Below are 115,343 nucleotides of genomic sequence, written 5' to 3'. Positions count from 1 at the left end.
AGTCCCACAGGTAGATTGCGAATCCCGGGTCTCCGGTCCAAAGCGAATAGCGCAATTGTCCGTAAGCCGCTTCATCAGCCTCAGTCTGCGCAATGCCATGCATCGCAAATGCCCTCGCGCGCTGGAGCCATTTGATATCGCCGGTACGCTGGTAGAGCACCAGAAACGCATAACCATTGCCGCCCGTCCCGTGACACAGGTTGGAGCCCTTCGCTAGCGGTCCCGCAGCCCATGTCGCCTCACCACCCGCAAGCAGCAGCGAATCCAGTTCACGGCTCGGCAACTGCGCGAGGCAGACAATGAAACCAGGTGCGCCATGGCACAACTGCATGAGCCAGCGCGGCGTGCGGCCTTCCGGTAGCGTGAGAAACGCGCGCCAGCTTGCGTGGTTGTCCTCGAGCGTCGCGGTGCGTTGCACGGTATTGACGATGCGTTGTTCCCATTCGCTCCAGCTGGCGGCGTCGAGCAGATGGCGACCGCGAATCAGCGGCAACGCAGTTCCCACGAAACCATGCACGCCGTCGAGATAAGTCGTCCGCGAGCCATACATGTCCTGCGTCCAGTAGTGGCAGCCATGTTCCTCCGACCACTTCAGTTCGCTCGCCAGTTGCGCAGCGGTCTTTCGAAACAGCTCGGCCCAGCGTTCGTCCCGAGTGTGCTCATGAAGGAACGAAGCGGCGAGCAGCGTGCCCGGCGAACCCCACATGAGCTCGCGGGTGGGATTGTCGAGATTGCCATTGATCTGATCGGCAAGCTGCCCAGCCAACGCTTCGCTCGGCGTGCGTCCGTATTCGAGCATCAGCCACGGCGTTTCGCCCATCATCCACGAAGCGAAGAATGTGCACGCTTCCTTTTCGAGCCACCGCCGATTCAACGTGCGCAGCGTTGCCGCATGCGCCAACGGATCGCGCTGAAGCTTGACCGCGCCAACCGCTTCAAGATAGCCAAGTGCCCAAACGACTCCACACGCGCCGTGATAAAGCGGCGTTAGCGGCGCGCGTGGATTATCTTCATCGCTGCCGTCGCGAGGGTGGGCCGGCCACAGTCCGTCCTCGTTCATCTGAGTTTCCGTTTGGCTGACGATCCGGGCGATGCAATCTCTCACCCGTGTTTCATCCCATTCGATTGCTTGCAGAGGCTCGTGACGGCTCGGATCGAAAAGCATGCATACCTCGCTAGAAATAGAAAAGAGGGTGGCGTCGCGCGGGCATCAGCGGATGTCATGCGCGGCGAATCGATGGGCGCGTCGAACGTGTGTTGAACGTCGAATCCGCTTGCGCAACGACTGACGCTGTCCGATCATTTAGCCCTCGCCGCCCTGACCGATGCCGATGATGCCTCAGGACGCGCACGTTGTCGAAAGGCGCCAGATTCCGCATCATTTGTGCGGTTTGCATTGATGCGTTCAACATGAATTAACTCGGAGGAGGGAAGGCATGACCTACGCGCTTTATTATTCGCCCGGCGCGGCGAGCATGGCGGTTCACTGGATGCTGCTCGAGGCGGGCATTCCCTTCGAGGCCCGGCTGATCAATATCGACGAGGGCGCGCAACACGACCCCGAGTATCGGCGTCTCAATCCAGCAGGCCGCGTGCCGACGCTCATCGTCGACGGTGTGCCGCGCCACGAATCCGCCGCCTTGCTGATGTTGCTCGCCGAGCGTCATCCGGATGCCGGTCTTGCGCCGGCGCCCGGCTCACCTGATCGCGCCGAGTGGTTCGAGCTGATGGTATTCATGGCCAATACCGTGCTCCCGGCAATGCGTGACTGGTTTTACGCCGACGAGGACGGCGACCCCGCTGGTGCCGAAGCAGTGCAGGCGCTCGCGCAGCGCCGTATTGAGCAGTCTTGGGAGCGGCTCGACGCGCTGGTCGCCGACGGCCGCAACTGGCTGGTGGGTGGAAAGCTCAGTACAGCAGATTTTCTTGCGGTGATGCTGATGCGCTGGTCGCGCAACCTGCCGTGCAAGGCTACGAACTGGCCGCACCTGGTGCCCTATATCCAGCGCTTGCGCGCGGTGCCGTCGTTTATCGAGCTGAACACGAGAGAGGGCTTGAGCAACTGGAGCAATCCGGCGAGCTAGCGCGAACCAGGGACGCGTCTATCAGTCGACGCGGATTCCAGAACCACGAGAGACTGCAGCAGCGCCGAGGTTAGAACCCCGCTTTTATGATTCCACTAGTCGAAGGGTTACGAGTCGCGGTAATCTTGCCGCGCCTCGTTCCTTTGGAAGCGTAAATGACAGCAACGAAGAGTTTGACACTGACAAAGAATTTGATACCAACAAAATCTGTTCTTGCCTTAACGCTCGCAGTCGCGTTTGTCTCCTCCGCCGCCTGTTCGCCTGCATGGGCGGCCGACGGCCCGCCCGTCGCCCCGGTACGTCCCGTCACCGATACCTACTTCGGCACACCAGTAGTGGACAACTACCGCTACATGGAAAACCTGAAAGACCCGCAGGTCCAGCACTGGATGAAAGCGCAGGCGACCTACACGCGCAAGGTGCTCGATGCGATTCCAGGCCGTGCCGCGCTGGCGAAGCGCATCCTTGCACTCGGCGGAAAGGATCTGCGCCGCGATGCATTTACACGCCGCGGCGAGCGGCTCTTTTACGAAGTGATGGACCCAGGCGCCAACCTGCCCAAGCTCGCGTATCGCGATGGCATCAACGGCGAGGAACACGTTCTGGTCGACCCGGCGAAGCTCGCGAAAGATCGCGCGCATCACTTCGCGCTCGACTGGTTCTCGCCGTCGTGGGATGGTCGTTACGTGGCTTATGGCGTTTCCGAAGGCGGCTCGGAAGAGAGCGTGCTGCACATCGTCGATCTGAGCACCGGGACGCAGCTTGCCGAGAGCATCGACCGTACTTCCGATTGCGTGGTCTCCTGGCGCGACGACAACCGCTCGTTCTTCTATCTGCGCTATCCGAAGATCGGCCCCGACACGCCGCCATCGCAATCCGAATATAACGCGGTGACGCGCCTTCACGTACTTGGCCAGAATACCGATGGCGAGGGCGACGTGGCGGTGTTCGGCAAGGGCGTATCCGCGAGTCTCGATGTGCCGGAAGGCCAGGCGACTTACGTGTTGCTGACGCCGGATTCGCCGTACGCGGTGGCGGTTGCCAATCACAACATGGACGACGCGCCGAACTCGTTTTACGTCGCACCGCTCGCGCAGATCGATGGTGCGCAGACCCCGTGGCAACAGATCGCCGCGCCCAGGGATGGCGTGACCGCTGTGCGGCTGCACGGCGACAAACTCTACTTCCTGTCGAACAAGGGTGCTTCCCGCTATCAGATCCTGTCGACGCCGCTTGCGCATCCGGACATCGCGCACGCCGACGTGGTGGTGCCCGAAGGCCCGAACGTGATCGACTCGTTCTATCTCGCCAGCGACGCGATGTATATCAGCGAACGTGCGGGCCCGAGCTTTCAGCTCAAGCGCGTATCGTTCGACGGCAAGGACACGCAGACGATCGGCTTACCGTTCGAGGGCAGCATCTCGAGCCTGACCACCGATCCGCGTCAGCCGGGCGTCCTGTTCGACCTGCAGGGCTGGGTCAAGGCACCGCGCGAACTGGCCTACGATCCAGCTACCCACGCGGCTACCGACACTGGTCTGATTCCGCCAGCGAAGACCGAGTCGGACGACATCGAGGCACACGACGAGTTCGCTACCAGTTACGACGGCACGCGCATTCCGGTATCGATCATCGCCAGGAAGGGCACGGTGCGGGACGGCTCGCATCCAACCATCGTGACGGGCTACGCCAGCTATGGCACTTCGTCGGATCCGTACTATGACCCAACCTTGCAGGCGTGGATCGAGCGCGGCGGCATCGTCGCGGTCTCGCATATGCGCGGCGGCGGCGAGTACGGCGATGCGTGGCATCGTGCCGGACAGAAGCTCACGAAGATCAACACGCTGCTCGATTTCGTCGCCTCGGCGCAATACATGGCCGACCAGCACTACACGCAACCGAAGTTGCTCGCAGCGAACAGCGCGAGCGCAGGTGGCATCGTGATGGGCGGTGCGCTCGAGATCGACCCGGGCCTGTTCCGCGTGATTCTCGATGACGTCGGCGACTCCGACACGCTGCGCTCCGAAACCGAGCCCAACGGACCGCCGAACGTGCCAGAGTTCGGATCGACCTCGACGGAAAGCGGTTTTCACGGCCTCTATTCGATGAGTTCCTATGCTCACGTGCATGACGGCACACCCTATCCGGCGGTGTTGTTCACCACTGGCGCCAACGATCCGCGGGTGGCGTCCTGGCACATGCTGAAGATGACGGCGCGCGTGCAGGCAGCGACCAGCAGCGGGCGCCCGGTGCTGTTGCGAGTCGACTATGACGCGGGCCATGGCATCGGCTCCAGCCTGTCGCAAGAGGCCGATCAGCTCGCCGACGAGTGGTCGTTCGCACTCTGGCAGATGGGCGAGCCTGGCTTTCAGCCGAAGCGTTAGCACGGTGATGGCGCTTTATTGACCCTCTAGTCGTCCAGCCGCAAGTCGCGGTAATCTTGCGGCGCCTCATTCTTTTGGAAGCTCGAATGAAACAGAACAAGTCTTTTCTGGCTGTAACGCTTGCTGCTACCCTGCTCGCCGCCAACGGTGCGGCGCAGGCTGCCGATGGCCCGCCGGTGGCGCCCGTGCGCCCGGTCACCGATACCTACTTCGGTACGCCGGTGGTGGACAATTACCGCTACATGGAAAACCTGAAGGACCCGGAAGTCCAAAGCTGGATGAAAGGGCAGGCAGCTTACACCCGTAAGGTGCTGGACGCGATCCCCGGTCGCGCATCGCTTGCACATAGCATCGAATCGCTGATGGGCAACGATCTGCATCGCGGCGAATTCATGCGTCGCGGTGACCGGATCTTTTATGAGGTGCTGGAGCCGGGCGCCAATCTGCCCAAGCTCGCGTATCGCGACGGCGTGAACGGCGAGGAACACGTCCTCGTCGATCCGGCGAAGCTCGCCACGGACAGCGCGCATCACTTCGCGCTCGACTGGTATTCGCCGTCGTGGGACGGTCGCTATGTCGCTTACGGCATCTCCGCCGGTGGCTCGGAAAAGAGCGTACTGCACGTGATCGATCTGCAGACCGGCAACGATCTTGCCGAAGTGATCGACCGCACGAGCGATTGCGTCGTCTCCTGGCGCAAGGACAACCAGTCGTTCTTCTATCTGCGCTATCCGAAACCCGGCCCGGACACGCCGCTCTCGAAGACCGAGTACAACGCGGTGACGTACATCCACGTGCTCGGCCAGAACACCAACGGCGATGGCGACGAGGCCGTGTTCGGCCGCGGCGTCTCGCCGAAGCTCGATGTTGCCGAAGGCCAGGGGACCTATGTGTTGCTGGCGCCGGATTCGCCGTACGCGGTCGCGGTGGTGAATCACAACATGGACAACAACCCGAACATCTTCTACGTTGCGCGGCTCGATCAGATCCATGGCGCGGATACGCCCTGGAAAAAGATTGCGGACACGGATGACGGCGTAACGGATGTGCAGCTGCGCGGCGATCGCCTGTATCTGCTGAGCGAGAAGGGTGCTTCGCGCTTCCAGATTCTGTCGCTGCCGGCGGCGCATCCGGATCTCGCAACGGCCGATGTAGTCGTGCCGCAAGGCACGAACGTGATCGACGCGTTCACGCTGGGTAGCGACGCGATGTATATCGGCGAGCGGGCGGGCGGCAGCTTCGAGTTGAAGCGCGTGTCGTTCGACGGCAAGGACACGCAGTCGATCGATCTGCCTTTCGCGGGCAGGGTAGCGGGCCTGACGGCCGATCCACGTCAGCCGGGTGCGCTGTTCAACCTGCAGGGCTGGGTCAAGGCGCCGCGTGAGTACGCCTACGATCCGAAGACCAATGCTGCCACTGACACCGGCCTGATTCCGCCTTCGAAGACGGAATCGGACGATATCGAGGCTCACGATGAATTCGCCACTAGCTACGACGGTACGCGCATTCCGGTGTCGATCATCGCTCAGAAAGGTGTGAAGCGCGACGGCTCGCATCCGACCATCGTGTTCGGCTACGGCAGCTATGGGTTGTCGATGGATCCGGTGTACCGTCCGCAATGGAAGGCGTGGGTCGACCACGGCGGCATCGTCGCGGTGTCGCATATGCGCGGCGGTGGCGAGTACGGCGACACGTGGCACCGTGCGGGTCAGAAGCTCTGGAAGATCAACACCATGCTCGATTTCAACGCGAGCGCGCAATACATGATCGACCAGCATTACACGCAGTCGAAATACCTGGGCGCGAACAGTGCCAGCGCCGGCGGTATCGTGATGGGCGGCGCGATGGAGATCAACCCGGCGCTGTTCCGCGTGGTGATGGACGACGTGGGGCTGTCCGACGCGCTGCGCTTCGAAACCGAGCCCAATGGGCCGCCGAACGTGCCTGAAATGGGTTCGTCGTCGGATGAAGCGGGCTTCCATGGTCTCTATGCGATGAGTGCTTATGCGCATATCCATGACGGCACGCCGTACCCCGCTGTCATCTTCACGACGGGCGCCAACGATCCGCGTGTGTCCTCATGGCACATGCTGAAGATGGCGGCGCGCATGCAGGCAGCGACGAGCAGTGGCCGGCCGGTGTTGTTGCGCATAGACTTCGACGCGGGCCACGGAATGGGCTCGAGCATGTCGCAGCGTGCCAACCTGCTGGCCGATGAGTGGGCGTTTGCGCTGTGGCAGATGGGTGAGCCGGGCTTCCAGCCGAAGCACTAAGCCGGTGGGGGACTGGGCGTCGGCGGTTCGGCGTCTGGTCCCCGTGTGCGTTGTTGCGACTCGCGTGTCGTTGAGGAATCGATCTTGAGACTAGCCAGGCGTTTTGCGCTCGCTGTACTCGGCATCGTCTGTGCGGGCGTGCTTGCGCTTCTCTTCCTGCACCACGACGGCTCGATAGAGACGGACATCTCGATCGACGGTCCGCCGCAGACGGTCTGGAAGGTACTTACCGCGACGGCCGATTATCCGCGCTGGAATCCGGAGATCTCGCGGCTCGATGGTGAGCTGGTTGAAGGCAAGGTGATCGAGTTTGCCGAAGGATCGGGTCAGGATGCGATGGTGTTCCGCCCGACCGTGCTGACGGTTCGTCCCGGGCACGAATTGCGCTGGAAAGGAGCGCTGTGGGTTCCGGGTCTCTTCGATGGCGAGCACCGGTTTCAACTCGAAGCGTCGGGCAACCGTACGCACTTTATTCAGAGCGAACAGTTCACGGGGATTCTCGTAGGAAAGCTGAGTGACGATGCCTTGAAGGATACGGCTGAGAGTATGAAGGCGATGAATGCCGCCTTGAAAACGCGTGTGGAAGCGTTGAATGCGAAGTAGGCCACGCGAAAGTGGCCCGCCCAAAAAAGTCGGCAACTCGAAGAAGTCGACCGCTCGAAAACCGGACCAGCCTCGAACATCCGGGCTGATCCAGTCAAACAAGGTCGTTAAGCGCTGACGCTCGCCCGCTTGGGCGTCACCAACGACACCACAAACGTCACGACGATATTCGCTGCCAGCGCGATCAGGCCGATATACAGCGGATAGGTTGCATCACCGAGATGCAGCGCAAACACCGGCTTCAGGCCCTGCGAAATTGCCATCCCGCTACCCAGCACGATTCCCACCAGCCAGCCGAGGAACAGACCCGGCGTATTCAGGCGGCGCGTGTACAGCGAAAACACGATGGCCGGGAAAATCTGCAGGATCCATACGCCGCCGAGCAGCTGCAGATCGATCGCGTACTGGGTGGGCAGGAACACGATAAACAGCAGCGCACCGAACTTCACCGCTAACGAGACGATCTTCGCAGTTGAGGCTTCCGCGCTGGACGACATGTCCGGCGACACGATCGGACGCCACAGGTTGCGCGTGAACAGGTTCGCCGCACCAATCGACATGATCGCCGCCGGCACCAGCGCGCTGATCGCAATCGCCGCGGCCGCAAAGCCGACGAACCATGACGGGAACAGCGTGCCGAACAATGTCGGCACAACGTCTGAAGCCGACTTCACATGCACGCCGGCCGCGATCGCCATATAGCCGAGCAGCGCGATCAGACCAAGCAGCAGCGTATAGGCGGGCAGGAAAATCGCATTCTTGCGCACCGTCGCGGCGGAAGACGACGACAACACCGCCGTCATCGTATGCGGATACATGAACGCCGCCAGTGCCGAGCCCAGCGCGAGCGAGGCATACGCGGTGAACTGCGTCGGCTTGAGGATGATGCCGGTCGCACCGCCCTTGGCCTTGAAATACGTATCCGCCGCATCGAACACGTGCGCGTAGCCGCCGAGTTTCGCCGGAATCAGCCACACGGCCGCGATCACGACGATATAGATCATGATGTCCTTGACGAACGCGATCATCGCCGGCGCCCTCAGGCCGCTGGTGTAGGTGTAGAGCGCAAGGATCACGAAGGCGACGATCAGCGGCATTTCGCCGGTGACGCCCAGACCCTTGATCACCACCTGCATGCCCACCAGCTGCAGTGCGATATACGGCATGGTCGCAACAATGCCCGTCAGCGCCACCGCACCCGGGAACCACTTGCCACCGTACTCGCCCTGCACGTAATCGGCTGCGGTGATGTGATTCTTCGCATGGGCGATCTGCCAGAGCTTCGGCATCACGGCAAACACGAACGGATAGACGATGATGGTGTAGGGCAATGCAAAGAAGCCATACGCACCCACCGAATACACGAGTGCCGGCACGGCGATCACCGTGTAGGCGGTGTAGAAATCGCCACCCACCAGGAACCACGAAATGATCACGCCGAACTGCCGTCCTCCAAGCCCCCACTCATGCAACTGCGTGAGGTCGCCGCGCTTCCAGCGCGCCGCGAAAAAGCCCACGACGGTGACCAGCAGGAAGAAGAAAATGAAAACGGCCATGGCGACCGGATTGACTGGAATCGCATCGCTCATTTGAGCCCCCTGTAGACAACGTAGATCAGCAGGGAGGTGAGCGGCACCCACAGGAACTGATACCAGTAGAAGAACGGGAAGCCGGCGAACGACGGATGCGTGTCGTTATAGAACGGCAGCCAGAGCAGCGCGATATACGGTATCAGCAGGATGAGCCATAGCCAGGAGCGGCCGGCCGGAGCAGTAGTTTTCAAGAGATCCCCAAGATTGTATGTAGTGGAAACGGGTATCGGTGGTTTCGCGTCAGCGCAGGACTTGTACGGCATCCGTGTCGGTGACGGTAGCGCGCATTATCTTAGAAAATGTGGCGGGATGCTCTGGGCAGGACCGCCACGCCGTGCCTAAGGGTGCCGGAGTGTATCGGCGCCGCGCCTCTACAGGCAAAATAGCCGGCGATGCGACCCGCATCGAAAGCGTTGCAGGCCGGCACGTAAAAGGACACCCGACACCGGGCAATCCGGCGCCGAACCGGTCCAGGCGAACATGAAGCGCCTATGACAAAACGACACAAATATAGACGAACGATCCACAGATCGCGCGGGCCATTCCGTTTACGATCCGTGCTTACCGGCCCTGCATATCGCGCTGTCGCGCAATCCTGTTAGCAATGCGTAGGGTGCTGCGCCAAACAGTCCTCGTACTGCGGCCTGGATCGACGGCGCATGTAATTAGGCATACATATAAAGCGAATTCGACGTGCTTGAAATCATTCAAGGATTGGATGTGAGTTTGAACCTGTCGTCCAACGGCCCGGCGTTCACCGCTTGCGAAACCCGGCAAGGCGTGCCGCTTGGGTACGTCAGCGAAAAGCTGGCGCACGCGATCATCGATACGCATGCGGCCGGCGTGGCGCATCCTGAGGCCCGCAAGCGTCTGGCCCACGTCATGTATTCGCAAACAAAGGCGTTTCTTGCGCTGCACAACGTGCTGGCCGTCGCCGATGCCCCCGGCTTGCCCGAACAACTCCTCGGGATGGAACGGCACGAACTGCACAGCTGGATCGCCACAGTCGTGACCCATGGTGATCTGCTCGGAGCCGGTGAGGTCTGACTACCGGTACAAGTGACTCGCCGCCGGCGTAGGCTTCCGTCAAGCTTTCCGTAAACGTCCGTAATGAAACCTGTAACGCGAATAATATGCTCCGGTTCTAGACTCCTGCTGGTTCGGAAAGCGGAAATTACTGCTGTTCTGGACTGGCAAGCGTTCTCCCCATCAGTGGGCGCGTCATCCGGATTGAGCTATGTGGCCTACCGTTCAGCCAATCTCTCGCGTAGCGTTGGTTCTTTCGCCAGCAATCGGCGACTCCTTGCTGATGATGACGATCGCGCGAAATCTTCAGCAAAACGGCATTGCCGTGACCATTTTCGGCCGGCAGATCCAGTCGCTGGGCGCGTGGTTTCCCGAAGTCGAAACTCTCGATGACCTCTCGGTCGCGGACCTGACAGCAAAGCTTTCCGGGTTCGACCGGGTGATCCAGATGCACCGGAACAAGCCGTTCGTGGGCCTCGAGCAGTATCACCCGCGGGTTAGTTTCCTCGATCACATCTGCCGGGTGCGGTCCTCCGAATCCATGGCCGACCGGCTGGCGAAGTTTTGCGTCGACGAGTTTGGTCTCGCGGGCGCCGACAAGAGCAACGGCATGACGCCGCCGCCGGGACTGCAACACCGGAAATACCCGCTGCGCGTGGCGATTCACCCCACCGCCAGCACCGCCGACAAATGCTGGCTACCGTCGCGCTTCATCAGACTCGCGATCCGGCTGCGCGAACTGGGCTTCAGCCCTGAATTCGTCGTAGCGCCCCAGGAGCGCGCGGACTGGCTCCATATCGAACGCCTCGGCCTCAAACTGCCCGATCTGGGTTCGCTCGATAACGTCGCCACCTGGGTCTACGAGTCCGGCTGGTTCATCGGCAACGACTCGGGCATCGGCCATCTGGCCTCCAGCCTGCACATTCCTACCTTGTCGCTGTTCATGCGCCGCGGCATTGCGCGGACCTGGCGGCCGGACTGGGGGACAGGGCAGGTACTGATAGGCAGCACCTACCTGCCAACCGGATTCCTGAAAGAGCGGTACTGGAAATACATGTTGTCGGTCAGGCAGGTCTCTCGCGCATTCGAGCAACTGCGCGCCAGCTTAAGCTTCGCATGAATCCCCCCACGTTTTTCAATTTGCCAGGGACCGCGTCTGGATGCGCCCCATTGGCGGCGCTCGACGTGCCGCGCGGCATACCTCTCCCGATCTGCATCTCTCCGATTTGATGACTTCAAAATGCCAGGCTGTTTTTCTCCACACCGGTTACCGAACGGCCGGAACGTGGCTGTGGTCGTGTTTTCGTAAGCTCGACAACGTCACGGCCTACTACGAACCGCTGCACGAGATGCTGGCGACCATCGATCAGGAGAAGCTGGCGACCAGTACCGCCGATAGCTGGCGTTCCGGACACCCCGCACTTGAAGCCCCTTATTTCGCGGAGTATGCGCACCTGTTGGAACCGGGCGTGAAAGGTATCCCCGGTTACGAGGCGGCTTTTTCGGTCGATCGCTTCGACCGCCAGGTCCCGGAGCGCGCCGGGCGCATCGAAGCATACGTGCGCGGATTGATGCTCGCAGCGCACGAGCAGGGCCGCGTGCCGGTGCTGAAGTTTTGCCGCTCGCTCGGCCGGCTGGAATGGTTCCGCACCACGTTTCCGGACGCCGTGCACATCGTGGTCGAGAAGAATCCGATTTCGCAATGGCAGTCATGCTGGCACCTGTTTGCCGCGTACCGCAATCCGCACTTTGTGGCCGTGCCGTTTGCCGTGCTGGCGTTGAACCGGGATGTGCCGGTCGTACAGCAGACCATGAGCGCGCTGGGTGTCGAGTTGCCTCCGCAGCCAGACGGTGCGGTTGCGCAGACGATGGAGTCGTACCTCACGCTATTTAAGGACCATGTGGCGGCGATTACGCCGCTGCAGGCTTACCGCGCCTTTCTCGCGCACTGGCTGTTGACGCTAAGAGACACGGCGAAGTACGCCAATGCGATTTTCGATTGCGATCTGGCGGCACATTCCCCCGCGTATCTGGAGGGAGCGGAACGTTGGATCGGCGAGCTCACGGGCATTCATCCATCGCTGCGAAGCGCGCGCAGGGAGGAGGCGAGCGAACGCGGCAACGGCTTCGATGCGGTCGAAGGTTTGCAGGTTCACCTCGAAGCGCTACAGGTCGCGAGAGCGCTCGCCGCCAGCGGCGGCGCCGAGGCAGATACGCTGACGTTCTGGACCAGCAAGCTGGCGCAGGCCACCCAGACGATGGCATTCGGTGCGGCCGCGAACTGGCCGCAGCCGCAGGTGGGGGCAGGTCACGCAACCCGCGTGGTGGATGTGGCGCTGATCGACGGCGCTGGCATCGACGACGTGCTGCTGGGCGAATTGGCCTCGACCCGGGCCGCGTTGGCGGAAGTTAAAAGCGAGCTCACGCGCGTGCAGAATGCCCCGTTGTGGCGGCTGATAAGATATGTGCGAAAGCTGCGGGCGCCGAAAATGTTTCGCCGCGCTCGCCGTGGTGCGAGGCGTCATGTGGGCGCCTCGCCGCCCACATCCGCCCGTCACTCGTCAAAAAGAGCGCAATGATAGAACGTCACATGGTGTCGACCGCATTTGAGATTCCCGGTTACCGGGTTGAACAGTCACTGGGTATCGCGCGCGGCATCATTGTCCGTTCGCGTTCCGTGGTGGGTTCGATCGGCGCCTCGCTGCAGACAATCTTCGGCGGCAATATCTCGCTCTATACCGCCCTGTGCGAACGCGCGCGGCAGGACGCCTATGAGCGGATGGTCGCGGAGGCCGCGCAATTCGGCGGCAACGGCATCGTCGGGATGCGCTACGACGCGACCGAGATCGCCTCCGGCGTGACGGAAGTTCTCTGCTACGGAACCGCCGTGTACGCAAGGCCGGCCGGCTAATCAGGCGCAGCGGGCCTTGCCTGCGGTTGTACGGCTTTCACCTATTTCGCAATCCGTAGTATCTCCGAAGCGAGCTTGGAGAAGCATGGCGTCATATCCGACGGCGTCAGCGCGCTGCAGTACACGCCTACCGGCTGCTTCGGGTTGTAACAACGCGACAGAGAGTCGGTCGTGTTGGCCATGCACTTCAACACATTCTGGCCGATTTCGTTATTCGCACCTTCGGGTTGCAGAAGCTCCGAGCCGCGGCCAATCGCGTAGACGTAGGTACCTTCGTTGCGGGCGACATTGGCCATTCCTTCGGCAATATTGCGTGCTGCATTGTTCACGTTCGTGTAGTTCACCGTACTGGTCACGACGCGCGGCGTATTGGTGATTACTGGAATGGTCTGGTTGTCGAGCCAGGGCGTGTTATGCGCGTTGAACCATGTGGGCATCTGCGTGATGACCTTCGACGCGTTGTTGTTGTAGCAGGGCGAGGAGAGTTGCTGGCTCTGTACGTTGTCAGCGTAAAGCGCGGCCGGCGTGCTCGGCGTATCGCCGCTGATCACGGTCCCCGCAATCGAGTTGCAGGCCTTGTTGCTGGTCGGAAAGATCGACGCGAAGCTGTTGGGTGCGCCGTCCGAGAAGAACACGATGACCCGCAGGCTCGACGGCTGGGTGATCACGGTGTTCAACTGGTTGAGCGCGTTCCAGTAGGCCTCTTCCGAATTGGTGCTGCCTGCGAAATTGAACGCGTTGATGCTCTTGGTCATCGCCGCCATGTCGAAGCCGCGCGCGTTACCGTTAAATGGCTGGTCGACCACCGTGCCGTAGGCAAAGTGAATCAGCGAAACGCGGTCGGTAAGCGGGTCGAATTGCTGCAGGAAGGTGATCGCCGCGGAACGGACTGCGGGCGGCACGGCCGAGTCGGTCGCCATCGAGCCCGTGGTGTCGATGATCAGCACGAGGTCCAGATCCTTTCTCACGGTCTGGGATGAGCTTGCAACATTCAGCAGATTGAAGCCGAACAGGTGCATGAAGCTGACGGGGTAGCTCGCCTGCGCTGATGTGTCGATCGTAATCGTGCCCTGGTTGAAGACCACCGACGGCGAATTCATCGACGCCGTTGTGCCGAGGTAGCCCGCCGGGTAGTTGGCCGCAAAGAACGTGTTGGCGGCTGCGATCGCATTGGCCGCTTGCGTGGCCTGATTGCTGCCGGTCGTGACAGCTTCGCCCGCGGCGATGGCCGCAGCATCGGTCGCGGCGTCGAGCTTGGCCTTGACCATGTAGCCCATGCCGGCATCGACGGCGAGGCCCAGGATACCAATCAGCAGTACGATGGAAGCGGCGACGATGATACTTACCGCGCCGCGCTGTTTATATTTGCTGTTACGACTGCTGGATCTGCGTCCAGAGTAGCCGGTTGTTTTCATCATGCCCCCGCAGGCCGGTCAAAACACATTCATCGAGTACAGATTGGGATTGAGTACCGAGGTCGACACCCCGAAGCCAAAGTTGGCCGAGCCGAACACGTATTGCATCTGGTAAAAACTCTCCACCACATAGACGATCTGGCCGGCCATCAACTGGCCCGTCAGCGCGTTCGCAGTGGGCGCGGCGAGCCCCGTGCCGATCCCGCTGCAACTGCCGTCGCTGCCCCAGTTACCCGAACTGCAGTTCCACACGGCGCTGGTCGGCGCGTAGGTGCTCTGCTGGCCATTGGGTTGCCATTCGTACTGCGCCAGCACGATCTTGCGGACCGTGCAGTTGGTGCCCTGCGCGTTGCAGTTCTCGTTGTCGCCCATCACCTCGGTAATGTAGATCATGCCATGATCGACCATGTCCAGCGGCGGCGTGGTGGCAGCCAGATCGTTCATGATGGTTTCCATCGGAAACGTCAGCGAGGCCCGCAAGGCCAGGTTGGCGCCTTCGCGGCTGAGATTCACGAGGATCATGTTTGCCTGAATGTTGCGCGCCAGATCGTACGTAGGCACCGCCAGCAGCAGAAGCATCGGCAACAGGACGGCAAATTCGACGGACGCAATGCCGGACATCGCGCGCCGGCTGGTCAGGCGTTTGAAGCGACGGATTGGGCGGCTCGGTTTCATCAGAACCCCTCGTTGCGCATGGTGGCCGCGACGCTGAACGAGTACACGCCCTTGCTGAAAAACGGCGCAATCAGCGGCGTCAGCAGCGACCAGTTGCAGTTCAGTTGCAGCACGACGAGATCGCCCGGACCACCGAACATGTTCGCGCCGTAGGTGGCAGGCGTGCCGTTGACGGTGACCGAGATGGTCGGATTGACCAGCGAGTACAGCCCCATCGACGAACTTTCGATGTCCTGAATCACAGCCAGATAGCGTTGCTGGTTGGCGGTGTTGGGATCGAGATTGTCCTGACCAGTGACGGCATAGCGCGCGCCTTCGTGCACGGCGTATTGCATGGTCAGGTTGACCCAGAACATCAGACCTAGGTCGATGATCATGCAGATCACGAACAGTAGTAAAGGCGCGATGATTGCGAATTCCACCACGGTCGAGCCGGCCTGTCCCTTGCGGGAGCGTCGGGTCATTCGTCTTCTTGTCGGTCCCATCTTGTATTCCCCCGCTGCAACATCCAGTTTTGGTCCGGCTTTTTTATGGTGCTGATTTTCTTGGCGCTGACTGCGTTCCGGCTTTATGTCATCCGCCGATTCCGCTTACAGTCGGCAACATCACGCGGTAGATCTGGATCACGGCCGGTCCGAGCAGCACGATCAGGAGCGCCGGGAAGATGAAGAACATCAGCGGAAACAGCAGCTTTAGCGCGACTTTCGCGGCGCGCTCTTCAGCAAGGTGGCGGCGCTTGGTGCGCAGCATGTCGGTGTGCACGCGCAGCGCAGCGCCGACGCTGGTGCCGAATCGCTCGGCCTGCACCAGCATTCCCACCAGTGTTTCCACATCGGCTACGCCGGTGCGCATGGCGAGATTGCGCAGCGCCTTCTCGCGGCTCGAACCGGCGCGCAGTTCCAGCAGCACGAGCGAGAATTCGTCACTCATCACCTGGCTCTTGACGTGGATCTCATCGGCAACGCGCAGCATGGCCGCATCGACGCCAAGACCAGCTTCGACGCAGACCGTCATCAGGTCGAGCGCATCGGGCAGGTTCTCGAAGATGTCCTGCTGACGCCGGTCGATCTGCCGGCTCAGCACGACGTTTGGCAGGTAGTAGCCGAGTGTCGCCAGCAGCATCAGCAGGGCGGCGACCATGAGCAGGCTGTTCGAGATGCCGCCGGGCAGGCTGCTCAGCATCAGCAGGGCGATTAGCGGCAGGCTGAGCGCCAGAACCGTCTTGGCGGCGAAATAGACAGCCGGCGCCGAGGCGCTGCGCCAGCCGGCGTTCATGAAGCGCGTGCGCAGCACCGACTTGTCCCAGCCTTCGGTCGGCAGAGAGAGCTTCGCCACGTGCGCCGAGGCCTTGGCAATCGTCTCCTTCCATTGCGGGCGCTCATCGCCTGACGCGCCGGCAGCGACTGTGGACCGTTCGCCGAGTCCGGCGGCCCCGGCGCCGATCGCGTCCAGACGCCGCTGCAGGACATTGGGACGCGTGATAATCATCGCGCCCAGCGCTGCGCCGAAGACGATGACGAAGGTCGCGCCCAACAACATGAGCTGCATTGTGTTCATGATTTCCTCGCAAACGTGCGGTTCATTGCCGCGTGGCTAGACGTGAATCCGGACGATCTTGCGCATCCAGACAATGCCCAGCAGCATGCTGACGAGCGACGTACAGATCATCTTCACGCCGATCGAATCCTGGATCAGTCCCATGAAAAACTCCGGGTTGATCAGCATGATCACGCCGGCGAGCGCAAACGGCAGCACACCGAGAATCCATGCCGACAGGCGCCCTTCGGCCGACAGCACCTTCACCTTGCTGAGCAGCTTCATGCGCTCGCGGATGATCTGGCTGATGTTGTCGAGAATCTCCGAGAGATTGCCGCCTGCCTCGCGCTGGATCAGCACCGCGATCACGAAGTAGCGCAGGTCCATCACCGGCACGCGCGTCACCATGTTCTTCAGGGCATCGTTCATGGCGACCCCGTAGCTGATTTCGTCGAAGGTGATGCGAAATTCGCCGCCGAGCGGATTGGGCAACTCCTCGGCCACCATGCCGAGCGAACTCGGAAACGAGTGACCGGCGCGCAGCGAGCGGCTGATCAGATCCGCTGCTTCGGGCAGTTGCGTTTCGAGCTGGGCGATGCGCTTGCTGCGGCTGCGGGAAACAAGGCCGAGCGGCAGCAGCGCGAACACGGCCACCAGCGGCAACGTGATCATGGCTGGCAGGCCGAAGAGGGCCGCAGCGAGCAGCGCCACCACCGGCAGCGCGAGGGTGTAGGCGAGAAACCGTGCCACCGACCAGTCGCGGCCCGACTGCATCAGCAGACGGTCGATCGAATGGACGCGCGGAAGTTTCAGGAGCAGTTGCGTCAAGGCTGGCGAATCGCTCAGCATGCGCGCCTTCAGGATCGACATCGAACCTGAACTGATCTGGCCGCCTGCCGACATCGCGCGAATGCGCTGGTCCAGCCGCTTGACGACCGGGCCGTGGTTGCTGTTCCACCAGAGATAGCCCGCTTCGATCAGCAGCACTACGGCGATAAACAGCAACACTGCAAAGCCCAGAAATAACCTGTTCATGATGCGCTCCCGGATGTCCTGATATGCGGCTCAGACTTCATAGCGCTTTTGCGGATCGTAGATATGGTCGGGCACGTTCACGCCGAACGCCTGCAGGCGCTCGCTGAACTGTGGTCGTACACCGGTCGCGCAAAAGTAGCCCTTGATGCGGCCTTCGCTGTCGAGTCCGGTGCGCTTGAAGGTGAAGATCTCCTGCATGTTGATCGTGTCGCCTTCCATGCCGGTGATCTCCTGAATGCTCATCAGCTTGCGGCGGCCGTCGGTCAGGCGCGAAGCCTGCACGATCACCGTGATCGCCGAAGCGATCTGCTGACGCATGGCCTTCGGCGGCAGCGCGAGGCCCGCCATGCTGACCATGTTTTCGAGGCGGGTGACAGCGTCGCGCGGTGTGTTGGCGTGGATGGTCGCCATCGAGCCTTCGTGGCCGGTGTTCATAGCATGCAGCATGTCGAGCGCTTCGGCGCCGCGCACTTCGCCGAGGATAATGCGGTCCGGGCGCATCCGCAGGGCGTTCTTCACCAGCGAGCGCTGGCTGATTTCACCCTTGCCTTCGATGTTCGGCGGGCGCGTTTCGAGGCGCAGCACGTGATCCTGGCGCAACTGCAATTCGGCGGCGTCTTCGATGGTGACGATCCGCTCGTCGGTCGGAATGAAACCTGACAGCAGGTTCAGCATCGTCGTCTTGCCGCTGCCGGTGCCGCCCGAAATCAGTACGTTGATCTTCGCCTTGATGAGCGCTTCGAGCAGCTGCACCATCGGCGTGGTGAAGCTCTGATAATTGATCAGGTCCTGCACCTTCAGCGGATTGGCCGCGAAACGGCGGATGGAGAGCAGCGGCCCGTCGATCGCCGAAGGCGGGATGATGGCGTTGATGCGCGAGCCGTCGGCGAGACGGGCATCGACCATCGGCGTCGATTCGTCGATACGCCGGCCCACCCGCGAGACGATCTTTTCGATCACTTTCATCAGGTGCGCGTTGTCGTAGAACTGGACGTCGGTGACCTCGAGCTTGCCGCGCCGTTCCACGTACACGTGATGTGCAGTGTTGACGAGAATGTCCGAGATGGTGGGGTCTTTCAGCAACGGTTCGAGCGGCCCGAGTCCGAGCATCTCGTCCTTCACGTCCTGCACGAGCGCACGCCGTTCGACGTCGTTCATCAGGATGTTGCCTTCTTCGATCAGCTTGCCCACCAGTTGCGCCAGCTCGCGTCCTACCTGTTCCGGCGAAAGATGCTGCAGCTTCTCGAGTTCCACGCGCTCAATGATCGCCTCGTGGATCTCCATCTTGAGCTGCTGATACGCACGGCGTGCCATGCCGCCGGTCGGAGCCGTTTCAGCGGCGGACGGTGCGCTGCGCACCACAGGCGGCTCCGCGAGCGCGTTCACGTCCACGAGAGCCAACGTCGGCTCGATCTGCGCTTCGGCAGCTTGTCTGAAGAGGTGTTCGCGTAATGACATGGCGATGCTCCGGTTCTTGTCTCTGGATAGTCCCGGCGTCAGGCCGGGCTGTGCTGGATGCGCGCCTTCGAGCGGAACAGCCGCGTCAGCACGGCACCGCTCGCTGCCTTGGGTGCCGGTGCGAGGCTGTCGGCCAGTTCGGCAAGGCTTTTCGAGATCGCGCTGTTCTTGTGCTGCTTGAGCACCGGCATGCCCTGATTGACGGAATCGATCACCGCGCTCGAATCGTTCGGCAGCAGCTTCGACGCCTTCACGCCCAGTACGTCTTCGACGGCTTTGAGGGCGATATGGCCGCGCTTGTCGTGCCGGTTGATGAGCACGCGTACGCGATCGGCCGGATAACCTAGCGACTGGAACAGATGCAGGAGGCGTTGTCCGGCGCGCAGATGCGGCACGCTCGACTGCACCACTGGAAAAATCAGGTCGCTGTGATCGAGTGCGAAGATCGAGACCGGGTTGACGCTCTGACCCACGTCGAAGATCACGAAGTCGTACTGATGGCGAATCAGCGCGACGATCCGTTCGAGGTGCGGGAGCTTGACGTCGCCAGCCTTGACGGGATCGCCCGCGCCGGCCAGCACATCGAAGTTCGGATACGCATGCGTCAGGCAGGCATCGAAGAACGAGGCATCCAGACGATCGATCTGCGCGCAGACATCGGCGATGGTGGCGGGCGGATTCTTGTCGCAGACCAGATGCGCGGCATCGGCGAACTGCTGGTTCAGATCCAGGAACAGCACACGCTTGTCGCGCAGCGTCGCGAGGGCATAGCCGAGGTTGACGGCGAGAAACGTGGTGCCGCTGCCACCCTTGCATGACACGAACGAAAGCACCTGACCCTGGCGATGATCGGTCTCCGCGCGGCGTGCCGCCACGCGCTGGAGGTCGGCCACGAAGCTGTCCTGATCGATCGGCCACGGCGCAACGTTACGCACGCCGGCGCGCATCGCCTGGATCAGCACATCGTGCGAAGGCGACGGCGTGACCAGCGTGCAGGCCAGTTCGCGATGACGGCTCGAAAGCTTTTCGAACGCGGACAGATCGTCCTGCGTGAGGTGATAGCCGTCGAAGATCAACAGACCGGTGGCGTGCAGGGTGTCCTTGTCGGCGCAGATCTGCTGCAGGCCGGTCGCCAGCGTCTTGAGCTGATGTCCGATACCGCTCGCGGCGATCACTGCGGCGATCTGCTGGGTACGCCCAGGGTCCGATGAAACTAACAGGATGTTGATCATTTCTTTGCTCCACTTCACGGGGTTCGCGGCCCGAGGTGCTGCTCCCGCGGGGGTGATTACGGCTGGCTGGGGGTAAGGCTGGTCGAGCCGAGTCCGACGCCATAAGGCGAGGTGATACCTAACGGCTGCGTGAACGACTTGTCGTAGCGGAACATGTTCAACGTGGCCGCGTTGCCGTCGATGCCGCTGACCGGATCGGTGTTGTTGGCGGCGTTCGGGTTGAGCACTTGCGCGGTCGTAATCTGCTGGACGGTCTCACCGAAGTGCGCGTCCCACTGCGGCGTCGACGTCAGGCAGCCGGCCAGAGTCAGGGTGATACCTGCACAGAACGCGGTGCGGATCAATTCTTTGAGCTTGTTCATGTTGGGCCCCAGTTCAAGGTGAAGTTCGTGAGCGCTGTTGGAAGACTCAGGGCGCTTTCGCGCTGGCGACCGGCATCATCACGCCGTGATCGGGTACGGGTTCGGGCAGTGCCGAGGCGACGGGAGCCGTGACCGCAATCGGGGTCGTGACCGCCGGCGCAGCGGGGGTGGCCGGAGCGCCGGAGGGTGCCGGAGCGATTGCCGTTGCGTTCGAGCCCGCTGCCGTGCCTGTGCCCGTTCCTGCCGCCGGCAGCGCGGCTTGCGGTGCGCCCGCAGCCGGTGCCGCTGCGTGCACCTTGCCTTCCATGTTGCCGGTCAGGATCACACCAGCTTCGCTGACGTCGCCGAAGCGGTCGGTAGGCAGTGTGTAGTTGGCCGGCAGCGGCTTGACAAGGTGTGGCGTCACGACGAACACCAGCTCCGTGCGGTCCTGCTGGAAGTTCGTGCTACGGAACAGTGCACCCAGCACTGGGACTTCACCGGCGCCCGGCAGTGCGTTGATGGTGCCCGTGACGTTGTTCTTGATCAGCCCGCCAATCGCGAAGCTCTGGCCGTCCATCACCTGCAGGGTAGTGGAGGCGCGGCGCGTCGTGATGAGGGGCAGCACGGAGGTCGTGTTGCCGCTCGACGAGGTAACCGTGGCACCGGTCGGCGACAGTTCGGACACTTCAGGCGCCACCATCAGGTTGATGCGGCCGCCATCGAGTACGGTGGGCATGAAGGTCAGGCCCACGCCGTAGTCTTCTTCCTGGAGCGTGATCGTCGTCGTACCGTTGGCGGTCTGGGCGACGGGGATGAAGATCTTGCCGCCGGCGAGGAAGCTGGCCTGCTGACCGCTGATCGCCATCAGGTTCGGTTCGGCGAGGATCTTGACGAGCTGGTCGCTCTTTTGTGCGTCGAGCGCGAGGCCGAATGGCAGCTTGTTGGACTTGATCGCTGCAGCCTGGCCCGCGCCGCCGCTCAGGAAGTTGGCAAGGAGACCGAACGACCAGCTGCCGATGCTGCCGTTGAGGTTGGCTTGCGCACCGAATTCATCTATCAGCGTCTTCGACACTTCCGCGACCTTCACCTCCAGCATCACCTGCTGCGGTGCAGCCACCGACAACATATTGATGATGCGCAGGTTCTTGTATGCCAGATCGCGCTGACCGCCCGCGCTCGAGCCACTGCCGGCCGGAGCGGCGGCACCGGATGCGCCGTTCGCCGGCGCGGCCTGCACGACCGCCTGGGTCTCGCGCTGCAGGAAGGCGTTAGCAATTTCGACGACGCGCTGCGCCTTCATGCCGTCGGATACGGTGCCGCTCAGTACGAGGCTGTCGGCCGCGGCGCTGACGCGCACGTCGTGCTCTTCCGGCATCAGGGAGGCGAGGGTGGCTTGCAAACCACTCGGGTCGACGCCGACCACCACGTCGATCACGCTGCAGGAGCCGCTGCGGCCCTGCACGATCATGTTGGTCGCACCGATGTCCGTGCCGAGCACGTACAGCGTCTGCGGCGAGACCAGCATGGCCTGGACGATGTTCGGATTGCCGACGGTACGGGTACGGACGGATTCGGGCAGGTTGACCATCGTCGACTTGCCGACGGGCACGTTGACGGTGCTGTGGTCGCGCACTTCGCCCGTGCAGTTCAGGCCTTTGGGTTGACCGGCTTCTGCGGCTGGGGCGGGGTGGCTCACGCCGATCGTCACGTTGACGCCGTTCGCGGCGAGCGTGAGCGGCCTGGCGGTATCCGAGCCTGCCGATTGCGCCTCGACCTGCGCGCTGCACAGGGTCAGGCAGGCCAGTGCGACCAGCGTGATCCGTCCAAGGTGGCGCGTGGTCGCGCGGTGCCGCTGGTTCTGCTTGCTGCAGCGCTTTGCGCCATCGTTGTGGTGGTTCATTTGCATTCCCCCGAATGAAGCCGTGAGCGCCCATCAGCCAGTCTTTAGCTTGATTGGTCAGCCCGATTGGTCACCTATGCTGATTTCTTTTTTGTACTGCGTTTAGTGCGTTCTGCTCGCGCTGCCCGGTCCGGCTGCGCGGTTCAATCAAAAGCATTCCTGGCCGTTCTGCGTGCCCGTGATCACCCGGATACAGTTGCCGGACACATGCGCTGCCACTCGCTGGACGATGCGCACGGTCTTCACTTCGGGCTTCGGTGCAGCCACCGCGATGGGTTCCTTCAGCAGCGAAACCTTGGTGGCTCCACCGGTCGTGTCGTCAGCGGTGTCTACCTGATTGCGCAGCACCAGCGAAAGGGTGCCGACGCTGCGTGCCAGGTCGATCTTCTCCGCCTGGTCCGGTGAGACTTCGAGCGTCACGGCGTTGACGACGCGCGGCTTGGTGTCGTCGCGTCCGACTTCCTGCGCGACGGCCAGCACGAGAATCTTTTCCAGAACGATCTTCGAGATGTTGCGGTCCTGCGTATCGTTCGCTGCGGCCGTGCTGTCCTTCTGCGTATTGACGATGATGTCCACGTAGTTGCCAGGCAGCGCGAAACCGGCCACGCCGATCACGTCGTTCACGCGAACGGTAATTGCCCGTTTGCCTTCGCCGATCACCGCCGAGAGTCCGCCCAGCGTGCCGACCGGCGCGAGCTTGGAATCGAGCAGCGGTTCGCCGCGTTGCGCGCTGGCTTTCAGTACGCGGCCATCGAGCTTCTGCGGGTCGGTGAAGGCGCCTGCCGGAATGCTGTCGGCGGGCCAGTCGACCAGTTTGAGATATTCGGGCGTCAGACGTTGTCCGAGGCTGATGTCGTTGAGGGCGACGACCACCTTGGTCGACGGGGCCGTCTGGGTTTGCATCCAGCGCGACGCGAACAGCACGGCCGCCAGTGCGGCGACGGTCGCGACGGTCAGCATCGCCAGTGCTCTCATATTTTTCATGTCGTACTCCTTTGCGGATTGACTCGACAGGCTCGCGCCTGCTCCCCCGAAATCCGGTGAGTTAGTGCAGCAGTAACATTGTTGCCGTCGTGCCCAGCGCAATGGCGACGCCGTAGGGCAGTCGTCCGAGCGAGGTTTCCTGCGCGGCTTGTGTCTTATGGTGCGCGAAATTGGTACACATCAGGAACAGGCTGTTGCCCGCCTGGCTCAACTGTCGCCGTTGCACGACCAGGAGGAGTGCCCAGACGCCACCCACCAGGAAGGTTGCCAGCGCAACCAGCAACACGTTCGAAGGTCCGACGAAGGCGCCGATTGCGCCCATCAGCTTCGCGTCGCCCGCGCCAAAGGCGCGCAGCATGTAGAACGGCAGCATTACCGCGATACCAGCGGCGAGTCCTTGCAGCCCAAGCCAGAGTCCCGCTGTCCCGCCATGTGCGATCCACTGCACCGGCACCGCCACGATCAACCCGAGCAGGACCAGCTTGTTGGGGATGCGCCGCGAATGCAGGTCGAAACCGGCGGCTGCGATCACCAGAGCGAAGACACACAGCCCGGTTGGAAACGCGAAAGTGTCCATGACGAAACCTGTTTTATTTATATTTCAGATTCTTGCGGTCCGCGTGGCCAGCGCCCGGTTGGGCGGCTGGCTACGCCACATGCGATGCTCCGGGTGGGTGGTCGTCGACGCCGGCAACGCGTGCCGTTGCGTCGACTGGACCGCCCGGAGAATCTACGCGCTCAGCCGTTCACGTTCTTCGCGGCGGTCGTCAGCTGCGCGCCGATGTTGGTGAACAGCGTGTTGAGCTGTTTACCAGCGGTCGTTGCGCCAGCGATGATCATCACTGCGATCAGGCCAGCCAGCAGGCCGTATTCGATTGCAGCAACACCTTCTTCTTCACGGACAAAGTTCTTCACTGCGTTGATGATCGTGTTCATGGTCAGTCCTCGTTGTGTTTAAAAAATTTCTAAGAGAAGAAAGCACCCGCTGCGGGCCGGGCACACAAACATTTGCCGCTTACGCGGCGCGGGCAAAGTGCGGATGAGGCTGGTATCTGCTGGTAGCGCCTGCGAAGCATTATTGAGGAGTGCTTCGCAGATACCGCCGGCTGAACCATCCAGACCGTCCCTGCCTCGTTCCAGGTGCTGGTGGGCCCATGAACTGGTCCCCAGCGTGGACTCCAGGTTTCGCCTCGCCATCTATCGGCATACCGCGTCCTGAAGTCCGTTGTTGCCGCTTGACTGTTTCCCCCGACAGCAGTCAAGCGACACCTGAATCTACTGCGTTGCTGCATTGCTGCTTGGTGCAGGACATATAGCGACGATCGTGCCAGGGAGTGCCAAAGCCTTGTCGCTATTGGGCCAGGCGCCGGTTAGCCAAAAACGGCCAGAATGTTTAAAACGACGTTAGTAAAAGTTGTTTCAGAATGTTTCTGCGATCAAAACGCGAAGTTCGCGGGATGCGGTCAGTTCTGTGCGCATGCGCACATAGGGTTTCGAGCAGGGTGCGAGCCGTGCAAAATGGCTAAGAACGGCATGCCGACTGGCTCTGCGGCCAGTTCGCAAGACGTGGTACAGGCCGCCGTTCCGGGAAAAGGTGCGCTAGCCCACAGAGACGGAAATGTCTCAATCGCGAGACGGGCAACGGGTTGTGTAACAGACCGGTGGCGGAAATCGCCGGTCGCGCAAAGGTTTGCCTTGGGTAGGCAAGACAATTAATTTCCAGGGGAATCGGTCAGAAGTGCCCGTGGATATTGGGTCGAGGTCAAAATTGCTGTATCTGACGCAAAGTGAAAAGCGTCGATCGTCTGGCTTCTCAAAGTTGCAACGAAGCGAGGTTTGAGTGTCTCAAGAATCGACGTTTGATTCATCGCGCAGTACCTACTGTTGCGGCCGCAACCAGGCCATCAAGGGGTGATTTGAAGCCTCCTTCGAGGCGCATTGCGAATGTCGTCGCAGCTGGCAATTATCCCGTCATCCCCAACGCTATAAACTCGCCTACATAACGACGCAAAAAAATCGTTTTGCACTCCACTCCGCCGCGACGAGGTTAACGCTCGCACGCGGCGAAACTTCTCGCTACACTCGTTCTCTGACCTTATACAAAGCAACGCGTGTTCATATCGCTGCACGAACACGCAACATCAGGAGATCGACAATGCGAACCAGTGCCCGGAATCAGTTTGAAGGCGAGGTGGTGGAGCTCAAGCACGGCGCCGTGAACGATGAGGTCACGCTGCGCACGAAGGACGGCCTCGAAATCGTCGCGGTCATCACGCGTGGCAGTGCGACATCGCTCGGCCTTGCCGAAGGCAAACCGGCGTTCGCGCTAGTGAAGGCTTCGTCGATCATCGTAATGGTGGACGTGAAGAGTAGCCAGGTGTCGGCGCGCAATTGCATCTCGGGGACGGTGTCCACCGTGACCAAGGGCGCGGTCAATGCCGAAATCGAAATTGCGGCGCCCAATGGCGCGCAGATCGCGGCCATCATCACCAATGAAAGCGTCGACCGCCTGGGTCTCGCAACCGGCAAATCCGCGACCGCCATTTTCAAGGCGTCGAGTGTGATCGTGGGTGTCGATCAATAACGAGGTGTTGCGTGAGGCGAGGGTTTGCCCGCAGTCGCATACCCTTCGCCCGCTTGCTTCATCCCATCGTCGTCACTTGATAGGAAAGCTGCGCACATAACTGGTCCCGCCGGACGAAGGTCCGCGATCGACCGCATACAGGACATGATGCGCGGCATCGATCGCGACGCCTCGGGCATCCTGGAAGTCGTTGGCGATCACGCTGACCGTGCCGTCCGGGGCGATCGCGCAGAGGCTGTTCTTGTTGCATTTCGTATAGAGCTGACCCTCGCTATCCACGGTCATCAGATCGGGGCTATCTACGCGTGCAAACACGGTAGGCGCCACCGGCGCCGGAGAGCTCAGAAGCGCACCCAGATTCGCCTTCACGATATTGCCGTTGGCCTGATCGGAGACAAACACGTTCCCCCCTGATACGGCAATCCCAACCGGTTTGCCGAGCCTTGTGAGTAGATCGCGTTCGGTTGCGGCGTGGGTCGCCTCGTCATAGGTCACCAGACTCAGGGCACCTTGCGGCGGGTTGCTGCCGGTCTTGATGAACCAGGTAGACAGGAGCTGGCCAGGCGCAAGCTCAACCAGTCCCAACCTGCGCCGGGCCGGGTTGGGTCCGCTTAGCGCCACGGTTGTGCCATTGCCGCTGACTTCGAATATCGCGCTCGCGGTACCAAACCCGAACCGTTCGGCGAGCAGGGCGCCCGACTGCGCGAAGGTGATCTGGCTGAGGCTTTTACCCTGGGCCACTCCAACCGGAATCTCTGCATATGGCGTGAATGCCCCTCCGTGCGAGGACAACACGCTGCTGGTGCGATCATCGGTGATAAAGAGCGCGCCATCGGCTGGCCGCACGGCAATCCCGTTTGGCAACGCATCGACGGCGGTTTTCTGCGCCTGGACAACGGTTCGAGGGGTACTGCAACCGGCCAGCGCTGCGACAAAGCTAAACGTTGCGATGACCGCTGCGGCTTTGCGCAGCCTGACAGGCGATGCAAGCATGTTTTCTCCAGAGGGCTTCAGCCTGATTAGACGGGAGACGCACAACTCGCGTTACACAAGGGCGCCGGGTTCAAGCTAAGGTACCAGCGACCGCCGACTGGTGCACGATCACTCGACACTCGTCAGCAGTTCGATACTGTCGAGCTGTGCCGCGCAGGTGTCGCGCACTATCGACACGAAATCTTCGAAGTAAGGACGGCCCGCTGTCCCTTTCGGCGCGATGGCGTAAAGCTCGCTCCATAGCCCGCTCGTGCCGACGCGTTTCGCCAGCACATAGTCGTGGTCGACGTAATTCTTCAAGCCCCAGTTCGGCAGCGCTGCGATACCCCGGCGGCTCGCCACCAGTTGCATGATCGCGATGGTCAACTCGGCGGTGCGGCGCTCGAGCCGGATGCCGGCCGGCTCCAGCACCTCGCGGATCAGGTCGATGCGCGCTTCGGGAACCGGGTAAGTGATGAGGGTTTCGCCACGTAAATCTTCGGCGGTCAGACGCCGCTTGCTGCGCAGACGGTGTTCATTGGCAAGCACTACCTGGATTTCAAACCTGAACAGCGGTGCGATGTCCAGATTGCGCCGGGTGGCCGGTTTTGATCCGATCACCACATCGGCTTTGCCCTCGCTCAGGAGCCGCATCGGATCTGCGTGAAATCCCGCCACAAGGTCAACCTCGACCTCCGGCCAGCGGCGCCGGAACTCATCCATCACCGGCATCAGCCAGTCGAAGCACGTGTGGCACTCCAGCACGATGCGAAGCTCGCCGCGCACTTCTTCCTTCAGGCGAACCAGATCCCGTTCAGCGGCCGCTACTCCCGCCACCGTTTCGCGGGCGAGAGCCAGCAGCCGTTCGCCTGCCACCGTAAAGCGTAGACCTTGCCGGGTCCGCTCGAATAGCGATACCTCGTAGTGGGCTTCCATGTCGCGGATCTGGTGGGATAGCGCGGACTGACTGAGATTGACGCGCTCGGCGGCGGTGACGAGCTTGCCCGAATCGGCAATCGCGATCAGGGAGCGAAGATGGCGCAGTTCAAGCATGCTGCCGCCCGCGGTGGCCGTAAGCCGAGGTGTCTTTGATATGAATGTGGCTCATACGATAATGAAAAGATGTCGCTTGATGAATCATAGCGTGCCTCTCAAACTGTGCGCCATTCAGTCAAGGATCGGCAATGGCTCGCACCCACATACATGGTTTTCCGCGCATCGGCGCGCATCGCGAACTCAAGTTCGCCCAGGAGTCGTTCTGGCGCGGGGAGTCTGACGACGCGTACCTGCGCGGCGTCGCGCGGGAATTACGCGCGCGTCACTGGGAGCAGCAACGCGCGGCAAAGCTGGACTTCGTGACGGTCGGCGATTTCGCGTACTACGACCCCATGCTGAATCTGACCGCACTGTTGGGCGCGCTGCCCGAGCGCTTCGAATTCGAGCCGGCGGCGTTGTCGTTGGCTCAGTACTACGAACTGGCGCGCGGTAACAAGGCGCAGCCGGCCATGGAAATGACCAAGTGGTTCGACACCAACTACCACTACCTCGTGCCAGAACTGGGACCACAGACGACCTTTAACGGTGGCGTGAACTGGTTCTTCGAAGAGATCGATGAAGCGCTTGCGCTCGATCTGCCGGTCAAACCGGTGTTGATTGGGCCGATCACGTATCTGTGGCTGTCCAAGAGCCAGACGCCGGGATTCGACCGCTTGTCGCTGCTGCCGAAGCTCGTGATCCGCTACTCACGCATTCTTGATGAGTTGAAGCGGCGTGGTGTCGAGTGGGTACAGATCGACGAACCCGCGCTGTGTCTCGACCTCGACGCCGAGTGGCTCGAAGCGTTTTCAGCCGTGTATGACGTGCTGGGCGCCGCAGGCGTGAAGGTATTGCTGGCCACCTATTTCGACACCGCCGCGGATCACGCCGCGCTCGTCGCGAAGCTGCCGGTCCACGGCGTGCATATCGATCTGGTCAGGGCTCCGCAGCAACTCGACACGTGGCGCACGGTGCTGCCGAAGGACAAGGTGCTGTCGGTCGGTGTGATCGACGGACGCAATGTCTGGCGCGCTGCTTTGCGCGAAATCGTCGGATCGTTGCAGCAGTTGCATGACGAACGCGGCGACACGCTCTGGATTGCGCCGTCGTGTTCGCTGCAGCACGTCCCCGTTTCGCTCGCAGTGGAGAAGCGGCTCGATCCCGAGGTGAAGACATGGTTAGCCTTTGCGACGGAAAAGCTCGCGGAAATCGGCACGCTTGCGCTGGCGTTACGTGATGAGGCCGCGGCCGAGCCTTCGCTTGCCGCCGCGGACAAGGCTCTCGCTGCGTGGCGCGCGTCGAAGGCGGTCACGAACGTGCTGGTGCAAAGAAAGATCGCGGCCGTGACAGAGGCGATGGCGAGCCGCAAGAGCCCGTTCGAAGCCCGCAGCCGCGTGCAGCGGCACGCCCTGAAGCTGCCGCTCCTGCCCACCACAACGATTGGTTCGTTTCCGCAGACGCCCGCGATCCGCCAGGCCCGCGCGGCTTATAAGCGCGGCGAATTGCGCGCGCTCGACTACCTCGAACGCATGCGCGCCGAAACGGCCACGGTGATGCGCAAGCAGGAGGAGCTCGGACTCGATGTGCTGGTGCACGGTGAGGTAGAACGTAACGACCTGGTCGAGTTCTTCGCTGAGAAACTGTGGGGCTATGCGATCACCGAAAACGGCTGGGTGCAGAACTATGGTTCGCAGTGCGTGAAGCCGCCCATCATCTTTGGCGACGTATTTCGCCCCGAACCGATGATGGTGGATACCGCCTGCCACGCACAGTCCCTGACGGACCGTCTGGTGAAGGGCGTGCTCACAGGACCGGTGACGATGCTCGAATGGTCTTTCGTGCGCGACGACCAGCCGCGCTCGACAACTGCCTTGCAACTGGCATTGGTGATTCGCGACGAAGTGAACGACCTGGAACAGGCTGGCATTCGCATCATTCAGATCGACGAACCGGCGTTCCGCGAAGGCCTGCCGCTACGCAAGGCGGATTGGACCGCCTATCTGGAATGGGCGACGCAGGCGTTCAGGATCGCCTCGAGCGGGGTCTCGGATGCCACGCAGATTCACACGCATATGTGCTATTCGGAGTTCAACGACATCCTGCCGTCGATTGCGGCGCTGGACGCGGACGTCATCACCATTGAAACCTCGCGTTCGTCGATGGAACTGCTCGACGGCTTCGGCGAATTTGCCTATCCGAATGGAATTGGGCCAGGAGTCTATGACACGCATTCGCCGCGTGTGCCGAACGTGGACACGATGGAGCGCTTGCTCGAGCGCGCCTGCGAGGTGATTCCTGCCGGGCGTTTGTGGGTGAATCCGGACTGCGGTCTGAAGACGCGTGGCTGGCCGGAAACGGAGGCGGCCCTTAGAAACATGATCGCGGCCGCGCGATCCATGCGGAAGAAGCTCGAAGAAACGGCGAAGGGGGAGAAGCGGGAAAGCGCCAGCGAAGCAGCAGCCTGACGGCGCCCACTGCAGGCTTGCAGCACGCGTGATGGCGTTTCGGCCATCACGCGATACTCACGTCAAACTCACATCACCCAGCTCAGGCCTCAGCAACGCGGCGACGGCGCAGGAAGTCGGAGATCGAGCTGACCACGTCCGGCTTACCCTTGTTACCGTCGATATACGGGCTCCACGGCTGCGCGCGCACAGTCGTCTTGGTGCGCCAGACTACGTTGAACTGACCATCGGCGCGCACTTCGCCGATCATCACCGGCTTGTGCAGGTGGTGGTTGCCGTCCATCTCAAGCGTGAAGCCCGACGGCGCCGCAAACTTCTGGCCGATCATCGCCACGCGCACCTTGTCGACATCGGTGCTCTTGGCCTTTTCGGCCGCCTGCTTCCACATATGGATACCAACGAAGGTCGCTTCCATCGGGTCGTTCGTGACGCGCTTGTCGCCGCCCGGCAGGTTGTTGTCCTTGACCCATTTGGCGAACATCGCCTTGAACTTGGTGTTCTCCGGATTACGCAGCGACATGAAGTAGTTCCATGCAGCGAGGTTGCCCACCAGCGGCTTCGTATCGATACCGCGCAGTTCTTCTTCGCCCACCGAAAACGCAACTACGGGCACGTCCGTCGCTTTCAGGCCCTGGTTGCCCAGTTCTTTATAGAACGGCACATTCGAGTCACCGTTGACGGTTGAGATCACCGCGGTCTTGCCGCCCTGCGAGAAAGTCTTGATGTTGGCGACGATGGTCTGATAGTCGCTATGACCGAACGGCGTGTAGACCTCCTGAATATCCGCTTCCTGAACGCCCTTCGATTTCAGGAACGCGCGCAGAATCTTGTTGGTCGTACGCGGGTACACATAGTCCGTGCCGAGCAGGAAGAAGCGCTTGGCGCCGCCGCCTTCTGCACTCATCAGATATTCGGTAGCAGGAATTGCCTGCTGGTTCGGCGCGGCGCCCGTGTAGAACACGTTGCGCGACATTTCTTCGCCTTCATACTGCACGGGGTAGAACAGCAGGCCGTTGAGTTCCTCGAACACCGGCAGCACCGACTTGCGCGACACCGAAGTCCAGCAGCCGAACACCACCGCGCACTTGTCCTGCGTGATCAGCTGGCGTGCCTTCTCGGCGAACAGCGGCCAGTTCGAAGCCGGGTCCACGACTACCGGCTCGAGCTGGCGGCCATTGACACCACCGCTTGCGTTGATCTGTGCGATCGTCATCAACGCGGTATCTTTCAGCGACGTTTCGGAGATCGCCATCGTGCCCGACAGTGAATGCAGAATGCCAACCTTGATCGGACCGGTGTCGCCTTGTGCGAACGCGGAAGGAATCCCGCCTGCGACCCCCGTCACACCCGCAACCCCTGCTGCCGATGCGACCTTCAGAAACTCACGCTTGTTCATTGATCGTCCTCTGCCATTTTGAAAGTTGGATATCGCCTTGAATACAAGGCGCAGTGCTTGAGCAACTTCCAAGCCAGGCGGGGGATGAGGAACGGGAGGCTTTGCCACGCTTGCGAGGTCGAGAGACGCTGTGTGACAGCGGTGCGCACGACGCGCCACGCTGGTGCGTCGTGCACGTATCCAGGGATGGCGAAGGCGCTAGATCGCTTCGCGCGCACCGTAACGTTCGCGCGCGGTCTGCATCATATAGAGCGTGATGCGTTTGACCTCGGCCTGACTCTCCGCGATATGAGCACGGATCATCTGCTGGGCGTCCGACGCTTCGCCCGCAAAGATCGCCTTGAGAATCGCCGCGTGTTCCTTATAGGTTGCCGCCACGCGCGGTTTCTTGGTGAAGTCCAGCCGGCGGATGATGCGGATGCGTTCGGTGATGTCCCCATGCATCCGAGCCATTTCGTTGTTGCCCACGGCGGCGACGAGACGTCCATGGAAGGCTTCGTCCAGCGCGGCGACGGTGGCGGGATCGTCAAGCTGCTTCTTCACGGGCACGCACCAGATCTCGCGCAGGGCGTCGAGCCGTGAGGTGGCGTCCAGCTCCACGAGCTTCGCGATTGCGGAAGTTTCCATCATGACGCGCACTTCGTAGAGGTCTTCGAAATACTTGAAGTCGAACGCGCGGACCTGCCAGCCGCTCTTGAAGTTGACATCCACGTAGCCTTCGCGCTGCAGCCAGAACAGCGCCTGCCGGACCGGTGTGCGGCTGACCTGCATACGTGTTGCGATATCGCCTTCGCTGAACTTGTCGCCCGGCAGCAGGCGGAAGTCGAAGATATCGGCCTTCAGTTGCGTATAGATTTGCGCAGCAAGATTGCTGGCGCTTTTCGCCGGCGCAGTCGGCGCGCTGTTGTCCACCATCAGTATTTCCAGGTGCGTGAGGGGGATGCGGCTAGCTTGTTCCAACGGCAGCGGAAGATCGCGAGCTTGGATCATGATACGCGGCTTGCGATGGAATGTTTGGACGATTCCGGCGCGCAATGAGAGAAGCTAACGCGCGAGCCAGGCAGCCCAGCCGCCGAATGCCGTGATGTCCTGCGCATCCTGCAGGGCGTAAGGCTCGCAGATGAAACCCTTCACCTGTCTGCCGTCCGCGAGCGTTACAGTGCCGATGCCAAGTGGTGCAGGGACGCCAGCGACGAAAGAACCAAATGCAGTCGCCGGCACGTCCCAGAGTTCCAGCTGAATCGGTGCGCCGCTTTCGGAACGCAGCAGCCCTGGTTTCGGCGGAGTCGTGTTTGCGAGCGAGAAGAGACGATAGTTGCTCGCGGTCGTCGTGCTCTCCACGAAGCTTGCACCGCGACTCGTCAGTTCATGGTTGAGCGGCATGCCGCGCAAATGGGCACCGACGACGGCGACGCGAATGGTGTCGCTCGCCGCGCTGCGTTTTGCCTCAGGCGCTGGTTGCGCGGCACCGGACTGCGCGGCACCCGACTGCGCAGCCAGCGGCATCCCAGTCGCTCCACGCGGCAGCCCGGTGGCCCGATGCCATTGCGCCGCGAAGTCAGCCAGCGCCCGTTCCCGCCACGCATCGCCAATGAAGGTAATCCCAAACGGCAGTCCGTCTTCGCGGAAGTTTGCCGGCGCGGCCACTGCGCTCCAGTCGAGCAGATTGACAAAGTTGGTGTACTTGCCGAGATTGCTGTTCAGACGCACCGGATCCGCCAGCAGTTCGGCGATCCTGTAGTGGGCCGGGGCAGTCGGCACGACGAGGGCGTCGAATTGCGCCAGCATCGAATCGGCGCGGCGTTTGAGATCGGCGAGACGGTAGATCGATTCGAAGGTGTCGGTGGCGGAGAATTCCTTGGCCTTGAAGATGATGTCGCGCACAACCGGGTGAATGTCGGCTTCGTTCGAGCCAGCAAAGTCACGAATCGCCGCATAGCGTTCCGCTACCCATGCGCCGTCATACAGCAGCGCAGTGACGTCGTCGAAGAGCGAAAAATCGAGCGGCACGCAGATCGCGCCGCGCGCTTCAAGGTGCGCCACGGCAGCTTTGAAGGCTTGCGCGGACAGTTCATCGCCGAAGAATTCCGGCTGTGACGGGACCGCAAAACGCGGCGCGGCGGGAACGCGCCACTGAAGCGCGGAAGCGGGCGCTTCGCGGGACAGACCGTCGGCCAGATCGAGCGAGGCGGCCAGGTCGTACACGAGCGCGGCGTCGTCGAAAGTGGTTGCGAAGACCGACACGCAGTCGAGCGTGCGGCATGCCGGCACCACGCCTGTATTGCTGAACGCGCCACGAGTAGGTTTGATTCCGACGATATTGTTGAGGCCCGCAGGGACGCGTCCCGAGCCGGCCGTATCCGTGCCCAGCGAGAAAGGGACGATGCCGCGCGCAACTACCGAGGCTGACCCCGAACTCGAGCCACCCGAGATGTACTCGGCGTCGAAGCTGTTGGCCGGGATGCCGTAAGGGGAGCGCACGCCCACGAGGCCGGTCGCGAACTGATCGAGATTGGTTTTACCAATGACGATTGCGCCGGCATCGGTCAGCCGCTGCACGACCGTCGCGCTGCGCTCTGGCGTATAGGCGAAGGCGGGACAGGCGGCTGTGGTCTCGAAGCCGGCGGCGTCGATATTGTCTTTCGCGGCGAATGGCACGCCATAGAGCGGCAGCTTCGTCAGATCGCCACCCACCGCGGTTAGCCTCGCGTCGAGGCCCGCGAGCTGCGCGTCGAGCACTGCTTGCGTCACGGTCGATATCCATGCGGGGTCATCTTCGGGCGTCAGTCCGCGGACCAGTTCGCCAAGCAACTGGGCGGGCGTCGCGCCGTCCCGATACGCTTCCTGCCAATCCGAAATTGTCCATCCGCGCATCTCGTATTCCCTCTTGTGTACAAGTTCAGGGGAATTGTACTCAAGACTCATGCCAACCGCGCGGGGAGGCTGTCACGCCTTTTCAGGGCGGGGCGATACAAGCATGGACGCCATGCCCGAGCCGTTCTCCGATGCACCCGTCTGGCGCGAAACGCCCGATCGTTGGGCGTCAGAACCGCGCTGGTGCGATGTTGCAATGACGCGTCGATTGGCGGGAATTATTCCGGTCCGCGTTAGATTCGCAAGTAGAATGCGCGCAAACGACTCGTGGAAGCTGGTGCAAATCCAGCGCGGTCGCGCCACTGTGACCGGTTTCAGTTCGAACCGGAAGTCAGACCTCGGCGTCGTTGTCTACTATTCAACTGTGGGGCGCGCTATCCCCAGGATTCCAATAATGAAGCTTCGTCATCTCATCATCAGCTCCGCGCTGACGGTTACCGCTTGCCAGGTCGCCCACGCCGACGACTCGTCGTCGACCCAGGATCAGGCCGTCGCGCAAACCACGCTACCGAATATCCTCGTCACCGGCGACACGCAGCATCTGCCGCAATCGTTCGATCAGCGATACGCCACGACCCAGGTTCTGACTCGCGCAGATCTCGACCGTCTTTCGCCCATTGACCCAAGCATCACGCAGGCGCTCGCTACACTGCCCGGTGTGACCATTGCGCAGAACGGCGGCCCAGGTTCGCTTGCGTCCGTCAGCATCCGTGGCTCGGCGGGAAATCAGGTGGCCGTGTTTATCGACGGCATCCGGGTCGGTTCCGCGACCAGCGGTCAGGCCGAGTGGGCTGATCTGCCGACCTCCGCATTCGACCGCGTCGAGGTGATCTCCGGTCCGGCAGCCGCTTCGTTCGGCGCCGATGCGATGGGTGGCGTGATCCAGCTCTTCACGAACCACGCTTCCAATCAGCCCAATCAGACCACGGTGTCGGTGGGCGGCGGGTCGAACAAGACCTTCGATACGCAGGTCCGCACATCGGGCTCGGTCCCGTCCACCGGCGCGCTCTCGGCGTTGAGCGGGCTGACCTACTCGCTCGGCTTGCATGACTACAACACGGCGGGGATCGATGCGACGCAGCCGGTTGTCTTCGGTCACGAAGATGGCCGTAACCCGTACCATGCACAGGACGTGGATGGACGCCTGGGTTACGCGCACAACAACTGGTCGCTCTCCACGTTCTTCCTGTATCACCGCTCGGATCTCTCCTACGATGACGCGGGCGGCGACGACCGCCAGGCCGATTATCAGCTGACGACAGGCGCTGCGTTCCATCTGGATGTCACGCCGTTCACGCAGCTCGATCAGTCGGTCGGCTACGCCACGGACCGCGAGTTCCTGTATACGAATACGCCGGGCATCCCATCCGATGAGATCGACTCGACGCGCCTGAGCACGTCGACCTCGCTGACGCATCAGGAGCGTGGGCCCGCGCTGTTCAACCTGCCGCTGTCCGGCGAGACCAAGCTTGCCTACGACTTCTCGCGCGAGCAGGCCTTCCTGCCATACGACATTCCGTCGGGTGTGCCGACGCGCGACGATTCAGCGGTTTCGCTGCATCAGTCGGCGACGCTCGGCCCGTTGACCGTGTTCCTGGCAGGCCGTCACGAGATCATCGAGGGGCAGTCGGTCAATACCGGCAACGTTGCCTTGTCTTATGCGATCACGCCGGTTTATACGGCGCGCGTTTCGTATGGCAATGCGTTCCGTCTGCCGACCTTCGACGACCTGTACTATCCGGGCTACGGGAACCCAAACCTTCTGCCGGAGCGCAGCGATACGGTTGAGGCGGCGCTGGATGCCACCACGTCGTTCGGGACCTTCACGGCGGCGGTGTACGACACGCGCGTTCACAACCTGATCGAATACGACTCGTTGACCTTCCTGCCGGTGAACGTCGGACGCGCGCATATTCAGGGCATCGACCTGTCGTACAAGGGCACCATCGGCAAATCGACGCCGGTGAGCCTCTCTGTCGGTTTCCTGAATCCGCAGGACGTCACGGATCAGACCTGGCTTAACCGCCGCCCGCGTCAGACGTTCAGCCTGAACATCGATCACATGTGGGACGAGTTCCGCCTGCACGCACTGAGCACGGGCATCTCCGTGCTGTACGGTGGATCGACCTTCGACGATCAGGCCAACTCGATCTATCTGCCATCCTATACAACGGTGGGCCTGCGCGCTGCGTACAAGATCAACTCGCATCTCACCGTGTCCGCCAATCTGTCGAATCTGTTCAACCGGCAGTACGTAACCGCGTACGGCTACAACACGTTGGGCCGGACGGCGTTCGGCAAGCTGGCTTACACGTTCTAAGGCGGTGTTTTATGCGGTGTTTTAGGCGGCGGCGCCGCGCTTCGGCCGGCGGACGGCTCGCAGCTTGCCGCTGCGTCCGCCGCCGCAGAAGAACTGCTCGGCTCCGTCGGACTCCAGCCCGGACACGTGGGTGCCGGGCGGCATTTCGAGACTCTCCACGACTTCGCCGCTGCGTGGATCGACGTGTCGTAGCTCGCTTTCGTTATCGTCCCATGTGGCGTGCCAGAGCTCTCCGTCAACCCACGTCACACCGGTGACGAAGCGGTTCGATTCGATGCTGCGAAGAACCTTCCCGGTTTCGGGGTCGATCTGAAGAATCTTCCGATCCCGATACTGCCCCACCCACAGCGACCCTTCGGCCCACGTGAGTCCTGCGGCATCGTCGCCGCCAGGAGCCGGGATCGAGGCGAGCACGCGGCCGGTTTGCGGATCGATCTTCTGGATGTGATGATCGGCGATCTGGTACAGGTGCTGGCCGTCGAAGGCCGTGCCTGCGTGTGCGGCGACATCGAGCGAGCGCAGCGTCTTGCCGCTCTGCGGATCGAGCACGTTCAGCCTGTCTCCGCTGGCAAACCAGACGTGCTCACCATCATAGGTGACGCCATGCACGCCATCGATACCCGGAAATGGGCCGTATTCATTGACGATTTCTGCTGTTGCACGCTTCATGGCGTCTCCCTGGCTGGTCACCTGTCGATTCCATCATAATCAACCGGTAGCGGCGCGGGGAGTAACAATGTCGTCGTGAATCCCGGCAGGGCCGGGGTCATCCAGCGACGCGCCCGTCCACGTCCAAACGACTGCACCTTGCCGGCGGCCGCCAGCGAGTCGAGCGTCCGCTGTACGGTGCGCTGGCTGGCGCCAAGCACAAGCGCGAGCGCCGAGCTCGACCACGACTCACCGTCGGCGAGCAAGGCGAGTACCACCGCATGTCCTTCTTCGACGGGTCGCGCCAGCACCACGATTTCTCGCGCCCGCTGCGGCGCCAGTGCAAAACCGGCTCTCGTTGCATTCACGCTCGCCAGCGTCCCGAGCAATGTGCGAAGCCGTCCGATTTCGACGCGCAGGCGTACGCGATGCGATTCGTCGGGATGCCGGGTGCGGAATGCCTGCGAGATCAGCGTGTCCCGTGGCACGTCGGACGGCCACGCTTCGGCGAGCGCGCGTGCAAGCGCGAACAACACAGGACGTCTTGCGAGCGAAACGACGGTGTCCGCTTCGCGCACGGCATAGTGACATGCATCGACGATGAGCGTGTCGGATGCCAGCAAGGCTTCGACTTCGGCAAGCAGAAGAGGACGTTCCTCGCCACATGCAATTAACCTTGCGGCCGGCGCGTTCAATACGAAGAATGCGTTTTCGACCTCGGCCTTCAACGCAGGGATGCCCGCGCGGTGCGCGGCGTATTCGGCCTGTTTGAGCGCGGCAAGGGCCGTTCGCGTGTGCAGGCGGCGCATTGCTATACCTGCGACGACCAGTTCGTGAGCGGCTCTGAGTCCGGGCGGAAAGGGCGTGGGGTCAAGTTCGGTGAGTGCGCGCTCAGCCTCGTCAAGGCGCCCAATCAGTAGCAGACGCCGCATCTCGAGATACCGCGCATACGCAGCATTAGCCCGGTCGCCGCTCGCTTCGAGCGTCGCCCGCGCGGTGTCGAGCGCCTTGGTGGGCCACGCGAGGTCGCGCGAGGCGAGCGCAATCTCGGCTTCGGCGACCACACATCGAGCCCGGGATACGGCCTCTCCTGGACCGAAGGCGCGTGCTGCACTGCGCACCAGCGCCCTGGCTCGCACGAAATCGCCGAGTTGCGCCATCGCGATGCCGCGTAGCGCAAGTGCGGGCGCGTCGTCGCGCAATGCGATCCGCTTCAGCGCGCCGAGCGGGTCGCCGGCGGCGAGCGCATGCGCCGCTGCTGAGACTGGCGAGTCCTTCGGCTGCTCTAATCGCGTCACACTTGTCACTCCCCCTCCTGCGGTGCCCGGGACTAATCTAGCACGACACCCAAGCCTCTCAGCGGATTTGGGAACGGAACAAACGACACAGGACACCTAAGGAGCGAATCATGACGACGACACATGCAACCGGGACACGCGAAGAATGGCTGGCGGCGCGGCTCAAATTGCTCGCGGCGGAGAAGGAGTTCACGCGCCGCGGCGACGAGCTGGTGCAGCAACGCCAGGCCCTGCCGTGGGTGCGGATCGACAAGGCGTACCGGTTCGAGACCGAGCAAGGCAGCGTATCGCTGGCGGAGCTTTTCAGTGGACGCTCGCAGCTTCTCGTTTATCACTTCATGTTCGGGCCGGACTATAAGGCCGGGTGCCCGTCGTGTTCATCGATTGCGGATGGGTTCGACGGCATCGCCGTTCATCTCGCGAACCATGACGTTACGCTCACCGCTGTGTCGCGGGCGCCGCTGGAGAAGCTGCTGGCCTACCGGCGGCGCATGGGATGGACGTTTCCGTGGGCGTCCTCGGCCGGGAGCGATTTCAACTTCGACTTCAATATTTCGTTCACCGAGGCGCAACAGCGTGATGGCGAAGTCGAATACAACTACCTGCGTGGCCGGCATGCGATGGATGCGACACCGGCACCCGAGCCCGTTGTCCAGTTTGCAGCTAACTGCGGAACCGACGCGCAAACGTACGCGCGCGACCGGCCTGGAATGAGCGCTTTCATACTCGAGGATGGCGCCGTGTATCACACGTACTCCACCTATGCGCGCGGCGTGGACGGCATCTGGGGCATGTACCAGTGGCTCGACCGTGCGCCGAAGGGGCGCAACGAGACGGGCGTCTGGTGGAAGCGCCATGATGAGTACGCCAGGGGTTGAGCCCGGTCATGAGTGACGTTCGCGCAACCGGTCAGCGTACACCGCGTGGGGCGTTCTTGCGCCACGCGGTTTTCCAACGCACCTGCTTCACTTTTTACGGCATCTGCGCGCTGCTGTTTGCCGCAAGCGCGACGGCGACGCTCATGTGGTGCTCGTCGATGTCGGCGATGGGCGGGATGCCGATGCCAGGCGGCTGGACGATGTCGATGGCGTGGCTGCCGATGTGCGGACAGACGTGGTCCGGTGTCGCGGCATCGTTCCTCGGCATGTGGCTCGTGATGATGGTCGCGATGATGCTGCCATCGCTCGCGCCCGCGTTGTGGCGCTATCGTGAGGCGTTGGCCGGGGCAGGTCAGATGCAGCCTGACCGGCTCACCCTACTGGCGGGTGCGGGGTATTTCTTTGTCTGGGCCTTGTTGGGGCTGGCTGCTTTTGCGGTGGGCGCCGCGCTGTCGGCGCTGGAGATGCGGCTATCGGTGTTGGCGCGCGCCATTCCGGTCGTGGCCGGTATGGTCGTGCTCGGAGCGGGGGCGCTCCAGTTCACTAGCTGGAAGGTCCGTCACCTTGGCTGCTGCCGGGAAGCTCCGGGGTACGGTGACTGCGAACTGCCAACGGATGCCGGCGCAGCGTGGCGATACGGCCTGCGCCTTGGGCTTCATTGCAGTTACTGCTGTGCTGGCCTGACGTCGATCCTGCTCGTTGCCGGGGTCATGAATGTTTGGGTGATGGCTGGAGTAACAGCGGCTATCACCATAGAGCGTCTCGCGCCATTCAGCGAAGATGTCGCGCGCGGGATCGGCGTTGTGATTGTCAGCGTGGGCCTGGCTCTGGTCGGACGAGCCGTAGGGTTGGGATGATCGGACCGGCCGTCCGTTTCTGCTGATGGCAAATCGGACAGACCGGGGCTTGAACCGGCTCGTCACTTGATATCGCCGCGCACACGGCCACGATTGCCCGCGGCCGTGTGCGCGGCGATATCAAGTCGCCGATGCGCTCAGCGTCGTGTTGTACGTGGTGCCCGTGATCACCACATTATTCAGCGTAATACCGCTGACATTGCTCACGAAGATCGGACCCGGCGCCGCCGACGCAGACGTCGAAGGCGTCGTCGGGGCCGCGCCGGTGCACACCGGCGAGCCGAGATTGCAGTTCGAGATCGTGACGCCGCTGATCGGACTTACGGTCGGCACCGGCAGCGGACCGTTGTAATCGACCGCCTCGGGGCCCTGCATGACGATCGCCTGGAAGCACGAGTTCGACCCGGCGACGAAGCCCGAAGGCATTGAGTACGATACCGCCCCCGACACATCGCTCGCGTTCACGTTCGAGATGTTGATGTTGCTGATCACCGACGGAGTCCAGCGTACCGCATCGCCGGACGGGCTGTAATCGCAGTCGAACGTAATCAGGCCGCCTTGACCCGTGGACGGATTCGTCGCGAGACCGGTCGTTCCGGTACCGGTGATTTTGCTGATGGCGGCGCCGAGCGCGCCGCCGCCATATTTGCCGGCCAGGTTCACACCGTTGGGCAGCGTCACACCGTTGATCCAGACGTTTTTGATGTACCCGCCGCGGTTCATGTTGGTCTTGAACCGCAGTGCGATGTTCAGCGGATTGCTCGCCCAGTTCTCGTTCTGCATCGTCAGATTGCGCGCGTAGACGTTCTGCACGCCCGCGCTCAATTCGCTGCCGATCGTCAGGCCGCCGTGGCCACTCTGCATCGTGCAGTTCTGCACGACGATGTTCTGCATCGGACCATACTCGGTGTCGAGGTACTTGCCGGACTTCATTGCAATGCAGTCGTCGCCGGTGTTGAACTGAACGTTCTGTACGAGCACGTAGTTGCACGCGTCCGGATCGAAGCCGTCGTTGTTCGGGCCGACGCTGTCGGCAAACACGCCGTCGATCACGACGTTCATGCAATCGGTCGGGTGGTGCTGCCAGAACGGCGTGTTCTGCGTGTGGTAATTCTGCAGGAGCACGTTCGTGCACCCAATGAACTCGATCATGCATGGACGCAGAAAGTGTCCGTTGCCGAAGATGCGGTCCTCGAACGGCACGCGCAGCTCGGACAGCGCGGGCAGATAGTTCTGGTCCTGGTTCCAGCCCGTGCCTGTGAGCAGGTCCATCAGCGAACCCGTCACACCGTACTGATTCGTAAAGGAGACATTTGCCTGCGGGTTCTTGATCTGGGAAGCGGGGAGGCTCGTCAGTGGGACGTTGTTCGGATTCGCATAAGCCTGCGATGGCGTCGACGAACCCGCACAGCCATACGTGTTGCTGCTGCCCTTGTAGGTCCACCAGCACGAGGTCGGCGGCTGATTGCTGAGTTGTATCGGCGTCATCGCCTGACCGTTCAGCACGCAGGTGTTGTCGTCGGCGGTCAGTGCAATGTTGGTCTGGCGGAACGCATAGATCGGCGAGCCGAAATTCAGACAGTCGTTCGCCTGCCAGCGCGTGTGGTACAGATTGCCGTTCGCCGTCCTGTACGGACCGCTCTTCGCGTAATCCGCCGGGTTCGGGCTGAAATAGATCGTGCAGCCCGACTCCAGATGGAAGTGCACGTGGCTCAGGAGCACGATCGGTCCGCCGCAATACCAGTTGCCGGCCGGCACCACCACGCGGCCGCCGCCGGCACGATTCGCGTCCATGATCGCGGCATTGAACGCGGCACACGAGTCGTGCTGCGTGCCCGTGTAGTCGCACGGCACCATCACGTCCGAGCCGGGGCTTTGCAGGTCGCTGGTCGGATGCGCCGTCTGCTCCGTGCCGCCGGTCACCCAGGGAATCTTGCCGCCCGGCCACGCGGTCGACGAAATCAGCGCGGAGGCGGGCAGCGTGCGCGCGCCGTAGCTCATCACGTGAAAGTCTGCGCGGGAGAACATCTCGGGCCTGATGTAGGCGAGCCTCCTGATGACGGCCGTGGCCTCGCCGGCTGGGCCCCAGATTGGGTCGGACGCGAACGGGTGGCCGGGTTGTGGCGGAGGCTGGTCTCCGGGACCTGAAGGAAACGGAAACATGGAGTCTGCCGCTACCGCTGCGCGGCCGGTCGCGAGAAGGGTTGCACCTGCGGATACTCCGGCAAAGGCCATAAACGCGCGCCGGCCAGGCGAGGCGGGCGCGTTGTTGTGGGGTGCGGGGAGCGGAGTATCGTCTTTGTCATGCGCTGCCATTTGATTCATCTCCTTTTGTCTTACCGATAAGTGGTCATCCATTCGTCTTCCAGGGAGCGACGTGGCGACGCTCGTGCGCGGCGGAATGCATAGACGCAGTGACGAGATCGGGCAGGACCTTCTGATGGGATCCTTACTGCTATTGTTGTAAGACGATGTGAGAATTGTCAATCAAATGTGACCTGGTAGTGGTACTGATAGCGCAAGTTGGCGGGCATGCCAGAAAGATGCCTTACAACGCGGCGAGGGACGCACCGTGGCGGCAAGCCTCAACCGCGGAGCGCCACAGTAACCACCACGAGAGCCGAGAAGACCAGCGCCGGGGCGAGATGCCCGAACGACTCGCGGTTTCGCACCAACGTGAAGAGCACGGCGATCAAAATCGCACCGGCCAGCATCAGGCCCAGAACTCTGGTTTGTTGTCCAAAAAGAAGTGCCGCGCACAACAGCTCAAGTGCGCCACAGAGCAAATGAAACCATGCCGGGTAACCCCAGCGCGCGAAGTCGCGCTTCACCGCGCCGCGTCCCGCGAGATTGACCACCCCGGCAACCGCGAACAGAACCGCTACGATCATCGCGAGAATCGACTCGAAAGATGCACTGTTCCACGCCATGGTCATGCTCCGTTGACTTGCTGGAAGTGCTTTTGCGCAGAGAGATCCGCAATCAGGCCGGGGCCGCGGGGCGTCCACGCAAGAACTCGCCGGGCATGCTGGCCGCTTACTGTCTGATCGAGTGCCAGTGCGTCAGCGAACGGTCCCAGCGATTGGCGAGCATCGTCGAGCGGCCAGGGTTCGACGCGATCGGCGCCGACCGAGGCCCGAATCGCTTCACCTATTTCGGCAAGGGCAACGGCCTCTTCCGAGACCACGTTGAAGATCTGTCCCGTGACTTGTGCGTCCCCGCGTGCCGCCCGCTCCATCGCGCTCAGATAGGCCGTGGCGAGATCATCGACGTTAACGGCAGGCCAGTGGTTGCGACCATCGCCTACGATCCTCACACTGCCAGTTTGACGGGCCATGCCGGCAAGCATGCCAAACACGCCGCCACCGTAGCCATGCACCATCGCCGGCCTGACGATCACTGCAGCAATCGAGCGGCTTGCTGCTAGCGCCTGCACCTGTTGCTCCACTGCGGGCCGCCAGGCGATGAGTGGCGTCGGATTCAGCGCCGATGCTTCAGTCGCGGGTTCCCCCTCCGTATTGCCGTAGACCCAGGTGCCCGACGTATAAACAAACGCCGCGCCCGGATGCAGATGCGAAAGCATCGCGACAGCCGCGGCCTCATCAGCAGCGCCGGCGGAAGCATCGTTGGTCGACGCGGTGTGCACCACGCCATCAGCGGCACCGGCAATCGCGGCGAAAGACTGTGGCTCGCGCAGGTCGCCGGAATGCAGTGTCACACCGAGGCGTGCCAGTGCGCTGGCGGCCGCCGAACTGTCCTTGCGAACCAACGCCGTCACCTGATGGCCGAGGTTGATAGCCTTGCGCGCGACCGCTTGCCCGATAAAGCCAGTACCACCTGTGATGAACAGTTTCAAAGCGTTCTCCAATGTTTGGCTGCGAGTTGAATAGTCGTACAAACGAGACTAATCAGTCTCGTTTCCGCAAATCTAAACGAGACTGACCAGTCTTGTCAACTACTCAATGATCTGCTATTTATCTCGCATGGACACTTCTTCTCTCCCCGACCTGAGCCCGCTGCAACGCCGTAAGCGGTTCGCCATCCTCGACGGTGCAAAAACCGTTTTTTTAAGCCAAGGTTTCGGCCTGGCAACGATGGACGATGTCGCCTCGGCCGCCGGCGTCGGCAAACAGACGGTCTACCGGCACTTCAAGTCGAAGGAGGCGCTCTTCGTTGGTCTGGTCGGCGAGATGTGCGCTCAGGTGGGCGCGCTGCTTGCCAGCGCTCAGGGCGAGCAAACCGACGGCGCACCCGAAGTCGAGTTGCGCGAGTTGGGATGGTTGCTGGCACGAGGTCTTATTACGCCGGATAATTTGCGGCTTTACCGGGCCATCGTTGCTGAGGCCGAGCGTCTTCCGGAACTTGGCCAAGTGTTTTACGAAAATGGTGCAAAGGTCGTGCGTGCCTTCGCCGCAAAGATTCTGCGCAAGCGATTTGACGAGTCGACTGCTGCCTTGCGGTCAGCGACATTCGTTCAGTTGGTGCTTGGCGACGCATATCTGGAACTGTCAATTGGCTACACGGTGCCCGATGTTGAAGCACGCTTTGCGCTGCAGATCGACGAGGCGGTAGCGGCTGCACTTCGCTAGGGAGCACCGCATAAGATGTCGGGTCGCTGCATGCGGAACGCAACAGCGTGTAGCGCGGGAAGCAGGACGGTGCCTGTTGATTTACTGAATCAATTCATCACGCCACTGGCGTGGCACTCTATCCTGCGATCGCTGTGCTTACTTCGTCACCGCGCCTGCGTTGCGCGCGGTCCGGCTCCCCGAGACTGTCTACCGTCCACGTTTCCGGCAGCCAGGCGACCGTCTGGAAGCTGCGGAAGTCGGCGCCCTGACGGTCATCGGTGAAGCGCAGCTCAATGCGGCCATGCTCACGGCGGATGAAATCGCGCACCGCATCCATGCCGACGCCGCGTCCCGACACTTCGCTCACCGTCTGCGCGGTGGAGAAGCCCGGACGGAAGATGAAGGCGGCGATGGTCTCGTCGCTCGCCGCCTCGTCAATGCTGAGCCATCCGCGTTCGATTGCCGCGCGCCGGATCTTCGCCAGCGCGAGGCCGCGTCCGTCGTCGCTGACCGTGATCTGCAGCGCGTGGTCGTCGACGCCCATCTCCAGCGCGATCGTGCCCGGCGCCGGTTTGCCCGCGGCGATGCGCTCGTCCGCCGGCTCAATGCCGTGGTCGACGCAGTTGCGCAGCAAATGCGTGAAGACATCGCACAGCACACCGCACGCCTGGCTGCGGACCCGGTAGCCGTTGTCGTCGATCCGCACGTGCGGCACTTCCTTGCCGAGCTCCTTCGCGAGCGACGGCAGCGAGCCGAGTACGCCGCCGAGCGCTTCGCCGAGCGTCTCAGTACCGAGCAGCCGAAGCGTGCGGTGCATCGACTCACGCATCTCCAGCAGCGCCTGCGGATCCGATGCATCCGCCCCCTCGAGCATTTCGAGGTGTTGCTGGATCAGCGCGATGTCGACCATCAGGTAGCGCTCGGCGCTGCTCGCGGCCTTGCCGCCCTTGCGGCCGAGGCTCACTTCGTTGATCGTCGCGTACGCTTCGAGCGCGGCCTTCACGCGCCCGAGGTCGGCGATCAGCGCCTGCTGGTCCCAAATGTGATCGCCTTGCGCCGTGCGCAGCGCGTCATAGCGCTGCTCGGCGTCGTGCACGATGCTCGTGAGGTGCTGGAAGCTGTAGGTGCGTGCATTGCCCTTCACCGTATGCATGTTGCGGAACAGCTTCGCGACCGCGTCCAGATCGGGCCTGTCATGCTCGCGGATGATGCGTTCGTTTTCGTGGATAAAGCCGATCGAGCTTTCCACGAACTGGTGGAACTTCTCTTCGCTCACCGCAAGGATCTCGCCGATCATTTCGAGGCGGCGGCGCTGCTCGCCCGCTTCGGCGGCAAGCGCACGCAGCTCGGTTACGTCGCGCACGCACAGCATCAGGCGCACGACGATGTCGTTTTCGCCGATGATCGCCGACCAGCTCAGGTCGAGAATTTTCACGCGGCCATCGGCCATCGTCTTCGAGATTTCGTTGACAAGCAGATGCTCGTTGAACGCGAAGTTCATGCTGTCTTCGCCGAGGCACGCGTCGAGCGCAGCCTCGATCTGCGCACGCGCATCGCTGCCCACGTCGGTGTTGTCGAACACGAGATCGAGCAGCGGCTGCCCCGCAATGTCGGTCGTCTCGAGGATCGCTTCGAGGTACGCCGAGTATTCCGGATGCACGATGCCGACGTCGACGACGGTCAAAATGCCTTGTTGCATGTTCTGCAGCATCGCCTGGATGTCGGCGGTTTTCTGTTTCAGCTGGAGCGAGCTCTGCTGGATCTCCTCGACCATGGCGGCCAGGCGCTCACGCATGAACTCAAGCCCGACCATCAGGCTCGTGCCATCGCCAGGGCGCGTGCGGATGGCCGTCGAGAGGTCACCAGCGGCAATGCGGGCAGTGAGGGCAGCGGCAACCCGCGGCTCTCCGCCGAGCTGGCGCAGGATGCCTCTGGCGATCACGAGCGAGACGATGAGCGCGATGAGCGACGCGAACAGGATGAAACCCGCTACCGTGAGGATCGTGTGGTGATACGCGGCCTGCGCGGCGGCGCCCTCCCTTGCGGCCGCGGCATCGTTGCCCGCCACAATGGCCTCCAGTTCGCGATCAAGCGCGGCGCGGGTTTGTGCTGCCGCCCCCATGATCTGCTGCGAGGCATCCGCCTGATTGCCGTCGGCCAGCGCGGCACGGATCTTCGCGTCGATAGCAATGTAGTGTTCGAAGAAATCAGCCACGCGTCGGACGCGCGCCACGTCATCGCCCGAAGCGAGCGCGCGATAGCCGGCGAGCGCGTTACGGAACATGCCGATGCCGGCGTCGGTCATGTCTGTGCCGTGCTTTATGTCTAGCGGCGTATTCGCCCCGACGGCGAGAAATTCGCCCAGCGCGATCTCGCGCGTGCTCGCGGCCATTTGCAGGCTGCTGCGCACCGCGGGTAGCTGGATTCCCTGCAGCGCTGATACCCGGCTGTTACCTGCGTGCATCTCGATAATGGCCACCACGCCCAGCAAGACGATCAGCACGACCATGGCCGCTGATCCCGCGAGCAGTTGCGTCAATACATCCAGCCGGTTGAATTCGCGCCTCATGATCATTACCAGTCCTTACCGATGACCTGTAGTAACGGCGCGTCCACCTGCTTCCACAGGCGGGAAAACCCCTGGGTACGCTCAAACGACGATGGATCAATCCCGCGTGTGGCGCGAATATGGACTCCAAATTGAAAACCCGTCCGACCGTTGTGAGTCCATCCGGACCTGGCTAACGAAAACCGTAGACCAGGACTTTTTTCCCCTCAAAACGTTCCTGCACACCTTGCTGGCAATATGACGGACACGTTACTACGCCGTCCGCGCTCGCACCTGAGACAGTGATCGCCCTGTAGACAACCGATTCGATGAGCGTGCCGTCAGAAGCCACGACGATGTTCAGATCAGTCTCGACGCCGGCCGGAACGCCTCCGCCAGGGGTATAGACGATTTTCATGGTGCCGGTGCAATCGGAGTTCACCGTGTAGGTGCCGGTCTGGTTCGGATTGAATGTGGTCTCACCCCCTTTCGGCAGCCCGCCAATAACCCCGAAGTCGGTGCGCGAAAAATTGCCCGCGCCGTCGAACGTCACCAGTGCGACGTCATCAAGGATCGATGGGGCAGCGTAAGGGTGCACCGTACCATCGGCGCCTATCAGTCCAAGAATCTCTCCGTGACCGATAAACCCGAACGCTCCCTTTAGCGTTGCGTTCGAGCAAACGCCGCCGGGGCCGCCGGCCTGCGCGGCGCCGCTGAGCGAGAGAAGTGCAACGGCGGCTGCCGACAAAATGCTTAAATGCTTGATCTTCATGGCCATCTCCTTGTCGCCAAATCGGGCGCGTAACATCGCGGCGGGCAGGAGCCTGTTTGCCGGCCGGATGCGGCGTCCAATTCAAACCAATGAAATTAAAGATTGCTGGAGTAATACCTGGCTGCCGCCGTTTGCGGAAACGCGCGATAAGACAACGAGGGGCTGTCGATGCGGTCGGCTGTTCCCGCTGGGGATGCGAGAAAGCCGCGGCGTTGGTCTAAGTAATTAAATGGCGAAATGCCCCACCAGGCGGTCGTTTTTCGCTCGGTGTTGGCAGGCACGTGCAGAAGGGGTGCACGAAAGTCCGCGCAATTGTGACTTCGTGAGTCAGCTACGTTTTAAAGTCGCATAGCAAAAAGTAGCGTAATCCACAATATTCACAGATGCCAGATGAACATCGGACAAAAGGCAGACATATTCAGAATCGCACGGCGCGAATAACGCGCTATCGCTGGGAGCAAATGACTGCGAAGGCCTCGTAGGTCGGCCAGCAAGTAGAGCCGCCGATACTGTGTCGCAGCGTCACTGGCGTACTAAGCTTAAGACGGGATCGAACGCACAAACAAAGCTCGATAACGCCGTCGGCTTTTCCAGTCGTACATAACGGATGCCACGGCAACGGCGCCGACTCAACGGCATCAATCGTCGAAGGCATCCGGAGCGCCACCTGATGGAGGGAAACGTGAAAGATTCGCCATACTGGCCCGAGGGCCTCGCGCATCACCTGTCATCGCCGCAGCCTTCGCTGTACGGAAACCTCGAAACCTCTGCCAGCCGATATCCCGGGAAGACGGCGCTTCACTACTACGGCGGGACGTTGAGTTATGCGCAATTGCGGCAAGAAGTAGAGGCGCTGGCCGGCTTTCTGCAGTGTCAGTGCGCCGTCGCGCGTGGCGATCGCGTCGCACTGTATATGCAGAACAGCCCGCAATACGTGATCGGCTACTATGCAATCTTGCGAGCCAATGCAGTGGTTGTGCCGGTGAATCCGATGAACACGACCGCCGAACTTCGGCAGATTATTGAGGACTGCGGAGCCAAGGTCGTTCTGCTCGGTGAAGAACTCTACGAGAATGCCCAGCCTCTTCTTGGCGGCGCGATCAGCCACGCGATTGTGGCGCGCTATTCCGACTATCTTGCTGACAACACCGACCTGCCGCTGCCAGTCGTGCTGACTGAGACCGTCCCCGAACTCGATATCTACTCCGAGCACTCTGTAACTATTGCGCCGAACGTGGTGCGCTGGCGTGCCGCGCTTGCGGCCGCTCAGCAGCCGTCGCCGTACGTGGCATCGCCCGAGGACCTTGCGGTGATCCCCTACACGTCGGGCACCACGGGCGCGCCGAAAGGATGCATGCACACCAATCGTAGCGCAACGCATGTCGTCGCGGCCTCTGCGCAATGGTGTCATGTGTCGCCTGACTCGGCGATCTTGTGCGCGATGCCGATGTTTCATGTTACCGGCATGCAGCAATGCATGAACGTGGCGATCTCTCTCGGTTCGACCATGGTTGTGATGACCCGATGGGACAGTCGATGTGCCGCTCTCCTGATTGAGCGCTATCGCGTAGGGTTCTGGATTGCGATATCGACGATGATGGTTGACTTTATGAGCCTGCCCGATCTTGAGCGTTTCGACTTGAGTTCCATCGAGCGTCTGGCAGGCGGTGGCGCCGCCATGCCGAACGCACTGGCACAGCGCATCGAAGCTCGCTTAGGCGTCCCCTACATGGAGGGCTACGGATTGTCCGAGACCATCTCAGCGACTCACATCAATCCACCGCAGCGATGCAAGCTGCAGTGTCTGGGCATACCGATACAGGATACCGAATCAATTGTGGTTGATACCATCACGCTCGAAGTGCTCGGTCCGCGGGAAACGGGCGAGATTCTGATCAGCGGTCCGCAGGTGTTCACCGGTTACTGGGGACGCCCCGACGCCACGCGCGACGCCTTCGTCGAGGTTTCAGGCGTACGTTATCTGCGCACTGGCGACCTCGGCTATATCGACGAGGACGGATATTTCTTCTTCGTCGACCGGTTGAAGCGAATGATAAATGTGTCTGGCTATAAGGTATGGCCCGCGGAAGTCGAGACCTTGTTGTTTGCGCACCCTGCGGTTCAGGAAGCATGTGTCGTAGCAACAACAGACGCCCGCAAGGGTGAGGCGGTAAAGGCATTCGTGGTCGTGCGGGCCGGCGCTGATGTATCAGCAAAGCAGATCACTGAATGGGCACGTGAGCATATGGCTGCGTATAAGGTACCCCAGATCGTCGAATTCGTCGCTGGACTACCCCGAACGGGCAGCGGAAAGGTTCAGTGGCGACTGCTGCAGGAGCGGGAAAATGCGTCCGCCTTGGTCGCCAGCCAAGGTGACTGACGAGCAATGTCGTCTGCTTCGAGGGACCGAAGGGCGCAGACTTAACTTGCCGCTCCAACGTTGCCTCATAACGGAGTCACCATGAATACAAAGAGTTCGTCTACCGATTCCCGCTCACGCAGAACTGATCCGAGTGGATCGTCCTCATCGACCCTTACTTATCACCGGGCAGAAGTGAAAGGTGTTGGCGTTTTCTATCGAGAGGCGGGGCCGAAAGACGCGCCAACCATCGTGCTTCTTCACGGGTTTCCGTCGTCGTCGCGGATGTTTGATAGTCTCATTCCGCTGCTCGCGACACGCTACCACCTAATTGCACCGGACTATCCTGGCTTCGGCCACAGCGACACACCGCCGCCTTCGCAGTTCGCCTACACGTTCGATCATCTCGCCGAGACGATCGATGGCCTACTCGAACAGCTTCGCATCGACCGTTACAGCTTTTATCTGCAGGACTACGGTGGTCCAATCGGATTTCGAATCATGCTGGCACATCCCGAGCGTCTGGAAGCGCTAGTCATCCAGAACGCCAATAGCCACGAGGAAAGTCTCGGGCAAAAGTGGACGGCCATCAGGGAATACTGGGCGGATCCTGCCGCATGTCCCGAAGTGTTCACCGCGTTCACATCGTTCGAAAGTACAAAATATCGTCACGACGGTGAGAGCCCGAACCCCGAACGCTACAGCCCGGACACCTGGACGGACGAGTACACGTTTCTTAATCGTCCGGGTCAGTCTGAAATCCAGGCCGCGCTGCTTTATGACTACCGTACGAACGTGGCGGCCTATGGAGCCTGGCAAGAATGGATGAGAACGCAGCAGCCTCCCGCGCTCATCCTGTGGGGACGCTACGACAGGTCCTTCATTGCGGCCGCCGCAGCTGCCTACCAGCGTGATTTGCCAAATGCGCAAGTCCATCTGCTCGACGCAGGCCACTTTGCACTTGATGAAAAAGTGGATGACATAGCGGCACTGATGAATGAGTTTCTCGATGCGTTCTATCTGCGACAAGCGGATGAATGACCATCGACTGCGGGCATTCCGCTGCTCGCGCGGGAAATCGCGATTCCAATCGTTGCGAGAGTAGCTATCGTGCAATTGCCGGTATGGTCGCGCGGATCGCTGAACGGCCGATGAGCGGCTCCGAACGGCCATTCGCTTGCGCGCGCGACGCAACATCGGACCCGTCGACAGGGGCGACCGGAATCTTGCCGATCATCAAAACGAGACCGGTTTGCGCGAGCATTCGATGCGCCTCGCGATAACGTGCACAGCCAGGGTAATCAAGAGACCGATTGCACTGCCGGCCGCTACGTTGATCAGACGCTCGCTAGCGAAAGTCCACGACTGCCCGGCAACCACGAATGCCATCGCGGCGCAGGCGCAACGCGTGCCGAATGCCATAACGTAGGGCCGAATGCAGACGAGTGTCAGCAACGCAGCGAGGATAACCAGGTCTCGCACGAAATAGTCGTGGGGGACCAACAACCCGACGAAGATACCGGCCGGCACGCCTACGATGGCCCCCGCGATTCGATTCCGGAACTTGACTCGGGCGCTCGCCGCACTGCCCGTCACCACGCTCGCCGCAGACCAGATCATCCACTGTCCGCGCTCGATATGCCTCCACTCCACGAGCGCTGCTGCGAGGCCTACGGCGAGTGCTATTGCGATCATCGCTTCGACGTACGGAACACGATCGCCACGCTCAGAACGCTTCGACCATTTCGCATAGTGCGCTAGATATGAAACCTCCGGACGGCGTTCGCGGTAATGATTGATCGAGGAAATCAGCAGAACCGGCAAGAAAGCAGCCAATACGAAGGGAAGAAGTTCGAACCCGCGATGAATGAGTGAGGATTGCCTCACTCCCTCGGCGCTCTCGCAGGCGAGGTAAAGTACCGGAATGAACGTATAGCTACCGAGTGAGCGCAATTCGCTTCCCCGTGCGGTCACCAAAATCGACCCCATTGCCATTAGGGCAGTCGCCACGACAAACAGTGGTGGATACGCAAGCGAGGCCATCAATACCAGGAAGCCCGCTCCGATGGTTATCCCGTGGGAAATAACCCCGAGCGGAGCGAGATGCGAGCGATCCACTGCGATAGCGGTCGACACCGTCACCAGCGAAACGAGCAACCACTTTGTCTGACCGGAAACCAGCGCGAGGACGATTAATGGGAAAAGGGCCGTCAACGTGCGAACAAGCGCCTTGCTATCGATAGCAGCCCCGATGCGCGACACGGCCGACCCGACAGCCTCGTAACGACTTTTTTGCGTCGGCGAAGCGTCGGTTATACGGTCAATTGATTGTTCGTCGGACCTTGATTTGGACATCCCGGAACTCCTGCACTGAATCTTCGTGCTCTGCTGCTGCCCTCTCGCGTGTGCGGACAGGTCGATGTACAAATCCGCGAGTTGACCCGATCGGTCGTTCCAGGTGAAGGCGTACCGACCGACGCACTTTCCGACCTGTCAGCGGCTGCGCATTCGGGCCCTCATGCCCCTTCGTGGACCAGTGTCAGTCCGCGAGTGCCTGGATCACGTCCTCGGACTGACGCACCAGGCCGAGTCTCGGAAAAATGTAATTAACCGACGCGTGATGATGCTCAGCCGTGGCGCAACTCATCGCATCCTCGGCGAGCACGAGTGTGTAACCGAGTTCATAGGCAGCTCGTGCCGTCGATTCCACACCGATATTCGTCGAAATTCCGCCGAGCACAATGGTCTTGATGCCACGGCGGCGCAATTGCAGGTCGAGTTCCGTGCCGTGAAATGCGTTCCACTGCCGCTTCGTGATCTTGAGATCGTGCTCGGCGGCTTCGAGCGCTTCGGGGAAGTCCCACCACGTCGACGGAAGTCCGCCGGCAGGAAGCGCCGCGGGCTGGTCGACGGGTTGCTTCAGCGCGTCGCCGAAATCGTCGCTCCAGCCTACGCGGACCAGCACGACCGGCGCGCTGAGTTCCCGAAAGCGCTTCGCGAGCTTCGCTGAGGCCGTCAGCACGGATTCGGCGCTGCGAGGGGCCTTTCCAAAACCAAGGATGCCCTGTTGGAGGTCGATCAGAACGAGCGCCGTAGTTTTGGAGTCAAGTTTCTGCAACATCTTTTGCCTTCCGTTGAAGTTAGTGAGCCAAAGGTGTATTGTGAGGCTCGTCTCACATATCTATTTTATGAGCATGCCCTCACAAAAGTCAACCGCAACATTGCGTGCCGAAAGCGGGCAAGCGAAAGCCCCACAGCGTGCACGCGGTCACGCACGGGTCGCAGCGCTGCTGGAGGCAGCGGGTACCGAATTCGCAGACAAGGGATACGAAGCAGCAACCATGACGGCGATTGCCTCCCGCGCGGGCGCATCAATTGGCTCGCTGTATCAATTTTTTCCCACCAAGGACCGGATCGCGGGTGCGTTGCTCGAAAGCTATCTGGACATACTGGCAGAGACGTTCCACAAGCTGCGCGAGGCTGCGCCGTCTCTGGACGTATCGCTGCTTGCGAGCCGGTTGACGAGAACGTTCGTGAAGTTCCGCGCGACCCATCCGGCATTTGCGGTCCTGGTCGAGACCTACAGTTACGCTCTGCCGGGCACCATGAGCATCCGCGAAAGTCTGCGTAGACAGATCGAATCCGTGCTGGCTGAAGTGGCGCCGCATCTGGCACCGGCAGAGATCGCCGTCCGTGCCGCCGTGATCCAGCAGATCATGAAGGCGGCCGTCGCGGTTAATGGCGATACCTCCATAGCCAGTCGTAAAGCTGTGATGGACGAACTGGAGGGCCTTATGCGTCATTACCTGCAGGACGCGATCCAACGTGCGAACCTGGATACCCTCACGTCTTCATAGGTCTCCACAGCGTGGTACGTCCAATCCGAGGCGCACGGTTTGCCCTTGTGCCATGTAGTCAATTTTCGGGCTCCCCACCATGAGCCATACCATGGATGTTTTTCGCGGACCAGAGCGCCGCTCTGGCATTAGCCGGTTGGCAATACCAGGCTCCAACGGCAGATCTGCCCCTCACATCCTGACGTTCGTGAACGCAGTTCGAAGGGATTTTTATGGCAGGGAGCAGCAGCCCAATTCCCGACGTAAGCGGGAGACGTTAGCGATCTAACGGCCACTCGCGCGGCGCCCGGCAAGTTGCGTCGCCAGGTCTGCGGCGCGCGTCGAGTTGCAAAAAAAATGCGGCCGCGCTCGCATAGAGAACGACCGTTGTCTATTGCGCGATCAGCACTACATGCCCATGCTCGTCCCAACGCCCGCGTTTGTGCCCGTGCCCGAACCCGTGCTCGCGCCTGAACTCGACGTGGTATTCAGATCGATTCTTCCATAGACGCCATCGGCTTCGTCATTCGGCCCCGCGGCGAAGAACAGCGTGTTGGACGGCTGATTGCTGAGATCGTTTCCGAACGCAATGCCCCACATGCCGTGCTCAGCGACCGGACCGCTGTTCGGTCCATTGAGCGGCCCCATCGACTGGCCGCTTGATGCATTGAACGCGTTGATCGTGCCGTCGCCGAAATTGCCGATCAGTATCGCACCGCTCATCGAGCCGAAGTTGCCGGGTGCTTGCGCAATGCCCCAGGGCGCGTTTAACGAGCCGCCCGTGGCGAAGCGCTGCTTCAGGTTGCCCGCCGTGTCGTACACATCGATCATGCCGAGACCCGCGCCCGCGACATCGTCGTGCTTGGCCGCATCCTGCATCGCATAGGTGACGAACAGATTCGAGCCTATCGCCTGAATGCCGAACGGCGCGAAGCCGACCGGGATCGCTGGGTCCGTGAAGTTGCCTGGCATCGCGACCTTGGTGAAGCTGGTATTGAAGACGTCGATCTTGTTGTTATGGAAGTCCGTCGCGTAAAGAAAGTTGTTTCCGTTCATTGTCGCGAGCGCGAGACCCTTGTACACGGCGCCGCCCGTGCCGTCGTCGTACATCACGAACGCGTTGGTCGGCCCGACGGAGGGCGCCCAGGCGGTGATGGTTCCGCCTTCCCCAGCGAAGATGAATGCAGCGGCGCCCGACTTGCCGTTTTCCAGGACGGTGAAGCTTTGTGTGCCGTTGAAGACGATGCCCGTGGGCGATGCTGGACCATTCTTGCCGTCGGGTATCGTGACGACCAGCGATTGCGGCACGCCGTTGCCGTCATAGAGCGTCGCGACATTGGTACCGTTGTCCGCGACCCAAACGAAGCCTTTCGGATTGAAGGCGACGCCCCATGGGTTTTTCAGATTCGCGTCCGTGTGCGTAGCGGGCACCGCGCCATCCGACACGAGGGCCGTCACACTGAACGACGACTGGATGGGTGGGTTTGAATTATTCGAACCGGAGCTGCCCCCGCATGACACGAGAGTCGCGATAGCCGCGCCGCATGCTACGACGCCGAACATATCGAGTAGAGATTTCATGATCGCACCCCCTGTTCGTCCAAAAGCCGTGACAGTCATTGAACGAAGTAGACACGGGGTTTATTCCCGCGACAGGGCTTATTTCGTGTGCGATTTCGTGTGACTACAATGGTTGAACTGGCTAGATAAAAGCAGATGCTGTGCAACGAATAACACGCGTGACTATTCCATCCGTCCAGCCAAAAAGTTGTGAACGCGCGTGACGTGCTTCGGGCCATCAGCGAATAGCCGCAAGGACCTTGCATGGATCGCCTTGCCGAGGGGACCCGCAGTACCGCCCGCGATGCATGCGGACGGAAAAGTCTCTGCATGACAGAGGAGAACTATCGATCGTCGGGGGCATTGTTGATGTCGCGATGGTGTTCAACAACCTCACTAGCGGAAGCGCCTGAAAAAACTCCGAATGTCGGCCGCAAGAAGTTCAGGTTCTTCCATGGCCGCGAAATGACCGCCACGCGGCATGTCGGTCCATTGCGCGACATTGAGCACTCGCTCGAGCCATCCGCGTGGCGGGTGGTTAATCTCTTTCGGAAAGTGTGCAAAGCTCACCGGCGGCAATACCCGTTGTCCGGCGGTGAAACGCATGGGTTGCAGCCGGTTTTCCCAGTACATCTGAATGGCGGTACCAATGCTCTGGGTGAACCAGTAGAGCGACAGGTTGGTAAGCAGTTCATCTTTCGAAAATCGCCGCTCGATAACCCCGTCGCAATCGCTCCACGCGCGAAACTTCTCGCCGATCCACGCGGCCAGTCCGGCCGGCGAGTCGTTAAGCGATGCGGCCAATGTTTGCGGCCTCGTGCCGTGCATATGCGCATAACCACCCTCGAGCGCAGCCCACTCAGCTTTCTCCCGAAGATAGTTTTGCTCTGCGGTGGTAAGCGGCGAATCAGTGGCGTCAATTGCCGGTTCGTACGAGCTCGGCAGAAAGTTTAGATGAATTCCATCGACTACCTGGGCGTGCCGCAAGGCAAGCGCGATCGACACCCCCGCGCCCAGGTCGCCACCCTGAGCACCAAAACGCTGGTACCCAAGACCTCGCATCAGCGAAGCCCACAGGTCGGCCACCTGAAACGCCGAAGTACCCGCGGCGGCAGGCGCCGTCGAAAACGTAAAGCCCGGCAGTGAAGGAATAACGATGTCGAAGGCATCGTTCGGGTCCGCGCCGAATGCAGCCGGGTCGCGCAAACGCTCCGCCAGCTCATGAAATTCGAAGAACGATCCGGGCCACCCGTGTGTGATAACCAGCGGATAAGGCCGGGGTCCAACACCACGCTGATGAACGAAGTGCACACGCTGACCGTTCACGTCGGCCATGAATTGAGGCTGCTGGTTCAGACCGCGTTCCGCAGCCCTCCAATCAAAACTGTCGGCCCAGTACTTCACCAGTTCGCGCAGCCATGTGGCGTCTGCGCCTTGTTGCCATGGCTCGGACGGTGTCGCGGGCGCCCACCGGCTGTCGCGCAAACGCCGGCGCAAGTCGTCGATCTCAACATCGGACACGCAAATTTGAAATGGCTCGATATGCATGACACGTCCTCGGGAAGGGGGCAGTCGATTGGCAACCACTGATTGCCAGGAATACGCAGTCTAACGAAATTCTGTTTTACCTCAGATGAGCGAGCAGCCCGAGGGCACCAGGCAAGATATCTATCTTGTGGTCCGACCACAAACCCGTTAGATTGACCCTTCGTGTTAGAGAAACTCTCGTGAATGAAACGGGTATTGCCTCCACTTAACGCACTGCGTGCCTTCGAGGCTGCTGGCCGGCTCGGCAGCTTCAAGGATGCCGCCACCGAATTGCACGTGACTCACGGTGCGGTGAGCCAGCACGTGCGTCTGCTCGAGGATTGGCTTGGTGCGCCGTTGTTCGAACGGCACAACCGGCGCGTGGCGCTCACTCCGGCGGCAAAGGCCTATCTGGAGGAAGTCGGCCCGCTCTTCGAGCAGCTCTCGCAGGCAACCGCCAGATATGGTGTCTCCGGAACGGCTTCGCGCACCCTGGCCGTGAACGCTCCCGCGACCTTCACCTTGCGCTGGCTGGTGCCGAGGCTGGCAAAATTCCGCGCTGAGCATGTCGACGTGGATGTGACAGTGGAGACGTCGAACGAGCCGGTGGAGAGTCTGAAGGAGCCTTACGACATCATCATCCGGGGCGGTCCGGATACGTTCTATGGCTACGCGATGCGGCCTTTTCTCGCCGAGGAGCGGCTCCCGGTCTGTAGCCCGGCACTCCTTCAGCGACTGCCGCTGCGGATGCCTGACGACCTGCGGCAGCATACGTTGCTGCATACGTCGAGTTTGCCGCGGCTCTGGCCGGACTGGCTGGCAAGGGCAGAGATTCCCTCGCTGCGGCCGGCTGCCACGCTGACGTTCGACCACTTCTACCTGACCTTGCAGGCCGCCATTGACGGAATCGGCATCGCGATGGGCCCGACTGCGCTGGTCTCCGACGATCTCGCCGCTGGCCGGCTGGTCGCGCCGTTTGCTGGTCCGCGCCTGCCGTCCCGAAGCTATTGCACGTATGTTCCGGATGGGAAATGCGACAACGACCTGGTCGCGCTGTTCCGCGCGTGGCTCGAACGCGAAGGCGCGGATTTGCCGCGTTCCTCGCCTTCTCCGCGTACACGGCGCTCCCGGCGCCCGTCGTGATCGCAATAGAGCAGGCACAAGGAGGTGCAAGCAGGCACAAGCAGACGTTAAGCCGACACAATCAGGCGCAGCCGGAATTTGCTCAGACATTAGGGAATGCCTACGCTTGAGCGGCTGCCACCCAGCATCGTAAAATCGTCTTACATCTGATTGGGGGTCCAGCAATGTGTCTGGCTTCTCGTTGCGAATTTGACCGCGATATCCGGCGCCACATGGCGTCTGCGGTGCCTGTTCGATCCGCTTCTTCCGGGAAGGCCAGCGGCAGCCGTGGCATTCTCACGGTGTCTGCCTCATGACCCCGCTCATTTCCGTCAAAAAGCTTAGCAAGAGTTTTCCCGGCGTGCGAGCGCTTCACGACATCCAGTTCGATCTCGTGGCGGGCGAAGTCCACACGCTGATGGGCGAGAACGGTGCAGGCAAATCGACGCTGATGAAAATCCTCGCGGGCGTGTATACCCGCGATTCCGGCGAGATTGTCTACGACGGCCAGCCCGTGGACTTCCAGAGCCCGCGCGAGGCGCAGGCTCTGGGCGTATGCATCATCCATCAGGAACTGCAGTTGATGAATCATCTGAGCGTCGCCCAGAACATGTTCATCGGCCGCGAGCCGCGTGGACGGCTCGGCGTGTTCCTCGATGAAGACAAGCTCAATAAGCGGGCGAGTGAGATCCTTGCGCGAATGCATATGAAGCTCGATCCGCGCGCCATTGTCAGCACGCTGACGGTCGCGAAGCAGCAGATGGTCGAGATCGCCAAGGCCTTGTCCTTCGATTCGCGCGTGCTGATCATGGATGAACCGACCTCGGCACTCAACGACGCCGAGATCGCTGAGCTATTCCGCATCATTCGGGAACTGAAGAGCGGGGGCGTGGGAATCATCTATATCTCCCACAAGATGGATGAGCTCAAGCAGATTTCCGACCGCGTCACCGTGCTGCGCGACGGGGAATATGTGGCAACGGTCAATGCGCAAGATACCGGCGTCGAAACGATCATCGGCATGATGGTGGGCCGAACCTTGACCGACGCCGAGCCTTCCCAGCGCGGAACAGACAAAGGCGAGGTCGCGCTCGAAGTCAATCATCTGAACGCTGGGCCACTCGTGCGAGACGTGAGTTTTGCGTTGCACAAAGGTGAGATCCTGGGCTTTGCCGGCCTGATGGGCGCCGGCCGCACCGAAGTTGCGCGCGCCGTGTTCGGCGCCGATCCGGTTGAATCCGGCGAAATCATCGTCAACGGTGTGAAGGCGACGATCAGGACGCCGAGCGACGCGGTAAAACGCGGTATCGGCTATCTCTCGGAGGACCGCAAGCGCTTCGGTCTTGCAACCGGCATGGATGTCGAATCGAACATCGTCATGTCCAACCTGCGCAAATTCCTGTCGTTCAATTTTTTCCTGCGCCGCAATCAGATGCGCAAGACCGCTTCGCATTTCATCAAGCTGCTCGGCATCCGCACGCCCTCGGCGACGCAAACGGTGCGGCTTCTGTCGGGCGGCAACCAGCAGAAAATCGTGATTGCGAAATGGCTTGAGCGCGACTGCGACGTGCTGTTCTTCGACGAGCCGACGCGTGGCATCGATGTGGGCGCGAAGAGCGAAATCTACAAGCTGCTGCGCGAGCTGGCCGGGCAGGGCAAGGCGATTGTGATGATCTCGTCCGAGCTGCCGGAAGTCCTGCGCATGAGCGATCGCATCGTCGTGATGTGCGAAGGCCGCATTACTGGCGAACTTTCAGCCGCGGAGGCGACGCAGGAGCGCATCATGCAACTGGCGACGCGGCGCGAAACCTTAAAAGCAGCGTGAATCTCAAGAGGTCCAATTTATGACACAGCCATCGGATAGTTCGGCGCTGGGTAGCCAGGGACGATCGTCCGGCCTGAGAGCCCGCTTCTTCTCGCCGACCGCCCTGCAAAAACTGCTGGCCTTCGGCAGCCTGATCCTGCTGCTGGTCTTCTTCAGCTTCGCGTCGCCCTCGTTCATGCAGATGGACAACATGCTCGGGATTCTGCAGGCGACGGCGGTCAACGGTGTGCTGGCAATTGCCTGTACGTTCGTCATCATCACCGGGGGCATCGACCTGTCTGTCGGCACCTTGATGACGTTTACGGCCGTGATTTGCGGTGTGTTTCTCACCAACTGGCACTTTCCGATGTGGATCGGCGTGCTGGCCGCGATCGGCACCGGCGCGTTGTGCGGAAGCATTTCAGGCACCCTCACGGCGAAAATGAAAATACCGCCGTTCATCGCCACGCTGGGCATGATGATGTTGCTGAAGGGACTGTCGCTGGTCGTCTCCGCGGATAAGCCGATCTACTTCACCGACACCGACAACTTCTACATGATCTCGCAGGATTCGCTGATCGCTTATTTTTTGCCGAGCGTGCCAATTCCAAACGCCGTGCTGATTCTGTTTTTCCTTGCTGTCGCGAGTTCGATCACGCTCAATCGCACGGCACTCGGCCGCTACACCTTTGCGCTTGGCAGCAACGAGGAAGCGGTGCGTCTTTCAGGCGTGAATGTCGACCGCTGGAAGATCGCTATTTACAGCCTGGGCGGGGCCATTTGCGGCATCGCCGGACTGCTGATTGCCTCGCGCCTGAATTCGGCCCAGCCGGCGCTAGGCCAGGGTTATGAGCTCGAAGCGATCGCTGCGGTGGTGATTGGCGGGACTTCGCTGAGCGGCGGTTCGGGCACGATTCTGGGCACCATCATCGGCGCGTTCATCATGAGCGTGCTGACCAACGGCCTGCGCATCATGTCGGTGGCTCAGGAGTGGCAGATCGTCGTGACCGGCCTCATCATCATTCTCGCGGTCTATGCCGATATTTTGCGGCGCAGGAAAGGCTGAGGTGGCGCGGCAAAGGTGACAGGCAGGAGCAGAAGCAAACATCAAGAAACGGGAGTGCGGTTGGCTCCCCCAATGGCTGAAGATAGATGGCCCACACATCAGGAGGAGATACCTTATGTTGAAAAGAAAACTTATCAGCGTCGCAATCGGCGTCGGCACACTCGTTGGCGGCACGAGCATCGCGCTCGCGGATCAGCCGTACATCCCGCTCATCTCGAAGGGCTTCCAGCACCAGTTCTGGCAGGCCGTTAAAGCCGGTGCGGAGCAGTCCGCGAAGGAGCAGAACGTCAGGATCTCGTTTGAAGGTCCGGAAACCGAGGCAATGGTCGACAAGCAGATCGACATGCTCTCGGCGGCGCTCGCCAAGAAGCCGCAGGCACTCGGTATCGCCGCGCTCGACAGCAAGGCAGCCATTCCGCTGCTGAAGCGCGCGCAGAACCAGAAAATCCCGATCATCGCCTTCGACTCGGGCGTCGACAGCACCATTCCGTTGACGACGTGCGCGACCGATAACATCGCCGCGGCCGCGCTCGCAGCCGACAAGATGGCCGAAGCGATTGGCGGTTCGGGTGAAGTCGGCCTGATCGTGCACGACCAGACGAGCCGCACCGGCGTGGATCGCCGCGACGGCTTCCTGAACGAGATCAAGGCGAAGTACCCGAACATCAAGATCGTCTCGGTGCAGTACGGTGGCGGTGACCATCTGAAATCGGCGGAAATTGCCAAGACCATGATCCAGGCCAATCCGAACCTCAAGGGCATTTTCGGCTCGAATGAAGGCTCGGCCGAAGGTGCTGCAATCGGCGTCAAGGAATCGGGCAAGAAGCTGATTCTGATTGGCTACGATTCGGGCAAGGAGCAAAAGGACGACATCACGTCTGGCCTGATGTACGGCGCCATCACGCAGAACCCGATTGGTATCGGCAAGTGCGTGGTCGACTCCGCAGTGAAGGCGCTGAAGGGTGAAACGCTGCCCAAGAAGGTCGACACGGGCTTCTACTGGTACGACAAGAGCAATATCACCGATCCGAAGATCGCCGCCGTGCTGTATGACTGAGCGTCGCCAGACGTTGCTGTAGCGCGCGACAAAAGAGAAGAGGGGCGGCGGCGTTGCATGACGCCACGCCCCTCTTTGTTCATGGATGCATGCTGAAAGCTCTCGCAGAGGAAGGTGCTTTAGATGACTACGATCACCAGGCTAACTGTCCGGGACATCCGGTTTCCGACGTCGCGCTCGCTCGACGGCTCCGACGCGATGAACGCCGCACCGGATTACTCCGCCACCTATGTGACGCTCGAAACCGACTCGCCACATGGGCTGACGGGACATGGCCTTACGTTCACCATCGGGCGTGGCAACGAGATCTGCGTGAGCGCGGCGCAGGCGCTGGCGCCGCTCGTCGTCGGCAAGACACTTGAGGATATCGCCGCCAACATGGGCGCATTCTGGCGCGCGTTGACCTCGGACAGCCAGTTGCGCTGGATCGGTCCCGACAAGGGCGCGATTCATCTGGCGACCGCGGCGGTCGTGAATGCGGCCTGGGATCTGTGGGCGAAGGCGGAAGGCAAGCCGGTGTGGAAGCTGCTCGTCGACATGAGCCCCGAGGAACTCGTGCGTTGCCTCGACTTCCGCTACGTGACCGATGCGATCACGCCCAATGAAGCGATCGCCATGCTGCACCGTCATGCAAGAACGAAAGGCGAGCGCGAAAAGGAAATGCTGGCGCACGGTTATCCGGCCTACACGACCTCGGCCGGCTGGCTCGGCTACGACGACGAGAAGATTCGCCGCCTCGCCCGCGAAGGCGTGGCGCAGGGCTGGACGCACTTCAAGCAGAAGGTGGGTGGCAACCTCGAGGAAGACATGCGCCGGGCCCGCATCCTGCGCGAAGAAATCGGCCAGGACCGCAAGCTGATGATGGATGCGAACCAGGTATGGGATGTCGATGAGGCCGTTGCGAACATGCGGCGTCTCGCGCAATTCGATCCGTGGTGGATCGAGGAGCCCACGAGTCCCGACGACGTTCTCGGTCATGCGACCATCCGCGAGCGACTGCGGCCCATTGGCGTCGCGACCGGCGAGCATTGCCATAACCGCGTGATGTTCAAGCAGTTGCTGCAGGCGCAGGCCATCGATTTCTGTCAGGTCGATAGCTGCCGTCTGGGCGGCCTGAACGAGGTGATCGTCGTGTTGCTGATGGCGGCGAAATTCGGCGTGCCCGTGTGCCCGCATGCGGGCGGCGTCGGCTTGTGCGAATACGTGCAGCACATTTCGCTGTTCGACTATATCTGCGTGTCGGGGTCGCTAGAGAACCGCGTGCTCGAATACGTGGATCATCTGCATGAGCACTTCGTCGATCCGGTGGTGATCCGCCAGGGCCGTTACATGCCACCGCAACGCCCCGGCTACAGCATCGAGATGCATGGGGCGTCGCTCGATCAGCATGACTTTCCGGCGGGGCCGGTGTGGCAGACGTGACCTATGTTACGTTAGGAGCGCTACGCTTATGACGCGGCGCTGAAGCAGACGCCGCTCAGGAGAAGTCCACCGCCCTGACCGAAACGGGCACGCGCACCTTGATGAGGGTGCCGTTGCCCGGCGAACTGACCACATCGAGCGCACCACCGAGCATCAGCACACGCTCCTTCATTCCCGCGAGGCCAAAGGATTTATTGCGGATTGCTACGGGATCGAATCCGCAGCCATCGTCGCGCACTTCCAGCAGGCAGTCGTTGCCCTTCTGTTCGAGCGTGATGAACACTTCTTTCGCGTTGGCATGCCGCGTGACATTGGTGAGCGCCTCCTGCACGATCCGGAACAGCGCAATGGCCCGATCCTCGGCAAGCTCCGGACTTTCTTCCGGCACGCGCAGGCGGCAGGCCGTCTCACCATTCTGCGAATATTCGTCGGCGAGCCATTCGAGCGCTGCTGCGATACCCGCGTCGAGCACCGCAGGGCGCAACGAGGCAACCACGTCGCGCACCACCTGGATCGTCTTGTCCGCCAGCAGCAATATCTTCTGAACGTGCTCGCCGAGAGCCGGGTTGTCGTGGCCGAAGCGCAGACGCAACGTCGAGGCACCCATGCGCAGTGCGGTCAGGTGCTGGCCGAGTTCGTCGTGCATCTCGCGGGCGATACGTTTGCGCTCTTCCTCACGTGCTGTTTCGCGACGTGAGGTGAGTTCGCGCAGCAAGTCGTAAGACTCGTACAGGCGTTGTTCGGCTTCCTTGCGTTCGGAGATATCGCGCCAGATAGTCAATACACTCTGCACGACCCCATCCGCGTTGTACTCGGGCACCGCATGCACGTACCAGCACTGCGATTTTCCGTGTTTGGTCCAGGCCAGCTCGAATTTGGCCGCCACGCCACTTTCCATGATCTCCTTCAGTTTCGCGCGGGTGCGCCGCGCGACTTCGGCCGTCGCAGCCGGTACCTGACCGGCCTGCTTGCGAAGCAGCTTCGGCGCCCCGACACCGCTGATGCGTTCGAACTCCGGGTTCACATACGTGCGCAGGCAGTCACGGTCGTAGCGAATGATGGGATCCGGCGCGTTTTCCGCCAGCGTGCGAAAGGCCCGTTCGCTATCGCGCAATGCCAGTTCAATGTCTCTCAGACGCGTAACGTCGTGCGCAATACCCAGCACGCTGACGACGCGGCCTTCGTCGTCCTTCTCCGGAACGTGCCGCACCTCGAAGATACGGGGGCCATTGGCAGTTAGCCAACGCGCTTCATGCGTGTTCGGTTGCCCCTCCACGAACGCACGCCGGACGGCCTCCTCGAGGCGTAGGTTCTGTTCTGCGTCGGAGGTCGGCGCCAACTCCCGGGGCGTCTTGCCGATAAAGGCTTCCTGCGGCGCGCCGAAGGCTCGGGCGATGGCCGGATTGGCGTACAGATGACGGCTCTCGCAGTCGAAGCGGGCAATGAAGTCCGGGAAATTCTCGGTGAGCGTACGAAAGAGCTGCTCGCTACGCTTCAGTTCGTCGATGTCGCGGCTGATGGCGAGCACGCTGGCCACCGTACCGTCGGGTGCAAACTCGGGAACGATACGCATATGCCCCCAGCGGATCCGGCCTCCGGCATCCCGCAGCGCTAACTCTTCGGTCACTTCCATGCCTGTTTCGACCACGTGTTGCAACTGCTGCATGTAGCGGGCGGCATCGACGAACGACCCCCGCTCGGCCGGCGTCGTGCCGAGCACGTCGCTGGCAGGCAGACGCATCAGCTTGAGAAGCGCCGGATTGGCGTAGATGCGGCGGTAGCTCAGATCGTAGCGGGCGATGTAATCGGGCGAATGTTCGACAACGGCGCGGAAGGCCTGTTCGCTCGCATAGAGGCGCAACTCGGCCTCCTTGCGCGCGGTAATGTCGAGCCCAAGAGCAAGCGCGCCCACAATCTCGTCCTGCAGGCCGCGCTCGGGGAGGAGGCGAACATGATGATGGCGCGTGCCATTGCCGCTATCCTGTATCACGACTTCAATCTGGTGCTCGGTGCCGGTTTCGATGACGTCCGCGAGCAGCGCCTGGTACTGCGCGTAGCGGCCATCGGGCTCGTGTTCGGTCGGAGTCCTACCCAGCATCTCCCGCAAGGGCTTGCGCAATGTCGTGGAAAGCCCTGAATTTGCGTAGACCAGACGGCATTGGCGGTCATAACGGCAGATCACGTCGAGCGTGCTTTCTGCCAGCCTGCGAAACTGCGCTTCGAGTTCCAGCTGGGTGGTCAGCAGCGATTCCGTCCGGTGATGAGCCGTCATGTCGCGCGCGATACCAACAAGCCTGTGCACCCGTCCTGACTCGTCGTGCACGGGGATCAGGGTGGAGTGGTAGTGGTGCGGCCCGGTCGGTAGCTGGAGCGTCCTTTGATCGTCGAACGCCTCGCCGGACTGGGCGCATCGCCTGAATTTTTCGATCAGGACGCTGGATACTTCGTTGGGCACCACATCGTCGAAGAGCTTGCCGATCAACTCCGCCCTTGGAATGCCGAGCGACTGCACGCCGCTCGGGTTCATTTCGAGTATGCGAAAGCGTCCTTCCGGCGTGACCTCGAGCAGATAAAGCACGTCCGAGACATTGTCGAAGACTTGCCGGTAACGCTGTTCGCTTTCCCGCAGTGCGTGCTTTGCGTGCTCGCGCTCCGTGACATCGCGTGCGAGCGCCAGGTTGTATTCTTTCCCGCCGTATTCGAAGTGGTTGGCGTTGACCTGGACCGGAAACGAGCTGCCGTCCCTGCGGCGGTGGGTGGTCTCGATGATGCGTGAGCCTCGCTCGCGCAGCACCGACCATTCCTGTTTCCACAGGGGGATGGTCCATTCCGGATCGATGTCTGCCACGCTCATCTGCAACAATTCGGCATTGCTGTACCCGAGCGTGCGGCAGGCCTCTTCGTTGACGTAGACGAGCCGGCCGGCTTCGTCGAGCAGATAGGCGGCCTCGTGCACCCTGTTGAGCACGAAGCTGGTCAGATGCAGCAGTTCGTTGTGTTCGGTCACGAGGCGTTGCAGGTTTTCGCGCTCCTCGCGAAGCTCCGCATTTTCCCGTTTAAGTTTCGCGAGAAGCGCATCGGTCTCAGCGTCGCGTGCGGATTCGTTCATACAGTGCCCACAAATATTGCTACATGGCGCGAGAGCACGCCTTGACCCGGAATTTATAATGCGAGCGCGTCGAGACCGCCGGTTCGCGGATGTCGCGGACAGATAGTCGGAGCGGCGGAGTTTCTAAAACGATTCAGAGGGCAGATGGGTCTTTCCCGGCGAATCCGAGTGCTTCCGGGCGTCGCGGCACCGTGCTCTGCCTTGGTGCGACCGGCCCGGACGCCCACGCCCATTGTTGTACTGTTCAGGTCACCTGTCCAGATCGGGTTACGCCGGACAGTCATACGATAACCATGTAAGCGATGACCTATACATCAGATGATCGGAAGGGGTGGGAGCTTGTCTGCCAGTCTGCGGAAGTCGCGCAGGAATCCGCGTTGGGCCGCGTCGTGCAGGCGAGGCGGCTCGTGGTCTGGCGCGATGCGGAGGGGAACGTGCATGTGTGGCGTGACCATTGTCCGCATCGGGGGGCGGAGTTGTCGCAGGGACGGGTGAGCGGGGGATTGATCGCGTGCCCCGAGCATGGATGGCGGTTCGACGTGAACGGACAGGTGATCCGGCGCTTGACGACGTCTAATGTGTGCATTGAGGGCGCTCGTGCGATGACGTATGACGCCAAGGAGATTGATGGGGGTGTGTGGGCTTGTCTGGATGGGGGGGATTAGGCTGCCTTATTGGTGCGGGCTTGGTTCTTCAATCGATCCGTTGCGGCTCATGATTTTGAGCAAGCTTTATGGCGTCCGTCAGGCCAGGAATGAGGTATTCCACGCCAGCGTCACTCAGATGATCGGTGTCGCTGAACAAAGCCGCATCGTTTTTGACGGTGAAACATACTTTCGGTGTGCAAAGAGACTTGAACGGGTCGACAACTATCACGTTTCCAGCCAGGCTGGCGATCGCCGCTATCTGTTGGCCCCGCTCGTACACGTGTGTCCGCGAGTCTCGTGATACGGTCATTTCGCTGATGGCGTGTCCCGCCTGAAGATACGAAAGTCAACTCGCGAGAAAGGCTCTACAACCGGGGTCAACCGCTTGTCCACCCATTCCTGACGTATGCGTAAAGATTGGTAATTAAGCTGGAACCCAAGTAACGGAGCGGAATATTAGAGTTTTGCCTGCTCAGGGAATGATGCTGAGGGTACCGCTTTACCCCGCCCGCGGCTGCAGCACCATCAGCGCCTGCTTCGGGCGGCAATCCACCTCGTGATCGGCGGCGCTTTCTGCCGACTGGATGGGCCAGGAAGCGGCATTCGAAATACCTGTTGCCGGTCAAAAAGATGTTGGAGGTATATGACCGGCTACGCGCACTCACCGCCGAAGCATGAATATCCCCACTTTACCTGTTCCCCGTGCCCCAGTAGGGACGGTGGCGTTTGTTGCGTCCAACGCGATAGGCGACACGCTGATATCGATGGTGATCGTCAGGAATCTGATCGACCATGGCTTCGATGTCACTGTCTACGGCACGTCGGCGTACGCGTTTCGCGAGTGGTTTCCGCACATTACGATTCTGCCGTTGCCCCAGGAAAACATCGCCGCTACGTTCGCCACGTACGACACGGTTTTCCAGATGCAATGGAACCAGCCACTGCACGATCTTATCGACGTGCATCCGAACGTCTCGACTCTCCACGACGTCGAGTTCGGCAAAAGAACCGGCTGCATGGCGCAGCGTTTCACCGACTTCTGCAGAGACGATCTGGCACTGAGCGCGCCGGTGATGGACAACGGCATCACGGCGCCAGCCAACCTCGTGCATCGGCGACACGCGAAGCGCGTCATGATTCATCCCGAGGCAAGCACCGAAGACAAGCGCTGGTTCTCGCATCGGTTCGTCACGATCGCTCAGCGCCTGCGCAAACAAGGTTACGACGTGCAGTTCGTCATTGCACCGCATGAGCGTGAACGCTGGCGAAATCTGGGGGAGTTCGATATCCCCGCTCCCCATTTTTCGAGTCTGCACGAGCTTGCGTCATACCTCTACGAATCGGGATGGTTCATCGCCAACGACTCGGGCGTAGGGCACCTCGCATCGAATCTCGGCATTCCCGGTATCAGCTTGTTTCGTCGCCGGCGGATGGCCGAGCGTTGGCGGCCGGCATGGGGCATGGTCGGTGTCGTATTGCCGTGGCAGTGGATTCCCACTTCATATCTGAAGGAGAGGCTGTGGCGGCAAACACTCACATGCAACCGCGTACTGACTGCATTCACGCGGCTGACCCGGCGGGCAGCCCGCACGTACGGTAGCGAGGCCTAGAAGACGCCCACCGATAGCGATGGTCCTGACCTCGCCAGACCACAGCAGCGCATGCCACTGCTTGCCTGGAGTTTATTTATGCACGAAACGATGCCGGCGAATTCCCCTGTATTCATGCACTCGCTGTTTCGGTCCGGGAGTACCTATCTCTTCGATAAATTTCGGCGTACAGAACAATTCTACTGTTACCAGGAGCCTTGCAACGAGGCGCTTATCAATCTGGACAGGAGCCCGGACGAATTTCTGAAGCGTCCGGAAAACGACAATCGCCTGTTGCGGCATCCGACACTTACCGCGCCATATTTTTTTGAGTTTCATGGTGTGCGGGATCAGCTTGCCGGGTTGTTTAAAAAGTCATTCAGCTTTGACGACTATTTCGCAGGGCCGCAACTGTCTCAGGAGCAAAGGAAATATTTCGGCACCCTGATCGATGCGGCACCACGACGACCGTTGTTGCAGTTTTGCCGCAGCGCCGGGAGGGTCGAGGCGCTCAAGCATGAGTTTGGAGGCATTCACATCCATCTATGGAGAGAGCCTCGGGGGCAATGGTGGTCATATAAAATATCGACCTATTTTGATGCGACCACGCACGGGATCTATAACGCGATCCAATTACCTGTAGTACTGAACAAGATCCGGACGCTCGTAGATGTTCCTCGTTTTCGAGGACGCTCCGTCAACCGGGAGATCTACTTCCATCGCCATCATCCATTGGCTGCCCGGGAAAGCTATCTCGCGTTCTTTGGCGTGTGGCTTTATTCGTTTATCGAGGCCGAGCGATATGCTTCGGAAACAATTTGCATCAACAGGCTTAACGACGATCGCTATCGCACGGGCGTGACGCAGGCGTTGGCGTCCGCTGGCGTTGGCGATCTGGAGTTCGGCGATGCGAGGCTGACGAACTCGTCGTTTTCGGAGGCCGAGGCGTCGTTTTACGAAGGCATTGAAGACGAAGTTGCGCAACTGTTCTGCGAGAGTGGTTACGCGCAATCGGAAGTCGACGCGGCCCTTGCGGCTGCGAGAGCGACCATGCCACCGCCTCCTGGCTTAGTCGTTGATGCCCTGCAAGACGAGATTCGGCAGCTTCGAATGGTTGCGTTTACGCATTGGGACTGGCAAAAAAGTCATCCGGAGAAACGCCGGATGTGGCGAATGCCGCGCTTTTTTAGGCGCTGTGCCTAGGAGAGCGGAGGCGGCGGCGTTTCCTGCAAATCGGGCGCGGGTTTACCCTTTAATGCCCCACCCGCAAAAAATTCCCACCTCCATCCTTCTTGAATTTGTCACCACCCGTCCATATAATTAGCACTCGCTGCACGAGAGTGCTAACAACATCGCCGGCTGGCCCAGCCAGCTGGGTTTTCTCAGCGTTCTTCAGTCTCAATCAAGAGAGGAGTATGTATGAACCTTCGTCCTTTGCATGATCGCGTGATCGTCAAACGTCTGGATCAAGAAACCAAGACCGCGTCGGGCATCGTGATCCCCGAAGCCGCAGCAGAAAAGCCGGATCAAGGCGAAATTCTGGCAGTCGGCCCGGGCAAGCGTGACGACAAGGGCGCACAAATCGCGCTCGACGTGAAGGTTGGTGACCGCGTCCTGTTCGGCAAGTACGCAGGCCAGACCGTTAAGGTCGACGGCAGCGAACTGCTCGTGATGCGCGAAGAAGACATCATGGCCGTGGTGCAGAAGTAAGCGCAAAGCGCTACTTACCCGGTTATATCCCAAGAATTCAAGGAGTTAGAAGATGGCAGCTAAAGACGTCGTATTCGGTGATTCCGCCCGTGCCAAGATGGTTGAAGGCGTGAACATCCTCGCGAACGCTGTGAAGGTCACGCTGGGTCCGAAGGGCCGCAACGTTGTCCTGGAGCGCAGCTTCGGCGGCCCGACGGTCACCAAGGACGGTGTGTCGGTCGCGAAAGAGATCGAACTGAAAGACAAGCTCCAGAACATGGGCGCGCAAATGGTCAAGGAAGTGGCTTCCAAGACCAGCGACAACGCAGGTGACGGCACCACGACCGCAACGGTCCTGGCCCAGTCCATCGTTCGCGAAGGCATGAAGTACGTCGCATCGGGCATGAACCCGATGGACCTGAAGCGCGGTATCGACAAGGCTGTGACTGCAGCTATCGAAGAACTGCGCAAGATCAGCAAGCCGTGCACGACCAACAAGGAAATCGCTCAGGTTGGCGCGATTTCGGCAAACAGCGACTCGTCGATCGGCGATCGTATCGCTGAAGCAATGGACAAGGTCGGCAAGGAAGGCGTCATCACGGTTGAAGACGGCAAGTCGCTGCAAGACGAACTGGACGTGGTTGAAGGCATGCAGTTCGACCGCGGCTACCTGTCGCCGTACTTCATCAACAATCCGGACAAGCAAGTTGCTGTGCTCGACAACCCGTTCGTGCTGCTGCACGACAAGAAGGTGTCGAACATTCGTGACCTCCTCCCGGTTCTGGAGCAAGTTGCCAAGGCTGGCCGTCCGCTGCTGATCATCGCAGAAGACGTCGAAGGCGAAGCACTGGCAACGCTGGTTGTGAACAACATCCGCGGCATCCTGAAGACTGTGGCTGTCAAGGCTCCGGGCTTCGGCGATCGTCGTAAGGCCATGCTGGAAGACATCGCGATCCTGACCGGTGGTCAAGTTATCGCTGAAGAAACCGGCCTGACGCTCGAAAAGGCAACGCTGGCTGAACTGGGTCAAGCGAAGCGTATCGAAGTGGGCAAGGAAAACACCACGATCATCGACGGCGCTGGCGAAGGTGCCAACATCGAAGCGCGCGTGAAGCAAGTTCGCACGCAAATCGAAGAAGCAACGTCGGACTACGACCGTGAAAAGCTGCAAGAGCGCGTGGCCAAGCTGGCCGGCGGTGTTGCAGTGATCAAGGTCGGCGCTGCGACCGAAGTCGAAATGAAGGAAAAGAAGGCACGTGTCGAAGACGCACTGCACGCAACGCGCGCAGCTGTGGAAGAAGGCATCGTGGCCGGCGGCGGTGTTGCACTGATCCGCGCTCGTACGGCAATCGCCGGTCTGAAGGGCGCTAACGCCGATCAAGACGCAGGTATCAAGATCGTTCTGCGCGCAATGGAAGAACCGCTGCGCCAGATCGTCACGAACGGCGGCGAAGAAGCCAGCGTCGTGGTGGCAGCAGTTGCAGCAGGCACGGGCAACTACGGCTACAACGCAGCAACCGGCGAGTACGTCGACCTGGTCGACGCTGGTGTTGTGGACCCGACGAAGGTCACGCGCACGGCACTGCAAAACGCAGCATCGGTGGCAGGTCTCCTGCTGACGACCGACGCAGCTGTTTGCGAACTGCCGAAGGAAGATGCTCCGATGGGCGGCGGCGGAATGCCGGGCGGCATGGGCGGCATGGGCATGGACATGTAATTTCGGATGGGGCTCCTCCGGGAGCCTCGTATCGAAACACATGAGGGAGGTGCGCTGCAAGGCGTGCTCCCCAAAAGAGAAAACCCGCAGCGATGCGGGTTTTTTCGTTTCCGAAGCCAGATGGATCTTTTATTTAGGGCTTCAGGAGATACGTCTCGTGCAGATAGTCGAAGATCCCCGCCACGCTCGCGTCTTTGCTCTGCGTCGCGGTATCCACGCGTAGCTCCGGGTTGGCCGGAGCCTCGTAGGGCGCGGACACACCGGTAAACGCCGTGATCGCGCCAGCCCGGGCTTTGGCATACAGACCCTTGGGATCGCGCCGCGCGCAGTCATCCACGGAAGCGGAGAGGTAGGTCTCGACAAACCGGTCAGACCCAATGATCTCGCGCGCCATGGCTCGATCTTCGCCCATCGGCGAAATCAACGCGGTAATCACAATCAGACCGGCATCGTTCATCAACTGGGCAACATGCGCCACGCGGCGGATATTCTCGCGCCGGTCTTCTTTGCTGAAACCGAGATCGCTGGCCAGGCCGTGCCGGACGTTGTCGCCGTCTAGCACATAGCACGGGTGACCCAAGGCGATGAGCTGTCGTTCCAGTTCATACGCAATCGTGGATTTTCCGGCCCCGGACAAGCCGGTGAGCCAGACCGTGACGGCCTTCTGCTGGAACATCCGCGCGCGGTCCTGGACATCTACCGCACCGCTGACGCGTTGCAGGAACGCTTGTGCAGGCTTGGCGGACGCCACGGATTTGCTTGCTTCGGGGGTGGTTCGAGCGCCATGTCCGGTGTCCGGGAGGTCGGGGCTGGCGTCAGAAGGGGAGCGGACGTAGGCGTGTGAATTGTCCACTTTAAAGATTCCCGCTGGGGTCAATGCCGGTCAACTGACCGGGGTGCCTAATCGAATGTTCGTTGCGGCAGGAACCGATCGCGCACGCGTGATCGCGCTGAGGCGAGTGAAAAGACGGGGTCCGAGGTGGCATAAGGGGCGCCGGCGACATTACAGTTCGTAAATTCTACTGGCTGATAAGCAATCCAGTTGTAACGTTTGATTACGTTTGTAATTAGAGCGTGCGAATTTTCTGCTTGAACACCGCGTGCCAACGTGGGTACGTGATGATTCGTAACACGATTGGCTGGGTGTGGTGGGAGCGGGGGCGGTGCCAAAGGAGGCTAGCCTGGTGAGGGCTTGAAACAGCTGAGTTTGAGGATGTCCGTCAGGGGAGAATGCATTGGGCCAATGCTGTCGGCGGCGCTGTCTTGAGCGGTGCGCAGAAACCCATGAAAAGCCGGAGTCGGTGCTGCGTAAGCTTGAGAGGTAAGCGCAGGAAATAATCCAGGGCGTACCGGCCGCCCGCGACCGGCCCCGCCCCGCATCGCTTAGTGCCGCGCTTCTCCCGGCGGCGCATCCTTTGCGCTACCCAGCGGCGTTTCTTCATCGCTACTGCGGGCCCAAAAAAACCGGTCCGGCAGATAGGCCCCCATCCCGGGACGAAACGCGTTGCGCATGGCCTGATACAGATACTCCTGAGCTTCGCGCACAGCTTCGGCCGGGTCCTGACCGTTGGCCAGCAACGCTGCAATAGCAGCGCCCAGCGTGTCGGTCAAACCCATGATGCGGTGCGGGCCGCGGTCCCACATATCCTGGCGTAACTGGCCGTCGTCGCTGAAAAGCGTATTGACGAGCCGGTGAGTGCCGGTTTCCGTGGACAGGATGTATTCGCAGCCTTGCGACAGCAGGTGCGAGATTGCCGCGTCGAGACTCGGCGCCTCGGCGTCGCCGTCCGGCTGCGCGAGCGCGAGCAGGGTGGCGTGATCGGCCACAAGCAACGTGGTTTGCGGTGCGAGCAGGTCGGCAATCGCTTCGCGCAGTTCGTCGGCGGCGAGCACGTGCTCGTCGTCCAGCGTGAAATCGGGAGCGAGGATCAGCGGAATGTCGTCGTAGTCGGCCACGACTTCGGCGATTGCGCTTACCACTTCCGCTCGCGTGGCGGCTCCCACCTTGAAGGCGGCGATGGGCATGTCTTCGAGCAGCATGCGCGCCTGGGTTGCAACGACTTCCGGATCCAGCCCGGTGACTTCGTCGCAGTTTGCCGAGTCGCGCACGGTGAAACCCGTCAGCACGCTGACGCCGTGGCAGCCCATGCTGGCTAGCGTCATCAGGTCGGCTTGCAGGCCGGAGGCACCCGTCGGATCGGAGAGGCCGAAGGTGAGAACGATCGGAGGCGTGTCGCTGGGCATGAAAATGGTTGGCAGGAAGTGGGCGTATGTAAGCGCGCAGCGTGGGCGCAGTCGCCTCAATTATGCGGCCTAAAGCGCTAACGGGGCGTTTTTTCGCATCCGCAGAGGACTTTGCGCACTGAATCGGGGCATCGTGCCGCGCCTTGTCCAGCTTCGTCTGCCGCGCGCCTGCGGCACGTCAACGTGACGACTTTCGATTGCTAGGCATTGGGGCGGCAACACGGTACCATCATGGCTCTCGTTTCAACGCTCTTTTTGACGCGACACAAGAATGGAATATAGAAGCTGGATGTGCCTGATCTGCGGCTGGATCTACGACGAAGAAGCCGGATTGCCAGATGAAGGAATCGCGCCGGGCACGCGTTGGGAAGATGTTCCCATTAACTGGACCTGCCCCGAATGCGGAGCCCGCAAGGAAGACTTCGAGATGGTCCAGATCTGACCGTCGCAAGCGTCGCGCGTCCCGACGGGCGGCGTGATCGCGTTCGTCGGCTTGTCCGTGTTCATGTCGCCTGCCCATGATCCCTCGATCCGCATCACCTGCCTCTTTCGACGCACTGCCCAACCCGCGTGGCGGGTCGGTCCGTTCCGCGGAACTCGCGCTCGCTGAGGCGCAGCTTGCGCTCGAGCAGCGCGGCGACACGGCGGCTGAGCTGTTGCGCGCGGCGCAGGCTTTCCGCGAGGCGGGCTGGCTGGGGGCGCAGAAGCTGGCAGATGCCCTGGTGCTGGTCTCGCCATTAACGGCTGCGGAACTACCCGAAGAACCTGACGCGCGTCAGGTGTTCACTGAGGCCTTGCACGATTTCCGTGCAGCGACCACGCGGCACAACTTGCGCGAACTGTCCTGCTCGCCGATTCTGTACGGCCACTATCAGGCGCTCAGCGCACTGATTTCGCAGCGCACACCGGGCTTCACGGTCACCTACGAAGATTTTGCGCTGGCCGTGCGGCCGTTGCCGCCCGTGTCCTTCAGCGCGCAGCCGGCGGAGCGTCTCGCTCACTTGCGGGCTCGCTACGAGCGGGCCCTGTTGCCGGTGTTGCGGGCGCATTCGAGTGACGGAGCGGCCAGCGCTGCCGTAGCCGCGCTGACGCGCGCCGCGCTCGATGAACTCGACGCGTGCCTCGCCGAACTCGCGGGCCCCGATCCCTACGACTTCTGGCGTCTCGCTTCGGCATGTGCCCGCTCGCTGCGCGTGAGCGGTCACTTAGTCGGGGACGCAGACGCGCGGCGCTTCCACGCACGTTGCAATCTCGCGCTGGCGGATCATGCCCGCGGCTCGACGCTCGCTTCGCGCTTGCTGGTACGTGCGACGCTGGCGCTGCTCTGGCGCGATTACGCGCTCTTCGGTGCTGCAGCGGAGGATGCCGAACACGTCGAACTGCTGCACGATTACGGCTTGACCGTGGACTGGCACGTGGCCGCCACCCAGGAGTCGGAGGCGTTGTGGGAAGCGGGCGCGACGGAGGCGCAAGAGCTTGGCGCGGGTGGTCTGGGCGTGACGCGTACCCGCGAGTTGGGCGTGCTGACCGTCAATGCCCACGCATATGAAGATTTCCTGCAGACGGCTGACGCGGCCATTGCCGCGCTCGCTGAACATGCACGGGGCGCCGGTCAACTGGAAAAAGCCGATCCGAGCGAAGCACTGCAGGCCGGCGACGCCGCGTATCGCCTCGGCGCCGCTGCGTGCGCGCTCGGCCTGGGCCACGTCGCGCTGCTCGCAGACGCACTCGGCCTCGCGTGGCGCCGCCGCGCGCATGCCGGTGTCTCGACACCTGCGGTGCGTGCGCACGTGATCGTGAGTGCGCCCGATGCGCAGGCGCTCGAACAAGGTGCCGAAGCGTTGCGCGCCATGCTGCACAAGATTGCAGCGGGCGTTGCTCCACCCGCCGCCGGTCCTGCGTTGGCCGCGCTGACGAGGGCTATCGAGCAAGGCTGACGCCCTTGAGCCGCCTTGCAGATTGCATGCGCGGACGCACGAACCGGCACCCCTCGGATGCGCACCCGAATACGCACCGTTGGCGAGGTGTAAGCGCGTGATAGAGTGGCAACATGATCCGCAGTTCATGGATCGCGGCAGCTGATCTGCCCTACGCTCAAAGCCCGCCATTCCGCATCGTCTTTGCTAAAATCCGAACTATGTCCAAGAGTACCGATCGCATCAATCTGACTAACCAGTTCCTGATCGCCATGCCGAGCATGGCGGATCCTACGTTTTCAGGAACGGTGGTCTACCTTTGCGATCACAGCGAGCGCGGTGCGCTCGGCCTGGTGATCAACCGGCCGACCGATATCGATCTGGAAGCGCTGTTCAGTCGCATCGATCTGAAGCTCGAGATCGAGCCCCTGCTGCATGTCCCGGTTTACTTCGGCGGCCCTGTGCAAACCGAGCGCGGCTTCGTGCTGCATTATCCGAAAGACGGCAGCCCTTATACGTCGTCGATGTCGGTGCCCGGCGGTCTGGAAATGACCACCTCCAAAGACGTGCTCGAAGCGGTGGCGAGCGGCACGGGTCCGGAACGTTTTCTGCTCACGCTCGGCCATGCAGGTTGGGCCGCAGGCCAGCTCGAGGAAGAGATCTCGAAGAACGGCTGGCTCACCGTCGAATCCGATCCGAAAATCGTGTTCGACGTGCCGGCCGAAGAACGCCTCGAAGCCGCGCTCGCGCTGCTCGGTATTTCCCTCTCGATGCTCTCGGGCGAAGCAGGTCACGCATGAGCAGTCCAGCCGGACGTGCGGCAACGCTGCTGGCGTTCGACTATGGTGAAAAACGCATTGGCGTGGCGGTCGGCAACTCGCTGACCCGAAGCGCACGGCCGCTGGTAGTGGTGCAAAACCGTAACCGCGAGTATCGCTTCGAGGAACTCGGCAAGCTGATCGCCGAGTGGAAGCCGGATGCGCTGGTGGTCGGGTTGCCCATGCATCCCGACGGCGCACCGCATGAAATGACCCAACTCGCGAAACGCTTCGGCAACCAGCTCAACGGCCGCTTCAACCTGCCGGTCACATGGATCGACGAACGCTACTCGTCGGTCGAGGCGAAGGCCGGGATTCGAGCCGGCAATGGCCGCGCGGACATGCTCGACGCCGAAGCAGCCTGCATCATCCTCCAGCAATATCTAGACGGACTTTCTGACGATCATGAGTTCCATTGACGCCGAGGCGCTGTATCGCGCTTTGCTCGAACAGATACGTGCCGCTTATGGTGAACAACTCGGTGACCGCAGCGGCGCCAGCGGCGTCGTGCTCGCCGGCATCTACAGCGGCGGCGCCTGGCTCGTGGAACGTCTCGCGCGAGATCTGAACGTCGGCAGTTTCGGCGTCGTCAATGTCGCTTTGCATCGCGACGACTACGCGAAGAAAGGGCTGCACGCGCAGGCAAGTCCGACCTCGCTGCCGTTCGAAGTGGACAATCGCCGCATCGTGCTGGTAGACGACGTGCTGTACACCGGCCGGACGGTGCGCGCGGCGCTAAACGAGCTGTACGACTATGGGCGCCCGGCTTCGGTCGAACTCGCCGTGCTCGCCGATCGGGGCGGACGCGAGTTGCCGGTGGCGGCGCGTTTTGTCGGCGGGGTGGTAGACGTGCCGGCCGAGGCGACCCTCGTGCTCGCGCGCGACGACACCGCGGATCAGCGTTTCACGTTTCACACCGAAGCACGCGTCGATTGAGCGTGAGGTGCGTGCCGTGCCCGCCGCGGCGCACGCACTCAAAACAACTCAGGTACCCCATGAATACCGCTACTCAGGTTCCCAAGGATCCTCAGGACACCACCGGCGCTACGCCGTCGCCGGATCGCTTTCGCTACGGCTTCCTGAAGGGCAACCCGCAGCTCACCAAAAACGGTGAGCTCAAGCATCTGCTGACCATCGAGGGTCTGCCGCGCAAGATCGTCACGCACATTCTCGACACCGCCGAGCAGTTCGTCAGCGTGACGGACCGCGAGGTCAAGAAGGTGCCGCTGTTACGCGGCAAATCGGTGTTCAATCTGTTCTTCGAGAACTCGACACGCACCCGTACCACCTTCGAGATTGCCGCGAAACGCTTGTCGGCTGATGTGATCAACCTGAACATCAACGCGTCGTCGACGAGCAAGGGCGAGTCGCTGCTGGACACCATCAACAACCTGTCGGCGATGCATGCGGACATGTTCGTGGTGCGCCATGCTTCGAGCGGCGCGCCGTACCTGATCGCCGAGCACTGCGCGCCGCACGTGCACGTGATCAACGCCGGCGATGGCCGTCATGCACACCCGACTCAGGGTCTGCTCGACATGTACACGATTCGCCACTACAAGAAGGATTTCACGAATCTGCGGGTGGCGATTGTTGGCGACATCCTGCATTCGCGGGTGGCGCGCTCGGACATCCATGCGTTGACCACGCTCGGCGTGCCGGAGGTGCGTGCGATCGGTCCGCGCACGTTGCTGCCGGGCGGTCTGGAACAGATGGGCGTGCGGGTGTTCCACAACCTTGACGAAGGCCTGAAGGACGTTGACGTCATCATCATGCTGCGTCTGCAGAACGAGCGGATGAGCGGTGCGCTGCTGCCGTCTGCGCAAGAATACTTCAAGAGCTGGGGACTGACGCCCGAGCGTCTCGCGCTGGCGAAACCCGACGCGATTGTCATGCATCCGGGTCCGATGAACCGCGGTGTGGAGATCGATTCGCAGGTGGCGGACGGTCCGCAATCGGTGATCCTGAATCAGGTGACGTTCGGCATCGCGGTGCGCATGGCCGTGATGGGCATCGTGGCTGGCAACAACGACTGAGCAAAACAAAGGCAGCGATGAAGATTCATATTCAAGGCGGCACGCTGATCGACCCGGCGGTCGGCACTGAACAGCAGCAGGACATTTTTATTGCGGCAGGCAAGATCGTCGCACTCGGCGCAGCACCCGCGGATTTCCACGCGGCGAAGACGATCGACGCCAAGGGCCTGTCAATCGCGCCGGGACTCGTCGATCTCGCCGCGCGTCTGCGCGAACCGGGCTACGAACATAAGGCCACGCTCGAATCGGAAATGGCCGCGGCACTCGCGGGCGGCGTGACGAGCCTCGTCTGTCTGCCCGACACCGATCCGGTGCTAGACGAACCGGGCCTTGTTGAAATGCTCAAGTTTCGCGCTCGTAATCTGAACCAGGCGCACGTGTATCCGCTTGGTGCGCTGACGGTGGGCCTCAAAGGCCAGGTGATCACCGAGATGGTCGAGTTGACCGAAGCGGGCTGCATCGGTTTCTCGCAAGCGGACGTGCCCGTGGTGGACACGCAGGTGCTGCTGCGCGCGCTGCAGTACGCGAACACCTACGGCTACACGGTGTGGCTGCGTCCCGTGGATGCATATCTGGGCAAAGGCGGCGTCGCAGCGAGCGGGGCGCTGGCGTCGCGGCTGGGGCTGTCGGGCGTGCCGGTGTCGGCCGAGACCATCGCGCTCCATACGATCTTCGAACTGGTTCGCGTGACCGGTGCACGCGTGCACCTCTCGCACCTGTCCTCGGCGGCCGGCATCGAACTGATGCGCGCGGCCAAGGCCGAAGGCCTGCCGGTGACGTGCGATGTGACGGTGAACCATATCCACCTGATCGACCTCGATATCGGCTACTTCGACGCGCAGTTCCGCCTCGATCCGCCGCTGCGCTCGCAGCGCGATCGCGAAGCGATTCGCGCGGGCCTGGCTGACGGTACGATCGATGCAATCTGCTCCGATCACACCCCCGTCGACGACGATGAAAAGCTGTTGCCCTTCGCCGAAGCGACGCCGGGCGCGACGGGTCTGGAGCTGTTCCTCTCGCTGACAGTGAAGTGGGCGGACGAGGCCGGCGTACCGTTGGCTAAAGCGCTCAACCGTATCACCGCAGCTCCGGCTGCCGTGCTGAAGCTGGAAGCCGGCCGTATTGCAGTGGGCGCCTGCGCCGATCTGTGCATCTTCGATCGCAACGCGCATTGGCGAGTCGAACCGCGCGTACTGAAAAGCCAGGGGCACAACACGCCGTTCCTCGGCTACGAACTGCCGGCACGCGTACGAACGACGATCGTCTCCGGACACGTTGCATTCGAACAGCGCTAACTTAGGACTGCATCCATGCTCGCATTTCGCAAGGCCCGGCTGATCGCACATCTGCTGCACGGCATGTTCACGGTAGCAACGCGGTTTCCGCGCGCAAGCGCTGCCGAGCGGGAAGCGCTCAACCGAGCGTGGTCGCTGAAGATGCTGCGGCTGTGCGGCATGCGTCTCGTCGTCCATAACGACAGCGCGCGGCTCGACGCCGGCGCGCTAGTGGTGGCCAATCACATCTCGTGGATCGATATCTACGTGATCAACGCATGGCGGCCGACGCCGTTCGTCTCGAAGGCCGAGATCCGTCAATGGCCGGTGGTGGGCTGGCTCGCGCAGCAACTGGGGACCGTGTTCATCCAGCGCGAAAAGCGCAGCGACGCCAAGCGGATCATGCACGAACTGTCCGACCGTTTGAGCGCAGGCGAACTGATGTGCGTTTTCCCGGAAGGCACCACCTCCGATGGCCTCGCGCTGCTGCCGTTCCATGCCAATATGTTTCAGGCGGCAGTGTCTGCGGCGAGCCCGGTGCAGCCGGTCTGTCTGATGTACGAAGATGCGCAGGGCCGGCAATCGACCGCGCCGGCGTATATCGGCGACATGTCGCTTGGCCAGTCGCTCGACGCGCTGCTGCGCGGGGGTCCGCTGACGGCGCATGTCTATGTGGGTGAGGCGTTAGTGCCGGGCGCGGACCGGCGCACGCTGGCAGCGCAGGCGGAACAGACGGTAGGAGCGGCGCTACGCAGCTTGCAAGGAGCGGGCGCGCCTGCTCGTGCCGCGGCCGTTCTGGAAAGCGAAGCATCGGCCATTCCGAACGCCACCGGTGCAGTCGCGTCGCCCGAAGGGACGCTGATCGACAACGTCGATCAGCACGGGCGTTCGGCTTAGTTGGCTCAGTTGGCTCAGTTGGCTGGCCTAATTGCCCGAGTTGGCTGAGGACCGGCAGTCCGTGCACTCGACCTGGGTCAGCGTGCGTTCGGCCGGATTTGCCGCGAGTCGCACCGCGGACAATTCCTCGCCCCACACGCAACCCGAATCGAGCCCGATCAGGTTGTCGCGCATCACCAGACCCAGCGCGGCCCAGTGACCGAACACCACGGTGATGTCGGATGTTTTGCGTGAAGGTACGTCAAACCACGGCATAAAGCCCGGCGGCGCGGAATTGAGACCGCCGCTCGTACTGAAGTCCATCTCGCCATCCAGATTGCAAAAGCGCAGGCGCGTGAGGGCGGTGCAGGTCAAACGCAGACGGTCGATGCCCTTCAGGCCCGGCTTCCAGCGGTTCGGCTCGTTGCCGTATAGACCCGCCAGCGTCTCCTTCCAGTTCGGCGCGCGCAGCGCCCGCTGCAGCTCATCGGCGAGTTCGAGCGTGAGCGTCACATCCCATTGCGGCAACACGCCTGCGTGAACCAGCAGCATGTTGTTCTCGAAGTGCGCTACCGGCAGATGGCGGACCCAGTGCAGCAGATCTTCGGCATCGGGCGCGGCGAGAATGTCGTCGATCGTGTCGCCCTTTTTCGATTTGCGAATGCCGGCCGAAACCGACAGCAGATGCAGGTCATGATTGCCCAGCACCGGCTTGGCACGTTCGCCAAGTGCGATGATGTCATGCAGCGTGGCGAGCGACTCGCTGCCGCGATTGATCAGGTCGCCGGCGAACCACAGCGGCGTGTCGGGCGACGGCGCAACCTTCGCAAGCAGTTGCTGGAACGGGGTGCGGCAACCCTGCAGGTCACCGAAGGCAAGAGGTACGGAATGCGGAAGGCTGGGAACGGTCATCTGGGGACGGAATCAGGTACACACTGACGGTGGATGCATCATGGTAGCCTGACATAATAGCCCGTTTGATGCGACGGTATTGCGACGCTTTAAGGACCAGGAGAAAGAGGGTGAACGGAGAAACGACGAAACCAGCGACGCACGCTGAACGCCTGACACGGACACTCGTTACGGGCGCGAACGGCTTCACGGGCAACTGGCTGACCGGCAATCTGCTGGCGAGCGGCCATGCCGTGACTGAGACAGTGGCGGGGCAGGGCACGCCGGAAACGCCGTCGCGGCGGTGGCTCGATATCACTTCGCCGGAGGAGTGCCGCCGGGTGATCGACGAGGTGCGGCCCGATTACATCGTGCATCTCGCGGCCATCAGTTTTGTCGCCCATAACGATCCGCTCGATTTTTATCGCGTCAACGTGCTGGGCACATTGAACCTGCTGCAGGCATGCGCGGATGTCGGTCATACGCCGCGCAAGGTGCTGGTGGCAAGCAGTGCGAACGTCTATGGCAACGTGACCAGCGAGGCGATCGACGAGGGCTTTCCGGTTGCGCCCGTCAATCACTATGCGGCCAGCAAGGCGTCAATGGAGTCGCTCGTGCGCACGTGGTTCGACCGGCTGCCGCTGCTGATTGTCCGGCCGTTCAATTACACAGGACGCGGGCAGACCACAAATTTCCTGGTGCCCAAGATCGTGGAACATTTTGCCCGCCGCGAGCCTGAAATCTCGCTGGGGAATATCGACGTGGCGCGTGATTTTTCGGATGTCCGCTACGTGGTACGGGCATACGAGGCGCTGCTGGACTCCGGTGCCGTGGGTGAGACGGTGAATGTGTGTACCGGACAGCCCTATACCCTCCGGGAGATTCTGGCGATGGCCAGTGAGATCACAGGCCATGAACTGGAGATCCGGGTCAATCCGGCGTTTGTGCGCCAGACCGATGTGAAGATGCTGGCTGGATCGCCGGCCAAGCTACGCAAGCTGGTGCCGGAGGTCGAGGCGATTGGATTCCGGGACACGCTGCAATGGATGTTGGCGGCCTGAAAGCAGCCGGAAATGGTGCAGCAGCTATTGATTCGATGACGGCGCCTTACACGGCGCCATTTTGTATGTCCATTTGCAACGCGGGCTTTTCCCAGAGCATTCAGATCGCAATCGATTCCCGGGAATTGTAAGTAACTTCGGGTAAATTCCCCTTATTCCATCATATCTGCAGACGGTCGTTGCCAAGCTGTTTCAAGTTGTTAGGGCTCTAGTTTTTAGCTGCTGCCGCTTTATAATCGGGGCATCATAAAATTTGGGCATTCTGGCGCCTGTTTTTTGCATGGGACGCAGCCGTAAGGCAATCACAAGGCGTCGCACACCAACCATACGGGTGACCGGATCGACGCGTCGGGTCGCATCGACTACGAACATCTAGCAAGGAATTCTATGATCCTGGTAACGGGCGGTGCCGGTTTTATCGGCGCTAACTTCGTGCTTGACTGGCTGAACGCCTCGGACGAACCGGTCCTCAATCTCGACAAGCTGACCTACGCAGGCAATCTGCGTACGCTCAAGTCGCAGCAGGACAATCCGAAGCATGTGTTCGTGCGTGCCGACATCTGCGATCGGGCAGCGCTGGACGCGCTGTTCGCCGAGCACAAGCCGCGTGCGGTGCTGCACTTCGCGGCCGAGAGCCACGTCGACCGTTCGATCCACGGTCCTGCTGATTTCGTTCAGACCAACGTGGTGGGCACATTCACGCTGCTGGAAGCGACCCGCTCGTACTGGAGCACATTGAGCGACGCAGACAAGGCCGCTTTCCGTTTCCTGCACGTTTCGACTGACGAGGTGTTCGGCTCGCTGTCGGCTACGGATCCGCAATTCTCGGAAACCACGCCTTACGCGCCGAACAGCCCTTACTCGGCCACCAAGGCCGGCTCCGACCATCTGGTTCGCGCCTACCACCATACGTACGGCCTGCCCGTGCTGACGACGAACTGCTCGAACAATTACGGCCCGTATCAGTTTCCCGAGAAGCTGATCCCGCTGATGATCGCCAACGCGCTGGCTGGCAAGCCGCTGCCGGTGTACGGCGACGGCCAGAACGTGCGTGACTGGCTGTACGTGGGCGACCACTGCAGCGCAATCCGGGAAGTGCTTGAGCGTGGCGTGCCGGGCGAGACGTATAACGTCGGCGGCTGGAACGAGAAGAAGAACCTTGACGTCGTGCATACGCTGTGCGACCTGCTCGACGAGCAGCGTCCGAAGGCGGCCGGCTCGTACCGCGATCAGATCACGTATGTGACGGACCGCCCCGGCCACGACCGCCGCTATGCGATCGACGCGCGTAAGCTCGAGCGCGAGCTGGGCTGGAAGCCGGCCGAGACTTTCGAGACGGGTTTGGCAAAGACGGTGCGGTGGTATCTCGACAACCAGGAATGGGTCGACGAAGTCGCTTCGGGCGAATACCGCAAGTGGGTTGAAACCAACTACGCGCAGCGCGCGTAAAGGCAACGTCATGGCGCGCAAAGGCATTATTCTCGCGGGCGGATCGGGTACGCGCCTGTATCCGATCACCCACGTCGTTTCGAAGCAACTGCTTCCGGTGTACGACAAGCCGATGATTTACTACCCGCTGTCGACGCTGATGGTGGCAGGCATCCGCGACGTGCTGATCATCTCCACGCCGCAGGACACGCCGCGCTTCGAAGCCATGCTGGGCGACGGCAGCCAGTGGGGCATGAATATTCAGTATGCGGTTCAGCCGACGCCGGACGGTCTGGCTCAGGCGTTCATCATTGGCCGGGATTTCGTGGGCAATGATCCTTCGGCGCTGATCCTTGGCGACAACATTTTCTACGGCCACGATCTCGCCAAGCAACTCGAGCGCGCCGACGCGCAGGAGCAAGGTGCGACTGTGTTCGCGTATCACGTGCACGACCCCGAGCGCTATGGCGTGGTGGAATTCGACAAGCAGTTTCGCGCGCTGTCGATCGAGGAGAAGCCGGCCAAGCCGCGCTCCAACTACGCAGTGACGGGGCTGTACTTCTACGACAGGCAGGTGTGCGATATCGCGGCCGATATCAAGCCTTCGCCGCGTGGCGAGCTTGAAATTACGGATGTCAATTCGCGCTATCTGTCGAAGGGCGAACTCAACGTCGAGATCATGGGACGTGGTTTTGCGTGGCTCGACACCGGCACGCATGATTCGCTGATCGAAGCTGCGACGTTTATTGCCACGTTGCAAAAGCGCCAGGGCCTGGTCGTGGCGTGCCCGGAAGAGATTGCTTACCGGCAGCAGTGGATTGATGGGGAGCAGTTGTCAGCGCTTGCCAAACCGCTCGCGAAGAACGCCTACGGAAAGTATCTGCAAACCATTCTTACGGACCAAGTCGCATGGCCATCCAAGTAACTGCTACAGCGCTGCCGGAAGTCAAGATTGTCGAGCCGAAGGTGTTCGGCGATGCGCGTGGCTTCTTCTACGAGAGCTTCAACGGTCGGGAGTTCTCCGAGCACGTTGCGCCGGGTGTCGAGTTCGTTCAGGACAATCATTCGCGTTCCGCGAAAGGTGTGCTGCGCGGCTTGCATTATCAGATCGTGCATGCGCAGGGCAAGTTGGTGCGCGTCGTGGAAGGCGAGGTGTTCGATGTTGCGGTGGACATCCGCAAGAGCTCGCCGAACTTCGGCAAGTGGGTGGGCGTGACGCTGTCGGAGGAGAATCACCGGCAACTGTGGGTTCCGCCGGGTTTTGCTCATGGTTTCGTTGTGCTCTCTGAATCCGCGCAGTTCTTGTATAAGACGACGGATTACTGGTACCCCGAACACGAGCGCAGCATCGTCTGGAACGATCCGGAGATTGGCATTGAATGGCCGATCGACAGCGAACCGTTGCTGGCTGCGAAGGACGCGGCGGGCACACGGTTGGCGGAAGCCGAGCATTTCGCGTGAGGTCTGTGGTGACAAAGCGTGAAGAGCAAACCATCCTGCTTACCGGCGTGAATGGGCAAGTCGGCTTCGAACTGGCGCGCAGCCTGCAAGGTCTGGGTAAAGTCGTCGCGCTGGATCGCAGGGAGCTGGACCTTGGCGATCTGGATCAGGTGCGGCGCGTTGTGCGCGAAGTGAAGCCTGGTCTGATCGTGAATCCTGCTGCGCATACGGCAGTCGATAAAGCGGAAACCGATGTCGAAGCTGCGATGCGTCTGAACGCCGAAGCGCCTGGCGTGCTGGCTGAAGAGGCAAAGCGGCTTGGCGTGGCGCTCGTTCACTACTCCACGGACTATGTGTTCGATGGCACCAAGAACGGCGCATACGTCGAGAGCGACGCGGTCAATCCCCAGAACGTTTATGGCAAAAGCAAGCTGGTCGGTGAGCAGGCGATTGCGGCGTCGGGGTGCGCGCATCTGATATTCCGCACGAGCTGGGTGTACGGCACGCGCGGCAAGAATTTTCTGCTGACGATGCTGCGCCTCGGCGCGGAGCGCGAAGAACTAAGTGTGGTGGCCGACCAGATCGGCGCGCCTACCTGGTCGAATACGATTGCCGCGGTGAGCGCGAATGTGCTGGCGCAGGCCGCGGCGGTAGGTGAGGGCGACTGGTGGCAGGAACACTCCGGCATCTATCACCTCACGGCTTCGGGCGCGACTTCGTGGCATGGTTTTGCCGAGGCGATTTTTGAATTTTCGGATCTACCGAAAAAGCCCATCGTGAAGCCGATTCCGGCTGCTTCGTATCCGACGCCGGCAACGCGACCCGCTAACTCCCGCATTTCGAACGACAAGCTCGCCAACGCGTTCGGCGTACGTGCCCCAGACTGGCGCGAAGCGTTGCGTCTATGCATGGCGGCGCGTTGAGCGGCGATCTTTACACGTTACGCACTGGCGCGGTTGTGGTTTTCTACAACCCGGATTCCGCGTGCATCGCGCGGGCCAACCGGCTCGCCGAGGTGATGCATTGCGTGGTTGTCGACAACAGTCCTTCAGTGCGGACGGCGAGCGAGGTGGGCCTATCTGCTGCCGTCAGTTATTTGCCTAACGGCGCAAATCTTGGCATTGCTACGGCCATCAATCAGGGCGTGGCATCGCTGATTGATGCTGGCTTCGATGCCGCGATTCTTTTTGATCAGGACAGTGAGCCGTCAAGGCAGTTGCTTGACGGATTGCCGCGCCTGCTTGAAGAGGCGTTGCGTCGCCACGAGCGTGTGGCGTTGATTGGCCCGGCGTACGAGGACCTGCGTCTTGGCGACGTGGCGCCGTTCGTACGCTTTGGGTATCTGAAGCTGCGCCGGATACCACCGGTTGGTGTCACGCCTATCGATGTTGATTTTTTGATCAGCTCGGGGTCGTGCATCAATCTGGCTGCATGGCAGGAAGTTGGCCCCATGGACGACGCGTTGTTCATCGATTTCGTCGATCTGGAGTGGTGCATCAGGGCGCGCGCGAAGGGTTTCGCAGTGCTCGGCGCACCCGAGTTGCGGCTCGCTCACGAACTGGGTGGTGAGCCGGTGCGTGTTCTCGGACGGCTGTATCCGAGCCATAGTCCGCTGCGTCATTATTATCTGTTTCGGAACGCGGTTGCGTTGATCAAGCGCAGCTATGTTCCGTGCACGTGGAAGTCCACGGAGCTCATCAAGTTTCCGTTTCGCCTCGCGATATATGGGTTATTCCTGCAGCCGCGTCTTGGCCATCTGCGGATGGCTCTGACTGGTATCTGGCATGGATTGATCGGTCGCATGGGTGCTCTGGAGCAACATTGAAATCAACGAGCGTCGCGTGATATGGCGCTGTACCCCTTAATCGAAAATACTTAAAAGTCCACAATGTTTAGTCTCGGATTTATTGATCTCAAAGAGAGCATCGCGTCGTGGCGGCTATGGACGCTGCTGGGTTGGTTAGAAGTGCGGCAGCGTTATGCGCGCTCGCGGGTTGGGCCGTTCTGGTTGACTATCAGCACGGGTGTGCTGATCGGTTCAATCGGTGTGGTCTACGGTACGTTGTTCGGCCAGAAGATGAGCGAGTATCTTCCGTATCTTGCTATCAGTCTTGTGATGTGGAGTACTTTCTCGCAAACGATCATCGAAGGTAGCACGGCGTATATCAACAGTACCGCCTACATCCGGCAAGCGGCGACGCCGAAACTGATCTTTATGTTGCAGGTGGTCTGGCGCAATCTCGTGATTCTTGCGCACAATTTCCTGATCGTCCTGCTGCTGTTGTGCATTTTCGGCGTGAAGAGTTGGGAGACGTTGCCTGTCTTCATTCCAGCGTTGATTCTCTACATGATCAATGCGCTCTGGATCGCGATGGTAGCGGGTTTGCTGTCCGCGCGTTTCCGCGATTTGCCGCAAATCATCGCGGCGATCATGCAGATTGCGTTTTACGTCACGCCGATCATCTTTCGTCCGGTTGCGTTGACTCGCTTTTCCCTCATCGTCAGGCTGAATCCACTTGCGCATCTGATCGAGCTGGTGCGTGCACCGCTGATCGGCGAATGGCCCACTACCATAACGTGGGAAGTAGCGATTGGTATGGCCATCTTTGGCTGGATCTTTGCGCTCGCATTGACTGGCCGCTACTTGAAGCGCATTCCGTACTGGGTCTAAAAAGGCAAATCATGGCATATATCGAACTTAAGGGCGCGACGCTCGACTTGCCCATTTACGACGTCCAAGGCCGTTCACTGAAGAAGACAGTGCTGCGCATGGGCCGCCGGAACACCATCGCAGAAGGCACTGATGGTGTGGTTGTTGTTCGCGCAGTCAACAACGTCGATCTTCGTCTCGAGAAGGGTGACCGGATCGGCTTGATCGGCCGTAACGGTGCCGGCAAGTCGACATTACTTCGCATGATGGCGGGTATCTATTCTCCGACGCACGGGTCAGTCGTCAGCTCAGGCAAGGTTGTGCCGTTGCTCGACATCAGTCTCGGGATGGACGAGAACTCTACCGGAATGCAAAACATCCGGTTGCGCGGCCTGCTTCTCGGGATGTCCGATGCGGAGATCCGCGCAAAGCAACAGTCGATCGCGGAGTTCTCCGATCTCGGTGACTATCTCGATCTGCCGCTGCGTACCTATTCAAGCGGTATGCGCGTGCGACTCGCTTTTGCGGTATCGACCGCAGTCGATGCGGAGATTCTTCTGCTTGACGAAGTGATGGGAGTAGGTGACGCGTCGTTCATGCACAAGGCACAAGACCGACTCGCGGACCTGCATAGCCGCGCTGAAATTGTCGTGCTGGCGATGCACGCGAATAAGGAAATCCGCAAAGTGTGCAACAAGGCTTTGTGGATGGAGCGCGGCCACGTGCGGGCATTCGGACCGGTGGAAGAAGTTGTGTCCCAGTACGAAGCACAGGACTGAGTGAGCAAGCGACGTTATCTGCGGGCTCTCCCACGATGAAAACATTAGAACAGCTATATCTGCAGCACCGTGGAAAGGTGTCGGAAACAGGGTCGCTTGACCTTGATCGAATTCTTGCTCCGTATCGCGACCGGCCAATCAATCTCCTTGTGGTCGGCATGCGGAACAGTGGGTCGCTTGAGATATGGTCGGAATTCTTTAGAAATGCGAACAAGCTAGTCGGCGATGAGAAGCTGGAAGCCGAGCAGGACGTTGCAAACCACGGGGAGCGTTTCGATATTGTCATTGATGACCGCTCGCGTACTTCGCGCGATATCGTCAAATCGTTCCTGAGTTACTTCCCGAAACTCGAAGATGGGGGAATCTTTATTGTCGAAGATCTCCAGCGTAGCGGCGATCCAGATGATGTCGGCGATCGGTACCACACCGATTCGTCGATCGCGTTTTTCAAATTGCTGGCATCGATTCATTCGGTCGAGTTCGTCAACTCGATGTGCGTCGTGCGTAAGTTACCCGCCGCTCAAAACAGCAGCTTAGGAGGAGGCTCTATTGCGGGGCAAGACATCCGCCGGACTGAGGATGTTAGCCTCGAAGAGGGGATTGCCGGGAAGGCGCGTCAGATTTCTGACTTGCAGCAAAACGTCAAGGAGCTTGAGCGGCAGATCCTCTTCTTGCAGGATGACGTGGCCCGACGCGATGGGAGCGTCGCCGAGCTGCAGCGAAACATGGATGCTGTGCTTCATTCCGTCAGCTGGCGTTTAACTGCACCGTTGCGTTGGCCTGGAGCCAGCCTGTTGCGGATGCGGCATCTGGTGGGAATGGTGGGGCGCGCTGTGCGTGCAAGCGGCGGGGTCAAGCCCATGATTCGCAAAGTGCTCAGCCTATATCGTAGGGAGGGCATTGCTGGTTTGCGGAACGGATTTCGCCAGCGTAGAGACTTATCGCATGAGAGCGCCAGGCGAAATGACTACGATGAGTGGATTCAGCGCTACGACCGCATAGACGACGAGCAGCGCGCAGCGATTCGACGGCGGATCGCGATAATGCCAGACAAGTCGCTTATCTCGGTAGTGATGCCGACGTACAACCCGAAACCGGAATGGTTGAAAGAGGCGATTGAATCGGTACGCAACCAGTTGTATCCGAACTGGGAGCTCTGCATCGCCGACGATCTATCCACCGATCCAGCGATTCGTCCTCTATTGGAGCAGATGTCTCGGGAAGATCCACGGATCAAGGTGATATTTCGCGAGCAGAACGGGCATATTTCCGCGGCGTCGAATAGCGCATTGCAGCTTGCTACTGGAGAGTGGGTCGCTCTCCTGGATCACGACGACTTGTTGCCGGAGCACGCGTTGTATTGCGTGGCCAATGCGATTGTTGCGAATCCCTCGGCTCGGCTGATTTATTCAGACGAAGACAAGATGGATGCTTCAGGTCGTCGTCACGACCCGTATTTCAAGTGCGATTGGAACCGGGACCTGTTTTACTCGCAAAATTTCTTCAGTCATCTTGGCGTCTACCATAAGCCCCTGTTGGATACCGTCGAAGGCTTTCGCATTGGCATTGAGGGTTCGCAGGATTACGACCTGGTATTGCGGTGCATCGAGCACGTAGACGACGATGCGATCCATCACATTCCGCGCGTGCTATACCACTGGCGCGTTCATGCAGAAAGCACGGCGGGTGGGGCTGATGCGAAGCCATATGCGGCATTGGCTGGCGAACGCGCGCTCAACGAACACTTCGCAAGGCGAGGCGTGGCGGCCAGCGTTGAGTGGGTCACGCGTGGCTATCACACGCGCTACTCATTACCGGCAACGCTGCCGCTGGTTAGTCTTATCATCCCCACGCGGAACGGACTGAATCTGATGCGGCAGTGCATTGATAGCATTGTCGGCAAGACCACTTACTTGAACTACGAAATCATCGTTGTCGACAACGGTTCGGACGATCCAGAAGCGCTGCGCTACTTTGATTCACTGAGTCAGGATGCCCGTATCCACGTGCTGCGCGATGACCGCCCTTTCAACTATTCAGCGTTGAATAATTCGGCTGTCGCGCAGGCGAGAGGGGAGTTTGTCGCTCTGATCAACAACGATATCGAAGTGATCTCACCAGCTTGGCTTTCCGAAATGGTGGGCCTCGCGATGCAACCGGGAGTAGGGGCCGTCGGGGCCAAACTGTATTACCCGGACGATACGTTGCAACATGGCGGTGTTGTGCTCGGCATTGCAGGTGTGGCTGGGCATGCAAACAAACATGCCAAAAGGCCGGCTTATGGTTACTTCGGGAGAACCTGTCTGATCGGTTCATATTCCGCAGTAACGGCTGCGTGCCTCGTCATACGCAAATCGATCTATCAGGACGTGGGCGGGTTAAACGAAAAAGACCTGACGATCGCGTTCAACGATATCGACTTTTGCTTGCGCGTCCGGGAAGCCGGCTATCGCAACGTCTGGACACCCTACGCTGAGCTTTATCACTATGAGTCGGCAACGCGGGGCGACGAAGTCGACCCTCAAAGACGGGTTCAGTTTTTGCGGGAAATTGCCTACATGCAGCAGCGTTGGGGTGACGTGGTGTCGAGGGATCCTTCTTATAGTCCCAACCTGACGTTGGATTTTGAAGACTTTAGTCTTGCGTGGCCGCCTCGGGTTGAGGCGTTGGGGTGAGAGGCCAGAGTGTGCGAGAGCAGACCCTAGTGCCGTTCTCCGGCCGGCATTTTGCAGCAGCGCGGAAAATGACATAATGCGGGGCAACTATTTAGCGGTTTTTCTGGAGTAGAAAATGATCGTTCTTATCGCCGGGATGCAGAGAAGCGGATCGACTTTCTCATTTAATATAGTGCGAGAAGTGCTTCTTGCTCGGGGAGCGGTTCATCAGGAAGCGACCAATCAGGTCGTCGAACAACTTACCGCCGATTGCGATCATCTTTTGATAAAGTCGCATGAGCCCGATGACCTTGCGCTTCGGCTCGTCGCTCATGGAGCCGTTCGAGTGGTTTGCACAATGCGCCGCCCGGAAGATGCCGCGGCTTCGTGGATAACGACTTTCGGTTTCCCGGAAGATCAGGCAATCGCTACCATTAAAGCGTGGTTGCGGACATACGAAAAAATCAAGCCCTTCGCATTGACCGTACCATATGATTTGCTCGAAAAGCACCCGGTAGTCGCCGCACACCGGATTGGCCGATATATCTCGCCTGATGTCGGTTGGCGCGAGGCGTACCGTATAGCACGGCGTTATTCCAAAGAAAATATCAAGAAACGAACGGACGCGCTTGATCGAGCGTCTTCGGATGTCGTTGATGTCAATTTTAGTTGGTATGATCGTGAGACTTTTTTTCATCGACGTCATGTCTCGTCGTTAGACTCTCAGCCAGCGGAGTCCCGGCTTCCTCTTGATCAGCTTCAAAGAATTCGTGCCGCGTTCAATTCTTGATGAATACGCAGATGGCCAATTGGCGCATCTGCGCTCGGCGAAGGATGCACCCACGAACGTCATCGCGTTTAGCTACCCACACGTGGATCGGCGCGTCAGAGTTGCCGCTTCCCTGTGTCAGAAGAGGCAGCTTGAGCCACCTCCATTCCGTCCAATTCATACGTTCCGCGATCAGATGACGTCAATCCAACCAGCTGCTTTTCTAAGAGGCTGCTGGATTGGTCATGATCCCCTGGAGCAGATCAAAAAAAGCGTGCGTCACCCCTGGATCGCTACAATTTACAACACTGACGGGGATCGGATCGCATCGCATCAACCTGCAACGCTCGATTGCCGCTCTATATCGATCGGCTATTGCGGCCGATGCGCAGAGAACGCCATCTGCTAGGCGCAGAATATCGCTTTCGATTTCGTCGGGCGTATCATCCGGCATTAGGATTAATCGTACACCTCGTCGGCGCAGGCGGCGCAACTCCTGAATGGTCTCACCGGAGAGGCAGTCTGCGGTATCAGACAAGACCAAAATGTCCTTGGCCGAGCCAAGAACCGGCGTATCCCGCAGACCATAATCGTCGAGCCCTAAAAGGGTGGCCGCGCCGCTGCGGCTGCAACGTAAACCTTCGTCGTCGAACCTAACAGTCTCCACAATCCATCCCTCGTGGGATGTTTTGAGAAGATCCCTGACCCACTCAGAACTTATATGTGTTGGCACAGACTTCAGGGGTCCGGTGGCAATTCCAAGCATCAGTCGCTGTGGTGCTTGTACTGTGAAGGTCTCCGCCAGAGCCCGTACGACGGTTTCATCATTTCCCTCGGGCATGTCTGGCAGCACCGCTTGCAACCGCGTCATCTCGCCTTGAGAGTAGGCCTGCTCGATCGCAGATCGGTAGCCACTTGCGACGATTGCGGGAGAAAGCTCCACACGTGCGTAGCGAGATGCAGCATGAGCCAAAGCCGCAAGCCGTTCTGTATCGGCTAAGATTTCTCTAAGAGAAGCGACGATCTCCCCTTGCGAAGCGTCATCCTTCACGGTGAGGATGGTGGCCGCCGGAAACTGGCCGAGTTCCGCAAGCTGCTTCGGGATCATGACCGGCAGCCCCGCGGCCATCGCGTCAACAATTGCGTCGGTTGCATCGGCGACGGACGCTTGGTCTAGTTGAAGTGCTATGTCTGCAGCTGCAAGCCACAAACCATAACGATCGAACTCCAGACGGCCTGTTATTATAAATTGTTCGACAAAGCCGCCCTGCGTAGCGCTCTCTCGTAAAGCAGATTCTAGTTCGCTTGGGACAGATCCGACGAAAACGAACCGCGCATCCCGCCGCGTGACGATGATCTCCTTCCAGATCGATAAAAGATCCATGGCGTGTTGACCATAACGCCCAGCAACAATGCTACAGACCACGAGCGCGTCCGAAGGTAATTGTAATTGCTCGCGGGCCCGAGCCTTTGTTATCGGCGGTGCCGTCCAACGGCAGTGTGGCAGTATCGTCACGACCTTTTCGAATTCAGGGCCGAGACGCCGCGTCGCAAGGACACTGGCCTTGCGAGAATGTTGAATTATGGCGAGCGCATCCTGAAAGAGCGGCAACGTGCACGGCCATTCTTGGAGCGCCGCCTGTGTAGGTTGATCGGGGAGTGCCGCAACTGCGGGCCAACCATGGCTTTCAAAAAGTATTCGTGCCAGCCTTTCCTTTTCGCCCGTCCGTCGAAACTCCGCAAAAGCGATGCCATTCAGCGAAGGGTCATTCAAGATGACGACGCCAGGTTGCCGCGGCAAAAGGCGCCGCACGATCTCGCTATGCGGCTCAGTATCACGAAGATCGTAGACGATCCGGTCGAAGCCAAGGTCCGCGGCGAAACGACTCGTCGGCATCGTGGGGAAGATCGACCTTACGCGATCCAATCCCTCCTCTGATTGGGTATCTGTGACAAGCGTAATATCGTAATATCGCGCAAGCTCAGGAAGAAGATCTGTCCCAGTGTCCGGAAGGCCGCTGAGCGCGCGCGCGCAAGTACTTACATAGGCCAGACGAGGTTTTCTTGCCGCTACGCTACCTGCCGTTGGCTGCGCCGAGAATGCGTTGCGCGCATGCCAACCTTCAAGCGCTGCCCAGCAACGCCGTGCACTCTCCTCCCAAGTAAATTCCTCCGCCCGCGCCAGCCCATGCAATTTGAGATCTTGTCTGAAAGCCGCGTCTTCAAGAGTAGCTTTCAGTTTCAAAGCAATGCTTGCGGGATCGTTCGGATCGAAAAGCGCGTCTTCTCGACCGACAACTTCGGGCAGACTTGTCGTGCCGCTGGCGATCACGGCCGCCCCGCACGCCATAGCTTCGAGCGCTGGCAGACCGAAGCCCTCGTGCTTCGACGGCATGACAAAGACGCCTGAAAGCGCATACATGATGGGCAAGTCGTCTTCAGAGACGTGCCGGATCAGTCCAAGATCCTCCTTACCCACGCCATAGGAGGCGGCCGTCTCTTGCAGTCGCTCGGGGTAAGACGCGCCGACGATTACCAACTGATGGCGTCTGCGCAAAGCTTCCGGCAACAGTGCATAAGCTTGAAGGAGACCCAGCTCGTTTTTGCGGGCGTCACCCGCGCCAACAAAGAGAATATAATCTGCACGCAGCCCATGTCGAGACAGAAACGCCTCTTGTTGGTCCGGCGCCGGCGCAACAGGGCGAAACACGGCACGATCAAATCCTGCCCGGATATTCTCAACCTGCGCCGGATCGTAGTTCAGATAGTCAATCGCCTCTTGCCGGGCGGATTCTGATATTGCGACCAGCCCGTCGCATAGACGGAGTTCTTGCACTTGACCTAAATACCAACCAGCAAGCGGTTTCCAGATTCCGCGCAAATATTGGTCGGGATTCATGAGCGGAATTGCATCATAGAAGGTGGCCACGTGCGGCGGTCGCATCAGACCAGATGGCCAGTTCGTTACTGTGTCGTCTGTCGCACCTTCTACCACCGATGTCATAAATACAACGTCAGCTTCGAGGCCAGCAATCCGCTGTGCGCGGATCCGCTCGCTCGCTCTGCGCCGAGCAACGCTTTCTGCGTCTCCGATCGCTGAGGCCTTGGCGATACCCCGCCAGAAGCAGATGTTTTGTCTCGGCAAAAGCGCTGAAAATTCTGTTAAGAGCTGCTCGGCCGCTTCTGGAGCAGCCTCATTGACCAGAACGAATGTCTCGTGTGGACCTGCCCCAATGATCATTGCTCTTGCCAAAGCACGCGAAAGCCGGCCGATACCGCGGTTGCGATTGACGCCTTGAGCGCCTTGAAGATCGATGACAATTCTCATGTATTTTGGACTCTTGCGCTCAATCGTGCCAGAACACGTATCTCTTCCGGGCTCAAAGTGTCTGTTTGCGATGCCGATAGCCGTGCCTCTTGTCCGAGAGAACTCTCTTGTGGAACAGAGGCAACTACAGGGGGTGGCTCTTCTACAAGAGAAGTCTCTTGCGGAACCGGAACCACTACCGGGGCTGCTCCGCGACGAGCGGCGTAACGATCATGAATCGCCGCATAGGTCTCCGGCATGGCGCTGCGAAATATGCGGCTTGCCAGACGGCCCCCAGGTAGTCGAACCACTAAGTGGATGATCCGCCACACTCCACCACGCAGGATCTGTCGGAACTGCGGCCTCACCGATTGGCCGCGTAAAAGCTTTCCAATGCTCCTTAGAGGGGCCCCGGCACGCCAGGAGCGGCTTTGATAGACGGCAACAAGCTGTAACTCCGTCTGGCAGCGGACGCGGCTTTCTGCAGTAAGAGCCTCATCTAATCGCGCCGCCTCAGCTCGAAGGCGAGCCATTTCTGCGGCGTGCCGATCTGCCTCCGCATCTGCTCGCGACAGCTGCTCACGAAGTCGCCCCACTTCAACACGCTCGCTGATCATGACAGCATGGATGCGATCGAGATCACTGCGCAGTTTGACTTGCGCCAACTCATTTGCGCTGTTCGTCAGGGCGATGCGCTGATGCGCTGCCGCCAATTCGGAACGCAGATGACCGATTTCATCAAAAGCAAAATTTAACGTTTGCTTCTGCTTTCCGCGAGGTTGGATCCATAGATCAAAAACATTCGGTGGCGCCTCGAAAGCGGGGCTAAGTGCTTCCCAGTTTTCAGCCGCGATATAAAAGCGATTAAGTCCATCGAACCAAGCAAAGCGATAGTTTGCTGCGACTAGAAAGTGTTCCCATCCTGACCAGTTAGGTACCTGCGATCCAGGCTCCGTCGCCTCAACGACCACGATCCAAGGGCGAAAGGTCGAGAAGTCAGCTCCCCGAAGAACGTCTGCCTCGCCTCCCTCGACGTCGATCTTGAGAAAGTGAATCGCGCCTGAGGCGTACTGGCGGCAGATTTCGGCGAGCGAGAGAATAGGCAGCGACAAAACCGCCTCCTCGCGGCCTTGAACGACGTGGCGCGCCGCAAAAGTTGCATCCATTGTGCTCAATCCGGTATCGGCAAAATGATGCAATGTGCCAACACCTTCCTGCGCGCCGACAAGACACTGCAGCGTTGTATCGCGCGGTCGCGCGGCCTTGAGTGCTGCAAAGTGTTCAGGGGTCGGCTCTACATTGATACCGCGCCAGCCTCGGTCATAGAAAGCTCGCGTGACAGAGTCGTCATCAGGATCGGCTGCGCCTACGTCAATATAGAAGCCTGTCTCAATTTTGCGCAGTGCGCGCCATAGCATCAGGTCTTCGAAATTCTGCGCATAGGTTATGAAATTAGACACTTGGAGCGCTCTCGGATTTGATGTGGCGATTCACCCCTAATGAAGGACGAAAGTCCCCTTGATGAGATGCAGAATCTGGCCGACCTGACAGAACCGCATCCAAATTTTGGCGGAATGCCTCAGGGCTGTAGGTTTGCGAAATTTGCGCCTGTGCGTTTTCGCGCATCATATTCCATGCGGCGGCGCTCTCATAGACATCAACACATGCTTTAGCAAGACGCGTGGGATCGTCGTCCGCCATAATTTCGACGCCTGGTGTCCAAAGCATTTGTTCTGCCATCAAGGCGGTTCCGGCGACAGGAAGGCCCGCGGCGGCGGCTTCCAATATCTTAATTGGAACACCGGCCGCGAAGCGTATCGGGGCCACAAAGATCTTAGCCTTATCGTAATAAGGAGAAAGGTCATCGATTGCGCCAAGTAGCAAAATTCCTGGCTGAGCCAGTTCGGCATGGCCCGGGTGGAGGTGACCGATCACCGTCAGCGTCGCATCGGGAATGGCGTTGCGAACAACAGGCCAACAGGTATCGATGAACCATTTTAGGCCCATCCAGTTTGGTGCGGTAGGTTCAAGAAGGCGGCCAATGAATAGAAAGCCCTCGCGTTCGGAGAATTCTGGTGATCGACTACTCTGGCGCACGGAATGGCTAATAACATGGACAGGCATATCATGTCGTTTGCTAAAGAATTCCTTTTCCGCTTCCGTAACACAGGTAATGCTATCGGCACCGTTTGCGATCTTCGCCTCTGCATCTAACATGACGGCGGCCTGGTCATTGGAATATGGATTGCCCTCCAATGCCGCTCGCACCAACTCCCGCTTTGTAAAAACGGCCTCAGCATCGTAGACCAGCTTTGCCCCAAGAAGAAACTCCGGGGTATCCCGTACGGTATCTTGGAATACCTCCATGTTGTCCGGTCGGCTCACAAGAATGACTTGATAATATCCTTTCCGTTCCTCCAGTAGGTCTCGTAGTGCTTGTGGGCCATGCCGCTTGATGATTTCTATCTCTAGGGGCAATTCGAGCCGTGCGGAATCCCAATCAAAGTCGGACCGACGCAATGGAAACAGCGTAACGGACCATCCAAGTTCTGCGGCGACACAGAGCATTTCGTTTGCGCGAGGATAACCTGAGCCAAGTGCGCGATACGGTAGTTCGTTGTCGATCATCAACAGCCGCTTCGAATTTGCTGACTTGCGCGAGCGTCCGGCTAAGGAATTTTGCGCATAGGCGGGCAAGTGAAAAGAAGACAAAGAGGCGCCATGTTGTCGAACGAGCCGCTGACAGTCTTTGCGCGTCACCTCAAGAGCAGTTTTCTCGTGATCGAGCACGACGATGTTCGCTATCAACTGTGGTTCATAGGTGACAGCAAGGTCAATGTCGCTCAGACGCATCGCGTAGTCTGCGTAGCCATATGAAAAGGTGGTATAGCTCTCGTCAAGCCCGCCAACTCGATCGAATGTCTCCTTCTGCGTGATGAGAAGAGTGCTTCCAGTGAAATCAATGTGGCGGCGGAACATTACTTCGCCCTGGTCGTGACTGAGCCCCTCGCCATACTTTGCCAACTCACCGTTGGACCAAATCATTCCTCCCGCCTCCCAAACCAAACCAGACGTCCGCAGAATGCGTCCGGTGATCGCTCCAACGGTGGCTTCGGAGAGCCGTTGCTGCGCCGTTTTCAGACTATCGCAGTTGACAAATGCACTATCTTCAATAAACACAAGAAACTGGCCCCTAGCCTCTTTGGCAGTCTGATTGACTGCCTGAACCAGTCCCTCAGACGAGGCGGCATATCTAGCGGTGATGCCGTCGATCCGAGACAGAAGTTCTACCGTTTCATCTGAAGCTGCACTAACGACGATAATCTCGAACGACACACTGGCGCAGTCTCGGAGCATTTTCAGACTGTGGAGCAGTCCATACGCGGGCGCGCGAGCTGTCACGATAACTGAAAACTGTGGCTTTGCCACGGTCGGGAAGGTGAGGCGTTCCTCTCCTTTGACGAAGGAAAGATAGTCGGCTCGAATCTGAGCAGCAGCCTCTGCTTCGCTCGCCAAGTATCCGTTTAGCGAACGTTCAGATTTTACTGCTGACGTAGAGATGTTCTCGGTAGTCTTAGGGGCACTAGCCGGAGTAGGGGTGGCAGCACGCGCTTGCACAGCCAACGTGGCGCGAATTGTTCGCCATTCTCGAAGCCGCCGGAATAGCTGGAGCGTGACCGTCCACCAAGCAAGCCTTGTAAACCGCCAGCCCCATCGGCTGATGCGGGGAAAACGCACAGCCAGTCTTATTAAACGAGTCGTTACAGCCCAAGCACGGGATGAGATGATCGTATCCCGTTCTTGAATGGCGAGGTCACGCTCGGCGCGGATTGCGCCACTCTGCAGCTGCGACTCATAAAGATCCCGCCGGACTATGCCTAGGCGAAATGCTATCTGCTGGCGCGCTCGCTCGCCTTCTCTGACTTTTCGTTGCTCCTGGCGAATCGTCTGACATAGCGTCTCCATTGTCTCTTTCAACTGCCTTGCCTCGGCAATTTGTGCGTTTTCCGAACAGGCTTTGCCTAGTATTGCGAAGCGGTTGCGAAAACGGCCAGCGCTTCCGTCTTTTGCTGCGGTAAAAAGAGGAACGAGGTCGGGCGGTACCTCAGATCCCACGGCCGCAATGCCGAGTCCCTGTGCGTGTATAAACTCAAAATGCGGGTTCCGCGCTTCCAACCAGGACCAAGCAGCCTTTGCAGCCGAGTCATCTACGCTCCTGTGGATAACGACCACGGCGCGTTGTGAGAGTTTTGGTTTCCAGGTTAGGAAAAGGCTCTGGAATTCCTGATCCAATCCAAGATGTGTCACATGCATCAGATCGATTGAGCCATCAGAAAATGCTTGCCTGCCAATCTCTGCGTCAGCTGCCGCGATGTTTGAGAACACGGTGTCAAGGTGAAGACGGTTGACCGTCTTCAAGATCGAACTCTTAATGATAGATTGGTTCGGACCAATCTCTACGACAAAACGAGGACGTAGTGTTGCTATCAACCACTGACCGAAAGGTATGTGGTTCGACCAAGAGACGATCGCGTTTGACTTCACGTCGCCCAACGTATCAAGATAGAAAGCTTCGTCAAGACTGGGCGAAACAAGTGCCGTAAGGTCCGACGGTCGTTCTATATCGGTTTGCACAGGTGACTCTTGCTTGACTTGCGAAGAAAGGTCCGGATAAGTCATCATAGGCCAAAATAAAGAGAACGTGTCCGTTGCGACAGCAGAACGCTGTCCCAATGATAGTCAATATTGTCGTTTCTGAAGGGGTCACGATGCATAAGCGAACCCCATCTCCGAGTAAAATAGGTGTGTTCTCGGGTTGCGGTCTCCCGTTTCTCGGGAGTATCGTCATAGCCGCGCGACATGCCCTCAAAATGGAAAAGCTCTGCCCTAGGCGTCCAGACGATTCGATAACCCAGATCGCCAAGTCGCATGCAGAGGTCAATGTCGTTATAAGCAACGCTCAGACACTCATCCAAGCCGCCAGCCTCGATATACAGAGAGCGCCGCAAAGCCAAACAAGCTCCTGTGACCATCATCACAGATCGGGTCAGTGCTAACGCCCCGCCAGGGCCGGGTTCCGCTCGCTCGGCAAAACGAAATTGATGCACGGGGCCGATCCCAGGCTGGAAGACCATGCCTGCGTGCTGCACCTGGCCATTTTCATAGATTAGTTTTGCCCCAACAGCGCCAACGTCGGGCCGTAGTGCATGCACCACCAATTCGTCCATCCAATTTGAGTCAATGGTCGCAGTGTCATTGTTCAGGAGTACGAGGATTTCGCCCTTCGCATCCAGCGCCGCAAAATTGTTAAGCTTTGCGTAGTTGAATGGACCTGGGGATTTGAGAATGCGAACGCGCGCGTGCGTGGATAGTCTTGCAAACAGTGTCGCGGTTTCCTCTTCACGGCTATCGTTATCGATGATGATAACTTCGAACAATGGATAGCGCGTGTTGTCCAGAATTGATTGCACGCAGCGCTCAAGAAGGCCTGCTCGATCGCGAGTGGGTATGATGACCGAAACCAGAGGACATTGCGATGGTAGGTCACGTACAACCCAGGTCTGTTCGGAATCCAGGGGTGCCGCTATAACGCTTGCCTTTAGATCCTGACTGGCCAGATATTGCCGCAGAATAGCGCGCGCACCTTCTGCATCGAATTGCACGGTTACCGATGTGTTCTTTGCCCGATGACACAGCACACGCGGCAAGTGATGAATGTGTTTGGGCTCGGCAGTGAAACCAAGATGAAGAGATAGTGCATAAAGCGCGAGGGACGGGTCGGTCGAATGTACCTGAATCCGCCCAACGCTCTCTAGCAGCTTAACTTGGTAGGCTACAAGAAGCCCGAACGAATTGGACGCAAGGGCGAGGTCTGGGTCCCACCCTGTCTTGAAAACTGGAGAGCTTCTTTTTCCGTCTTGCGCGATACAGTCCTCGTCGGTATAGATGATGCTGGCATGACTGTCTGCGTTGATCGCTTTTGCAAACTCATATAGGGCATTCGGCCTTAGAATCGCATCAACGGGGACCGGCAGGAGAAACTCTCCTTCGGCGAGATTGGCCGCTATGCTGACAAGATGCAAAAGATCTGGAGCCTCTTGGTCAACGACAATAATCTGACGTAGGCGATTGTTTGTTGAAATAGATACATCTTTCCCGGTCGGCAGAAGTAATTCCCAATGGGGATACATCTGCCCCTCCAGCGATGCAATGAGATCATGCGCTGCGGCCAAGGATTGACCTTGCCCCGGTAGGACTAAGATCGAAAACAAGGGCAACCGCGACAGGCGCCGTATGTCTTCGCGGATGAATGTCCGCTCCGATTCGCTGAGCGAGTCGTGGCCGAGTACCCAAGCGTCGTAATCTCCGTAGTTGTCGTAGCGTCCCATTGAACTGCTCCCAGTATTGGTCCGGACCGCAGTTAGAGTCCGAGGTTAAAAACTGCAGACTTACGTCGCGCACCTAGGTCGACCGTTCGGAAGTGAGGTGACCAAATGAACTGTGCAGTCGTTCGGTGTTCCAGTCGAGTTGCCATAATTCGATCACCTCCCGATGTGGCGCATAAAGACAAACAAGTGTTCGCTCGGGCTTCTTCCCGCAGACGCTCCTGAAGCTTTCGATTTAGGCCTTTTCCACCGGTTTGGCTGGCCTGGTGAACGACAGCCTTACATTCGTCTCGTAAGCCTTTGCATCTAGCACCTTGCCCGCGAACTCCGAACCATTGTCGACTGTAATCGAGGCCGTCCGTCCAGGCATTTCGGCCAATCTCTGTCACACCCGCATTATCGGAAGTCTGGGCTACGAACCGCCGACTTCAATTGCTAGGCATTCTCGCGTATCGCGTCGATCCCGCTTAGAGAGCGAAAGCGCCGTCTGCGCCTAATCAATTTTTTGAAGCGAGGATCTACGTCGTGTTTGACGTATCTAAGCCGTCGCTCGGTTCACGGATGTCGGATATGTGGACACCGACAATCGTACGAATCGGAGAGGCATGCCCGTTTGTTTCACTCAGGCCTGTACGGCGACCTGTCCATGGTGGACCACGGCGCTGCCGTTCACCGCCTACGGTCGAGACAGGGCTTGCCGCCCTCAACGGCCGCGGGATGCCGCAGCGCGGCCCACAAAGCGCGCCTGAGCTCATGCCGCCGGCGCGCGCCCGTAGATGTCTTCGAATCGGACGATATCGTCTTCGCCGAGGTACTCGCCGCACTGGACCTCAATCAGGACCAGATTCATCACCCCCGGATTGATCAGGCGATGCTTGTGGCCAGCAGGGATATACGTCGACTCGTTGGGCTGCAGCGAAATAACCTGCTCGCCGTTGACGATGTCCGCGCAACCGCTCACGACGATCCAGTGCTCGCTACGGTGATGGTGCATCTGCAGCGACAACGATGCGCCCGGCTTCACAACGATGCGCTTCATCTTGAACCGGTCGCCTTCCTCGAGCACGGTATACGTGCCCCACGGACGATGCACAGTGCGGTGCAGGCGGTAAGCATCATGATTCGCACTCTTGAGCTTTGCGACAATCTGCTTCACATCCTGCGCGCGGTCGCGGGCGGCAATCAGCAATGCATCAGCCGTATCCACCACGATCACGTCGTGAACGCCAACCATCCCGATCAGCCGGCCATCACTGCGCACAAAACAGTTATCAACGTCGTGCAACTCGGCCTCGCCATGAATCCTGTTGCCGCGTGTATCGGGCTTCGTCAGCTCGCTGATCGATTGCCACGAGCCGATGTCGCTCCAGCCCATTTCGCAAGGCACCACGTTCACGTTATCTGAGCGCTCCATGACCGCATAGTCGATGGAGATGTTCTCCGATTTGCTGAACTGTGCGTTGTCGAGTTCGATCGCGTAGCCGTCGCTAGACGTGCTTCGTTTCGCTTCGTTCACCGCATTGAGCGACGGTTCGGCAACGCCTGGCACATGATGTGCCAACTCGGCCAGCATCGTCTCGGCGGTGAAGCAGAACATGCCGGCGTTCCAAAGGTGACGGCCGTCCGCCACCAGTGCCTTGGCAACTTCCAGTTCCGGCTTTTCGACGAAGCGTACGACCTTATGGACAGCCTGCGCGCCGGGCAGCGGCTGTGCTTCGAATTCAATGTAACCGTAGCCGGTTTCAGGACCCGTCGGGCGAATCCCGAACGTAACGAGCCGACCTTCCTGTGCGGAACCCACGGCGTGCTGCACGGCCTCGCCGAAGGCGGTTTCATCTTCGATCAATTGATCGGCGGGCATCACCAGCATGACGGCATCAGGGCCGTGCTGTTGACGAACGACCTCTGCAGCCACCGCGATTGCCGCAGCGGTATTACGAGCTGTGGGTTCCAGAATGAACCCTAGCTGCGAAACGCCAGTTTCGACCTCGACGCATTCGTCCTTCGTGAGGAAATAAGTCTCGCGATTCGTAACGATCACGACTTCACCTGCATTCGCTACGCGCGATGCTCGCAGAAATGTCTTCTGCAGCAGGCTTTGCCCGTCCGCCAGTTTCAGCAACGGCTTCGGAAAGGCTTCGCGGGACACTGGCCACAGTCGTGTCCCCGCGCCTCCACAAATGATGACGGGAATGATCTTCATGGAATTGCTCGAAAATGTTGTACTAGGATGGCATGCAGTCGGCGATTTTAGCGGAATTTTGAGCCTCGGTCGCTGGTATCGCCTTAGGCACGTATACTGCTACAGTCGTTCGGGACGGCAGATAATCTGGCGCTCGGTTGTCCGTAGGAGTATCGGTGCATGCTGAGATAGCAATCGGCATTGTAACGCCAGGCAAGACGCGATCGGCGTTCCCCGCAAATCGGAATGTGAGCGGCAGCCCTGCGTGGTGTTCCGAAGGCAATAGCGCGGAGGGAAATTCTACGCAAATTCAGGGGTGAGCAGGACTCCTGCAAATCGCGGTAACAACGCATGATGCGAATCCGGATGAGATGCGACGCGTCTCGGTTCAACCCGCGCTGAGCTTGGCCGGTCAGGACTTCCTGCAGAATATCCTCACTCGCGAAGCCACAAGGGCCGTGCCTCTGCGCCCATTGCCGCGCTTAGGTGGAGGAAGATGATGATGGTATAGTGTCGTACCATGGGCTGGAGAATGGATGCTGCTCGTCATAAAACCTGGTAGTCGCAAGTGTGTGGAAGAAACCAGGAAAGCGCATCGCATCTGAGTAGCTTCCCGCTTGTAACGCTCTCATCGCTAAGTTCGGAGAATCTGCGAGCGTGCGTGGCGGCGGCCGAAGCCACATCGATTCTCATACGACGGGGTAGCTGAGCTGGCTTGAGACTGCAAGCAAACGTCTCGGCTCAGTTTCGCACGCAGCCTCGATCGTTCTGAAGCGGCCGTTTTCCGATTTCGTCCATGACAGCTTGAGTCGATGGGTATCGGAAGTTAGCGGCAAAGTATTGATACATCACTCAACCGGATAGCAAATGACCGTTGCGATCATCACTGGCATCACTGGCCAAGACGGCGCTTATTTGGCGCAACTCCTCCTCGAAAAGGGCTACGAAGTTTATGGCACGTATCGCCGTACCAGCTCCGTGAATTTCTGGCGGATCGAGGAAGTCGGGGTATCGGACCATCCGAACCTGCATCTCGTTGAACATGATCTGACTGATCTCGGCTCTAGCATCCGTTTACTTCAGACAACCAAAGCAACAGAAATTTACAATTTGGCGGCTCAGAGTTTTGTCGGTGTGTCGTTCGATCAACCTGCTACGACCGCTGCGATAACCGGCGTCGGCGCCTTGAATCTTCTTGAAGCGATTCGTATCGTCAATCTTGAGATTCGCTTCTATCAAGCAAGCACCTCTGAAATGTTCGGGAAGGTGCAGGCAGTTCCTCAAATTGAAAGCACGCCTTTCTATCCGCGTAGTCCATACGGTGTTGCGAAACTCTACGCGCACTGGATGACTGTCAATTACCGCGAGAGCTATAACATTTTTGGCTGTAGCGGCATTCTGTTCAATCACGAGTCGCCGTTGCGCGGTCGGGAATTCGTGACGCGCAAGATCACCGACAGTCTTGCGAAGGTTCGTCTGGGCAAACTTGATGTGCTCGAACTGGGCAATCTCGATGCGAAGAGAGATTGGGGCTTCGCAAAAGAATATGTGGAAGGCATGTGGCGTATGCTCCAGGCCGATAAGCCCGATACCTATGTGCTGGCAACCAACCGTACTGAAACCGTCCGCGACTTTGTCACGATGGCGGGTCGCGCCGCTGGCTTCGACATTGCTTGGCAGGGGCAAGACGACAAGGAAGCCGGTATTGACTCCAAGTCCGGTAAAACCATCGTCCGCATCAATCCCAAGTTCCACCGGCCGGCAGAAGTCGATCTGCTAATTGGCGATCCGGCCAAGGCGCGTAAGGAACTTGGCTGGGAGCCGAAGACGACTCTCGAACAGTTGTGCCAGATGATGGTCGAGGCGGACATCCGCCGTAACGAGGCTGGCACCTCGTTCTGATATATGGCAAAGGTTTTTATCACCGGCGCTGACGGCTTCACGGGCCGCTATCTCGCGAAAGAACTGATCCGCGATGGCTACGAAGTATGCGGATTGGCTCGCAAGGCCGATTCGAACGTTTCGTGGCGCTTGCGCGTCTGTGACCTGCTCGATCGCGAGGCGTTGACAGAAACCTTGGCCATCGAGAAGCCGGACGCGGTCGTTCACCTCGCTGCAATCGCTTTCGTGGGGCATGGCGATGTCAGCGAGGTTTATCAGACCAACGTCGTGGGTACTCGAAACCTGCTCGAAGCATTGACAAAGTCTGGTTGCAAGCCTCAGTCGGTGCTGCTCGCCAGTAGCGCCAATGTGTACGGCAACACCGACCGCGAGGTAATCGACGAGTCGGTTAAACCTGAACCTGCAAACGACTACGCAATCAGCAAACTCGCTATGGAGTTTGTTGCCCGTTTGTGGGAAGGAAAGCTCCCAATTACCATCGCACGGCCGTTTAACTATACGGGCGTGGGTCAAAGCAGTAATTTCCTGCTGCCGAAAATCGTCTCCCACTTTCGTGATAAAGCTCCGGTTCTCGAACTGGGCAATCTTCACGTTATTCGCGACTTCTCTGATGTGCGAACAGTGGTGTCGGCATATAGCCGATTGTTGACGGGGAAATTCGCGGGTCGCACGTTCAACGTCTGTTCGGGAGTTGGGTATTCGCTGCTCGATATTATCGCCATCATGCGCGGTCTTACGGTACACCATCCAGAAATACGCGTTAACTTCGATTATGTCCGTGCGAACGAGGTCCACAAGCTCATTGGCAGCAACAACGAGCTTCGCACTGCGATCGGGGCGCTTCAGCCCATTCCCCTTCGTGAGACGTTACGTTGGATGTTGGAGCATCCGACGGAAACGTAGTCGCTTAAGCTTCGTACGTAATCCGAGAATCGTTCACTGACGACGTTTCTACTATTTCAGGAGCGTGGACGAAATGTCAATTCGATCCTTCGGCTATGCAGCGGAGCTCTTGTGCGTCAGCGACCATCGTCAGGAATTGTCTGATCCCCGTGCTCGATCTCTTTATGCGTCGAGAGGCATGCTATGCTCAAAAACCCACAGCGAGTACCTTGCTCAACCGATTGGCGTAGAGCGTGATGCTTCACGAAAATCTGACAAGTAAATTTCTTTGGCCGTAAGATAAAAGCATAGGCTTGTGTCGGAACAGATCTAAATATATGGCTCGATTCATCACCCGATTGAGGGGGCTGCGCCGAAAGCTGGCGCCACCGGCCTCACGTCGTGAGCGCTGGGCGCGAAAGCTCTATCTGCCGCTTGTGCAGTTTGCACAGGGCGGCTCGCAGTCAGTTGAAGTGCCGCCGCCTGTTGCGGAACTCGTGTGGCTCGGCGGCACGGTGATGGACGTGCCCGCTGGGGACACTCGTCCCGTGCCGATTCGCCGTCTCGCCGTTCTCAAGCTTGACCATATCGGCGACTTCATTCTGGGCATGCGGGCCATGCGTATGTTGCGTGAGGGTTTCCCCGACGCGCATATCACACTGGTCTGCGCAAGTTGGGCCGAGGACTGGGCGCGACAATCGGGTTTGGTCGATAGCGTTGTGCTGTTCGATTTTTTTCCGGCACTCACGCGTGAATGGGATCGTTCGCCAGAGCGCATCAGACAACTGCAGGATGCCGTTGCCGCCTCGCTGCCGGATAGCTATGACCTTGCCGTCGATCTGCGGTACGGTGAAGACACGACGCCAGTCCTGTATCGGATCCGAACAAGGTATCGTGCCGGATTTCCTGCGCCGATCGAGCCGGGTCTCCCGCACCTCGACCTGATTGTCCCGTACTCCCAGGCAATCGGGACCGGTGAGCTTAAAGCGCGCTCGCTTCAGGCCGAATTGCGTCTCCAGATGTTGGCCGCAACGGTCGTCGCAGCCTTCGGCGCGCCGCATCCACACCCAATTCGGGCTTGCCTCACGGATACTTCGCCGCCACTGGGATCTGCGAGGCAGTTCGCGTTGCTTTCCATAGGTGCCGGCACTGCAATCCGAAACTGGCCCGTCGAACGATATGCGGAGGTGGGTCGCGCGCTCATTGAACGCCATGATTTCGATATCGTCATATTGGGCGGGAGGGCCGAGCAACAGAATGCCCAACGTCTCTCGGCATTGTTGCCCGAGGGGCGGGTGCGACTGGTAATTGGCCGCTCTCTCGGGGAGCTCCCGCAATTCGTTGCCGGCGCGTCGCTCTGCGTCAGCAACGACACCGGGATGTCCCACCTTTCCGCCGCGCTTGATGTACCGACGGTTGTTGTTTTGTCCGGCCAGGACCGCATGGAGGTCTGGCGACCGGCTGGCGTCAACGCAGTGGCGATCGGCGGCTGGACACCGTGCCAGCCGTGCGGTCTGGCGGAACCCGGCGAATGCCGTTGGGGGGTGCCTTGCCTGAACGCCGTCACGCCCGCTCACGTGCTGGAAGCGAGCGAGCGCTTGCTGAGTCGCGCGCGCAATCGGGTGGCAGAGGCGGCTGAGAGTCGGGGCGCAGTGGCGGCTATGAAACGCACTGTAGAGGCTTCGACCGCGTCTGTTCGCCAATCGGCGCACGAGGCCGCAGAGGCTGAACGGTCGGCCGCCATACAACAGGAAATGCAACAGTCGGCGCGCGGATTGACTCAAACAGTTCGGCGAACTGATACCGCGCTAGCCGAACAGGGTCAACGCACTGACGAAGCACGGCGCGCAGCGGCACAAGCTGAAGAAAGGCTGGCGCAATTGCTCAATAGTTCGCCCGGGCGAGTGACCGCTCCGCTACGCGCATCGCATCGGCCAGCGTCGCTTGGTCCATGGGCGGCGTTGCGGCGGCTAGCGTCGTTCGGTCCCCAGGCGGTCTTGCGCCGGCTCAAGGGCAAAGAGTTCGCACGCCGTGTCTTTCTCACGACCGCACGGGCCTTTTTGTGGCTGCCGGGTAGTCAGCGCGGTGTGCGTCTCGTCTATTCTATTACGCCCCGGCCGGCAGAATGGCTGTCGCTTCGTTATCAGGCGTACGAGCAAGGTGCGGCGGAGCGCCGGGCAGGGGCGACCTCTCGTTCCGCTGCTACGGCGCGGGTCGAAAAGCCACTCGATTTATCTCAACCGCGCCTTGACGACGCGCTTTCGCAGTTCGTTACTGTTCTGAGTGAAGAGGAACTTCGCTTGTGCCGTCAGTTCATCGTAGGGCGTTCAGCTCACGATGCGACGGATTGATTTGGCAAGTGGCAATGCCATACGAACCCAGTTCATCGAATTTTCTAGGCTGACAGCATGCGTCTTGTCATCGATTTACAGGCTGCCCAAGGGGACAGTAGCGTACGTGGCATTGGACGTTATTCGCGCGAACTTGCTCTGGCGATGGCCCGTGACGCGCGTAGGCACGAGGTAATCATCGCGCTCAGTGGCGCGTTCCTCGATACTGCGGAAGAGCTATCCGACAAATTTGCGGAGATCCTGCCGCGCGAGAGCATCTGCGTATGGTACGCGCCACGCGATACCGCAGCGCTGTTTCATGATTCTGCGCGACGCCCGTTTGCCGAAACCCTAAGAGCACAATTTCTTGCTTCGCTGAAACCCGATCTGGTGCACGTAGCCAGCCTTTTTGACGGAGCAAGCGACGACGTCATCAGTGCTTCGGCGGGACAACTCATGCCACTGCCGTTAGTAGCGACCTGTTACGATTTGATCCCGTTGCTACATCATTCCGATGTCTTTGGCTTGTCCAAAACCCCCTCACCGCATACGCGCTTGTACTACCGTGCGGTTCAGCAAATGTCTCTCTGCGAAGGCTTGCTGGCCATTTCCGAATCGAGTCGCAAAGAAGCAATAGATCACCTGTCGTATCCGCCTGATCGGATTTTCAATATTCGCGCGGGCATTGGGCCCGAGTTCCATCCGGCAACATTGTCGAGCGAGGGGCGGGCTGCATTGCTGCAGAAATACAGTCTGCAGGACGGATTCGTCATGTTTCTTTCTGCGGATAGCCCTAACAAGAACGAAGCGGGACTTCTCGCGGCTTATGCGCGCTTGCCTGCCGAGTTGCAGGCCCGTCATCAGCTCCTCGTAGCGGGCAGACGGGAGCGGGAAAAACTCTATCAGGCAGCCCGTCGGGTTGGCGTACCGGAAGACCGGCTAGTTTTTGTGCCGTTTGTCGCCGAGGAGGATCTGCGCGCGCTGTATTCGATTTGCGGCCTGTTCGTGTGTCCTTCACGTCATGAAGGATTCGGCTTACCGCTCGCTGAGGCGATGGCCTGCGGCGCGCCCGCTATTGCCAGTAACGTAACGAGTTTGCCGGAAGTGATCGGCCGTGAGGATGCGACGTTCGACCCGGAGGATCCGGAGGCTATTGCGTCCTGCATGCGCAAAGTCCTCGAGAACCCAGCGTTTCGCGATGAGTTGGCGGCGTACGGCCCCGTTCAGGCAAGTCGTTTTACGTGGCAAGCCTCGGCATCGCGTGCATGGGACGCTCTTGAAACAATTCATAGGCAGCGGACTGAGCAGGGTAAAACACGTATTCACGGTCTGCTGCCGAAGCGTTTGCGCCTGGCGTATGTATCACCACTCCCACCACAAACCAGTGGCATCGCCGATTACAGCGCCGACTTGCTGACCGCACTGGCGCGCCATTACGACATCACGCTCGTTAGCGAAACGGAGACCACAGATGTACGTCTTTGGGCGTTCTCACGATTGAGCCCAAAGGAATTTCTACTTAAGGCTGGCCAGTTTGATCGCGTGTTGTACCAGATCGGCAACTCGAGTTTTCATCGGTTCCAGATGGAAGATCTGCTGCCGCGGGTTCCAGGGATGGTCGTGCTGCACGATGCGTTTCTGTCCGACTATCTGAACTGGTTGCCGCGCCCAAACGAGCAACGTGATGGCTTTCGGGCCGCGCTGCTCCAATCGCACGGCTATCCCGCATTGCGTTTCGAGGCCGAGCGTGGTCGGGAAGCGACGCTGCAACATTACCCTTGCTCGCTATCGGTGCTCGAAAGTGCTGTGGGCGTGATTCAACACTCCCTTCATGGAGTGGCGGTGCTGTCGGAACATTTCGGTACTGAGAGTATGAGCAATGTCTCCGTGATTCCGCTGTTGCGGGCCGATCGCCCGCGACCTGACAGGAAGACGGCGAGAGCGACGCTTGGCCTCACGGATGATGAGTTCGTGGTGTGCAGCTTTGGGTACGTTACGCGACTTAAATGTCCAGAACTGCTTGCCGACGCCTGGCGACAGTCAGGCCTCGCCGGTCGCCTCGTTTTTGCCGGTGATGTCTCGGAAGAAGTTCAGCAGGAGACGATAAGTGACGAACGTGCTGGGATCGTCTTCACCGGCCGGTTGTCTCGAGACCTTTACGATGCCTGGCTCGCGGCGGCTGATGTGGCGGTCCAATGGCGGACGGGTTCGCGCGGGGAGAGCTCAGCAGCAGTGGCCGATGTGCTGCTTGCAGGCCTGCCGCTGATCGTTAATTGTCATGGCTCAGCAGCGGAATTGCCGAAGGATGTTGTCCTTGGTCTACCAGACGACGCCGACTCGTCGGACCTTGCAGTGACGCTGGCCGCGCTCATGCGCGACCCCGCCCGGCGGTCGGAGCTCGGCGCCGCCGGCCGCGCTTACGCGAAACGGGAGCTTGCGCCGCAGGCAATCGCGCAAGCTTATTTCGATGCGATCGAAAAAGCGTATGCGGCACCCAGCGCGGCAGTTATTGCAAGAAGCATGCAGTCCGAAATGGAGGCCGTGGCAAGTTTGCCGGATGGATTGGGTATGGCGGCGCGTGCCATCGCTCGAAGCTTTCCGTCGCCATGGCGGGGCGGCGGATACCCGCGTTTGCTGATCGACGTATCGGATCTGGCACGTGTTGACCTCGGTACCGGTATCCAGCGGGTCGTGCGCGAGATTGTCCGGCGGGCACTCGAAACACCACCGCAGGGCAGGCAGGGCGAGGCCGTGCGCGCAGTTGGCGGACGGTTCCGCCACACCTATGCTGCGCCACTCGCCATTCTTGGGCATGAACCGCTGAACCTTCCGGAAAGGCCGCTCGACGTCCGGCCGGGAGATGTCCTGCTGTGTGCCGATGTTAACCCCAACATGACTCCGGCGGAGTTCGATGAGCTGCGACGGTTGCGACTGGATGGCCTGCGAGTAGTGGTGCTTGTTTATGACCTATTGCCGTTGCGCTACCCCGAACTGTTTCCAGCCGATGTCGCAAAACTGGTCGCCGAATGGTATGGCCGGATGCTCAGCATAGCCGACGCCGCCGTTTGTATTTCGCAGGTTGTGGCCGACGATGTGAGTACGTGGCTAAGCGAGGAACCTGGTCGCCGGGACAGACCGCTGCCAATCGGCGCTGTTCATCTTGGCGCGGATTTCCCAGGGCGAAGCCTGGATGATGGCATTTCATCAGAGACGCTCGTTGCTATCGAGAGTGCACAAAAGCGGCCCACCGTCATCATGGTCGGTACGGTCGAGCCGCGCAAAGGTCACTCGCAAGCTCTTGCAGCGTTCGAGCGTCTATGGGCAGATGGCGACGATATCGGCCTGATCATTGTCGGCAATCAGGGTTGGAATATGGAGGCATTTGCCCGCCAGCTTCAGCGCTCGCCCGAATTGGGCAAGCGTCTGCATTGGCTGCGCGGGTGCGGCGACGCCGGGTTGCGAGCGCTTTATGGTGCAAGCTCGGGTCTCGTGATGGCGTCCCGGCACGAGGGGTTTGGCCTGCCGATCGCCGAGGCGCTACATGCAGGTGTTCCGGTGCTTGCCCGCGATCTACCCGTGTTTCGGGAAATGGTTGGCGACCGGATACGCTATTTCTCGGGCGACGATCCACAGGATCTCGCGGTCGCGATTCGCAACTGGGTGACAGACGGTTTTGTCCCGCGCGCCGACTTTCCGGCATCGCTTACGTGGGACAGCAGTTACCGCCAGTTGTGCGATGTGATCTTCGGCAATCGATGGTACAAGACGTGGCTCCCAGAAGGGCAGCAGCCTGCAGCATCGGCTGATACGTAACTCTCCCCACGACGCGCCACACTCGAGAGAGGCGGCGCCTCAATTTCGTCTCCTCTGCTAACCGTTCATCGCGCCGCGAGTACGGTTTGCTCAATCAGCCAGGAGGTTACCTTGGCACGCGTTGTCCGACGGCTCGATACGTTGCGCCGTTTTTTCGCCGAGCAGCGAAAGCGTCAAGGATTGAGGCATGCGATCAGCGCCTCCTGGAGCCAGTTCCTCGGCCCCTATGTTCAGTCGCGAATGCTATGGCTCAAGCGCAAGATAATACGCATCGCGCCATTGAGAAAACTGCGTCCGAGCAAGTCGCGCCTTGCCACCGCGCTAGCAGCGCAGGGGCTACGCCCGGGGGCGCTGTTCATCGGCTACGCTGAAGGCGCACTAGGCCTGGGCCAGGCATTCAGGGCAAACCTGGACGGGGCCGAGGCGGCTGGCTTCCCGTTTGCTGTCTATCCGTTTCAGAAAGGCATCGAGACGCGGTTGATCGCGCCGTACATGCAGCATCGCTATGACAAGGACCATTCCTACAAGGTC

Annotated in this window: 91 protein-coding genes and 1 riboswitch (2 of these 92 cut by a window edge); of the genes, 49 read left to right on the top strand and 42 right to left on the bottom strand. The window is 60.2% G+C overall.

All coding sequences use genetic code 11. From position 1 onward, the window contains the following. Positions 1-1,060 carry the 5' portion of a lanthionine synthetase C family protein gene (locus P3T20_RS06920; RefSeq protein ID WP_429286505.1) on the bottom strand. 59 nt of this gene lie to the left of the window's left edge, so the window shows 1,060 of its 1,119 coding nt (coding positions 1-1,060); the start codon lies at positions 1,058-1,060; the stop codon falls past the left edge of the window. Between the two features lie 376 nt (positions 1,061-1,436). Here P3T20_RS06920 and P3T20_RS06915 point away from each other — a divergent pair, with 376 nt between their 5' ends. The 4 genes from P3T20_RS06915 (at position 1,437) to P3T20_RS06900 (ending at position 7,344) form a co-directional block, all read left to right on the top strand. Further along, a complete protein-coding gene (locus tag P3T20_RS06915) occupies positions 1,437-2,084 on the top strand; it encodes a glutathione S-transferase family protein (protein WP_429286504.1) in 648 nt (215 codons plus the stop codon). A 191-nt stretch (positions 2,085-2,275) separates the two neighbouring features. Further along, positions 2,276-4,468, top strand: coding sequence for a prolyl oligopeptidase family serine peptidase (locus P3T20_RS06910; RefSeq protein ID WP_429286503.1), 2,193 nt, complete (start codon positions 2,276-2,278; stop codon positions 4,466-4,468). An 86-nt stretch (positions 4,469-4,554) separates the two neighbouring features. After that, entirely contained in the window at positions 4,555-6,741 is a 2,187-nt protein-coding gene (locus tag P3T20_RS06905; RefSeq protein ID WP_429286502.1) for a prolyl oligopeptidase family serine peptidase, read from the top strand. A gap of 84 nt (positions 6,742-6,825) precedes the next feature. After that, entirely contained in the window at positions 6,826-7,344 is a 519-nt protein-coding gene (locus P3T20_RS06900; RefSeq protein ID WP_429286501.1) for an SRPBCC family protein, read from the top strand. 107 nt (positions 7,345-7,451) lie between these two features. Here the strand turns inward: P3T20_RS06900 and mctP are convergent, their stop codons facing one another. Both mctP and P3T20_RS06890 read right to left on the bottom strand, forming a co-directional pair. Next, positions 7,452-8,933, bottom strand: coding sequence for a monocarboxylate uptake permease MctP (mctP, locus tag P3T20_RS06895; protein WP_429286500.1), 1,482 nt, complete (start codon positions 8,931-8,933; stop codon positions 7,452-7,454). Then, positions 8,930-9,127, bottom strand: a complete 198-nt coding sequence (locus tag P3T20_RS06890; protein WP_074265741.1) for a DUF3311 domain-containing protein — start codon at positions 9,125-9,127, stop codon at positions 8,930-8,932. The genes mctP and P3T20_RS06890 overlap by 4 nt, the downstream gene beginning before the upstream one ends. A 529-nt stretch (positions 9,128-9,656) precedes the next feature. Here P3T20_RS06890 and P3T20_RS06885 point away from each other — a divergent pair. The 4 genes from P3T20_RS06885 (at position 9,657) to P3T20_RS06870 (ending at position 12,873) form a co-directional block, all read left to right on the top strand. Continuing rightward, on the top strand, positions 9,657-9,983 hold the full coding sequence (locus tag P3T20_RS06885; RefSeq protein WP_429286499.1) for a hypothetical protein: 327 nt from the start codon (positions 9,657-9,659) through the stop codon (positions 9,981-9,983). Between the two features lie 190 nt (positions 9,984-10,173). After that, positions 10,174-11,082: a glycosyltransferase family 9 protein gene (locus P3T20_RS06880; protein WP_074265740.1), complete on the top strand. Its 909-nt coding sequence runs from the start codon at positions 10,174-10,176 to the stop codon at positions 11,080-11,082. Between the two features lie 109 nt (positions 11,083-11,191). After that, positions 11,192-12,541, top strand: a complete 1,350-nt coding sequence (locus P3T20_RS06875; protein ID WP_429286498.1) for a hypothetical protein — start codon at positions 11,192-11,194, stop codon at positions 12,539-12,541. Beyond that, complete coding sequence (locus P3T20_RS06870) at positions 12,538-12,873, top strand: YbjQ family protein (protein ID WP_429286497.1); 336 nt, start codon at positions 12,538-12,540, stop codon at positions 12,871-12,873. The genes P3T20_RS06875 and P3T20_RS06870 overlap by 4 nt, the downstream gene beginning before the upstream one ends. Positions 12,874-12,914: 41 nt before the next feature. On the opposite strand, the gene P3T20_RS06865 is transcribed toward P3T20_RS06870, so the two are convergent. The 12 genes from P3T20_RS06865 to P3T20_RS06810 form a co-directional block, all read right to left on the bottom strand. Beyond that, positions 12,915-14,291 (bottom strand): VWA domain-containing protein, encoded by a 1,377-nt coding sequence (locus P3T20_RS06865; protein ID WP_429286496.1) that lies wholly within the window; start codon positions 14,289-14,291, stop codon positions 12,915-12,917. A gap of 15 nt (positions 14,292-14,306) precedes the next feature. Continuing rightward, entirely contained in the window at positions 14,307-14,963 is a 657-nt protein-coding gene (locus P3T20_RS06860) for a TadE/TadG family type IV pilus assembly protein (RefSeq protein ID WP_429286495.1), read from the bottom strand. Continuing rightward, positions 14,963-15,427, bottom strand: a complete 465-nt coding sequence (locus tag P3T20_RS06855) for a TadE/TadG family type IV pilus assembly protein (protein WP_074265736.1) — start codon at positions 15,425-15,427, stop codon at positions 14,963-14,965. The genes P3T20_RS06860 and P3T20_RS06855 overlap by 1 nt, the downstream gene beginning before the upstream one ends. Before the next feature lie 109 nt (positions 15,428-15,536). Next, positions 15,537-16,520, bottom strand: coding sequence for a type II secretion system F family protein (locus P3T20_RS06850; RefSeq protein ID WP_074265735.1), 984 nt, complete (start codon positions 16,518-16,520; stop codon positions 15,537-15,539). A 36-nt stretch (positions 16,521-16,556) separates the two neighbouring features. Beyond that, positions 16,557-17,534 carry a type II secretion system F family protein gene (locus P3T20_RS06845; protein WP_074265734.1) on the bottom strand — a complete coding sequence of 326 codons (978 nt, stop codon included), beginning with the start codon at positions 17,532-17,534 and terminating at the stop codon, positions 16,557-16,559. A 30-nt stretch (positions 17,535-17,564) separates the two neighbouring features. After that, the gene (locus P3T20_RS06840; protein WP_083611477.1) at positions 17,565-18,992 is read right to left on the bottom strand and encodes a CpaF family protein; all 1,428 of its coding nucleotides are present in this window, start codon (positions 18,990-18,992) and stop codon (positions 17,565-17,567) included. 38 nt (positions 18,993-19,030) lie between these two features. Beyond that, entirely contained in the window at positions 19,031-20,224 is a 1,194-nt protein-coding gene (locus tag P3T20_RS06835) for an AAA family ATPase (RefSeq protein ID WP_429286494.1), read from the bottom strand. 56 nt (positions 20,225-20,280) lie between these two features. Beyond that, positions 20,281-20,586 (bottom strand): hypothetical protein, encoded by a 306-nt coding sequence (locus P3T20_RS06830; RefSeq protein WP_074265732.1) that lies wholly within the window; start codon positions 20,584-20,586, stop codon positions 20,281-20,283. A 46-nt stretch (positions 20,587-20,632) separates the two neighbouring features. Further along, positions 20,633-22,468 carry a type II and III secretion system protein family protein gene (locus P3T20_RS06825; RefSeq protein ID WP_429286493.1) on the bottom strand — a complete coding sequence of 612 codons (1,836 nt, stop codon included), beginning with the start codon at positions 22,466-22,468 and terminating at the stop codon, positions 20,633-20,635. 147 nt (positions 22,469-22,615) lie between these two features. Then, positions 22,616-23,452: a Flp pilus assembly protein CpaB gene (cpaB, locus tag P3T20_RS06820; protein ID WP_429286492.1), complete on the bottom strand. Its 837-nt coding sequence runs from the start codon at positions 23,450-23,452 to the stop codon at positions 22,616-22,618. A gap of 61 nt (positions 23,453-23,513) precedes the next feature. Continuing rightward, positions 23,514-24,029, bottom strand: coding sequence for an A24 family peptidase (locus tag P3T20_RS06815; protein WP_074265729.1), 516 nt, complete (start codon positions 24,027-24,029; stop codon positions 23,514-23,516). 161 nt (positions 24,030-24,190) lie between these two features. Further along, positions 24,191-24,388 (bottom strand): Flp family type IVb pilin, encoded by a 198-nt coding sequence (locus P3T20_RS06810; RefSeq protein WP_074265728.1) that lies wholly within the window; start codon positions 24,386-24,388, stop codon positions 24,191-24,193. A gap of 1,219 nt (positions 24,389-25,607) precedes the next feature. On the opposite strand from P3T20_RS06810, the gene P3T20_RS06805 reads away from it, so the two are divergent. Next, positions 25,608-26,036, top strand: a complete 429-nt coding sequence (locus P3T20_RS06805) for a TOBE domain-containing protein (protein WP_429286491.1) — start codon at positions 25,608-25,610, stop codon at positions 26,034-26,036. Between the two features lie 72 nt (positions 26,037-26,108). Here P3T20_RS06805 and P3T20_RS06800 read toward each other — a convergent pair whose 3' ends face one another. After that, positions 26,109-27,029: a hypothetical protein gene (locus tag P3T20_RS06800; RefSeq protein WP_429286490.1), complete on the bottom strand. Its 921-nt coding sequence runs from the start codon at positions 27,027-27,029 to the stop codon at positions 26,109-26,111. A gap of 108 nt (positions 27,030-27,137) precedes the next feature. Further along, complete coding sequence (locus tag P3T20_RS06795) at positions 27,138-28,061, bottom strand: LysR family transcriptional regulator (RefSeq protein ID WP_429286489.1); 924 nt, start codon at positions 28,059-28,061, stop codon at positions 27,138-27,140. Positions 28,062-28,192: 131 nt separating this feature from the next. On the opposite strand from P3T20_RS06795, the gene metE reads away from it, so the two are divergent. Further along, positions 28,193-30,508, top strand: a complete 2,316-nt coding sequence (metE, locus tag P3T20_RS06790) for a 5-methyltetrahydropteroyltriglutamate--homocysteine S-methyltransferase (protein ID WP_429286488.1) — start codon at positions 28,193-28,195, stop codon at positions 30,506-30,508. Between the two features lie 82 nt (positions 30,509-30,590). Here metE and urtA read toward each other — a convergent pair whose 3' ends face one another. From urtA to atzF, 3 genes are all read right to left on the bottom strand, one after another. Continuing rightward, positions 30,591-31,904, bottom strand: a complete 1,314-nt coding sequence (urtA, locus tag P3T20_RS06785) for an urea ABC transporter substrate-binding protein (RefSeq protein ID WP_429286487.1) — start codon at positions 31,902-31,904, stop codon at positions 30,591-30,593. Between the two features lie 198 nt (positions 31,905-32,102). After that, positions 32,103-32,819: a GntR family transcriptional regulator gene (locus P3T20_RS06780; protein ID WP_429286673.1), complete on the bottom strand. Its 717-nt coding sequence runs from the start codon at positions 32,817-32,819 to the stop codon at positions 32,103-32,105. A gap of 129 nt (positions 32,820-32,948) precedes the next feature. Continuing rightward, positions 32,949-34,778, bottom strand: coding sequence for an allophanate hydrolase (gene atzF, locus P3T20_RS06775; protein WP_429286486.1), 1,830 nt, complete (start codon positions 34,776-34,778; stop codon positions 32,949-32,951). Between the two features lie 259 nt (positions 34,779-35,037). Next, a riboswitch (adenosylcobalamin (AdoCbl) riboswitch) is annotated at positions 35,038-35,127 on the top strand. Between the two features lie 45 nt (positions 35,128-35,172). Between atzF and P3T20_RS06770 the strand changes: the two genes are divergently transcribed. Further along, positions 35,173-37,098: a TonB-dependent receptor domain-containing protein gene (locus P3T20_RS06770; RefSeq protein ID WP_429286485.1), complete on the top strand. Its 1,926-nt coding sequence runs from the start codon at positions 35,173-35,175 to the stop codon at positions 37,096-37,098. Positions 37,099-37,119: 21 nt separating this feature from the next. Here the strand turns inward: P3T20_RS06770 and P3T20_RS06765 are convergent, their stop codons facing one another. Then, positions 37,120-37,767, bottom strand: coding sequence for a DUF5074 domain-containing protein (locus P3T20_RS06765; RefSeq protein WP_429286484.1), 648 nt, complete (start codon positions 37,765-37,767; stop codon positions 37,120-37,122). A 17-nt stretch (positions 37,768-37,784) separates the two neighbouring features. After that, the gene (locus P3T20_RS06760) at positions 37,785-39,044 is read right to left on the bottom strand and encodes a helix-turn-helix domain-containing protein (protein WP_429286483.1); all 1,260 of its coding nucleotides are present in this window, start codon (positions 39,042-39,044) and stop codon (positions 37,785-37,787) included. 110 nt (positions 39,045-39,154) lie between these two features. Between P3T20_RS06760 and P3T20_RS06755 the strand changes: the two genes are divergently transcribed. Together P3T20_RS06755 and P3T20_RS06750 are read left to right on the top strand one after the other, a co-directional pair. Next, a complete protein-coding gene (locus tag P3T20_RS06755) occupies positions 39,155-39,922 on the top strand; it encodes a DUF899 domain-containing protein (RefSeq protein WP_429286482.1) in 768 nt (255 codons plus the stop codon). A gap of 8 nt (positions 39,923-39,930) precedes the next feature. Further along, positions 39,931-40,779 carry a DUF2182 domain-containing protein gene (locus P3T20_RS06750; protein WP_429286481.1) on the top strand — a complete coding sequence of 283 codons (849 nt, stop codon included), beginning with the start codon at positions 39,931-39,933 and terminating at the stop codon, positions 40,777-40,779. A gap of 120 nt (positions 40,780-40,899) precedes the next feature. On the opposite strand, the gene P3T20_RS06745 is transcribed toward P3T20_RS06750, so the two are convergent. From P3T20_RS06745 to P3T20_RS06735, 3 genes are all read right to left on the bottom strand, one after another. Continuing rightward, positions 40,900-43,014 (bottom strand): glycoside hydrolase family 28 protein, encoded by a 2,115-nt coding sequence (locus tag P3T20_RS06745; RefSeq protein ID WP_429286672.1) that lies wholly within the window; start codon positions 43,012-43,014, stop codon positions 40,900-40,902. Between the two features lie 350 nt (positions 43,015-43,364). Further along, on the bottom strand, positions 43,365-43,715 hold the full coding sequence (locus P3T20_RS06740; RefSeq protein ID WP_254368878.1) for a DoxX family protein: 351 nt from the start codon (positions 43,713-43,715) through the stop codon (positions 43,365-43,367). Beyond that, complete coding sequence (locus P3T20_RS06735) at positions 43,712-44,635, bottom strand: NAD-dependent epimerase/dehydratase family protein (RefSeq protein ID WP_429286480.1); 924 nt, start codon at positions 44,633-44,635, stop codon at positions 43,712-43,714. Before P3T20_RS06735 ends, P3T20_RS06740 begins: the two co-directional genes overlap by 4 nt. Before the next feature lie 127 nt (positions 44,636-44,762). On the opposite strand from P3T20_RS06735, the gene P3T20_RS06730 reads away from it, so the two are divergent. Continuing rightward, a complete protein-coding gene (locus tag P3T20_RS06730) occupies positions 44,763-45,368 on the top strand; it encodes a TetR/AcrR family transcriptional regulator (protein ID WP_074265712.1) in 606 nt (201 codons plus the stop codon). Between the two features lie 118 nt (positions 45,369-45,486). Here P3T20_RS06730 and P3T20_RS06725 read toward each other — a convergent pair whose 3' ends face one another. Together P3T20_RS06725 and P3T20_RS06720 are read right to left on the bottom strand one after the other, a co-directional pair. Beyond that, positions 45,487-47,919, bottom strand: coding sequence for an ATP-binding protein (locus P3T20_RS06725; protein ID WP_429286671.1), 2,433 nt, complete (start codon positions 47,917-47,919; stop codon positions 45,487-45,489). Positions 47,920-48,091: 172 nt separating this feature from the next. Then, the gene (locus tag P3T20_RS06720) at positions 48,092-48,670 is read right to left on the bottom strand and encodes a hypothetical protein (RefSeq protein WP_429286479.1); all 579 of its coding nucleotides are present in this window, start codon (positions 48,668-48,670) and stop codon (positions 48,092-48,094) included. A 670-nt stretch (positions 48,671-49,340) separates the two neighbouring features. On the opposite strand from P3T20_RS06720, the gene P3T20_RS06715 reads away from it, so the two are divergent. Next, complete coding sequence (locus P3T20_RS06715) at positions 49,341-51,050, top strand: long-chain-fatty-acid--CoA ligase (RefSeq protein WP_429286478.1); 1,710 nt, start codon at positions 49,341-49,343, stop codon at positions 51,048-51,050. Between the two features lie 81 nt (positions 51,051-51,131). Next, positions 51,132-52,070 carry an alpha/beta fold hydrolase gene (locus P3T20_RS06710; RefSeq protein ID WP_429286477.1) on the top strand — a complete coding sequence of 313 codons (939 nt, stop codon included), beginning with the start codon at positions 51,132-51,134 and terminating at the stop codon, positions 52,068-52,070. Positions 52,071-52,265: 195 nt separating this feature from the next. On the opposite strand, the gene P3T20_RS06705 is transcribed toward P3T20_RS06710, so the two are convergent. After that, positions 52,266-53,456, bottom strand: a complete 1,191-nt coding sequence (locus tag P3T20_RS06705) for an FUSC family protein (protein WP_429286476.1) — start codon at positions 53,454-53,456, stop codon at positions 52,266-52,268. Between the two features lie 112 nt (positions 53,457-53,568). Further along, positions 53,569-54,150, bottom strand: coding sequence for a hydrolase (locus tag P3T20_RS06700; RefSeq protein ID WP_089162920.1), 582 nt, complete (start codon positions 54,148-54,150; stop codon positions 53,569-53,571). Here P3T20_RS06700 and P3T20_RS06695 point away from each other — a divergent pair. Beyond that, complete coding sequence (locus P3T20_RS06695; RefSeq protein WP_429286475.1) at positions 54,089-54,886, top strand: TetR/AcrR family transcriptional regulator; 798 nt, start codon at positions 54,089-54,091, stop codon at positions 54,884-54,886. The genes P3T20_RS06700 and P3T20_RS06695 overlap by 62 nt on opposite strands. A gap of 387 nt (positions 54,887-55,273) precedes the next feature. Here the strand turns inward: P3T20_RS06695 and P3T20_RS06690 are convergent, their stop codons facing one another. Together P3T20_RS06690 and P3T20_RS06685 are read right to left on the bottom strand one after the other, a co-directional pair. Further along, positions 55,274-56,446 carry a TIGR03118 family protein gene (locus P3T20_RS06690; RefSeq protein WP_429286474.1) on the bottom strand — a complete coding sequence of 391 codons (1,173 nt, stop codon included), beginning with the start codon at positions 56,444-56,446 and terminating at the stop codon, positions 55,274-55,276. A 375-nt stretch (positions 56,447-56,821) separates the two neighbouring features. Further along, on the bottom strand, positions 56,822-57,973 hold the full coding sequence (locus tag P3T20_RS06685; protein ID WP_429286473.1) for an epoxide hydrolase family protein: 1,152 nt from the start codon (positions 57,971-57,973) through the stop codon (positions 56,822-56,824). A 183-nt stretch (positions 57,974-58,156) separates the two neighbouring features. On the opposite strand from P3T20_RS06685, the gene gcvA reads away from it, so the two are divergent. The 5 genes from gcvA (at position 58,157) to P3T20_RS06660 (ending at position 64,423) form a co-directional block, all read left to right on the top strand. Then, positions 58,157-59,095, top strand: a complete 939-nt coding sequence (gene gcvA / locus P3T20_RS06680) for a transcriptional regulator GcvA (protein WP_429286472.1) — start codon at positions 58,157-58,159, stop codon at positions 59,093-59,095. 292 nt (positions 59,096-59,387) lie between these two features. Next, complete coding sequence (locus tag P3T20_RS06675) at positions 59,388-60,899, top strand: sugar ABC transporter ATP-binding protein (protein ID WP_429286471.1); 1,512 nt, start codon at positions 59,388-59,390, stop codon at positions 60,897-60,899. 19 nt (positions 60,900-60,918) lie between these two features. After that, positions 60,919-61,944: an ABC transporter permease gene (locus tag P3T20_RS06670; protein WP_429286470.1), complete on the top strand. Its 1,026-nt coding sequence runs from the start codon at positions 60,919-60,921 to the stop codon at positions 61,942-61,944. Positions 61,945-62,059: 115 nt separating this feature from the next. Then, a complete protein-coding gene (locus P3T20_RS06665) occupies positions 62,060-63,001 on the top strand; it encodes an ABC transporter substrate-binding protein (protein ID WP_074265702.1) in 942 nt (313 codons plus the stop codon). A gap of 123 nt (positions 63,002-63,124) precedes the next feature. After that, complete coding sequence (locus tag P3T20_RS06660) at positions 63,125-64,423, top strand: L-fuconate dehydratase (RefSeq protein WP_429286469.1); 1,299 nt, start codon at positions 63,125-63,127, stop codon at positions 64,421-64,423. A 55-nt stretch (positions 64,424-64,478) separates the two neighbouring features. Here P3T20_RS06660 and P3T20_RS06655 read toward each other — a convergent pair whose 3' ends face one another. Continuing rightward, the gene (locus P3T20_RS06655; RefSeq protein ID WP_429286468.1) at positions 64,479-67,532 is read right to left on the bottom strand and encodes a PAS domain-containing sensor histidine kinase; all 3,054 of its coding nucleotides are present in this window, start codon (positions 67,530-67,532) and stop codon (positions 64,479-64,481) included. A gap of 302 nt (positions 67,533-67,834) precedes the next feature. Here P3T20_RS06655 and P3T20_RS06650 point away from each other — a divergent pair, with 302 nt between their 5' ends. Then, positions 67,835-68,197 carry a Rieske 2Fe-2S domain-containing protein gene (locus P3T20_RS06650; RefSeq protein ID WP_429286467.1) on the top strand — a complete coding sequence of 121 codons (363 nt, stop codon included), beginning with the start codon at positions 67,835-67,837 and terminating at the stop codon, positions 68,195-68,197. Positions 68,198-68,225: 28 nt separating this feature from the next. Here P3T20_RS06650 and P3T20_RS06645 read toward each other — a convergent pair whose 3' ends face one another. After that, a complete protein-coding gene (locus P3T20_RS06645; protein ID WP_429286466.1) occupies positions 68,226-68,459 on the bottom strand; it encodes an SGNH hydrolase domain-containing protein in 234 nt (77 codons plus the stop codon). Between the two features lie 394 nt (positions 68,460-68,853). Between P3T20_RS06645 and P3T20_RS06640 the strand changes: the two genes are divergently transcribed. The 4 genes from P3T20_RS06640 to groL all read left to right on the top strand — a co-directional run bounded on the left by P3T20_RS06640 (position 68,854) and on the right by groL (position 73,174). Then, positions 68,854-69,789, top strand: coding sequence for a glycosyltransferase family 9 protein (locus P3T20_RS06640; RefSeq protein ID WP_429286465.1), 936 nt, complete (start codon positions 68,854-68,856; stop codon positions 69,787-69,789). Positions 69,790-69,867: 78 nt separating this feature from the next. Further along, the gene (locus P3T20_RS06635) at positions 69,868-70,971 is read left to right on the top strand and encodes a hypothetical protein (RefSeq protein WP_429286464.1); all 1,104 of its coding nucleotides are present in this window, start codon (positions 69,868-69,870) and stop codon (positions 70,969-70,971) included. A gap of 216 nt (positions 70,972-71,187) precedes the next feature. Further along, on the top strand, positions 71,188-71,478 hold the full coding sequence (gene groES, locus P3T20_RS06630; protein WP_025496518.1) for a co-chaperone GroES: 291 nt from the start codon (positions 71,188-71,190) through the stop codon (positions 71,476-71,478). Positions 71,479-71,530: 52 nt separating this feature from the next. Beyond that, a complete protein-coding gene (gene groL, locus P3T20_RS06625) occupies positions 71,531-73,174 on the top strand; it encodes a chaperonin GroEL (protein WP_074265692.1) in 1,644 nt (547 codons plus the stop codon). Between the two features lie 133 nt (positions 73,175-73,307). Here groL and cysC read toward each other — a convergent pair whose 3' ends face one another. Both cysC and P3T20_RS06615 read right to left on the bottom strand, forming a co-directional pair. Continuing rightward, entirely contained in the window at positions 73,308-73,925 is a 618-nt protein-coding gene (cysC, locus tag P3T20_RS06620) for an adenylyl-sulfate kinase (protein ID WP_429286670.1), read from the bottom strand. A gap of 632 nt (positions 73,926-74,557) precedes the next feature. Next, a complete protein-coding gene (locus P3T20_RS06615) occupies positions 74,558-75,418 on the bottom strand; it encodes a hydroxymethylpyrimidine/phosphomethylpyrimidine kinase (RefSeq protein ID WP_074265690.1) in 861 nt (286 codons plus the stop codon). 271 nt (positions 75,419-75,689) lie between these two features. Between P3T20_RS06615 and P3T20_RS06610 the strand changes: the two genes are divergently transcribed. From P3T20_RS06610 to P3T20_RS06575, 8 genes are all read left to right on the top strand, one after another. Next, the gene (locus tag P3T20_RS06610) at positions 75,690-75,860 is read left to right on the top strand and encodes a rubredoxin (protein WP_008342674.1); all 171 of its coding nucleotides are present in this window, start codon (positions 75,690-75,692) and stop codon (positions 75,858-75,860) included. A gap of 76 nt (positions 75,861-75,936) precedes the next feature. Then, positions 75,937-77,355, top strand: a complete 1,419-nt coding sequence (locus P3T20_RS06605) for a hypothetical protein (protein ID WP_429286463.1) — start codon at positions 75,937-75,939, stop codon at positions 77,353-77,355. Positions 77,356-77,555: 200 nt separating this feature from the next. Beyond that, positions 77,556-78,134: a YqgE/AlgH family protein gene (locus P3T20_RS06600; RefSeq protein ID WP_074266193.1), complete on the top strand. Its 579-nt coding sequence runs from the start codon at positions 77,556-77,558 to the stop codon at positions 78,132-78,134. After that, on the top strand, positions 78,131-78,571 hold the full coding sequence (ruvX, locus tag P3T20_RS06595; protein ID WP_429286462.1) for a Holliday junction resolvase RuvX: 441 nt from the start codon (positions 78,131-78,133) through the stop codon (positions 78,569-78,571). The genes P3T20_RS06600 and ruvX overlap by 4 nt, the downstream gene beginning before the upstream one ends. After that, complete coding sequence (gene pyrR / locus P3T20_RS06590; protein ID WP_429286461.1) at positions 78,558-79,088, top strand: bifunctional pyr operon transcriptional regulator/uracil phosphoribosyltransferase PyrR; 531 nt, start codon at positions 78,558-78,560, stop codon at positions 79,086-79,088. The genes ruvX and pyrR overlap by 14 nt, the downstream gene beginning before the upstream one ends. A 59-nt stretch (positions 79,089-79,147) precedes the next feature. Further along, a complete protein-coding gene (locus P3T20_RS06585) occupies positions 79,148-80,188 on the top strand; it encodes an aspartate carbamoyltransferase catalytic subunit (protein ID WP_074265685.1) in 1,041 nt (346 codons plus the stop codon). A gap of 17 nt (positions 80,189-80,205) precedes the next feature. Next, positions 80,206-81,483: a dihydroorotase gene (locus P3T20_RS06580; protein WP_429286460.1), complete on the top strand. Its 1,278-nt coding sequence runs from the start codon at positions 80,206-80,208 to the stop codon at positions 81,481-81,483. 15 nt (positions 81,484-81,498) lie between these two features. Next, a complete protein-coding gene (locus tag P3T20_RS06575) occupies positions 81,499-82,359 on the top strand; it encodes a lysophospholipid acyltransferase family protein (protein WP_429286459.1) in 861 nt (286 codons plus the stop codon). 27 nt (positions 82,360-82,386) lie between these two features. Here P3T20_RS06575 and P3T20_RS06570 read toward each other — a convergent pair whose 3' ends face one another. After that, positions 82,387-83,250 carry a symmetrical bis(5'-nucleosyl)-tetraphosphatase gene (locus tag P3T20_RS06570; RefSeq protein WP_429286458.1) on the bottom strand — a complete coding sequence of 288 codons (864 nt, stop codon included), beginning with the start codon at positions 83,248-83,250 and terminating at the stop codon, positions 82,387-82,389. A 110-nt stretch (positions 83,251-83,360) separates the two neighbouring features. Here P3T20_RS06570 and P3T20_RS06565 point away from each other — a divergent pair, with 110 nt between their 5' ends. From P3T20_RS06565 to P3T20_RS06525, 9 genes are all read left to right on the top strand, one after another. Beyond that, positions 83,361-84,290, top strand: coding sequence for a GDP-mannose 4,6-dehydratase (locus P3T20_RS06565; RefSeq protein WP_429286457.1), 930 nt, complete (start codon positions 83,361-83,363; stop codon positions 84,288-84,290). 387 nt (positions 84,291-84,677) lie between these two features. Continuing rightward, complete coding sequence (gene rfbB, locus P3T20_RS06560; RefSeq protein ID WP_429286456.1) at positions 84,678-85,739, top strand: dTDP-glucose 4,6-dehydratase; 1,062 nt, start codon at positions 84,678-84,680, stop codon at positions 85,737-85,739. 10 nt (positions 85,740-85,749) lie between these two features. Continuing rightward, positions 85,750-86,643 carry a glucose-1-phosphate thymidylyltransferase RfbA gene (rfbA, locus tag P3T20_RS06555; RefSeq protein ID WP_429286455.1) on the top strand — a complete coding sequence of 298 codons (894 nt, stop codon included), beginning with the start codon at positions 85,750-85,752 and terminating at the stop codon, positions 86,641-86,643. Beyond that, on the top strand, positions 86,628-87,179 hold the full coding sequence (gene rfbC / locus P3T20_RS06550) for a dTDP-4-dehydrorhamnose 3,5-epimerase (protein WP_429286454.1): 552 nt from the start codon (positions 86,628-86,630) through the stop codon (positions 87,177-87,179). The genes rfbA and rfbC overlap by 16 nt, the downstream gene beginning before the upstream one ends. 8 nt (positions 87,180-87,187) lie before the next feature. Next, on the top strand, positions 87,188-88,081 hold the full coding sequence (gene rfbD / locus P3T20_RS06545; RefSeq protein ID WP_429286453.1) for a dTDP-4-dehydrorhamnose reductase: 894 nt from the start codon (positions 87,188-87,190) through the stop codon (positions 88,079-88,081). Beyond that, positions 88,063-88,983, top strand: coding sequence for a glycosyltransferase family 2 protein (locus P3T20_RS06540; protein ID WP_429286452.1), 921 nt, complete (start codon positions 88,063-88,065; stop codon positions 88,981-88,983). The genes rfbD and P3T20_RS06540 overlap by 19 nt, the downstream gene beginning before the upstream one ends. 63 nt (positions 88,984-89,046) lie before the next feature. After that, entirely contained in the window at positions 89,047-89,829 is a 783-nt protein-coding gene (locus tag P3T20_RS06535; RefSeq protein WP_429286451.1) for an ABC transporter permease, read from the top strand. An 11-nt stretch (positions 89,830-89,840) separates the two neighbouring features. Next, positions 89,841-90,587, top strand: a complete 747-nt coding sequence (locus tag P3T20_RS06530; RefSeq protein WP_429286450.1) for an ABC transporter ATP-binding protein — start codon at positions 89,841-89,843, stop codon at positions 90,585-90,587. An 800-nt stretch (positions 90,588-91,387) separates the two neighbouring features. Continuing rightward, entirely contained in the window at positions 91,388-93,262 is a 1,875-nt protein-coding gene (locus P3T20_RS06525) for a glycosyltransferase family 2 protein (RefSeq protein ID WP_429286669.1), read from the top strand. Between the two features lie 160 nt (positions 93,263-93,422). Here P3T20_RS06525 and P3T20_RS06520 read toward each other — a convergent pair whose 3' ends face one another. The 6 genes from P3T20_RS06520 to P3T20_RS06495 all read right to left on the bottom strand — a co-directional run bounded on the left by P3T20_RS06520 (position 93,423) and on the right by P3T20_RS06495 (position 105,906). After that, the gene (locus P3T20_RS06520) at positions 93,423-93,947 is read right to left on the bottom strand and encodes a hypothetical protein (RefSeq protein ID WP_429286449.1); all 525 of its coding nucleotides are present in this window, start codon (positions 93,945-93,947) and stop codon (positions 93,423-93,425) included. Between the two features lie 286 nt (positions 93,948-94,233). Continuing rightward, positions 94,234-97,338, bottom strand: coding sequence for a glycosyltransferase (locus P3T20_RS06515; protein WP_429286448.1), 3,105 nt, complete (start codon positions 97,336-97,338; stop codon positions 94,234-94,236). Continuing rightward, positions 97,335-98,777: an FkbM family methyltransferase gene (locus P3T20_RS06510; protein WP_429286447.1), complete on the bottom strand. Its 1,443-nt coding sequence runs from the start codon at positions 98,775-98,777 to the stop codon at positions 97,335-97,337. Before P3T20_RS06510 ends, P3T20_RS06515 begins: the two co-directional genes overlap by 4 nt. Further along, entirely contained in the window at positions 98,770-101,952 is a 3,183-nt protein-coding gene (locus tag P3T20_RS06505; RefSeq protein WP_429286446.1) for a glycosyltransferase, read from the bottom strand. Before P3T20_RS06505 ends, P3T20_RS06510 begins: the two co-directional genes overlap by 8 nt. A 44-nt stretch (positions 101,953-101,996) precedes the next feature. Continuing rightward, positions 101,997-103,706 carry a glycosyltransferase family 2 protein gene (locus tag P3T20_RS06500; RefSeq protein ID WP_429286445.1) on the bottom strand — a complete coding sequence of 570 codons (1,710 nt, stop codon included), beginning with the start codon at positions 103,704-103,706 and terminating at the stop codon, positions 101,997-101,999. Positions 103,707-104,454: 748 nt separating this feature from the next. Then, entirely contained in the window at positions 104,455-105,906 is a 1,452-nt protein-coding gene (locus P3T20_RS06495) for a mannose-1-phosphate guanylyltransferase/mannose-6-phosphate isomerase (RefSeq protein WP_429286444.1), read from the bottom strand. Positions 105,907-106,752: 846 nt separating this feature from the next. On the opposite strand from P3T20_RS06495, the gene gmd reads away from it, so the two are divergent. The 5 genes from gmd to P3T20_RS06470 all read left to right on the top strand — a co-directional run. Continuing rightward, entirely contained in the window at positions 106,753-107,787 is a 1,035-nt protein-coding gene (gene gmd, locus P3T20_RS06490) for a GDP-mannose 4,6-dehydratase (RefSeq protein ID WP_429286443.1), read from the top strand. Positions 107,788-107,790: 3 nt separating this feature from the next. Beyond that, entirely contained in the window at positions 107,791-108,690 is a 900-nt protein-coding gene (locus tag P3T20_RS06485) for an NAD-dependent epimerase/dehydratase family protein (RefSeq protein WP_429286442.1), read from the top strand. A gap of 317 nt (positions 108,691-109,007) precedes the next feature. Next, positions 109,008-111,020, top strand: a complete 2,013-nt coding sequence (locus P3T20_RS06480; RefSeq protein WP_429286441.1) for a glycosyltransferase family 9 protein — start codon at positions 109,008-109,010, stop codon at positions 111,018-111,020. 57 nt (positions 111,021-111,077) lie between these two features. Then, complete coding sequence (locus P3T20_RS06475) at positions 111,078-114,812, top strand: glycosyltransferase (protein ID WP_429286440.1); 3,735 nt, start codon at positions 111,078-111,080, stop codon at positions 114,810-114,812. Between the two features lie 111 nt (positions 114,813-114,923). Continuing rightward, positions 114,924-115,343: the start of a glycosyltransferase gene (locus tag P3T20_RS06470; protein WP_429286439.1), read on the top strand. It continues 954 nt past the right edge of the window; the window shows 420 of its 1,374 coding nt (coding positions 1-420); it begins with the start codon at positions 114,924-114,926; its stop codon lies beyond the right edge, outside the window.

This window comes from Paraburkholderia sp. GAS206C (assembly GCF_050435645.1).
Taxonomy (GTDB): domain Bacteria; phylum Pseudomonadota; class Gammaproteobacteria; order Burkholderiales; family Burkholderiaceae; genus Paraburkholderia; species Paraburkholderia phenazinium_B.
The sequence above is the reverse complement of the archived record's forward strand: the minus strand, read 5'-3'. Positions and strand labels throughout refer to the sequence as shown.

Excerpts from the sequence above, each read along its gene's own strand:
- P3T20_RS06650 (WP_429286467.1), top strand. The coding sequence starts at position 67,835 with ATGACCTATACATCAGATGATCGGAAGGGGTGGGAGCTTGTCTGCCAG.
- P3T20_RS06765 (WP_429286484.1), bottom strand. The coding sequence starts at position 37,767 with ATGAAGCGTGCAACAGCAGAAATCGTCAATGAATACGGCCCATTTCCG.
- P3T20_RS06805 (WP_429286491.1), top strand. The coding sequence starts at position 25,608 with ATGCGAACCAGTGCCCGGAATCAGTTTGAAGGCGAGGTGGTGGAGCTC.
- cpaB (WP_429286492.1), bottom strand. The coding sequence starts at position 23,452 with ATGAAAAATATGAGAGCACTGGCGATGCTGACCGTCGCGACCGTCGCC.
- P3T20_RS06580 (WP_429286460.1), top strand. The coding sequence starts at position 80,206 with ATGAAGATTCATATTCAAGGCGGCACGCTGATCGACCCGGCGGTCGGC.
- P3T20_RS06795 (WP_429286489.1), bottom strand. The coding sequence starts at position 28,061 with ATGCTTGAACTGCGCCATCTTCGCTCCCTGATCGCGATTGCCGATTCG.
- P3T20_RS06685 (WP_429286473.1), bottom strand. The coding sequence starts at position 57,973 with ATGCATATCGAGCCATTTCAAATTTGCGTGTCCGATGTTGAGATCGAC.
- metE (WP_429286488.1), top strand. The coding sequence starts at position 28,193 with ATGGCTCGCACCCACATACATGGTTTTCCGCGCATCGGCGCGCATCGC.
- mctP (WP_429286500.1), bottom strand. The coding sequence starts at position 8,933 with ATGAGCGATGCGATTCCAGTCAATCCGGTCGCCATGGCCGTTTTCATT.
- P3T20_RS06725 (WP_429286671.1), bottom strand. The coding sequence starts at position 47,919 with ATGAGGCGCGAATTCAACCGGCTGGATGTATTGACGCAACTGCTCGCG.
- P3T20_RS06540 (WP_429286452.1), top strand. The coding sequence starts at position 88,063 with ATGCATGGCGGCGCGTTGAGCGGCGATCTTTACACGTTACGCACTGGC.
- P3T20_RS06675 (WP_429286471.1), top strand. The coding sequence starts at position 59,388 with ATGACCCCGCTCATTTCCGTCAAAAAGCTTAGCAAGAGTTTTCCCGGC.
- P3T20_RS06755 (WP_429286482.1), top strand. The coding sequence starts at position 39,155 with ATGACGACGACACATGCAACCGGGACACGCGAAGAATGGCTGGCGGCG.
- P3T20_RS06615 (WP_074265690.1), bottom strand. The coding sequence starts at position 75,418 with ATGCCCAGCGACACGCCTCCGATCGTTCTCACCTTCGGCCTCTCCGAT.
- P3T20_RS06870 (WP_429286497.1), top strand. The coding sequence starts at position 12,538 with ATGATAGAACGTCACATGGTGTCGACCGCATTTGAGATTCCCGGTTAC.
- P3T20_RS06495 (WP_429286444.1), bottom strand. The coding sequence starts at position 105,906 with ATGAAGATCATTCCCGTCATCATTTGTGGAGGCGCGGGGACACGACTG.
- P3T20_RS06855 (WP_074265736.1), bottom strand. The coding sequence starts at position 15,427 with ATGACCCGACGCTCCCGCAAGGGACAGGCCGGCTCGACCGTGGTGGAA.
- P3T20_RS06780 (WP_429286673.1), bottom strand. The coding sequence starts at position 32,819 with ATGGTGGACAACAGCGCGCCGACTGCGCCGGCGAAAAGCGCCAGCAAT.
- P3T20_RS06585 (WP_074265685.1), top strand. The coding sequence starts at position 79,148 with ATGAATACCGCTACTCAGGTTCCCAAGGATCCTCAGGACACCACCGGC.
- P3T20_RS06810 (WP_074265728.1), bottom strand. The coding sequence starts at position 24,388 with ATGAACACGATCATCAACGCAGTGAAGAACTTTGTCCGTGAAGAAGAA.
- P3T20_RS06860 (WP_429286495.1), bottom strand. The coding sequence starts at position 14,963 with ATGAAACCGAGCCGCCCAATCCGTCGCTTCAAACGCCTGACCAGCCGG.
- P3T20_RS06905 (WP_429286502.1), top strand. The coding sequence starts at position 4,555 with ATGAAACAGAACAAGTCTTTTCTGGCTGTAACGCTTGCTGCTACCCTG.
- rfbC (WP_429286454.1), top strand. The coding sequence starts at position 86,628 with ATGGCCATCCAAGTAACTGCTACAGCGCTGCCGGAAGTCAAGATTGTC.
- gmd (WP_429286443.1), top strand. The coding sequence starts at position 106,753 with ATGACCGTTGCGATCATCACTGGCATCACTGGCCAAGACGGCGCTTAT.
- P3T20_RS06745 (WP_429286672.1), bottom strand. The coding sequence starts at position 43,014 with ATGGCCTTTGCCGGAGTATCCGCAGGTGCAACCCTTCTCGCGACCGGC.
- P3T20_RS06710 (WP_429286477.1), top strand. The coding sequence starts at position 51,132 with ATGAATACAAAGAGTTCGTCTACCGATTCCCGCTCACGCAGAACTGAT.
- P3T20_RS06770 (WP_429286485.1), top strand. The coding sequence starts at position 35,173 with ATGAAGCTTCGTCATCTCATCATCAGCTCCGCGCTGACGGTTACCGCT.
- P3T20_RS06850 (WP_074265735.1), bottom strand. The coding sequence starts at position 16,520 with ATGAACACAATGCAGCTCATGTTGTTGGGCGCGACCTTCGTCATCGTC.
- P3T20_RS06845 (WP_074265734.1), bottom strand. The coding sequence starts at position 17,534 with ATGAACAGGTTATTTCTGGGCTTTGCAGTGTTGCTGTTTATCGCCGTA.
- P3T20_RS06840 (WP_083611477.1), bottom strand. The coding sequence starts at position 18,992 with ATGTCATTACGCGAACACCTCTTCAGACAAGCTGCCGAAGCGCAGATC.
- P3T20_RS06640 (WP_429286465.1), top strand. The coding sequence starts at position 68,854 with ATGAATATCCCCACTTTACCTGTTCCCCGTGCCCCAGTAGGGACGGTG.
- P3T20_RS06715 (WP_429286478.1), top strand. The coding sequence starts at position 49,341 with ATGGAGGGAAACGTGAAAGATTCGCCATACTGGCCCGAGGGCCTCGCG.
- P3T20_RS06525 (WP_429286669.1), top strand. The coding sequence starts at position 91,388 with ATGCGGCATCTGGTGGGAATGGTGGGGCGCGCTGTGCGTGCAAGCGGC.
- P3T20_RS06655 (WP_429286468.1), bottom strand. The coding sequence starts at position 67,532 with ATGAACGAATCCGCACGCGACGCTGAGACCGATGCGCTTCTCGCGAAA.
- P3T20_RS06570 (WP_429286458.1), bottom strand. The coding sequence starts at position 83,250 with ATGACCGTTCCCAGCCTTCCGCATTCCGTACCTCTTGCCTTCGGTGAC.
- rfbB (WP_429286456.1), top strand. The coding sequence starts at position 84,678 with ATGATCCTGGTAACGGGCGGTGCCGGTTTTATCGGCGCTAACTTCGTG.
- pyrR (WP_429286461.1), top strand. The coding sequence starts at position 78,558 with ATGAGTTCCATTGACGCCGAGGCGCTGTATCGCGCTTTGCTCGAACAG.
- ruvX (WP_429286462.1), top strand. The coding sequence starts at position 78,131 with ATGAGCAGTCCAGCCGGACGTGCGGCAACGCTGCTGGCGTTCGACTAT.
- P3T20_RS06610 (WP_008342674.1), top strand. The coding sequence starts at position 75,690 with ATGGAATATAGAAGCTGGATGTGCCTGATCTGCGGCTGGATCTACGAC.
- P3T20_RS06605 (WP_429286463.1), top strand. The coding sequence starts at position 75,937 with ATGATCCCTCGATCCGCATCACCTGCCTCTTTCGACGCACTGCCCAAC.
- P3T20_RS06825 (WP_429286493.1), bottom strand. The coding sequence starts at position 22,468 with ATGAACCACCACAACGATGGCGCAAAGCGCTGCAGCAAGCAGAACCAG.
- gcvA (WP_429286472.1), top strand. The coding sequence starts at position 58,157 with ATGAAACGGGTATTGCCTCCACTTAACGCACTGCGTGCCTTCGAGGCT.
- P3T20_RS06520 (WP_429286449.1), bottom strand. The coding sequence starts at position 93,947 with ATGACGTCGATGAAAAAAAGTCTCACGATCATACCAACTAAAATTGAC.
- P3T20_RS06750 (WP_429286481.1), top strand. The coding sequence starts at position 39,931 with ATGAGTGACGTTCGCGCAACCGGTCAGCGTACACCGCGTGGGGCGTTC.
- P3T20_RS06515 (WP_429286448.1), bottom strand. The coding sequence starts at position 97,338 with ATGAGAATTGTCATCGATCTTCAAGGCGCTCAAGGCGTCAATCGCAAC.
- rfbA (WP_429286455.1), top strand. The coding sequence starts at position 85,750 with ATGGCGCGCAAAGGCATTATTCTCGCGGGCGGATCGGGTACGCGCCTG.
- P3T20_RS06575 (WP_429286459.1), top strand. The coding sequence starts at position 81,499 with ATGCTCGCATTTCGCAAGGCCCGGCTGATCGCACATCTGCTGCACGGC.
- P3T20_RS06535 (WP_429286451.1), top strand. The coding sequence starts at position 89,047 with ATGTTTAGTCTCGGATTTATTGATCTCAAAGAGAGCATCGCGTCGTGG.
- P3T20_RS06660 (WP_429286469.1), top strand. The coding sequence starts at position 63,125 with ATGACTACGATCACCAGGCTAACTGTCCGGGACATCCGGTTTCCGACG.
- P3T20_RS06695 (WP_429286475.1), top strand. The coding sequence starts at position 54,089 with ATGCCCTGTTGGAGGTCGATCAGAACGAGCGCCGTAGTTTTGGAGTCA.
- P3T20_RS06740 (WP_254368878.1), bottom strand. The coding sequence starts at position 43,715 with ATGACCATGGCGTGGAACAGTGCATCTTTCGAGTCGATTCTCGCGATG.
- P3T20_RS06800 (WP_429286490.1), bottom strand. The coding sequence starts at position 27,029 with ATGCTTGCATCGCCTGTCAGGCTGCGCAAAGCCGCAGCGGTCATCGCA.
- P3T20_RS06830 (WP_074265732.1), bottom strand. The coding sequence starts at position 20,586 with ATGAACAAGCTCAAAGAATTGATCCGCACCGCGTTCTGTGCAGGTATC.
- groES (WP_025496518.1), top strand. The coding sequence starts at position 71,188 with ATGAACCTTCGTCCTTTGCATGATCGCGTGATCGTCAAACGTCTGGAT.
- P3T20_RS06815 (WP_074265729.1), bottom strand. The coding sequence starts at position 24,029 with ATGGACACTTTCGCGTTTCCAACCGGGCTGTGTGTCTTCGCTCTGGTG.
- P3T20_RS06700 (WP_089162920.1), bottom strand. The coding sequence starts at position 54,150 with ATGTTGCAGAAACTTGACTCCAAAACTACGGCGCTCGTTCTGATCGAC.
- groL (WP_074265692.1), top strand. The coding sequence starts at position 71,531 with ATGGCAGCTAAAGACGTCGTATTCGGTGATTCCGCCCGTGCCAAGATG.
- P3T20_RS06670 (WP_429286470.1), top strand. The coding sequence starts at position 60,919 with ATGACACAGCCATCGGATAGTTCGGCGCTGGGTAGCCAGGGACGATCG.
- P3T20_RS06730 (WP_074265712.1), top strand. The coding sequence starts at position 44,763 with ATGGACACTTCTTCTCTCCCCGACCTGAGCCCGCTGCAACGCCGTAAG.
- P3T20_RS06500 (WP_429286445.1), bottom strand. The coding sequence starts at position 103,706 with ATGGGACGCTACGACAACTACGGAGATTACGACGCTTGGGTACTCGGC.
- P3T20_RS06915 (WP_429286504.1), top strand. The coding sequence starts at position 1,437 with ATGACCTACGCGCTTTATTATTCGCCCGGCGCGGCGAGCATGGCGGTT.
- P3T20_RS06480 (WP_429286441.1), top strand. The coding sequence starts at position 109,008 with ATGGCTCGATTCATCACCCGATTGAGGGGGCTGCGCCGAAAGCTGGCG.
- P3T20_RS06720 (WP_429286479.1), bottom strand. The coding sequence starts at position 48,670 with ATGAAGATCAAGCATTTAAGCATTTTGTCGGCAGCCGCCGTTGCACTT.
- P3T20_RS06690 (WP_429286474.1), bottom strand. The coding sequence starts at position 56,446 with ATGAAATCTCTACTCGATATGTTCGGCGTCGTAGCATGCGGCGCGGCT.
- P3T20_RS06835 (WP_429286494.1), bottom strand. The coding sequence starts at position 20,224 with ATGATCAACATCCTGTTAGTTTCATCGGACCCTGGGCGTACCCAGCAG.
- P3T20_RS06865 (WP_429286496.1), bottom strand. The coding sequence starts at position 14,291 with ATGATGAAAACAACCGGCTACTCTGGACGCAGATCCAGCAGTCGTAAC.
- P3T20_RS06485 (WP_429286442.1), top strand. The coding sequence starts at position 107,791 with ATGGCAAAGGTTTTTATCACCGGCGCTGACGGCTTCACGGGCCGCTAT.
- P3T20_RS06600 (WP_074266193.1), top strand. The coding sequence starts at position 77,556 with ATGTCCAAGAGTACCGATCGCATCAATCTGACTAACCAGTTCCTGATC.
- P3T20_RS06875 (WP_429286498.1), top strand. The coding sequence starts at position 11,192 with ATGACTTCAAAATGCCAGGCTGTTTTTCTCCACACCGGTTACCGAACG.
- P3T20_RS06475 (WP_429286440.1), top strand. The coding sequence starts at position 111,078 with ATGCGTCTTGTCATCGATTTACAGGCTGCCCAAGGGGACAGTAGCGTA.
- P3T20_RS06665 (WP_074265702.1), top strand. The coding sequence starts at position 62,060 with ATGTTGAAAAGAAAACTTATCAGCGTCGCAATCGGCGTCGGCACACTC.
- urtA (WP_429286487.1), bottom strand. The coding sequence starts at position 31,904 with ATGAACAAGCGTGAGTTTCTGAAGGTCGCATCGGCAGCAGGGGTTGCG.
- P3T20_RS06635 (WP_429286464.1), top strand. The coding sequence starts at position 69,868 with ATGCACGAAACGATGCCGGCGAATTCCCCTGTATTCATGCACTCGCTG.
- P3T20_RS06530 (WP_429286450.1), top strand. The coding sequence starts at position 89,841 with ATGGCATATATCGAACTTAAGGGCGCGACGCTCGACTTGCCCATTTAC.
- atzF (WP_429286486.1), bottom strand. The coding sequence starts at position 34,778 with ATGCGCGGATGGACAATTTCGGATTGGCAGGAAGCGTATCGGGACGGC.
- P3T20_RS06880 (WP_074265740.1), top strand. The coding sequence starts at position 10,174 with ATGTGGCCTACCGTTCAGCCAATCTCTCGCGTAGCGTTGGTTCTTTCG.